This is a genomic window from Trebonia kvetii (assembly GCF_007827045.1).
GTDB lineage: Bacteria > Actinomycetota > Actinomycetes > Streptosporangiales > Streptosporangiaceae > Trebonia > Trebonia kvetii.
In genome coordinates, this window is the sequence record NZ_RPFW01000003.1 from 172,083 (window position 1) to 284,295 (window position 112,213).

Below are 112,213 nucleotides of genomic sequence, written 5' to 3' on the forward strand. Positions count from 1 at the left end.
TGATGCGCGAGTCGGGCGGCGACCGCTTCGCGGTGACCGGCGGCACGATCGTGCTGTCCGACCAGATCACGGTGCAGATTACGTCCAGCCCGGGCGAGACGTTCCTCGACCGGATGATCGCCCTGGTCGAGGGCGCGTCCCGGCAGAAGACGCCGAACGAGATCGCCCTCGACATCCTCATCGCGGGCATGACGCTGATCCTGCTCGTCACGGTGGTCACGCTGCAGCCGATGGCGGTCTACGACAAGGCCATCCAGTCCACGGCGGTGCTTGTCGCGCTGTTCGTCTGCCTGGCCCCGACCACGATCGGCGGGCTGCTGTCCGCGATCGGCATCGCCGGCATGGACCGCATGGTGCAGCGCAACGTCCTGGCCATGTCCGGAAGGGCGGTCGAGGCCGCGGGCGACTGCTCGACCCTGCTGCTGGACAAGACGGGCACGATCACCTACGGCAACCGGATGGCCGCAGAGCTCATCCCGCTCCGCGGGGTCACGGAACGAGAGGTCGCCGAGGCGGCCCTGCTGTCATCGGTCGCCGACGAGACGCCCGAGGGCCGCTCCATCGTGGACTTCGCGCAGGAGCGCTCCCGGTGATCACCAAGGACCTGACCGTGGTCGGCCTGGTCCGGTTCACCGCGCAGACCAGGATGAGCGGCATCGACCTGCCCCCGGACGGCGACGGGCACCCTGGCCGCAGCATCCGCAAGGGCGCCGCGGACTCGGTTCGTGCGTGGGTCACGGCCCGCGGCTACCAGGTGATCGAGAGCCGGCCCGGCGACGACGCCTTCGGCGACGCCCAGGCCATCGCTCCCGGTGCCGGCATGGGCGAGGTCAGCGGCTACCTGGCCGACTCGGCGCTGCGCTGGCGCATGCTGCCCGCATTGCGTGGCATTACGACGGGTGGCTGGCGCAAGGCCCGATACCTGGTCTATTTCGCCGCTCAGATGCGGCAGATCCACGTCACCGCTCCGTAAAGGACCTGATGCTCGAAGCCCGCGAGGCGGCGTGGCCCGCAGGGATCTCAACGCGGGCTGCCAGGCGGCTGGCGAATGTCCCGTAGCAGGAAGACTTGGCAGCAGGTCCCGCGCAAAATTAGCGGGACTTGCGCCTGACCGTTGCCTGTGAGAGACGCAAGCCGGTCGCCCATTCCGAGACCTCGAGCGGGGAAGTAAGGTAGTAGCAGGGGTTTTCTGTGCCCGCTGGGTGGGCGTTCGAGCGGATTAATCGCTGTCGGCTGCGGTGGCAGCGTTCCGCTCGGCCCAGTGGGCAGTTGCGGTGAAGTCGGGGTTGGGCTGGATGCGGAACTGGTGGCGGGCATGGAGCTACGGCAACTGCGCTACTTCGTGACGCTGGCGGAGGAACTGCACTTCGGCCGGGCGGCCGAGCGGGAGCACATCGTGCAGTCCGCGCTGAGCCAGCAGGTGCAGCGGCTGGAGCGCGAGCTGGGCGTCCGCCTGCTGGAACGCAGCACCCACCATGTGGCGCTGACCGCTGCCGGGGTGGTGTTCCTGGTTGAGGCACGGCAGATCCTGGCGCACGCGGGCCGGGCCGCGGAAGCGGCCAGGAACACGGCAGCCGCCGCCGCGCCGCTCCGCGTCGGCATCGTCGATTCCAGCTACGACTCGATGCCGCAGATCCTGCACGAGGTGCAGGCCCGCTACCCCGGCCTGGTGATACACCAGATCGAGGCCAGCGTGCCCGAGCAGTACCAGCGGCTCACCGACGGCCGCCTGGACGTGGGCGTCGGCCGCGCCGCGCTCGCCCCCGCGCAGATCGCGTCGCTGCTGTTCCGCCACGATCCGCTCGGCGTCCTGGTGCCGACCGATCACCCGTTCGCCGAACTAGACGGCGTATCGGTCGCCGAGCTCGCCAGGGAACCGCTCCTGCTCGCCGAGGAGGTGATGGCACCGGAATTCAACCAGTTCACCGTCGAGATGTGCCGGGCGGCCGGCTTCACCCCCACCGTGTACCAGGGGACCGTGGAGAGCATCCGGGCGGCCGCCGCCCTCGTCGCCGCCGGACGCTGCCTGTACTGCGTGCCGTCCTCCTGCATCGCCGCGCTCCCCGGGACCATCTGGCGGCCCCTGACCGAGCCGGCCTCCGACTACCCGTGGTCGGTCCTGTGGCGCGCCGCCGACGACTCCGGCCACGTCCGCGCCGTCGTCGCCTGCGCCCAGGCCATGTCAAAACGCCTCGGCTGGCTCACCCCCGCCAGCCAGCCGACACAGAGCCGGGCGGTCGTGCCTTAAGGTCAACTGCTAGGCTGCGGCGTCTTGCATGAGATCTTCGGGTTCACGCCCACGTAATTGAGCGGGCCCGCGAGAACCGTCACGGTGATCGTGCCCGCTTTGGCGCAGTTCGCGGTTGAACTGTCGTAGTAATGGCGCTGGCTGCCGGCGATGGCGCCGATGATCAGCCAGACGAGAAGTAGCACAGGTCCGATACGCATATTCCTAGTAAGGGCCATTCGCGGGCAGATAGAAATAAGCAATCCGGGCAAAACTAATCACGCCTGGAGATCACCCAGGACGCGTCGATCACGCGCCAAATCGGCGCCGCCTTCCGCGCCCGGTGGGACGACCGGAACCCCGGCATGCGATTGGATACTCTCAACAGCCCGCACCGGTCCCTGGTCCACCCGGTCGTCGGGTACGTCGGGCGCGCACGCCGGGGTGATCGACGTCCACGGACGGCAGGTCCTTCCGAACGAGTGTCAAGCGTGCCCGTGCCCGGCGGGAAATAGCCGTTCAGGGGGAAGGGCTCATCACCGGAGCTGATTACCCTGCACCGGGCTGGGCTGCGTGGGTCCGATCAGGGCTGGTCAACGGCACATAGTGCGGTTTGTCGATGAGGCTCGCGGTCGACGCGGGAACTCTTAGGTCGTTTACTACAGCCCGGACGTTTCGCTTATCCTGAAAAGGCAATCGCTGATCGCCCAGTTGTGTGGGCCGGCCTTTTGATCGCACTGTCGTACTGCTCCAGACCCCGGTGGCCAATGTAGGCGTACTGCCGGAGGCGCGGATATGTCCGAAGTGTTGCAGGCATTCAGTTACGGCCCAAGTCATGTGCCGGTGCGCGGTGGCCCTCCCGGTCGGCGCTGGCGCCTGCGCGGGCAGGCAGGCGGCTTGCAGTGCTGCCTGTAACGTCCGGGCCGCGCTCCCTGACCTGGATGTCGAGCGGCGCCTGCCTGCAGGCGGATCCCGAGTTGTTCTTTCCCATCGCGGCGGTCACAGGCCTGGCAGCGCGGCAGGCTGAAGCGGCGAAGGCGGTCTGCGCTCCTTGCGCTGTCCGCAAGAACTGCCTGTCCTACGCCCTTGAAGCCATGCCGGAGGGCATCTGGGGCGGAACCACCCCGGATGAGCGTCGCGCAGCACGGAGACGACCATCCCGCCACCTTGCCAGCGCCAAGTCCCGCGAACCGGCAAGCGCGGCGGTAACCGGGGAAAACGCGACGTGCGGGCACGCCGCGGGGGAGCCGGTTCCGCCCGGCAGGACAGCGTGATGGGCTTGCCGGCGAGCCAGCGGCGCGCACTTAGCCAGATCGAGCAAACGCTAGCGGACGATCATCCTAGTCTCGGAGCGCTGTTCGCCATCTTTACCAGGCTGGCCGGCCACGAGGCAATGCCCGCAACTGAGCAGGTCACGGCCTGGTCGTGGCGGTGGCAGCGGCGGATGTGGCCGGGAGTGGTGACCGTCGTCGGGCTGGCCCTGGCCACGGGGGTGTTGCTCACAATCAGCCTTATGCTGCCCCGTCCTCAGGTATGCGCCCCGGGCGCCGTTACCCCCATCGCGGCACACGCGCGGTCGGTCCCTACGGGGCGCCAGCTCGCCTGCGCGACCCAGCAAGAAAAGCCCGCCAACCCAAGCCAGAGCCGGTTCTACGTGCACTGAACAAAGATGGACGCGGTGCTGGAATGACAGTTCAGGCCGCGGGATGGAGACTGGCATGTTCGAGGCAGCGAACATTCGGAAATGGCGAGGCCAAGACGTTGTCGACGCCCAGCGCCACAAGATCGGGGAGCTAGAGGCCGTCTACGTGGACACTGCCACCGACCCGCCCTCGTTCGGCACCTTCATCATGGGCGTAGTCGTGTCCCGTGGCGCCCTCGTCCTCGGTGCAAGAAAGCGGGTGAGCGAGCAGGATCACGTCTGCGGGAAGCTCGTGCCGCTTACCGGCTGAGACGTTTAGCCGCGCCGGACCGGGCGGCGGGGCTGCCGGCGGGGACTGGGTGTCCTGCCCGGAGGCGCGTTGGTGCCTCGCCTGACGGCCTGCGCTGCAGTGGACCGCGGCATACGAGCGGGGGCAGGCGGGATCGGGGTGCCCGAGATTGCGAACTCGCGGATCGTGGAGTGCCCGGGGGCGGCATCGTGGCGGGCAGCGGTGATTCCGGCTGCTACGTGCATCCGCTGCAGGTCGCGGAGTTGCCCGCGCTCGGCCAGCGCGACGACCTGGCCGGAGGCGCCCGCACGGGCCGTGCGGCCGGAGCGGTGCAGGTAGTCCTTGTGATCCTCTGGCAGGTCGAACTGCACGACCAGGTCCACGTCGTCGACGTGGATGCCGCGGGCGGCGACGTCGGTGGCCACGAGCACCCGGGGATACCCGGCTGCGAACGCGTCGAGTGCGCGCTGGCGCTGGTTCTGGCTGCGGTTGCCGTGGATGGCTGCGGCATCCACCCCCGCCCGGGACAGTTGTTTCGCGAGTCGGTCCGCGCCGTGTTTGGTCCGGACGAAGAACAGCGTCCGGCCGGGGCGGCTGGCGATCTCCGCCGCGACCGGCACCTTGTCCTCCGCGCGGAGGACAAGGATGCTGTGCTCGGCCGGCGTGGACTCGGCGGTCTCCGGCACCGCGTGCAGCGCGGGGCTGGTGACGTACTTGGCTACCAGCCGTCCGACGCCGCGGTCCAGTGTCGCCGAGAAGAACATCCGCTGGCCGTCGGCCGGAGTCTGATCGAGGAGGCGGGTGACTGCGGGCAGGAAGCCGAGGTCGGCCATGTGGTCGGCTTCGTCGAGCACGGTGATCTCTATGTGTGCGAGCGTGCAGGCGTGCCGCTCGATCAGGTCGGTGAGCCGGCCAGGAGTCGCCACTACGACGTCGGCGCGGCGCACCTGGTCAGTCTGCCGGCCGATCGGCATGCCGCCGTAGACCGTGGCGATGCTCACGCCGACCGCTTGGCCCAGCGGCGTCAGTACGTCGGCGACCTGCTGGGCGAGTTCGCGGGTGGGCACTAGGACGAGGGCGCGGAGCGCCTTCTGCTTGCGTGGCTGAGTGCTGCCTGCCAGCCTGGTCAGCAGCGGGAGGCCGAAGGCCAGGGTTTTGCCGGATCCGGTCTGGGCCCGGCCGAGGATGTCACGGCCAGTCAGGGCGTCAGGTATGGCCCGGCACTGGATGGCGAACGGCGCCAGGATGCCACGGGCGGCCATCGCCGTGACCAGGCGGGGGTGCACGCCGAGCTCAGCGAAGCTGGCTGCGGGCGGTGCAGGGGTAGCGGCGGCCGCGGTAAGGGCCGCCTCGAGCGCGGAGCCCGGTTCGCGCCGCGGTTCTTGGCGACGCCGTTGCGGCTGGCGCTGGGCGAGCGTGGGCCGTGGGCCGTATGGCATGCGTGAACTCCATTAGTAAGACCGGGGGCCGCGTCACGCATCTCAGGCGCCAGACGACGACAACTGCCTGATCCGATACTAGATAGCTCACACAAAGCGACCGTGCGGGGCTTCTTGCCCGCGTGAGCGGCTGCTATCAACCGCTAGCAAATGTAAGGCTCCCGGCAGCCACAGTATTCCCGCCTATCCTCAGTGGCAGGCGGGCTATGTCGCTCATGCACCCAGCGTTGCCGCGGGCTGTTCCAGTGGCCTAATCTCGTGTCAGCGGTAATTGATAGCGCACGTCACCGTGCTCGCGAGTGCATGATGACGCATCTGCCTGCTCTAGACCTCGGCGGACCTTAACTGGGTTTCTGCGAGCCGAGGCTGGGATGACTGTAGTTTCTTGCCGAGAAATACCTGCCGGGGATCTCGTACCGGTTTTCCCCGCGTCGCCTGGTTGGATGCTGACCAGGGACATGGCTGGGCAGGACGAGCGGGCGCTGCTCGGCTTCGCTGGACTTTTACGGCGGTCTGCCGCAGATCGAGATCGGCCGGCGGCTTGGCATCTCCCAGATGCACGTCTCCCGACTGCGTGCCCGTGCGCTCGGCCACCTCCGCTCGCGCCTGCTCGACCTGGAGAAGCAGGCATCCTGACACTGCGCCCACCCCGACACCGGAAGGTGGCGGAGTAGACGCGGATGGATGGCTGTCGGCGGCCTCTGGTGTGGGCAGCCTTCGTAAGCGGCTCATCCCGGTGTGTTCTGGTGGCGCGGTGGTCTGGGGGCGGGGGACGGGAAGTTCGCGGTGGGGCTGTCGATGATGTGGCGGGCGACGTCGGTGAGGCGCTGGTTGGTGTTCCTTGCGTAGTCGCGCAGCAGCGCGAAGGACTGGTCCATGTCCAGGCCGAGCCGCTCGGCGAGCCTGCCCTTGGCCTGCTCGATGACGACCCGGCTGTTCAGCGCGGCCTGGAGCTGCTCGGCCAGGGTCTCGGCGCGGCGCACGTTCTGTTCTTGCAGCAGGCCGATCGTGGCCACGTCGGCCAATGCCTGCCCGATGCGCAGTTCGGCCTGGCCGAGCGGGCCGGTGCCGGCGCTGAAGAGGTTCAGGGCGCCGATGACCTGATCCCGCAGCCGCATCGGCAGGGCATGGACAGCGCCGAAGCCGGCCTGGGTCGCGGCGGCCGCGAACCGGGGCCACCGCTGGCCGGTGTCGGCCAGGTCGGCGGCGGTGACCGGCTGGCCGGTGCGGTAGCAGTCCAGGCAGGGGCCCTGGTCGTCCTGGATCTGGAACAGCTCGATCAGCTCGGCCGCCTCGCTGGAGGCCGCGGCGACCCGCAGCTGGCCGCGGGGGTCGGCGAGGAGCACCCCGGCCGCGGACACGGATAGCAGCTGGACGCTGCGGTCGGTGAGCATGTGCAGGAAGTCGATCACGTCGAATTCGGCGACCATCGTGTCGGCAAGGTCGACGAAGGTGTCCGACAGCAGCTCAGTGTCCATCTCGGCCACCTCTTTCCGGTTGTAGGGAGGACGACGGCGCGCCCGGGCCGTCGGCCCAGCGTGGGGCCGGGCGCATCACGGCGGGCCGTCCCGGCCCGAGTCGGCGTGCAGCCGCAGGCGCCGGCCGACGATGTCGCTGGCGACGTCGGCCAGCCGACGGTCGTGTGCATAAGCGTAGGCCCGGAGGCGGGCGAATGCCTCCGCCATCGGGACGCCGAGCTGCACGGTGAGCATGCCGGTCGCCTGGTCGATCTCGGCCCGGTGCAGCACCAGGTCGGGGGACTGCCCGTCCAGGACCGGCCCGGCGGCCGCGGCGGCGTCGCCGTCCCCGCCGCGGGCGGCCCCGTCGAGCAGCAGCGTGGTCGCCAGATCCGCCAGAACGAGGCTGTCCCCGAAGCGCTCCGTCGGCAGCGGGCCTGGAGCGCCGCGGTACAGGCCCATCACCCCGGCCCGGATCGCCCCGATCGTCAGCGGGAACGCGAAGACCGCCCCGGCACCCAGCAGGCCCGCCTGTGCCGCGAATCCCGGCCAGCGCCGACTGGACTGGTCGCTGCCCAGGTCCGCCGCCAACACCGGCGCCGCGGACGCCAGCACATCATGGCACGGTCCCTCGCCCAGCGTGAGCTGCAGCTCGGCGAGCTGCTCGGACAGCGGGTCCGTCACGCAGACTACGAAATCCGGTCCCCGGCCGCCCGCCGCAGCCACCCAGGCGCCGCTCACCTCTGCTGACCGGACGGCGACCACGCACACGTCGGCGACCGACACACGGCGGCCGGCCGCGGCGGCGTTCCCGGCGACCAGCCCCCACGCTGCGGCAGGCCTGCCATCAGGCATCCTCGCACCCACAGCGCTCGCATATCACGGCGGTCCCGCTCCGCCGGCGGCTCCCCGGGCGTCCACACTGTCCAGCTCCCGGCGCAGCACACCGACAACGTATCCGCCGCCTGCCCGGGACCGCAGCTCAACGCTCAGCATGAGGGATGCCTCGTGCCCAGTGCCAGGCGGGGACCGGCCTCGGCACCCTTCGGAGCGGTGCGTTCACGGCGACGCTCTGCCCGCGGACCCTAGCAGGCTGACGCCGGATCGGTGCGCCCCTGTGCGGGGAGGGCTTCCCGCGCCGGCGGCTGCCGCCGCCATGCTGGCCTGGACGCCGGAGCTGTCAGCTTCCCAGATGAGCGAGAGCACCAGCTGTACCTGCGGCTGCGGCGCGGCTAGTACCAGGCCGCCTCCGGCGTTGCGGGCCTGCCTGCGGGCACGTGACAGTGCGGCTACGCCGGCCGCGTCGATGAACTCCAGACCCGATAGGTCCACGGTGATCCACAGGTCGCGCGCCGCGAGGGCCCCTAGGGCAGCAGCCACGGCTGCGGCGTCTACCAGGTCAAGCTCCCCGTGCAGCGAGAAGACGACGTGGCCTTCTGATGGACCGGAACTGAGGTTTGTGCGGAACATGGGGTACCTTCCTGCATCGCAGCAAGGCGGGGTCCCGGCCCGGCGGCTAGACCAGCTAGCTTCTCCCTTGGACACTACGCTCAGAGAAGTACGTAGTCGATCCGCGGCGATCGGTTGTGCCGGCTCAGCCGACGAACCGGACGATCGCGGCGAACTGGCAGGCCGCGGCGGCGCAGATGCAAACGTGGAAGACCTCGTGGTAGCCGAACAGTGGCAGGCAGGGCGAGGCGTCCCGCCATGCGCGCGGGCAACTAGCAGCGGGGCGCCCGCCAGCGACGTCCAGAAGCAGAGCAGGTGCAGCCAGCCGCGAAGGGCAGGCTTCGCGTCGTAGACACCGCGCCGGGCGTCGTACAGCAGGCCCGCCCCTGCAGGGCCCGCGTCCGTTACCCATCTGCGGCGTCACGGGCCGCATCTCCGCCCGGTCCCGCCCCGGGCGGTCAGTGCCCGGAGGCATCCTTGATCTTGGCCCCGGCCTGCTTGATGTCGCCCTTGGCCTGGTCGGCCCGGCCTTCGGTCCGCAGGCGCCGGCTGCCGGTGAGGCGGCCGAACATCCTCTTGGCGCCGCCCTTGGCGGTTTCTGCCGTGTGCGCGATCTTGCTGGTGATGCTCATCGTTTCCTGCCTTTGCTGGTTATCCTGCGGGGGCTGACGTGCTGCCTGGGATGTCGTTTGCCGGGCCGCTTCCGGGGGTGTGGACGTTCATGCCTGCGGCGGCGGCGCGGTCGGCGCCGCGCTGGTCGAGCAGGTCATCGCGGTCGCGGCTGACGGCTGCGGTCTCGCGGCGGGACTGCCGCAGGCCGCGCCGGGCTTCGTGGCCGCGCCGGGAAGTGCGCCGGGCAGCGGCAAGCAGCAGGCTCAGCCTGGCCAGGGCGATCACCCCGACCACGATGCCGTAGAGGAACAACTGGCCGGTGGAGCCGGTCACGTGATAGCCGAACACCGCGAACGGATGGGTGAGCGCATGGCCGCCGCCGTCGTTGGACAGGACGCCTGCCACGCCGACGACCACCGCCGCGACCAGGACAACGAGCCCGATAATTATGATCATGACGAACTCCGGGAAGCTGCGTTAGAGGTATCTGTGGCGGAAAGATTCCCGGAGTTCTCACCGTGCTTGAGCGTGACGTGCTGACGACACTGCCGGTGAACGCAAAAACTCCGGGCCCTATCGCTGTCCCTCGCGGATATCGCGCGGGACAGCTGCCGGGGTCCGGAGCAACACTCTTATTCTACGCGTCACCCGGCTCACGTGTGAAGAGGCCACTCCTGAGCCGGGTTTTGAAAGGGTAATCGGCTACGGCGATGGGCCCTTTTCCGATCGGCTGTTTCCTCCGGAGCACAGGTGCGGTTGACTCAGGGGTGAACGCACACCAAGCCTGATGCCCGCGCTCCCGCTGCCAGCTTCCTCGACGGGGATTGCGTCATGATCATCCCACGCGGCAGGTTCCACCGGCACGCTGTTCCTCAGCGGTATCGAAGTCGGGGTGATCGGCCTGGCCGCGCTCCTGCTGATGACCGGCGCGCGACGCGCCGTTCGCGGCAGGGCTGCCCGCCAAGCAAATGATCTCTCGGTGTAGGCCTGCTGCGGGCAGGCCATCGATGGGGTGTTTGTGCGACTCATTGTGTCGGCTGGAATCGACGATGCCGACGCAGTTGGACATTAGGGCCGTAGCGATGTAGGATAAAGGTATAGCTCCGGATATCTGGCAGCTGCACCTCGGAAAATAGAGGGCAGTGAGCCCATTCCAACTTGCTTGTAAACAATGAATCACTTTGAGTGATGATAACGTTGTCGTCTCGCGGCGACGGCACTGTGGCCACAGGGTCACGGTTCGCCGGCGGACACGGCGAAGCCCCTGGTAGATGAGGCAATCGACCAAGAACGACTCATCACCCCCAGGGGCTTCACATGCTGTTCTACCGTGCCGCGCTGCCGTTGTCGTCCCGGACCCTGAACTACGCGGCCGGGCTGATCCGCCGGCACCTGAAGGCCGTCGGGTCGCGGTGGCGGAAGCTCAGCCCTGGGCAGCAGGCCCTGCTCGTGCTCGCTCACCTGCGCAAAGGCGAGACGTTCGAGCACCTCGCGGCCGGGTTCGGGGTCGGCAGGACCACGGCCTGGCGGTACGTCAACGAGACCGTGGAACTGCTCGCGGCCCGCGCCCCGAAACTGAGGAAAGCGGTCCGGGACGCCAAAAGGGCAGGTCACGCCTACGTCATCCTCGACGGAACCCTCATCCCGATAGACCGGGTCGCCGCGGACAAGCCGTTCTACTCCGGCAAGCACAAAAAGCACGGCATGAACCTGCAGGTCATCGCCAGTCCTGACGGCGAGGTCCTGTGGGTCTCCGGTGCGCTGCCCGGCTCGGTCCACGACAAGAAGGCCGAGTGGATATGGGGCGTGCTGAACGAGCTAGAGAAAGCCGGGCTGGTCACCCTCGCGGACAAGGGATATCAGGGCTCCACCTGGGCAAAGGTCCCGTACAAGGGCCGGAACAAACCGGAATCCCAGAAAGAAGCCAACCGGGCCCACGCCAGGCTCCGCGCCCCCGGCGAACGAGCGAACGCCCAGCTCAAGGTATGGAAGATCCTCGCGAAGCTCCGCTGCTGCCCCTGGCGCGCCGGGAAACTCGCCAAGGCCATCCACGCATTGCAACTCCACGGCGCCTAACCAGGTTGGAATGGGCTCAGTGCAGGACCGGAGTTTTCTTATTCGGGTCGGCGCCGACAGGCGCTGCGGCCCACTAAAGGGCAAGAGCCCGCGGGATTTTCTTTCTCCCGCCGCGACGCGTCGCACAGGGACCGGCTACCCAGTATGTTCAAATTCGAACTGACTGAGGAGTCGGTTATGGGCATCATCGCATGGATCGTTCTCGGCCTCGTAGCGGGCCTGCTAGCCAATCTGCTGGTCCCCGGGCGGAGAACGCAAGGCCTCATCGTCACCTGCCTGATCGGGGTGGCCGGGGCGCTGGGCGGCGGCTGGGCCGCCACGGAAATATTCCACGTCCACACCCTGCACGGGTTCTTCAACCTTTCCACCTGGATCACCGCCATCGTCGGCGCGGCAATCCTGCTGCTGATCTTCCACCTATTCAGCGCGAGCAGGTCCAGCGGCGGTCGCGGGACCAGTCGTCGCCGGACCAGTCGTCGCCGGACCAGTTGGGCGAACCGCTGACCGAGCCGATTCAGCCGGGCGGCGGATCAGTCAGTGCGGCAGCTGGCCGCCGCCCGGCGTCGCTCAGGTGACGGGTGATCTGGCGGAATGACTCGACGAAGCTTTCTTCGCTGTAGCCGAGGCCGGCCGCTGCGCAGAACTCCCTGACCAGGCCCTGGACGCGTCGCAGATTGGGCCGCGGCATCGACGGGAACAGGTGATGCTCGATCTGGTAGTTAAGGCCGCCGAGCATGAAGGTGGTGAGCGGGCCGCCCCTGATGTTCCGGGCAGTGACCACCTGGCGGCGGGCGAAGCCGGCCGCCGTTCCTGATTCGATGACCGGCATCCCCTTGTGGTTGGGCGCGAAGCTGATGCCGAGGTACACCGAGAAGACCCCCTGCTGCAGGGCGACGAATGCGAGCGCCTTGAGCGGGGAGAGCACCCACAGCACCACCGTCAGGTACAGCGCGGCATGCAGCACGATGAGTGAGGCTTCCACCGCCGCGGCGCGGTCACGCCGCCGCGCGAGCCGCTGGATCCCGAGCACGTGCATGCCGCTGCTTCGCAGCAGCATGAGGGGGAAGAAGAGCGGTGCCTGCCAGCGTGCCAGCCACGATGCGAGAGGGCCTGGCCCCTTTCCCGGCGCGTCAGGTGAGGGCGCGGCGGGTCCCTCGCCGATATCGGGGTCACGGCCCAGCTCGTTGGGATGCGCGTGGTGAGCGTTGTGCTTGGGGACCCACCAGCCAAAGCTCAGCCCGGTGAGCACGTTCCCCACGGCGAACCCCAGCAGGCGGTTGCGTCGGCGGGTGCGCAAAACCTGGTTGTGCCCCGCATCATGGCCGATGAAGCCCAGCTGGGTGAACATCATCCCCATCAACGGAGCGACGGCGATGGCCGTCCACGAGTCGCCGGCCATGACAAACAGGGCCCATCCGGCGAAGAAGACGAAGATCGTCAGGGCGATCTTCAGCCGGTAATAGCCCGGTCTGCGGTCGAGCAGGCCCATCGCCCGCACCTGCAGCGCCAGTGCGCGATAGCCAGCCGTCGAAGGATCGATGGCCACATCCGACCCGTGTGCGAATGAGGCACGGTCGGACTGCCGGGCGGGAAGGCCGGGTGCTGTTCTCGTCGTCACTCTTGTCCTCCTGGGCGTCTTCCGAGCAAACCGCTCGGGGCTTACGTCACCAGGGTCTGGAGCAACGAGCCCGCAGCCGTGCCTATCCGGCACGGACCGCATGCTTGTCACGATACCGCAGTTCGGTGGGCCCGCATTTGGTACTTGAATAGCAGCAAAGGCATGTCCCCTTTCCTGTGTTTAGAAGTAGTGCCGCCGGCCGTCCAGAGAATGGGGATCGCGGCGATGAAGCCAATGATGAGGAGAATAATTCCGAGGATAATCAAGAGGCTTCTGACATGCCGCCGTCTGGTCAGCGACCAGCGGGTGATCACATGTGGTGATGGGCCGTGCTCGCATTGCCTGTTTCCGCCTGGGCGTTACCCGGGGTTGGCTTAGTAAATGATCGACAGGACCGAACCCGGCTTCCGGTCGTCGAATGGAGGTTGCCATGATTCCCGGCCAGAGCATGACCCTGGATGTGCCGGCCGTAAGCCCGAACGGGACGGCACCGCGCTGTGCGCACCTCGACGGCCTCGCGCCGGTCAAGCCTCAGTCGGCTGACTGCCCGGACTGCCGGAGCCGCCCCGGTGGCCCGGCTGGCCTTGTGGTCTGCCTGACCTGCGGCTGGGTGGCCTGTTCCGATGACTCGCCGAACCGGCACGCCAGGGCGCACTACGAGGAAACCGACCATCCGGTCGCGGCCAGGTTCGCGCCTGGATCGGCGCGGCGATGGTGCTATGTCCACCAGCGTCTCGTCTGAGGGGAATCCCATTCGTGAGCACTTGGCATCGCGCGACCCCGTCTCGCCCGGGCCCGCAGAAAGGTCCGTCCAAGAAATCCGTCCCGCGGCCGCCCGCACCGGCTCCCAGCCGCACTCCGGCCCCGTCTTCGCCGCCTCCTCGGTGGAGATGGCTGGTGCCGGCCGGGATCCTGATCGCGTTCATCGCGCTTCTGGCCTACCGGCCGGTCGCCGGCGGGACACCGACGCGGGCGCTGAGCTATACCAGCTTCGTCGGCGACGTGACCGGGGGCAAGGTCTCGACGGCGTCGATCACCGCGGCGGGGGCGGTGAGCGGGAAGCTCCACGACGGCAGCGCCTACACCTCCCAGATACCGACCGCGCTGAACGACAGCGCTCTGCCCGCCCTCCTGCTCGGGCACAAGGTTCAGGTGACGGGAACGGTCCCGAGCACGAACTCGGTGCTCGGATTCATCGTTGTCTGGGCTTTGCCGATTCTCATCTTCGTCGGGCTTTTCGTGTGGTTCCGCCGCCGCGGCGGCGGGCAGCTCACCGGGCGGGTCGGCGGGATCCTGGCCTTCGGGAAGTCGAAGGCCAGGGTCTACGACGAGGACAGGCCTGGCACGCGCTTCGCGGACATCGCCGGCTATGAGGGTTCCAAGGCCGAGGTCATGGAGGTGGTGGACTTCCTGAAGCACCCGGCCCGGTACGACCGGGCCGGCGCGGTCGGCCCGAAGGGCGTGCTGATGGTGGGGCCGCCGGGGACCGGCAAGACCCTGCTGGCCAGGGCTGTCGCCGGGGAGGCCAGCGTGCCGTTCTTCTCGCTGAGCGGCTCGAGCTTCGTCGAGATGTTCGTCGGCGTCGGCGCCTCAAGAGTCAGGGACCTGTTCGCTGACGCCAGGAAGCGGGCCCCGTCGATCATCTTCATCGACGAGATCGACGCCATCGGCGGGCGGCGTGGTCCCGGCGGGTTCGGCTCGAACGACGAGCGCGAGCAGACGCTCAACCAGCTGCTGTCGGAAATGGACGGTTTCGAGCCGGGCGCCAGGGTGGTCGTCATGGCCGCGACCAACCGGGCTGAGATCCTCGACGCAGCGCTGCTGCGGCCCGGGCGCTTCGACCGGACGGTCGAGATCCCGCTGCCCAGCTACGTGGAACGTGCCGCGATCCTGGCTATCCATGCGCGCGGCAAGACGCTCGCGCCCGACGTGGACCTCGGCGTCGCAGCGCGGGGCACGCCCGGATTCTCCGGTGCCGACCTAGCCAACCTCGTGAACGAGGCCGCGATCAACGCGGTGCGCGCTGATCGCGGCGTGCTCACCGCGGCCGACTTCGAGGCCGCCAGAGACCGGCTCCTGATCGGTCGCCGGGACGCGTCGAACGCGCTGCTGCCAGAGGAGAAGCACGCCGTGGCCGTCCACGAGGCCGGGCACGCGCTGGTGGCGGCGCTCTCGCCGCATGCCGATCCCGTCGCGAAGGTCACCATCCTTTCTCGCGGCGCCGCTCTCGGCGTGACCGAGCAGCTGCCCGCGTTCGAGCGTCACCTGTACCCCGAGAGCCACCTGACCGCCTCGCTCGCCGTGCGCCTCGGCGGCCGGGCGGCGGAGATCGTCGTCCTGGCGGAGCCGTCGACCGGCTCGGCGAGCGACCTCGCGGGCGCGACCGAGCTCGCGACGCACATGGTGCGGGAGTGGGGATTCTCCGCGGAGGTCGGACCGGTCAGCTACGGGCCGGAGGGACCCAGCCGCGACAATCCCTTCGCCGGCCGTCCGTATGCCGAGCAGACGCAGCGTTCCATCGACCAGGAGGTGTCCAGGCTGCTCCGCCAGGCCGAGGACACGGCTGCCACCCTTCTGCGCGGGAATCGTGACACCCTCGACCGGGTCATCGGCCTGCTGCTTGAGCGCGAGACGATCGACGGCGCGGACCTGGCCGCCATCGTCGGGGCGCCCAGGGCCGCCGTCAACGAACCGGCCGGGGTGCCGCTTGCCCTGACCATGAACTGGCACGAAAGCGAATAGCATCGCCGCCTCCCGTTCGGAAAGGAATTCTTGATCTTTCTTCCGAACGGGTTGTTGTTTCACCTGTCTACCCTCGCTGCGCCGCCAGACGTGGCTGCCTCGCCGGCGGATGCGCACCAGGTGGCCGCCTGGTGACCATCGGCCGAACAGCTTACGTCTTTACCTGGCCTGTCCCCTTACGGTACGGAATGACCAGATCCGGCCAGGTGCAGGCCGGTCCGCAGAGCCGGCCGAGGCGGAGCCGGGGCGTGTTCCCCGAGGACAGCCACGACCGGTCCCGCACGTGATGGCGGATACCGGGGTTATGTTGGTCGAGGTGGCAGCGTTCCCAGCCGCGCTCGGTCCGGAAGATCTCCGCGCAGCGAAGCGGGCTGGTCCTGGACTCTTGGCCGAGCTGTGCGCTGAGCCGGTCATCTGGTATTTGCATGATCCTCCCCGGTGTGCTGGCATGGTGACGCAGGTGGCCATCCTCCGGCCGCGATCATGCTGGCCGAGACAGTGTCGTGGCCAGGCCGGTCAGCAGTATGTCGAGGCCGCGTTCGAGTTCGGCGGCGCCGTCGTAGGCGGCCAGGGCGTGAGCGAGGCTGCGGAGCAGCGGGAATTCGCCGATCGGCAGCCGGTGCAGGCCCAGCCGCAGCAGGTCGTCGGTCTCGTCCGCGTTGTCCACGAGTTCCTGCAGTTCGTTGAGCAGGTGGCCGTTCAGGAACCCGATGAAGGCCCGGTAGACGTGCAGCGCGTCAGGCCCGCTGAACCCGGCGCGCGTGAGCAAGGCGAGAATGTCCTCGAGCGGGCGCAGGGTGCCGCGGGGGCGGAGCGCGAGCGGGGTGGCCAGCGGCCGGGTGACGAGCAGCGGGACCACATTGGGGTGCGCTAGCGCCAGGGCGCGGTAGTCGCGGGCGACAGCGCGCAGCTGGGCGGCCCAGTCGGGGTCGGCTGCGTCGACGCGGAGCTGGGCGAGCACGGTCTCCACAACGCCGTCGAGCAGCGCCGCCTTGCTGGGGGCGTGCCGGTAGAGAATCATCGGATCCCGGTCAAGCGCCGCCGCGAGGCGGCGCATGGACAGGGCGCCGACCCCGTCGCGATCGATGAGCTCAAGCGCGGTGGACAGCACCAGCTCTCGGTTGATCTTGCCGCCGCCGCCCCCGGCGTCCCTGACGGTCGGCGGCCGGGTGATCACGATGACACCCGCTCTCCCGCGGCCTGGTTCAAGCTACACATGAATCCAGTGTAGGTCTACAACGTGGACATGAAGCCAATCTGCGGTTGAGGCGTCACAGCACGGCCCCGCGTGGAGCCACCTCGAGGGTGGCGATGCCCCGGCCGTAGAGCACTACGAGCCGGTCGCCATGCCGGCAGCGCAGTACGCCGTTGTCCTCGGCGAGGGCTGCGATGACGCGGTCCACGGTCTCGTCCAGCCCGTCTCCGGTGTCGTAGGTGACATCCAGGCGCTCACCTCCGATGAGGCGGACGCGCAGCACGAGCTCGGCCATGCCCACGACCCTAGACCTGCGCCGCCCCGGCTGCCAAGCACGCGGCAAACGCTAGCCGACCTGCAGGTGACCGGCAGCGACAATGTGATTCAGCGTAGATCTACAATGTTGACAGCATGCCGATCAGCGTATGTACTGTAGTTCTACGGTGTAGGCGGCTGGATCGGCCAATCATCACCGAACCGAGAGGATCACTGACGTGACCGTTCAACCGAACATCGTCCTGGTGCACGGCGCCTGGGCCGACGGCTCGTGCTGGAGCGCCGTGATCGAGCGCCTTCAGGCCGGCGGCTACACCGTCACGGCCCCGCAGTTTCCCGAGTCCTCGCTGGCAGCTGACGTCGCCAGGCTCCGCCAGGTGCTGGAACGCCAGGATGGCCCGGTCATCGTCGCCGGGCACTCCTACGGCGGGCAGATCATGACCGCCCTCGGCACCAACGCACCGAACGTCGCCGGCCTGGCCTACATCGCGGCCTTCGGGCTTGACGAGGGCGAGTCGATCGGGGCGCTCCTGTCAACTGGCCCGCCGACCCCGGCGCTCGCACACCTGGACATCGACGCCCACGGCTTCGCCTGGCTGCCGGCCGGCGACTTCGTCGAGCACTTCGCCGCCGGTACCGACCCGGTCAAGGCGCGGGTCATGCACGCCGTGCAGCAGCCACTGGCAGCCAGCGCCCTGCAAGACGTGATGGGCGTCCCGGCCTGGCGTTCGCGCCCGTGCTGGTACCTCGTCGCCACCGACGACCAGGCGATCCCGCCCGACGCCGAGCGCCAGTTCGCCGCTCGCATGAGCGCGACCACCTTCGAGGTACCGGCAGGCCACCTGGCGATGGTCTCCCATCCGGACGAGGTCGCACACGTCATCGGAACCGCTGCCAAGACTGTCCAGGCCGAAATCAAGTGGTCCGGGCGCTAAGGCCGGACAGGGGAGGACGATTGTGCCCAAGGCATACGCGCTACTGAGCACGTACCCGCCTACCCAGTGCGGGCTTGCCACCTTCAGCGCCGCCTTGCTCACCCACCTTCGCGGGCTCGGTGATCATGCGTGCGTGGTGCGCGTCCTCGATGAGGAGGTGCTGCCGGGATCGGTGCCGCGAGCCGCGCCTGAGATCGTGCATGACCTCGTCAACGGCTCGGCCCGGAGCGCCGCTGTCGCTGTCGACGTGATCAACGGCTTCGATGCCGTGATCGTGCAGCATGAGTACGGCATTTACGGCGGGCCAGACGGACAGGACCTCGTTCCGCTGCTTAACGCGTTGCGCGTGCCGAGCATCGTGGTCCTGCACACCGTCCTGGCGCGGCCCACCGCGCGGCAGCGCGCGATCCTCGATGACGTCATCGCCTCCGCCAGCAAGGTCGTCACGATGACGCGGACGGCGCGGACGCGGTTGCTTGACATTTACGGAACGGACCCGGCGAAGGTCGTGGTGATACCGCATGGCGCCGCGGACTACCGGGTCCCCGCGACACTACGCCAGGCAGGCCAGCCGCCTGTGGTCCTGACCTGGGGACTGCTTGGGCCGGGTAAGGGCATTGAGCATGCAATTGACGCGATCGCGCTGCTTCGGGACCGAGGGCTGAACGTCGCCTATACGGTCGCCGGCCAGACGCACCCCCGCGTCCAGGCACGCGACGGCGAGGCCTACCGGGGTTCGCTCCTGGCGCGGGCGAAGAGTCACGGACTAGCGCATCTCGTGCGCTTCGATGGCCGTTTCCTGCCCGCAGGCGTTCTGGGCGAACTGATCGCCGGCGCGGACGTCGTGGTCTTGCCCTACGACTCGCTGGAGCAGGTGACATCCGGCGTCCTGATCGAGGCGATCACCGCGGGAAAGCCAGTGATCTCCACCAGTTTCCCGCACGCCATCGAAGTGCTCGGCGGCGGCGCGGGACTCCTGGTCGAGCGGCAGGACCCGGCGGGCATCGCCGGCGCGCTGCACCGGGTCCTCACCGAGCCGGGACTGTCCGCGCGAATGAGCCGCCACGCGGGGGATCTCGCGCCGCAGCTGCTGTGGCCGGCGGTCGCACGCCGCTACCGGAATCTCGTCGCCACGGTCGCCCGTTCCCGCGGCGGAGTCGTGGCGTGAACTGCCCGGCTCCGCCGTTCGAGCACCTGCTCCGACTCAGCGATCACATCGGCTTGCTTGAGCACGCCGACGGCACCACGCCACTGCCCGAGCACGGCTACTGCGTCGATGACGTTGCGCGCGGCCTGGTGGTGGTGTGCCGGCAGCCGTCGCCGCGCCATGAGCTAATCACGCTGGGGCGGCGCTACCTGTACTTCCTCGCGCAGGCGCAGGCGCAAGAAGGCAGGTTCCGTAACCGCCTTGGCTATGACCGCCGTTGGCGTGACGACCCGGGAACCCAGGACTGCTGGGGCCGCGCGCTGTGGGGACTTGGCACCGCCGCCGCCCGGAGCCCCGCCGCGGCGATGCGGGAGGAGTCGCTCGCCCGGTTCGGCTCCGGTGCGAAGTTCCGCTCCGAGTGGCCGCACGCCATGGCGTTCGCGGCGCTCGGCGCCGCGGAGGTGCTCGACATCCTGCCTGACCACCCGGCCGCGCTCGGCCTCCTCGACGCCGCCGTTAGTGTGATCGGCAAGCCGTCCGCCAGCGCCGCCTGGCCCTGGCCGGCACCGCGGCTCAGTTACGCGAACGCGGCGATCGCCGAGGCGGTCATCGTGGCCGGCTGGCGGCTTGACAGTGACCCGGTTCTCCGCGACGGCCTGCGCATGCTGGAATGGCTGCTGGCAGGCGAGACAAGGAACGGGCACCTGTCGGTGGTGCCCGCGGGAGGCTGGGGTCAGGGCGAGCGCCGTCCTGGCTTCGACCAGCAGCCGATCGAGGTGGCCGCGCTTGCCGACGCGTGCGTGCGCGCGGCGGCGGTGACCGGCGACTCTAGCTGGCTGAACGGCGTCGGCATGTGCGTGGCGTGGTTCCTCGGCGATAACGACGCCCAGATTCCCCTGCTCGACGCGCAGACCGGCGGCGGCCACGATGGCCTCGGTCCAGCGGGCCGTAACCGCAACCAGGGAGCGGAGTCGACGTTGGCGATGATCTCCGTGCTCCAGCAGGGCTGCCGCGTCAGCGCGGTACGGCGGTGACGGGAGACGATCGTCCGATGCTGAGCAGGACGCTGCACCGGCTGCTGCCTGACGCCTCGCGGACGGTGAGCCGGCTTTTCGTGCCCGGGCAGGAAACCCTGATCAGGGGCGACTCCCGGGCCAAGTCGGTCATCGACCGCGTCCTGGCGATGACCGAAGCTGAGGCAGACCGCACGCTCGCCTGCACGAGGGACAGGTTCGCGGGACGGCTTCGCGACCTGGACAGCACCCTGGAATCCCACTTCGGGCTAGTCGAGCACCGGCTCGGCGGCGAGATCACCGTGAGCGCCTCCCGGCGGCGCCTTATCGGCGCGTACTTCACCCAGCAGTACGCGCTAGAGGCCGCGGCGCTGTTCAACCCGTCGATCGTGCCGCATCCCGACCAGGCAGGCTGTGGCCCGGGGGAGCTCCGCTTCGTCATGAGCCTGCGCGCGGTCGGCGAAGGCCACCTGTCAAGCATCGAGTTCAGGACCGGCGCGATCAGCGGCGAGTCCACGATCAGCATCGATGCGCCAGGACCATTCCCCGGCACCGGGCACAGCCGCCCGGGGACCTGCGATCGTGGCGTCCTTCAGGAGAGGCTCGCCGAGCTCGGCCATGTCGGTGAGGACGCGCAGTTGCTGTGCAGCCTGCTGCCGCGCCGCTTCGCCATGACTGAGCTCGATGCAGCCATCAGTGAGCTTTCCCGGCAGCAGGCCACCCGCGGAGACTCCACGGCACTGGTCGATGTAGCGCGATCGGCGGCCGCGTCCTGCTACCGGGTCGAGTTCGATGATGAGCACGCACTCTCCGAGCGGGTTCTGTGGCCGGGGGGACCTGCCGAGCGCCAAGGCATGGAAGACGCGCGGTTCGTGCTCTTCACCGATGGCGAAGACCTGACCTACTACGCGACGTACACCGCGTTCGACGGCAGTGGCGTCGCATCGCACCTGCTGGAAACCACGGACTTCCGGACCTTTACCGTCTCCCCGCTCGCGGGCCCCGCCACCCAGAACAAGGGCATGGCGCTGTTTCCCCGCCGCATCGGCGGCCGCTATGCCGCGCTGTCTCGCTGGGACCGGGAGAGCAACGCGATCGCCTACTCAGCAGACCGCCATCGCTGGGGCTCGGCCGCCACCATCCAAGCACCCGAGCGCCCGTGGGACCTGATTCAGCTCGGCAACTGCGGCTCGCCCATCGAGACTCCGGCGGGCTGGCTGGTCTTCACCCACGGCGTCGGCCCCATGAGGGAGTACGCGATCGGCGCCATCCTGCTCGACCTAGACGAGCCCGAGCGCATGCTAGCCGCGCTGCCGGAGCCGCTCCTCGTGGCCGACGAGTCCGAGCGCGACGGATATGTCCCGAACGTCGTCTACTCATGCGGCTCACTGCTCCACAGGGGGACGGTCGTGCTGCCCTACGGGTGCAGTGATTCCTCCGTGCGGATCGCGACCGTCGACCTCGCGCAGCTGCTCGCCGAGCTGACCGGATGAAGCTGGACATCCTGACCAGTCAGGCGCACGTCCTGCTGGGGTCGACCCGGTGTGGCTGGCCGTTGGCTCCTTCATAATGGTGTGCGTGCAGGAGTTCGGCCGCCGTCACGTCAGCGCGCGTCTTGAGATCGAGGTGCACGAGCCGCTTGAGATGGTTCTCCAGGTCGCGGTGGGGGACATGCCTGGCGCCTCGCGGCGGGAAAGCCTGACGGTCTCCCGTGACGGGGAGTTCCTGGCACCCGCGGAGGTGGCTGTTCCAGGCGAGGGGCGCGCGCACGTGCTGACGGTGCGGCCCGGCCGGGTGCTCGTCGAGTACCGGGCCGCCATTGAGGGCCGAGCCGGGCCGCCGGAGGTGAATGAGGCCGATTGGCTGACCTACCTCCGGCCGAGCAGGTACGCCGAGTCTGACCAGCTGGTCGCGTTGGCCCATGCCGAGTTCGCCGGCATCAGCGGGGCGCCGGACCTGCTCGCGGCGGTGTCGTCCTGGGTCGGCACGCGGCTCAGGTACGTGCCCGGCAGCAGCGGGCCGACCGACGGCGCGGTGCACACGCTGCTACGCCGGCAGGGAGTGTGCCGCGACTACGCCCACCTCGTTGTCGCGCTGCTGCGGGCGCTGGACGTCCCGGCCCGGGTCGTCGCCGTGTATGCGCCCGGGCTGGAGCCGATGGATTTCCACGCTGTGGCGGAGGCGCTCGTGGACGGCTGCTGGCGCGTCGTGGACGCGACCCTGCTCGCGCCGCGCGCCACCCTGGTGCGGATAGCCACGGGCCGCGACGCCGCCGACACCGCGTTCCTGTCCACCTACCGCGGTGCCGCGACGCTGGTCGGCACCGAGGTCATGGCGGTGCTCGACGGGGACTTGCCTGCCGACGACGTGACCCGGCAGATGACCATCGGCTGAGGGGCGGTCTTGGCCGGGCTGCCTGGCTGGGTGCTGTGTGCCGTGTCGTGTTCCTTGCGGCGTTTAACCCGTCGTCAGGCGGCGGGACCGCGTGGCACAGTGCTGGGGTGGTGATCGACGACTTCCCCAGGCAACTGGCCAGCACCAGGCGCTTCACGCTCCGTTGACCCGGAGCGGCCGCCGCGCGCGGTCAGGTACCCGGCTGCGGGGACCGCCAACGCGGACGTCACCCTGCAGGTGCTGCGGCTTGACGGGAGCAGGACCGAGGTCGCCTGGGACCGCGGCGCATATGAGTACCTGACGGCCGCGGAGTGGGATTCCCAGGGTCCGCTGCTCAGCGTGCAGAGCCGGGACCAGCGGACCGTCTTGGTGCTCGCGGCCGACTCCGTCACGGGACGGACAACGGTTCTGCACACCGAAGCGATGACGCCTGGGTCGAGCTCGCGCCTGGCACCCCGGCGCGGACCAGTGCCGGGGACCTGGTCACCGTGTCCGACCGGGACGGCTCCCGTCGCCTGGTGGTCGGCGGCGCCGCCGTCACGCCGGACGGACTCCACGTCAACTCGGTCTGCGGACCCGACGACGAGACCGTTTACTTCACCGCCACCGATGAACGCGACCCCACCGAGCGGCACCTGTGGCGGTACGACCCCGGACAGGGACTGTCGCGGTGCAGTGCGGAACCCGGCGTGCACGACGGAGCGGCCGCAGGCGGCACCGCTGTCGTTCTCTCGCAGACGAAAGGGGGCACCGCAGTCGCCGTCGCCTGGCGCGACGGTACTCGCGCGGCCATCGCCAGTCTCGAAGCCGAACCCTTGCTCAAGCCGCGGATCACCTGGCTGACCCTCGGTCCTCGCAAGCTGCGCGCCGCCCTGCTCCTGCCGTCGTGGCACCGGCAGGGAACGCGGCTCCCCGTGCTGCTGAGCCCGTACGGCGGCCCGGCCATGCAGCGGGTGGTCCGGGTGCGTGACGCATGGTTCTGCGAGGACCAGTGGTTCGCCGAGCAAGGCTTCGCCGTCCTGGTCACGGACGGGCGCGGCACGCCTGGCCGCGGGCCGCAATGGTCGAAGACCGTCTTCGGCGACACCCTCTCCGCGCCGCTTGACGATCAGGTCGACGCGCTCGACGCGGTCTGCGCGTCGATCCCCGACCTGGACCGGGGGCGGGTCGGGATCCACGGCTGGTCATACGGCGGGGCGCTCGCGGCCATCGCGGTGATCCGCCGCCCCGACGTGTTCCACGCGGCCGTTTCCGGTGCCGCCCCGCACGATCAGCGGCTGTACGACACCCACTGGCGGGAGCGATTCCTCGGCCTGCCGCAGCAGAACCCGGAAGGATACGACCGGTCCTCCACCGTGACCGAGGCCGCCAGCCTGACCAGGCCACTGCTGCTGATTCACGGGATGGCCGACGACAACGTGGTGGTAGCGCACACGCTGCGGATGTCGGCGGCGCTGCTTGCGGCGGGCCGTCCGCACCAGGTGCTGCCGCTGTCCGGCGCCACCCACATGCCGGCCGACCTCGGCAGCCAGTCGCTTTGGCACGAGTTCGCGTTCCTCGCAAGCTCGCTCGGCGTCGCCCGGCCTAGCGCAGAGTTACGGTCGCGGCCGGGTATGAGGCCCGGCACGCAGAACGGGTGCGTGGCTTCGCGTGTCGCGGGAACCACGCACCCGTTCTGGATGTGAGATCTAGTCAGCCACCGCTCAGGCGGCGGCGGGCAGCATCGGGCCGTACTTCCAGGTGCTGCCGTTCCAGTAGCCGGCGATCGCCGTGGCCGTGGACAAGTCAGCCTTGCCCATCAGCCCGGTGGCCACGCACTTGCCGCCGACCGGGCAGCTGATGGACACGAAGACGGCCGCCTTGCCCGCACCGGGGCCGGCCACCTTGAGTACCGTCCACTTGCTGCCGGTCCAGGCGAGCGCCGCGGGGGCGCCTGTTTTGGCCGTACCGTGGTCGCCGACCGCGATGCAGCGGACCGCCGAGGTGCAGGAGACGCCGACCAGTTCGGCGATGCTGTCGCCCTTGGGGCCGCTCCACTTGGTCACCGCCCAGGTCTTGCCGTTCCACACCTCGGCGAAGGCCAGCGAGGCGGCGCCCGTGCTGCTGGTGTTCCCGCTGCCGACGACGACGCAGCTGTGCGCCGTGACGCAGGACAGGCCACTGAACATCGGGTCGCTGACCCCGGCGGGCAGCGTCGCCTGCAGGTCGGCGAACGCCTTGCCGTTCCAGGCCGCGGCCACCGGCGTGCTGGTGCCGGTGCTGCTCGTGGTGGCCAGCGAGGATCCGGTGACCACGCAGGAGGTGAGCGAGAAGCAGTGCAGGCCGGAGAAGTCCATCTCCGTGTTCGGGTCCGCGTCGGGCACCGTGGTCCGCGCCCACTTGGTCCCGTTCCAGGTCCAGATGATCTGGACGCCGGCGCTGGTGGTCTCGTTCATCCCGCTGCCGATGGCGACGCAGCTGTTGACCGCCACGCAAGACACGGGGCCGACCTGACCGAACGTGTGAGCGGGCAGCGGCGGCGCGGCGACCGGCGTCAGCGTGCTGCCGTTCCAGGCCAGCGCGAACGGAGCCAGGCCGGGGAAGGAACCCGTCGCTGCCTCCCCGAGCACCAGGCAGCTCGTGGCGGCCCTGCAGGACACGCCGGTCAGCAGGGCGAACTTCGATCCCTTGGGCGCCTTGACCGGGACGACCTTCCAAGTGCCCGCGTGCAGCCGCGCCGCGAACGGCGTGATGCTGCTCGAGTTGGTGCTGGAGACCTCGTGCCCCCCGACGGTCAGGCAGGCTGTCGGCGACGCGCAGGAGACCCCGGTTCCTACGGTCACGTCCATGCTGCTTGAGCTGGCTTGCGGCCGCGCCGCCGACAGGCGCTCAAGTGACGAGGCGATGCGGCCGGCCGCGCTCGTAGCCGGGTAGGCCGAGATCGCCTTGAGGAATGCGGTCTCGGCGGACTTGCCGCCCGCTGTCGCGGTGACCGTTCCGCTTGTTCTCGCGGTACCCGTCCCGGCCATGGCCGGCACGGCACAGCCGAGCAGGGCCGCCGTCGCCGCGGCCAGCCCGGACATCACAATCTTGCGCACGTTGCTCCTCATTAGGAAGGAAACACCCAACAGCGCACAAGAATCTCATTAGCCGCGTTAAGTAACCAGTGGTTTTCGGTGACAATCGGGTGGCTCCCCGATAACGGTGGCACGGAACGGCCTACTCAGCCGATCGGTTGACCCTCCCGCGGGCGAAGGTTACGAAAGCGAATGAAAAGGGACGGTTCCCAGGGCGGTGACGTGCGGGAATCACTACGATGCCGACTGTGGAACCCAGACCTGTATTCGCAGACCCGTCCGGTCGCCGGCACCGGTTGCTGCGGTTCGCGGGGATCGGCTCTACGGCAGTGCTTGTGGCCTTCCTGGCGGCGGTAGCCATGGCCGTGACCGGCGGACCGAAGGCGCCGTTTACCCAGTGGGCGGTGCCGCAGGCGTCGGCGTCGCGCGCCGCGCATGGTGGTGATCAGGCGGTCACCGGCGGCAGCGTCAAATCAGGCGCGCCGAGCACATCAAGCGGTGCCGGCGGCACCGCCCCCGCCGGGGGCACCGCACCAAGTCAGTCCGTCGGCACCCCGCCGTCGGGGACACGGTCAGCCACGCCCACCCCCACGCCAAGCCCGACCGCGTCACCATCCGCGAGTGCCAGCGTGTCCCCCACCGCGACAACGCACGGGCATGGCCACGCGAACCCGCACTCCTCGAAGTCACCCAATCCGAAGTCCTGATCCCCGGCGCCGCATTCCGATGACCTTCCGCCCCCTGCGCCCGTTCCCCGGTGTCGATGAGCCCGCCGACACGATGCCCGACATGCGTGCGGTCACCGGTCCGCAGCCGATAGCGCGCCCGCGCGCCGGGCGCCGCCGCCAGGCCCGCACCCCGCGCGGTCACTGGCCGCTGGCCAGCCTGATCGTCGTCATCTTCGCGCTCGGCCTGCTGATCGAGGGCTTCACGCACGGCATCCTCGGCGAGAACGCCGCCGACGAGCCCACGGCCGGTCCGGGTACGACGGCCGGCCCGGCCAGCGTGGTAGACGGCGGTCCGGTCGTCGCGCCGGCCGGCGGACGCAACGGCAGCCCGGTCAGCTACCGGATACCGCGGAAGACCGCGATCCTGTCCTTTGACGACGGTCCGAACCCCGACTGGACGCCGAAGATCCTCGCCGTGCTGCGCGAGTACCACGTGCCCGCGGACTTCTTCACCATCGGCGCGCACGTCGCCGACTACCCGGACATCGTGCGGCAGGAACTCAAGGACGGCGACGAGGTCGGGTCGCACACCTACACGCACCCCAACCTCGCCCAGGTCAGCACGTGGCGGGAGAACCTCGAGCTCACGCTGACCCAGAATGCCCTGGCGGGTGCCGCGGGCATTCACACCAGGATCATGCGCATGCCTTACTCATCGGAGGCGAACGCGGTCACGGCGGCTGACTGGCGCGCCGCGATGACGGCCGGCCGGGACGGCTATCTCATGGTGTTCACCAGCGTGGACACCAGGGACTGGGCCCGGCCTGGCGTCGCGAAGATCGTCAAGGCCGCCATCCCCGCGGGCGGTGCGGGCGCGATCATCATGCTGCACGACAGCGGCGGGAACCGCAGCGAGACACTTGCCGCATTGCCGCGGATCATCAAGGAACTGAGACAGCGCGGCTACCACTTCGACACCGTCACCCAGGCGCTCAAACTGGTAAGCGCGGACGTGCCCGCCACCGGCAACCAGCACCTGGTCGGCACCCTGCTCGTGGACATCCAGCAGGGGTCCGACTGGGCCTTCACCGCCTTCGCCATCGGGCTCATCGTCTTGACCTCCCTGTCGGTCCTCCGGCTGCTCGTGCTCGTCGGCTTCGCGATGGCGGCCCGCCGCCGCGAGCTGAGCGTGGCCCGCAGGATCCCGCCCGGCGCCCCGCCCTTTCTGCCGGACGTCACGGTGATCATCCCTGCCTTCAACGAGGAGGCGGGCATCGCGGCCACCGTGCAGACCATGGCGGAGAGCCAGTACCGCGGCCGGCTGGAGATCATCGTCGTCGACGACGGCTCGACGGACAGCACGGCGCAGGTCGCGGCGAGCCTCGGCTACCCGTTCGTCCGGGTGGTCACCCAGCGGAACTCCGGCAAGCCGGGAGCGCTCAACACGGGGATCAGGCAGGCGCACTCGGACATCCTGGTCCTAGTCGACGGGGACACGGTTTTCCAGCCGGACACCATCGGGAAGCTCGTGGCGCCGCTGGCGGATCCGGAGGTCGGGGCGGTAAGCGGGAACACCAAGGTGTTCAACCGCAAGGGCTTCCTCGGCCGCTGGCAGCACCTGGAGTACGTCGTCGGGTTCAACCTGGACCGGCGCATGTACGACATGCTAGGAGTCATGCCGACCGTGCCCGGCGCGGTCGGCGCGTTCCGCCGGTCCGCGCTGCACCGCGCCGGGGGGGTCAGCCACGACACGCTGGCCGAGGACACGGACCTGACGATGGCGCTCTGCCGGGGCGGCTGGCGGGTCGTCTACGCCCCGGGTGCCATCGCCTGGACCGAGGTCCCCGCGACGCTGAGCGCGCTATGGAAGCAGCGGTACCGCTGGTGCTACGGCACCATGCAGGCGATGTGGAAGCACCGGCACGCGATGGTGGACCGTGGCGGCTCCGGCCGGTTCGGCCGGCTGTGCCTGCCCTACCTGTGGCTGTTCCAGGTCCTGCTGCCGCTGCTCGCGCCCCTGATCGACGTCTTCTCGATCTACGGCATCGTGTTCCTCAACCCGGTCCAGGTGGGTGTGTTCTGGCTGACGTTCACCGCGCTGCAGATGCTGATCGCGGGGTATGCGCTGCGGCTGGACGGCGAGCGGCTGCGCCCGCTGTGGGTTCTCCCGTTCCAGCTCATCGTCTACCGCCAGCTCATGTACCTGGTCACGATCCAGTCGGTCATCACCGCCCTGCTCGGCACGCGGCAGCGCTGGCAGGCCACCAAGCGCACCGGCGTGTTCACCGACCAGGCAACAACGGACCAGCCCGCGACAAGCACAAGCTGAGTGACCCGGAGATGCCCTCGAGTGCGGCCTTCGTCGCGGAGTAGCGGCGTCTCCTCACATGCTGGAACTCTCAACTATGGGCAGTCGGCGCACCTGCCCGCACACTAGTGAACTAGACTCTGGCGCGAGGTGGCAGTGCGGGGCGTTCCCGGTACTGGCAGTCCCCCTCGTTATCGTTGCCGCGGACGGGAATGGTCCAGCCTCTGGGGTGGTTGTGACTCCTGGTTGTAGTTTCTGTAGGTGCTTTCATGACGCGCTCGCGGATTTACTGCCGGGGTCGCCGCGCGGTGCGGTGATTCAGCACAGGCAAGGAGAAATGCGCGTGGCGCAGGGAACAGTCAAGTGGTTCAACTCGGACAAGGGCTTCGGGTTCATCAGTGTCGACGGCGGGGGCCAGGACGTTTTCGTCCACTTCTCGGCGATCGAGTCCAACGGTTACCGGAGCCTGGAGGAGAACCAGCGCGTCGAGTTCGACATCACGCAGGGCCAGAAGGGCCCGCAGGCCGAGCACGTTCGCGCCCTCTGATTTAGATCAGTAGGTAACGCCGCCGTTCGTTCGGGCAAAGTCTCTTTTGTCCGAACGGGCGGTGGTTTTTGTCTTGCTGTGCGGTTACGCCCTCCATGGGAAGATGCTGCCCCCCGAGCGCGTCGTCTTGACACGCTATGCACCTGATGCGTCAATTTGTCTAACTGGACCGGCTACTGCCTCTCCAGAAACGGCAGAAACATCAGGCGCCGGGGGAGGGCCCCGTGTCAGCAGACGAGATCGCACCCACGCAGACCGATGCCGATCAGAAGCGGCTTCACGAACTGGGCTATGCGCAGGAACTTCGCCGGAACATGTCCGGCTTCTCCAACTTCGCTGTTTCCTTCACGATCATTTCGATCCTGTCCGGCTGCCTGACCCTCTACGGGTACGGCATGAACACCGGCGGGCCCGTGCTGATCACCTGGGGCTGGCCGTTCGTCGGCGTGATGACCCTGTTCGTCGGCCTCGCCATGGCGGAGGTGTGTTCGAGCTTCCCGACGGCCGGCGGGCTTTACTACTGGTCGGCCAAGCTCGCCCCGCGCAACCCGGCCGCGTGGTCCTGGTTCACCGGCTGGTTCAACTTCCTCGGCCAGGTCGCGGTGACCGCGGGGATCGACTTCGGCGCGGCCCTCTTCCTCAACGCGCTGATCGACATCCAGTGGGGCTGGGACACCCGGCCGTGGCACACCATCGTGCTGCTCGCCGGCATCCTCATCGTGCACGGCCTGCTGAACTCCTTCGGGGTCCGGCTGGTCGCGCTGCTGAACAACGTCAGCGTCTGGTGGCACATCATCGGCGTGCTGCTGATCGTCGGCGTGCTCGCCATCGCGCCGTCGCACCACCAGTCGGCCTCGTTCGTGTTTACCCACTACGTCAACAACACCGGCTGGAGTTCCTGGATTTACGTGGCACTGCTCGGGCTGCTGCTCGCCCAGTACACGTTCACCGGCTACGACGCGTCGGCGCACATGACCGAGGAGACCAAGTCGGCGGCGGTCGCCGGGCCGCGCGGCATCGTCATGTCGATCGTCGTCTCCCTGGTGGCCGGCTGGATCCTGCTGATCGGCGTGACGTTCGCTATCCAGCACTACACCACCGAGGTCGGCGCGACCGTGCCGCCCGCGCAGATCTTCATCGACGCGGTCGGCAACACCGGCGGCAAGCTGCTGCTTGTCGTGGTCATCGTCGCACAGCTGTTCTGCGGGATGTCGTCGGTGACCGCGAACTCCCGGATGATCTACGCGTTCTCCCGTGACGGCGCGCTGCCGGGCAGCGCGTTCTGGCACAAGGTCAACCCGCGGACCAGGACCCCCACCAACGGGGTCTGGCTGGCCGCGGCGGGAGCGCTCATCCTGGCCCTGCCCTACCTGTGGAACAGCGTCGCGTACTACGCGGTCACCTCGATCGCGGTCATCGGGCTGTACGTCGCGTACGTGATCCCCACGTTCCTGCGGCTGCGGCTTGGCGCGTCGTTCAACCGCGGTCCCTGGCACCTCGGCCGCTGGTCGCGGCCGATCGGGACCGTCGCGGTGACCTGGGTGGCGATCATCACGATCCTGTTCATGCTGCCCACCGCGTCCCCGATCACCTGGAAGACCTTCAACTACACGGTGATCGCCGTGCTCGTGGTGCTCGGCTTCGCCGGGATCTACTGGCTGGTCTCCGCCCGCCACTGGTTCACCGGTCCCAAGGTGCAGGGCACGGCCGAGGAACTGGCCGCCATCGAGTCCGAGCTGGAGTCGCTCGCCTGATGCTGACCATCGACGGGCTACGTGAAGCAGTTCGCCTCGGCGAGATCGACACGGTCATCGTCGCGCTGACCGATATGCAGGGGCGGCTGCAGGGCAAGCGGTTCCACGCCCGGTTCTTCCTCGACGAGGTGGTGGCGCACGGCACGGAGGCGTGCGCCTACCTCCTCGCCGTTGACACGGAGATGAACACCGTGGACGGCTACGAGCTCGCCTCGTGGGAGACCGGGTACGGCGACTTCATGCTGGTGCCCGACTTCGCGACGCTGCGGTTGATCCCGTGGCAGCCGGGCACCGCGCTGGTGCTCGCCGATGTGGCCGAGGTGGGCCATGGCCACGGCGGCGCCCCTGTCCGGGTGTCGCCCCGCCAGGTGCTGCGGGCACAGCTCGACCGGGCCGCGGAACGCGGCTGGACCGCGCTGGCCGGCACGGAACTCGAATTCGTCGTTTTCGAGGGCAGCTACGAGCAGGCATGGGACGCCGGCTACCGGTCGCTCACCCCGGCGAACCGCTACAACGCGGACTACTCCGTGCTCGGTACCGGGCGGATCGAGCCGCTGCTGCGGGACATCAGGAACGGGATGGCGGGCGCGGGCCTGTACGTCGAGTCCGCCAAGGGCGAGTGCAACCTGGGCCAGCATGAGATCGCGTTCCGCTACGATGACGCGCTGACCACCGCCGACCAGCACACGATCTACAAGACCGGCGCGAAGGAGATCGCGGCCAGGCACGGGTACGCCCTCACGTTCATGGCCAAGCCGAACGAGCGGGAGGGGAACTCCTGCCACATCCACCTGTCGTTCCGTACCGGCGACGGCACGCCAGTCATGGCGGGCGAGGGCCCGCACGGGCTTTCTCCCGCCGGCGAGTCGATGCTGGCCGGGCTGCTCGCCGGCCTGCGCGAGCTGACGCTGCTGCTCGCACCGACGATCAACTCCTACAAGCGGTTCGCGCTCGGCAGCTTCGCGCCCACCACGGTGGCGTGGGGCCCGGACAACAGGACCTGCGCGCTGCGCCTCGTGGGCCACGGGCCGTCGCTGCGCGTGGAGTGCCGCGTCCCAGGCGGCGACGTCAACCCCTACCTGGCCCTGGCCGGCCTCATCGCCGCATCCCTGTCCGGTGTCGAGGACTCACTGCCGCTGCAGCCGCCGCTGACCGGGAACGCCTATACCGCGGACGGGCTGCCGCGGGTGCCGGTGACCCTCGATGTGGCGCTGGCGCTGTGGGAGTCGTCGGAACTGGCGGCCGCCACCTTCGGCGCGGACGTGGTGACCCATTATGCGACGATGGCGCGGGTAGAGCTTGACGCCTACCGCCGGGTCGTGACCGACTGGGAACTGCGCCGGTACTTCGAGCGAATCTGAAAGATCTGAGGTGGGTTGGTGCAGGGAAGGCTAGCGGGGCGTACGGCGGTCGTGACCGGCGCGGGCAGCGGCATCGGGCTGGCCACTGTGCGACGGTTCGCCGCCGAGGGCGCGAACGTGGTGGCGGTCGACGTCGACGAGGACGCGGGAAGCAAGGCGGCGGCCGAGGCCGGCGGCGTGTTCGTCAGGGCGGACGTGACAAGCCAGGACGATGTGGCCCGCGCGTTCGCCCTTGCCCATGAGACCTACGGCTCCGTCGACATCGCGTTCAACAACGCGGGCATCTCGCCGCCCGACGACGACTCGATCCTGACCACCGGCCTCGACGCGTGGCGCCGGGTGCAGGAGGTGAACCTAACCTCCGTCTACCTCTGCTGTCGTGAGGCCATCGGCTACATGCAGCGGCAGGGCAAGGGGTCGATCATCAACACGGCGTCGTTCGTCGCGGTGATGGGGTCGGCGACCTCGCAGATCTCCTACACGGCATCCAAGGGCGGCGTGCTCGCCCTGTCCCGCGAGCTCGGGGTGCAATTCGCCCGCGAGGGCATCAGGGTCAACGCGCTGTGCCCCGGGCCGGTCAACACCCCGCTGCTCACCGAACTGTTCGCCAAGGACCCCGAACGTGCCGCCAGGCGCCTGGTGCACATACCGGTCGGGCGGTTCGCCGAGGCGTCCGAGATCGCCGCGGCGGTGGCCTTCCTGGCCAGCGATGACGCCTCGTTCATCACCGCGTCCACGTTCCTCGTCGACGGCGGCATCTCCGGCGCCTACGTCACGCCCCTGTAGGCATAGCTGGCCGGCTCCTGGCCGGTGCCATTCTCATAGCGGGCGCCGCGTTCCCTGACAGGGCACGCGCCGCCCGCTTTGCTATGCCTGGCAATGCGCCCCGGCGGCCGGCGTGTCGCCGTTGACGCAACCAGTTGGTTGCCATAGTATCGCAATCAAATGGTTGCTACTTGTGGAGGGGACATGGGATTTCCTGACCGCATCGAGCGAACGGTCGACATCGCTCACCCGCCGGCCGCGGTGTGGGCGGCGCTCACCACGGCAGAGGGACTGAGTGGCTGGTTCGGCCAGCAGGCCAAGATCGACCTGCGCCCCGGCGGCTCGGCCTCGATGAGCTTTGGCCCCGAGTTCACCGCGGCCATGCGGGTTGAACGGGTGGAGGAGCCGACCGTGTTCGGCTTCACCTGGCACATCTACGGGCTGTCCGACGACGATCCGCGCCGCACCTACGTCGAGTTCACGCTGGAGCCGGCCGGCGCGGGGACCCGGCTGACCGTGGTCGAGACCGGCTTCGCGCAGCTCCCAGAGGACGCTCACCGCACGGCCTTCGGAGCGAACACCCAAGGGTGGGCGAGCGAGCTCGGCGAGCTCGTCGACTACCTCGATGCCGCAGCCTGACGGCGAGGCGCCCGACCTCGAGGAAACAGCGGAGCAGGTCTTCGCCGCCCTGGCCGACCCGAGCAGGCGCGCCATCCTGGCCGCGCTGGCCGCGGGCGGGCCGGCCACCGCAACGGACCTCGCCGCCCGGCTGCCCATTACCCGCCAGGCGATCGCCAAGCACCTGGCGCTGCTCGCCGAGGCCGGCCTGGTGACGGCCGAGCCTGGCGAGCGGCGCCGGGTCAGGTACCGGCTGCGTTCCGCGCCGATGCGGGTGGCGCAGCAGTTCCTCGCCGCGCTCGCGCGCGACTGGGATGGCCCGCTCGGCGCACTGCAAGACCATCTCGACAAGCAGAAAGGCGAATCGGCCTGACGCGGATCGCGGAAAGGCGGAAAGGAGGACCGATGGTGACCATGGAATCCCGGCGCACGTCCACGCCACCGCTCGTGCTGGCGGCTACGCTCGGGCTCGCCGGAGCGTGCTGGGCCGTCTCGGCCTGGCTGATGGACGGCATGGACATGGGTGTCGCGACGCGGCCAGGGGCGTTCGGGTTCTTCGCCGCCGCGTGGGTGACGATGATGGCGGCGATGATGCTGCCGGGCGCGGCGCCGGCGGTCGCCAGGCACGCCCAGCTGGCGGGCACCATGCGCGCAGCGCTCCCCTTCGCCGGGAGCTACCTGGCCATCTGGGTGCTCGCGGGAGTTGTCGCATACCCGCTTGACCGGCCGCACGGCACGCTGGCCGCCGGCCTGGCGGTGATCGCGGCGGGTGTCTACGAGCTCACGCCGGCCAAGCGGCAGTTCCGCCGGCGCTGTCGCGAGGAGACCCGCTCCGGGCTCGGGTTCGGACTGTGCTGCCTCGGCTCGACCGCCGGGTTGATGGCGATGCTGGTGGCAGTGGACGTAATGAGCCTCTTGTGGATGGCGGTGATCACCGTCCTCGCCTGCGCCCAGAAGCTGCTGCCCGCCAAGGTCGCGATCGACGTTCCGGTGGCGCTCGCCATCATCGGGCTTGGGTTCGTGATCGCGACCTCGCCCGCACTCATTCCCGGGCTCATTCGGCCGGCGATGCCGATGCCGATGTCGCCGGCCATGTAACGACAAGGAACAACGCAGAACGACGAAGGAGACAAGGCAATGACCAGTCACAAGACGGGGACGCGCGAGGAATGGCTCGCCGCGCGGCTCGAGCTGCTCGAGGCGGAGAAGGCGCTGGTCCGGCGCGGCGACGAGTTGTCGCGGCGCCGGCAGGAGCTGCCCTGGGTCCGGGTGGACAAGAACTACCGCTTCGAGACCGAGGCAGGAACGGCATCGCTCGCCGACCTGTTCCAGGGCCGGTCCCAACTGATCGTCTACCACTTCATGTTCGGCCCCGACTACACCGCGGGCTGCCCGGCCTGCTCGGCGATCGCCGACGGCTTCAACGGCTCCGCGGTCCACCTCGCCAACCACGACGTCGCGCTGTCCGCGGTGTCTCGTGCGCCGCTCGAGAAGCTGCAGGCGTACAAGCGGCGGATGGGCTGGACCTTCCCGTGGGCGTCCTCGCACGGCAGTGACTTCAACTTCGACTTCGGCGTGGCCAACACGAAGGAGGAGTGGGAGGCGGGCGCCATGCGCTACAACTTCCGCGAGGAGGACATGCGCGGGGCGACACCGGAAGAAGCGAGTTCACTCGACGCCTTCAGCGAGTCGATCGTCGGCACCGACTGGGGGACCTACCGCCGCGAGGGGCCGGGCGTGAGCGCGTTCGCCCTGGAAGACGGCGTCGTCTACCACACCTACTCGGCATACTCGCGCGGTCTCGACGGCCTGTGGGGCATGTACCAATGGCTGGACCGCGCGCCGCTCGGCCGCAATGAGTCGGGCATGTGGTTCCGCCGCCACGACGAGTACGACAATAGCTAGGCAGCGCCGCGGCGGCGCGGGGTTACGCCTCCCGCGCCGCCGCGCAGCCGGACGCGTGGCCCTCGGTGACGACCGAGCCGCACTCGGGACAGACCAGGTTCGCGAAGCAGGCCGGCTCGCCGCCCTGCTCCTCGTCGCACGCACCGGCCGGGCCGCCTAGCATCTCGAGCCGCACTGGCTTTTCGAGGTCTGTCACGACTCAAGTATGCGCCGGGCGCGGCTGAGCATGGCCGGCCGCCGGCGGCGGGCCGGTCTGCGTCGGGTCGATGAACACGTGCGGCCGCATCGGCAGCCTTTCCGAGAGCCTGCGGTCGATCTCGTCGGCGAGATCCTCCGCCTGGCCGGCGCCAAGCGCGTCGTCGATCGCGATCCGGGCCGCGACGATGATGCTGTCCGGGCCCATATGCATGGTCCGCAGCTCGAGCAGCGCGTCCACGCCCGGCTGCGATTCGATCTCGCCGCGGATCAGCTTTTCCACCGCGGGACTCGCGGCGCGGCCGATGAGCAGATCCTTGCTGTCCATGCCGAGCTTGACCGCCACGACAATCAGCAGCACGCCGATCGCGATGGACGCGCTGCCGTCCCAGACCGGCGAGCCGGTCAGCTGGCTCAGCCCGACACCGAGGGCGGCAAGCACCAGGCCGACGACCGCGGCGCTGTCCTCGAACAGGGCCACCTTGACGGTGATGTCCGGGCTGGTCTGCACGTGGGAGAGCACTTCCTCGTGGCGGCGCCTCGCCTCGCCGCGCACCTGCCAGAAGGCGCGCGCGAACGACGTCCCCTCCGCCACGAAGGCGATGCCAAGGGCAACGTAGGCGAGCAGCGGGCTCTCGTGCTGGTTGCGAGTCAGCGCGAGTATGCCCTCGAAGACGGAGAATCCCGCGCCGGCGATGAAGATGCCGAACGCCGCGAGCAGCGACCAGAAGTAACGCTCCTGGCCGTGCCCGAACGGGTGTTCCCTGGTCGCGGGCCGGTCCGCCTGGCGCAGCGACATCAGCAGGAACACCTGGTCGAGGGTGTCCGCCGCGGAGTGGGCCGCCTCGGCGAGCATGGCGCTCGACCCGGTCATGATTCCCGCGACCAGCTTGACCAGCCCGACAAGCACGTTCGCCGCACCCGCGACGAGCACGGTCCGCCGGGTTTCCTCGTGTCCCTTACGCCTACTCACCGAAGCACAACTTGCCAGGGCGCGGCGCGGCAAACGCACTTGTCAGGTCCGCATACGTGTCTTGGGAGCGGCACGTCTTGCGGGCACCTCACGTTCCGCGGTGCGGGCACGTCTACGGTGTGAGGAAGGGAGCCGCCGATGAAACAGCCGTTCGAGAAGGTCGTGGAGCAGCACGGCGGGACGGTGCTGCGCGTCTGCCGGGTGATCCTCGGCGTCCACGACGCCGAGGACGCGTGGTCGGAGACTTTCCTCGCGGCGCTGCGCGCGTATCCGGAGCTGCCGGATGACGCCAACGCCGAGGCGTGGCTGGTGACGATCGCGCACCGCAAGGCCATCGACGTGATCCGATCGCGCAAGCGGCTGCCGGCGCCGGTCGGCGACATTCCCGAGGCGCCGACCACGCTCGGCGTGCCGGGCGACCGTGACGGCGACGGCGACCTGTGGCAGGCGGTCGCCGCGCTGCCGGAAAAGCAACGGCAGGCGGTCGCGTATCACTACGTCGCCGGCCTCGCCTACGCAGAGATCGCCGTGATACTCGGCGGCAGCACCGACGCGGCGCGCAGGGCCGCGGCCGACGGCATCAGGAACCTGCGCAAGAAATATCCAGGCGCGGCCATGGAAGGAGCGCCCTCATGAGCATCTCTACCGATTCTTTCGCCTCCCCCGACGATGCCGGGACGCTGTCCCGGCTCCAGCACAGGCTCGGACTGGCGGCGGAGGCCGGCGGCCTGCTCGACGTCGCGTACACCACCGTCGACTCGCCCGTCGGCAGCCTGCTGCTCGCCGCGACGCCCAAGGGCCTGGTGCGCGTGGCGTATGACATCGAGGACCACGATCGCGTTCTCGACACGCTGGCGCAGAAGGTCAGCCCGCGCGTGCTGCGGGCACCGCGGCGGCTTGACGCGGCGGCGCGTGAGCTCGCCGAGTACTTCGACGGGCGGCGGCACGCGTTCGACCTGCCACTCGACCTGTCGCTGTCCAGAGGGTTCCGGCTGCTGGTGCAGCGGCAGCTGCCGTCGATCGGCTACGGGCAGACCCGCAGCTACCGGCAGGTCGCCGAGCTCGTCGGCAACCCGAAGGCGGTCCGGGCGGTCGGCACGGCCTGCGCCACCAACCCGCTGCCCCTCGTGCTGCCCTGCCACCGCGTGCTGCGCAACGACGGCACGCCCGGCGGGTACGTGGGCGGCCCGCTGGCGAAGACCACGCTGCTGAGCCTGGAGGCGGCGGCATGAGTGCCGCCGGCGTCCGCGGCCAGGCCGGCGTCCCCCGTCCTGTTGGCGTCCGGAGTGCGGACCCGTGGCGGGAGCGGGTCGGCTCCGGTGACTGGGACGCGATCGCGGCCGAGATCGACGAGTTCGGCGGCGCGCTGCTGCCGCGGCTGCTGACCGGGGCGGAGGCCGCGGCGATCCGGTCCATGTACCCCGACGGCCGGCTGTTCCGCTCCACCGTCAACATGGGCAGGCACCGGTTCGGGGAGGGGGAGTACCGCTACTTCAAGGCTCCCTACCCCGAGCCCATTGAGCGGCTCAAGCAGGCGCTCTATCCCCGGCTGCTGCCGATCGCCAGGGACTGGCAGGCAAGGCTCGGCCGCGCCGCCCCGTGGCCAGGCACGCTCGACGAGTGGCTGGACATGTGTCAGCGGGCCGGCCAGGTCAAGTCGACGGCCATCCTGCTCCGCTACGGCCAGGGCGACTGGAACGCGCTCCACCGTGACCTGTACGGCGAGCTCGTCTTCCCGCTGCAGGTGGTGATCAACCTGAGCGAGCCAGGGGTAGACCATACCGGCGGCGAGTTCCTGCTGCTCGAGCAGCGGCCGCGGGCGCAGTCCCGGGGTACCGCGACGCTGCTGCCGCACGGGCACGGGTACCTGTTCACCACCAGGGACCGGCCGGTCCGCTCGGCGCGTGGCTGGTCGGCCGCGCCGGTGCGGCATGGCGTGTCCGCGATCCGGTCGGGCGAGCGGTACACGCTCGGGCTCGTCTTCCACGACGCGGCGCAGTCCCAGTCATGAACGTGCCCGTTCCGGGTAGTGGCGGCGTTCGTGGCCAAGGCGTTCGCGTATCTCGTTATCGGACTGCGGTTCCCGCTGCTGCTCGCGTGGGCGGCGGCGGCGGTCGTGGCCGTGCTGCTGCTGCCCCCGCTGTCGTCCTCCGGCGGACTGAACAACCTGATACCCGCCGGATCCCCCGCCCTGCGGGCGGACGCGAGCGCGGCACGGCTGTTCGGTTACCCGCTCGAGGCCGGGGTTGCCATCGTGCAGCGCGCACCGCACGGCCTGCCGCCCTCGGTGGTGGACAAGACTGGGCGCGCCGCGGTCAGCTACGACAGGCATGCGAGCATCCCCGGCCTCGTCGCCGTCATCCCGGTGCCTAACGGGGCAGGCATCCCCCGGTCGATCAGCGTCTCGCCGCTCACCGCGGCTGGCCTGCTCGGCAGCGTTCGCGGCAAGACCTCGACGATCGTCACGTACCTGGAGTTCAGCGACACCACGACGCTGCAGCAGCAGGTGACCGCCGCGGGCACGTACGCCCGTCGCCTGACCGACGTCACCGGCGTGACGGGGGCGGTCGCGGCCCAGTATGAGCAAGGTCAGATCATCGACCGTGACCTCCCCTGGGTGGAACTGTTCACCGTGCTGGCGATCGCGCTGATCGTCGGCGTCAGGTTCCGCTCGCTGCTCGCGCCGCTCGCCGCGCTCGCCTGCGCGGGAACCGCGTACTTGGTCGCGGTCCGGGTGGTCGCCTGGGGTGCGGCGCGCACCGGGATCTCGCTGCCGCAGGAGGCGGAGCCCGTCCTCGTTGTGCTGCTGCTCGGCGTGACGACGGACTACTGCGTGTTCTTCCTGGCCGGAATGCGCTCTCGGCTCGCCGAGGGCGCCGACCAGCTGCAGGCGGTGCGCGACGCCACGGCCGAGTCCGCCCCGATCGTCTTCACCGCGGGGCTGATCGTGGCGGCGGGCACCGGCGCGCTGCTGGTGGCGCGGGGTGGCCTGCTGCGTGCCTTCGGCCCGGGACTCGCGGCGACAGTGCTGGTGTCCATGGTGGTGTCGCTCACGCTGATGCCCGCGCTGCTCGGCGTGCTCAGCCGCTTCATGTTCCGGCACGTCGCACCGGCCCGGCTGCCGGGCCCTGGCTCGCCGATCGCCCGGTTCGCCACCTCAAAGCCGGTGGCTCTACTGGTGATCGCCGCCTGCGTCGCGGGGCTCGGGGCCGCGGCATCGGCCACCGGGCGGCTGGGTCTCGGCTCGCCGCTGATCGGCGAGATGCCGTCTTCGTCCAACGTCGCGGAGGCGAGCGCCGCCGCGTCCGCGGGATTCGCGCCGGGGGTACTCGCGCCTACCGAGGTGCTGATCATCGGGCCTGGCGTGGGATCGCAGGTCGCGGCGGACCGTCGGTTCGGGGATTTCCTGCGCCGGCAGCCAGGCGTGGCCAGCGTCGTCGGGCCCTCCGTCCTTACCGGCTCTGTCGTTCCCGCGTCAGCGTCCAACCCGATGGTCGCCAAGGACGGGTCGGCGATCCGGTTCGCGCTCATCTACGACTCCGACCCGCTGAACGCCACCGCGATCGGGCAGGTCCGGGTGCTGACCTCTCGGCTGCCCGCGCTTGGGCAGGCGGCGGGCCTGAACGGCGTCAGTTACCAGGTCGGCGGGCAGACCGCGCTGACCGGCGACGCCATCAACGCGACCGCGTCCGACCTGTGGCGGGTCGGCCTGGCCATCGTGGGGGTGACGCTGCTGCTCCTGCTTCTGTTCCTGCGGGCGCTGCTCGCTCCGGTGTACCTGCTCGCGGCGAGCCTGCTCGCGGTGCTCGGCACGCTCGGCCTGACGGTGCTGATCTGCGAGGCGGTCTTCGGCTCGCCTGACATGGTGTACTTCGTGCCGTTCGCGGCAGGCGTGCTGCTGGTGTCACTCGGCTCCGACTACAACGTGTTCGTCGTCGGGCGCATCTGGGAGGAGGCCCGGTCCCGGCCGGCGCGAGACGCGGTGGCGGTAGCCGCGCCGCGAGCGTCCCGCGCGATCACCACCGCGGGCATCGCGCTCGCGGCCAGTTTCGGGCTCCTCGCGATGATCCCGCTCGGCCAGTTCAGGCAGATGGCGATCATCATGGCCGTCGGCGTTCTGCTCGACACGGTCGTCGTCAGGTCGCTCCTGGTGCCGAGCCTGGTGGCGCTGACCGGCCGGGCCGGGATGTGGCCGGGGCACCAGCGGGTCAAGGCCGGCCCGCGTCCAGAGCCCGAACTGTCCGACGCCAGCCGCTGACGGGCGTGCGGCTCCGGATGCCCTGACCATGCCGCCCTGGGGGCGGGACCAAGCGGGAACTAGCGGCCGCAGCAAGCTTCCGTGGTTCCGTGCTGGCCGCCGCCCGGCGCCAGCGCCTGCGCTCGATGAACTCCAGGCGATGTTCCACTCCGGCAGTCGGCACTCGATCGAGCGGCGCGAACTCGAACTCGTGCTCCGCGACGACGAGCAGGACGGCGCCCCGCCGCGCGTCCGCGTCGACCTCGACGCCGGCCGCGTGGTAATCCCCCCCGCCTGCCGGGCAAATAGCGCAATTCGGGTGACCGGCTCGCGGAGAATCTGTGGCCCGGTTTGGCGGCGGGACATTTACTGATTTCTGGCGGACAAAACTGACGAAATCGACCCGGACTTTACCCCAAACGCGGTACACGTTTCCTCTGGCCGGTTGGCTGCGGGCGAGGCCTGCTCCTAGCGGGCCCTGACGTCGGCCGTCGCTGGACCTTGGGCGAGCGGCCTTTCGCCGGCCGGGCTGCCGGGGCTATGGCGTCTCGGCGGCGGTCTCGAGTGCCGTCTCGTGAGGCGTCGCCGGAGCCGGCGTCGTCGCGGGCTGGGCGGGCGTGCTCCCGGTGGCCTGCAGGTAGCGCCTGGTGGCGACGGCGACCAGACAGATGCCCAGGCCGATCACCCGTACCGTGCCCTCGCTCGGCCATGGCCACAGGTGGGTCAGCTGAAGCCGCAGCGTGTAAGGGTGGGTGATCTCGTTGAACGACAGGTAGATGACCATGGCTGTGCTTAGGAAGGCGGCGGTCTCCGCGATCGCCTGCACTCCGTGGACGCCGGCGGGCCGCGCGGCGAGCCGGTCCACTGGCTGCGCCGGGGCGCTACCACGGCGCCTGAGCTGAAGAAACTTGCTCACTGAGAGCGTGACGATGGCGACAGCGAATGAGATGACTCCCGCGGTGTCGGTCCGCAGTTGCGGTAGGGCGGGCCAGTACGGGAAAGCCTCGTTTCCTGTGAAGCTGCCGACGAGGGCCGACCCGAACCAGATCAGCACGGCGGTGTAGCCGAGGCCGAAGGCCGCCGATTCGATCGCGAGCTTCCTGTTGTCCCCGCTCCAGGTACGCATGCAGCAACTATATGAATTCTGTTCGCGCGCTGAGCGGCTCCCTTTTTCCGACGATGAGGTCGCTCCCACGGCGCCGCTGCCCTCGTGGACGCGGCAGCGCGGGTGCGATGAGCATTCCGGCTAGCCTTGAACGAGCCAGTTCCAGCGGGGGAGATCGTGGCGGAGGTGAACGGGAGTGCCTGACGCGCGAGGGAACAGCGGGCTTGACGGCCTGGCTGCTCTTGGCCCCTTCTTCGCCGTCGGGTGGCACTCCATGGATGCGGCACCTGCGGCGCCATGGCGAGCGGGCAGCGAACTGGCCGGCCCGTCTGACGCGCTGGCGGCGCGCATTACCGCAGTCCGCGCGGCCCTGGCCGCCAGGAGCGGGCGCGGTCCATTGGAGGTGGAGCCGCGGGTGGCAGGCTCCGCCGTCCACCTGGGACTTGTGGCGCGGCTGATCGCGCCCGCGCTGGGCGTGGCGGTGCTCCGCTGCCCCATCGACCTGCGGCCCGGCGGGCTGTGGTGGCAGGAAGAGCTCGGCGGCGCGATGCCGCTGTCGGTCCCCGCCCCGGCCGCGACGGTGCTGGCGGGCACAGCGCGGACGGCGACGGTGTCGGCGGGCACGGCGCGGGCGGCGACGGCCCCGGCGGTTGCGGCGCGGGCGGCGACGGCCCCCGCGGACATCGCGCCGCCGGTCACTGTGTCCGGGTCCGTCGCGGATGCGGGCAGCGGTGCTGATCTGGCGTCTGGGGAGCGGGACTGGGAGCGGCGGCTTCTCGACGAGACGATCGGTCCGGTCACGGCGGCGATCGCCGGGCTTGTCCCAGTCTCCGGTCGCGTCCTGTGGGGGAATGTCGCCTCGGCGGTCAACACGGCGGCGGCCCTGGTGGCCAGGCAGCGCCCGGACCTGGCACCGGACGCATGGCAGGCCGCGGCCCGCCTGCTCGCCGATCCCCGGCTGCGCGGCGAACCCTGCCCGCCAGGCCCGGCGTTCCGCCGGTCAAGCTGCTGCCTGTTCTACCGGCTGGCACCTGGCGACCCGGCGGCCCTCTGCGGCGACTGCGTGCTCGGCGCCCGTCGCGCCCGCTGATCAGCCGCCGGCGCGGCCCGCCTACCGTCGCGGTCGGGTGCCCGCTTATCGGCCGCCGTCGGAGGCCCGTTTGCCTGCCGCCGGGGCGCACCAGCCGCCATGGTCCGCTTATCAGCCGTGGTCGAATGCCCCGCTATCAGCCGCCGTCGGCGCCCGGTGCGCTTGCCGCTGCCGCCTCGTCTAGGGTGGCGGCCCAGGTGGCGAGCAGTTGCAAGGCGTCGTCGGAGGAGGTGCCCGGCTCGGCGGTGTAGGCGGAGATCCGCAGCCCCGCGTCGGCGGCGAGGTCCAGCGCCTCATAGGTGAGGGTCAGGTCACCTACGGCCGGGTGGTGGAACCGCTTGGTGCCGGTGCGGTGGAGGCGCACGTTGTGCGCGGCCCACCAGACGCGGAAGTCCTCGCTGCGCGTGGACAGCTCCCCGATGAGGTTCGACAGCGCCTTGTCGTGCGGTGCCCGCCCGGCCTCGGTGCGCAGCATCGCGACCACGTCCTGGGCCTGCCGTTCCCACTCGGGGTAGAACGCCTGCGCGGCGGGGTCGAGGAACAGGAAGCGGGCGTTGTTCGCCGGCTGGGCGGGGCTGCCCAGCACCGGCGAGAACAGGGCCGCGCCGAGCCGGTTGGCGGCGAGGATGTCCGTCCGCGCGTTGCGGATATAGGCGGGCGCGGTCATCGCGTCGAGTATGCGCTGCACACTCGGCCTGACCTGCTGCCTCGCGGGGCGCCGCGGCGCGTGCGGCCCGGCGGGCGCCGCCGCCCTGGCCAGGTCGAACAGGTGGGCGCGCTCGGCCTCGTCGAGCTGAAGCGCGCGGGCGATGCCTTCGAGTACGCCCGCCGACGCGCCGGCTGCGCGGCCGCGCTCGAGGCGAACGTAATAGTCGATGCTGACCCCGGCGAGCAGCGCGACCTCCTCCCTGCGCAGCCCGGCGACGCGCCGGTTGCCGCCGTAGGCCGGCAGGCCTGCCTGCTCCGGGGTGATCCTGGCGCGCCGGGAGGTCAGGAAGTCGCGAATCTCATTCCCGTTGTCCACAAATCCCAGGCTACGGCCGTATCGTGACCGCTGGGTGGCCCTGTCGGTACCTGGAACGCCAAGCCCGCCGAGCTGCCGGGCAGCGCCCGCCTGCTGACGGCACCACTCGGCGGCCGGGAACGGTTAAGGTCGGACGGTGGAGCAGGACTGGGGCAATTTCGCGGTCGTCGCCCTGCGCGCGCTCGCCGATCATGGAGCAGATGCGTGCCCGGCAGGTGCCGCAGACGGTGCAGGCGCCGGTGGCCTTGGCTACCTCCCCGGATCCGTTCTGGTGCGCAACGTCACATTTGGCGGCGGAGCGGGCCGGCACGACTGAGCGCACCGGCCCGCCGCATGGGACCGCCGCTTGGAAGCCGTTCCCTGAGAAGCGTCGCCTTAGAAGTCATCGTCGAAGGCGACGTCCCCAATGACGCCTACCTGGTAGGCAGAGACCCGGCGCTCGAAGAAGTTGGACAGCTCCTGGACGTCCTGCAGGTCCATGAACGCCAGCGGGTTCCGCGACCCGTACAGAGGCTCAAGGCCGAGCTGGGCGAGCCGCCGGTCGGCAACGTGCTCCAGGTAGCCGCGCATGTCGGCGAGGGACAGGCCGGCCACGCCCTGACCGAGCAGGTCCTCGGCGAACCGGGCCTCGCAGTCCACGGCCTCGGCAACCATCGCGCGGACCTGGCGGGCCATCTCATCGTCGAACAGGCCTGACTCCTGTGCGCGGACCGTTTCCACCACGTCGAAGGCGAATGCCATGTGCATGGACTCGTCGCGGAACACCCAGTTGGTGCCGCTTGAACAGGTTCGACACCTGCGGCTCGATGCACTCATAGCAGCCGGCGATGGAGGCGATCGTGGCGGTGGGCGCGATCGCGATCAGCAGCGAGTTTCGCAGCCCGGTCGCGGCGATCCGCTTGCGCAGGTCCGCCCAGCGTTCGTGCTGGGTGACCTCGGCGTCCCACAGGTCGGGTTGCAACTGCCCGGCCGCGGCCCGGGTACTCGCGAACTCCGGATGAGCTCCGTGCTCTTCGGCCAGTTCCGCCGACGCCTCAAGCGCGGTCAGGTAGATCTCCTCGGCGATCCGCGTCGACAGTTCGCGCGCCGCGTCCGAGTCGAAGGGCAGCCGCAGCGCGAAGAAGACGTCCTGCAGCCCCATGACGCCGAGCCCGACCGGCCGCCAGCGCGGGTTGGACGCCGCCGCCTGCTCAGCCGGGTAGAAGGTCAGGTCGATGACCCGGTCGAGGAACGGCACCGCGGTCCGCACGGTGGCGCGCAGCTTGTCCCAGTCGACTCCGGCGGCACTCTCGGCTGTACTGGCGGGACCCGCGGTCAGGTGCCTGGCCAGGTTGATCGAGCCGAGGTTGCACACGGCGGTTTCCGTGTCGGTGGTGACCTCGGTGATCTCCGTGCACAGGTTGGACAGGTGCACCACGTTCCCGCTGTCCCTGGTCTGGTTGCACTTGGCGTTGCTGGCGTCCTTGAAGGTCATCCAGCCGTTGCCGGTCTGCGCCAGGGTGCGCATCATCTTGCCGTACAGGTCGCGCGCCTTCACCTGGCGTACGTGCCTGCCTGCCGCCTCCGCCGCCAGGTACTCCCGGTCGAATGCCTCGCCCCACAGGTTGGGCAGTCCCGGCACGGCGTCCGGGTCCATCAGCGACCACATCTGGTCCACCTCGACCCGGCGCATGAATTCGTCGGGTATCCAGTTGGCCAGGTTGAGGTTGTGCGTACGGCGGGCGTCCTCGCCCGTGTTGTCGCGCAGTTCGAGGAACTCCTCGATGTCCGGGTGCCACGGCTCGAGGTAGGCGCAGGCGGCGCCCTTGCGCCTGCCGCCCTGGTTGACCGCGGCCACCGAGGCGTCGAGCGTCCGCAGGAACGGCACGATCCCGTTGGACGCGCCGTTGGTGCCCCGGATCAGCGCGCCGCGTGACCGGATACGTGACCAGCCGATGCCGATGCCGCCGGAGAACTTGCTGAGCCTGGCGACCTGCGCGTAACGGTCGTAGATCGAGGAGAGGTCGTCGCGCGGCGAGTCGACGAGAAAGCACGACGACATCTGTGGATGGCTGGTACCCGAGTTGAACAGCGTCGGCGAACTCGGCAGGTAGGCGAGCGACGACAGCAGCCGGTAGAAGCCGATCGCCTCCGCGGCCGACCGCGACAGGCCGCACGCCACCCGCAGCAGGAAGTACTGCGGCGTCTCGATCACCAGCCTGGTCCCCGGGTGCCTGAGCAGGTATCGGTCGTAGACCGTCTTCGCACCGAAGTACTCGAATTCCCAGTCGGCGCCCGGCGCGATGGCGTCGTCGAGCTTGCGCGCGTTGTCCTTGACGAAGGCCGCGGTCGCGTCGCCGATCAGCCCCTCGGCGTGTCCCAGGCTGATCGACTGGCTGAAGGACGCGATGCCCTGACCGCGCACCTCCTTGTCGATGTAGCCGGTCAGCAGCCGGGCCGCGAGCCGCGAGTACTGCGGCTCCTCGCCGGTCATCTCCGCCGCGGTCTGGATCGACAGCCGGTCGAGTTCGGCGGTGGTGGCGCCGTCGTACAGGCCGCTGATGGTCTTGAGCGCGACCCGCAGCGGGTCAACCTCGGCGAGGCCGTCCGCGCAGCGCTCCACCGCGCGGACGATCTTGTTGACATCGACGGGTTCTGTGTCCCCGTTGCGCTTGCGGACGCGCATGCGCGCCTGCGCGTGCCCGGCAGTGCTTGGCAGGGATTGGCTTGGGTCGGTGACCGTCATGGCTCTCTCCTCGCGAGCGTTCAGGAAAGGCCCTGGCCTGCACGGTGGCGCGACGAGACTGCGATCATGCTGTGTCGACGGCATGACGCGGTGCCCGCCGGCCGTCCCGCGCGGCCTGAGCCCGCCGCGCGCCTTCGGCGCGCGGCACGCTGGCAGGTCTTCGGACTCACGGGCACGGCGCCATGGCTGGCGCCTCCTACTGACCGTCGCTTCCCAGGCCTGGATGGCCCAGTGCTGCTCGCGCCGCGCGCCTGCGCGCACGGCACGGACGGTTGTCGTTCCCGTTCACCGCTGCGGGGCAGTCCCGGAATCGCACCGGGTTCCCTGTTGCCTCCGCGGACCTGGATGGCTCGCGGAACCAGCTGCGTGCAGCACCATATCTAGCGGCTCTGACATTTCCAAGCACCACATGTCGTGTCGGCGCGCCGAATTTGCCTATCCCTGGTCAGCGCGCCTTTCCCGCGGCAGCGGGTCCACGGGAGCGCCAGGCGAGCGCGATGGCCGCGCAGCTGACGGCTGCGGCGGCGGTGACCGCCCGGCTGAGCCGCGCGGCCCTGGCGATGTCGTCCACCCCTGGCGCGCGGCCCGCCGCGTTCAGCACCGGACGGTCCTCGACGTGCGAACCGTAGTCGTTGCGCCCGCCGAGCCGGAGCCCGAGCGCGCCGGCGAAGGCTGCCTCCGCCACTCCCGCGTTCGGGCTCGGGTGGCGGCGTCCGTCCGCACGGGCCACGGAAAGCGCTGCGCGCCAGGTCCCGCCGGCGGCCGGCGCGACCGCCGCGGTGAGCGCGGCCGTCAACCGGGCCGGCAGGTAGTTGGCGAGGTCGTCGGCGCGGGCGGATGCCCAGCCGAAGTTCTCATAGCGCGGGCTGTGGTGCCCGACCATCGCGTCGAGCGTGTTCACCGCCCGGTAGCCGAACAGGCCGGGCAGGCCGGCTACCGCGCCCCACAGCAGCGGCGCGACCACGGCGTCCGAGGTGTTCTCCGCGACCGACTCGACCACGGCCCTGGCGATCTCCGCCTTGTCAAGCGAGTCGGTCCGCCGGCCGACCAGGTGAGTGAGCCGCCGTCGAGCGGCGGGCAGGTCGCCGCGCCGCAGGTGCGCGGCAACGGCGTCGGCTTCGCCCGGCAGCGTCCGCGAGCCGAGCACCGCCCAGGTGCCCACGGCGGTGGCCGCCGCGAGCCACGGCGCGGGCAGGCCGCGCGCCGGCCGGCCAAGCAGCACCGGCGCCGCGACCAGGAGTGCGGCGTAGCCGGTTCCCGCCATGCGGTCGTCGCGCCAGAGCAGGGCCTCGAGGCTCCCGGCGGCGGCGCCGAACAGGGCGACCGGATGGCCGCGCCGCGGATCGCCGGCAAGCTGGTCGAGCAGCACGCCGGCGACCAGCCCCGCCGCGGTGGCGCGGGCACGACTCCTGCGGGCAAGGGCTGGCACGGCCACCAGAGTAGGAGATGGCATAGTGGGCGTGACGGCGGGAGGCGCGGTTGAGTTTCGACCTGTCGCATCACGGCGATGCGGACATCGTTCGCGGGCTTGTCGATCTCGCGGTCAACGTGCGGACGGGCGGGACACCGGGCTGGCTCGCCGCCCGCATCCTCCAGACGGACCTCGCGGCGTACCCGGACCAGCGGGCGGCACTCGCCGCGGTGGCGGCCAGGCACGGCCGCGCCGACGGGGAGGTGCTGCTGACCGCCGGGGCAGCCGAGGCCTTCGTGCTGCTCGCCAGGTCACTGCGGCCAAGGCGCGCCGTCGTGGTGCACCCGCAGTTCACCGAGCCGGAGGCGGCGCTGCGCGCGGCCGGCCACGACGTTGAGCGGCTGATCCTCCCGTTCCCCTTCACCCTTGACCCGGCGGCTGTGCCATCGGACGCGGACCTGGTCTTCATCGGCAACCCGACCAACCCGACCTCGGTGGCTCATTCCCGCACGACGCTGCTCGGGCTCATCAAGCCCGGCCGGATCGTGGTGATCGACGAGGCGTTCGCCGACTGCCTGCGGGAGCGAGAGTCGGTAGCGGGCCACGGTGACCTCACCGGGCTCGTCGTCATCCGGAGTCTCACCAAGACCTGGGGTCTAGCGGGTCTGCGGGTGGGCTACCTGCTCGCCGCGCCGGACATCATCCGGCTGCTCGCCGCCGCCGGGGCTTCGCGGTCCGCCGTGGCGAGACCTTCCCCGGCCTCGGCCCCGGCTGGATCCGCGTCGCGGTACGGGACATCGCCACCTCCGAGGCATTCGCCGCGGCGCTCGCAGACGCGCGATGCGAAGATTGACGGCATGACGGCAGACGACGATGTCGCGAAGCAGATCAGCTCGCTCGAGGCCAGGCGCTACCAGGCGATGACCGACGGGGACGTGGAGACGCTCGCTGAGCTGTTCTCGCCCGACCTCATTTACTCGCACTCGGATGCGAGCACCGACAGCAAGCAGAGCTACCTGGACAGGCTCGCGAGCGGGTACTTCGACTACGGCCCACTGGAGCATCCGGAACACAGCGTCCTGGTACACGGCGACTGCGCCGTCGTCCTGCACGACATGCGCGGCGAGGTGCTAGTCGAAGGCGCGACGCGGGTGCTGAACAGCAAAGCGCTCGCCGTCTGGGGGAGAGACGGCGAGCGCTGGCTGCTGCTAGCGTTCCAGCCCACCAAGTACCCGGGCTGACCCGGGAACATCGCGGACGGCGGGGACGCCGCGCCGGCGCCCCCAGGCGCGGTCGCCGAGCAGTGCGAGGGCCGCGGGCAGCAGGACGCCGCGGACGACCGTGGCGTCGATGAGGATCGCGGCGGCGGTTCCGATGCCGAGGATCTTCAGGTCGACAAGCGGCAGGGTGGTGAAGATGGAGAAGACCGCCGCCATGATCAGCGCGGCACTCGTCACCACCCCGGCGCTCGACGCGATGCCGCCGGCGATGGCCTGGTCCGGCGACGAGCCGCGCGTCCACATCTCGCGGATCCGGCTCAGGATGAACACGTGGTAGTCCATGCTGATCCCGAACAGGAACACGAACATCATCAGCGGCACCCAGTAGATGATCCCGCCGAATCCGGTGTAGCCGAGCAGGCCCTGCCAGCGCCCGTCCTGGAAGATCAGCGTGATCAGGCCGTACGCCGCGCCGACGGACAGCAGGTTGAGCGCGATCGACACCAGCGGCACGGTCAGCGACCTGAATGCCATAAGCAGCAGGACGAACGCGAGCACGCCGACGAACGCGAACACCGCGGGCAGGCTTGAGCTCTCCTGATGGATGTCGTCGTAGAGCCCGGCCGTGTCACCCGCCACCGCGTAGCTGACACCCGGCACCTTCCCGAGGGTGGCGGGCAGGACCTGGTTCCGCAGCGTCAGCAGCGCGTTGTTCGACGCGGTGTCGGTGCCGCTGCCCGCGAGCTGCACGCCGATGAGCAGGGCGCGCCCGCCGCCGAGCTCGGTGACGGTCACTGGCTGGCGGATGGGGCCGCCTGCTGCGGCGCGGTCCCGCAGGGCGGCGACCGCGGCCGTCACCCTCAAACCAGTGAGGTCTGGCCCGTGCACGACGATCTCGGCGGGCGCCGGCGCCTGCGGGAACGCCCGCTGCACCGCCTCCATCGTGGCGACGGACGCGATGTTCTTCGGCGCGTCGATGGCGGGCTGGCCGACCCGCAGGCCGAGCGCGGGCGCGGCGAGCGCGAGCATCGCCACCGTCGCGATGCCGCCCCAGATCAGCGGCCGTGCGACCACTCGCCGGGCGAGCCCGCCCCAGAACCGGGACGGCCTGGCGGCGGCCCGCCTGCGGCCGAGGAACGGAATCCGGCCAGCGTCCGCCTTCGGGCCGAGCCAGGCAAGCAGCGCGGGCAGCACGGTGAGCGAGCCGGCCACCGAGATGCCGACCACGGCGATGGTGCCGAGCGCCATGCCGCTGAACGGCCCGCCACCCACCATGAACAGGCCGGCCATGGTGGCCATCACGGTTAGCCCGGACACCACGATGGCGCGTCCCGAGGTGCGCGACGCGATGCGCAGCGCCTCGGGGAACGACCGGCCGAGTGCCCGCTCCTCCCGCTCGCGGCGCAGGTAGAACAGCGCGTAGTCAACGCCGACCGCCATGCCGATGATGACCACGACCTCGAAGGTGCTGCTGTTGACGGGCAGCAAGTGGCTGACGGCTGTCAGCACGCCGATCGCGGCGGTCAGCGATGTGAGCGCGAGCAGCACGGGAATGCCTGCCGCGACGAGCGCGCCGAACACGGCGAGCAGCAGGATCAGCGTGATGGGCACCGAGGTCGCTTCGGCCTTGCTGAAGTTCAGCGCGCCGTTGATCGCCTCGCCGATGCTCGCGTCGCCGGTCTCGGCGACCCGCAGGTTCGCGTGCTCAGCCTGCACGCCGGCGACCGCGTGCTGCAGTGCCGTCACCGCCTTGCCGGGATCGGTGACGTTGCCTGGTACCTGGAAGGTGACCAGGGCGCTGTGCCGGTCCTTCGACACCAGCGCCTGGCCGCCCGGCTGCAGCGGGGTGCGGATGTCACCCGCGTAGCCGGGCAGCGCGGCGAGCGCCGCCGCGACCTGGGACGCCGCCTGGCGCATGGCCGGGTCGGTGGCGAAGGTGGCGCCGGGAGTCTTCGCCTGGATGAGCACTTGCTCCGACGCTCCGTTGTACTGCGAGGGCGCGACCTGGTTGAGCACCCGCTCCGCCGTGCCGGACTGGCCCGCGTCGTACTGGGGCAGGTTGCGGCTGCCGAGGGCCTGGCCGCCCATGAAGACGGCGGCGACGAGCAGCAGCCAGCCGATGACGACGGTCTTGCGGTGCCCGGCGCTCCAGCCGGCGATCCGCTCGGTGAGGTTGGGTCGTTCCCCTCTGCTGTCACCCGGGGCCGGTTCCGTGACAGGCGGCAGCGGGTCATATTGCTGGTAATCGGGTTCCGTGGGGGATACTGGAATGCGCGGCTGGCGCATGACAGCCTTCTTTCTGCTGGCGTGGAGAGACGGGTATGTGTGATGCGTGAAACGTCGCGGTCTGATCCCCGCCCGCGAGCTGGACCCTCGTGGGCGGGGACAGTCAGCTACCGCTCGTTCGGGATGAATTCTTCGGTGAGGCCGTGGTGAACGGCGCCTTCCGCGACGGACAGCGGCCCTGGACGGCCGAGTACCTCGCGTGCCTCGCGCAGCGGATCGCCCGGCATTCCGAGCAGGTTCCGCGCGACGGTGACGTGCGCCTTGGCGGTCGCCACGAGGACATAGCTGAACGCGACGAACAGGATCAGGAAGACGACGGCGGCGAGCAGCGCCTTCGGCAGCGTGTCGATGTAGAGGCCGTAGCCCGGGTGGCCGTGCGGGCCGTTGGGGAAGTAGCCGAGCTGTACGCCGTGGTAGCGAACGCCGTGGACGGTCTGCCACGGGGCCCAGTACCAGACGGGCAGCGTGATCTCCGCAAGGAAGACCAGCCAGACCGTTAGGACGACCAGGTCGAGGGCGACGAGCGGCACGAACATGCCGATCAGGTAGGCGATGTCGCGCCAGGTGGCGGGGTCGCGCCACTCGGTGCGGACCCGTGCCAGCATGCCGGCGCCGGTCGTCGGCCGGTAGCCCGTCCCGACCTCGCCGCAGAACGGGCGGAGCCTGGCCCGCTCTATGTTCGCGCACCAGCGGACGGTCGCGGCGGCCGCGATCAGCAGCGGGATGCCGGCCAGTGTGATGGCGAGCAGCGCGCCGGTGAGCGCGGCGGTCAGCGCGATGGAGAACAGCACCCAGCCCACGACCTGGTAGGCGATCAGGAACCAGGCGCCCGCCCACAGGTCCCGGGAGAACAGCAGCCGGATGGGGCCGTGGCGCAGGCTGAGCGTGTTCATCCGACGTCCCGCATCAGCTGCTCGACGGCGGACACGTGCTCTGCCAGCTTGGCCATCTCGCTGCGCAGGTCGGTCATGCTGGCCACCGCCTCCTCGGCCAGCTTGCGGTAGGAGGCCATCGCCACGGCGTCGGCGCGGTGCCGCTGCAGCCGGAAGTAGTTCCAGACGATGATCGCGATCGCCGCGCAGATGGGCACAAAGATCGCCGCGACGATGCCGATCGGTGTGAGGTTGGTGCCGTTTGAAGCCAGTGTTGTCATCATGTCCGTCACCTGTCGCTCTCTTTCGCGTCGAGAGCTTGCTCCGTGTTCTTTTTGTCTTCCGCGAAGTTCTTGTCGTCTTCCGCGAGCGCGCGGACGACCGTGTCGGCCGTGACGCGCAGCTCGAAGGGGGCCAGCTCGAAGTACTTCATCGCCTTGCCGTCCTCGGACAGCTCCAGGCTGCCTGCCACCAGATCCGCCTTCTCCAGGCGGTCCAGGTGCATGTAGAGCAGCGGCCTGGACATGCCGAGCCTGCGCGCCAGTTCGCTGACGTGCACCCGGCCTCCCGCGAGCTCCGCGATGATGCGCAGCCGCAGCGGGTGGCCGATGGCGGTCAGGGCCGCCACAAGTTCTTCGCTGGTCAGTGTCTCATTCACGATCTATCACCTGTAAGAAAAAACTTACATGTGACGTACTGGGCTGTCAACGGCTTATTTCGCGAGGTAGTAGAAGCGGTTCAAGGCTGCACAGCACAACTGTCCCGCCGGGTCACAACAGGCCCGGCGGGACAGCGAAGAGGCTAGGAAAGAGCTAACCGGCGGTGTGCCGCCAGGGGCTGCGGCGTTCTGCCGCGTCGGATGACTCCGCGCGCTGACCGGGGATGGTCGTGTGATCGCCTCGGTCGTCACGGGCCACGGTGCGCTCCGCGCTGCGCAGCGCGAACGCACCGACGATCTCCATCACGCCCATCACGATGAACCAGATGCCGGCGAGCACGGCCAGCGCGGTGACTGAGGACACCGGGGCCGACACCACGACGATGCCGGCGATCAGGCTGATCACGCCGAAGAAGATCAGCCACCCGGCGCCGCTCGCGCCGCGGACGGCGATACCCGACATCAGCGCGGAAATGCCCTGGACGATCCAGGTGATGCCGATGACCAGGCCGATGATGGCGAAGCTGAAGTGGAGGTGCCTGATGAGCACCACCCCGATCACAATGAACGCCAGTGCGGCGAGTCCGTGCCAGACCCGCTGCCTCTCACGGCTGTCAAACACCCGGACCAGCTGGTAGATCCCGGAAACGATCAGCAGGACGCCGAGCAGAACCGTGATCACGGTCAGTGACTGCGTGGGCAGCACGGTCACCAGGAGGCCGAGCAGGGCCGTCACGATCCCGACGAAGAGCGACGCCGTCCACCCCATGGGCCAGCCCAGCATGGCGACGTCCCCATCCATGTCATCGTGTGCCATTTCTGCCGCTCCTTCGCTTGCGACATACCTTGTCCCGACCGTGCACCCCGCGCGGGGCGCGGCACCTCATCCTGGGCGAGTGAACGCCGACGGCGGGCTGTAGCGGTTGCTGCTCGGCGTCCCTGGCAGCAGGTAGAAGTAGCCCCTCCAGGTATTCCGTCAGCCGGGCCGGCCGGTATCCGTAGTCGTCCTGCGGGGGGTACGCGCCGTAACTGCCCACCGGGTCGCCCTGGGGAGCTCTCATGCCGCACCTCCGATTCCCCGATCGGCGTGTCGCATGGGACTATGCGCACATTGAGTCAACAATTATACACGTACAGTAATCAACGCCGCCGGGAGCGGGATGGGAGCACTCGCCACCGCGCGAGCCCGCCGGCTACTGAGCGGCGCGCCGGATCGCGGATCGCCGCGCCGCTCACCCGCACCGGGCGACCGGCGCGGCGGCCGCGATATCGCTACGTGCCGAGGATCTTGGCCTTCGCCGCGGTGAACTCCTCGTCGGTCAGCACGCCCTGCTTGTGCAGTCCGGCGAGCTGGTCGAGCTGCTCCATCATCGGCGACTGGGCAGCTGGCTCGGCAGGCCGCTGGGTGGGCACCGGTGCGGCCTGCTGCTGGTTTTGCTGTTGCTCAAGGTCGTTGAGCCGCTGGTCCTGGCTCGTCTCCTGCGACGCGTTCGCGTCCTGCCGCCGCGCCGCGGACTTACCCGCCACGTACGCGCCGCCGCCGACGACGGCGGCGCGCAGCAGCGGGCGACGTCGGCGGAAACCGCCCCGCATCAGATGTCCATCTCGTCGGGCAGCGCGAGGTCGAGCGCGACCATGATCTCCGGTGCTGCGGCGAGCACGCGGGGCATGCCGACCTGCGGCGCGACAGCGGCGAGAATGCCGAGGATGTCCCGCGGGGTCACCCCGGCATCGAGCGCCTCGCTGACTTGCCACATGTACGAGGCGGGCGGCGCGTCAATGGCGATCAGCGCTGCGATCTTCACCATTGCGAAAGTGCGCGGGCCGAGCCCGCTGCTCTCGCGTAGCATGCCTCGCAGGTCCGACGCCTCGTTGAGCACTTCGGCCTTGCCGAGAGCCAGGGCGGTGAACATCTGGGTGGTGGACTCATCGACGGCTACCTTGGTTCCGGCCATGTGCCTCGACTCCTTCGTGCCGGGGATGGGCGATATCCGGCTACGCCGCCGACGCTGCCATGAGTGCCGGGGCAGCGCCCCACCCTGGCCGGGTGATTCCGCGCTGCCGGCGCGCGGGGGGACGACCCCCGCCTCATGGGGACTCGCGAACCCGCTGGCTCCGCCTGGCGAGGTAGCGCTTCTCGGCCGCGTTGGTGGCGTACCTGGCCGCCTCCGCGTACTCGGCCGCCGCCGCCGCGGGCTCGCCCGCCATTTCGAGCAGGTGCCCGCGGACGGCGTGGAACCGGTGGTGCCTGGAAAGCGTGCCGGCGAGTTCGCCGGCCGCGTCGAGGCCCGCCGCGGGGCCGTGCACCATGGCGACGGCCACCGCATGTCCCAGCGAGACCATGGGGCCTGGGGAAACCCGGGTGAGCAGCTCGTACAGGCCGAGGATCTCCGTCCAGTCAGTGTCCGCCAGGGAGGCTGCCTCGTCGTGCACGGCCGCGATCGCGGCCTGGAGCTGGTAGGGGCCAAGTGCCGTCGTCGTGGCGAGGGTCTGCTCGATGAGCGCGGACCCCTCGACGATGAGCGCCCGGTCCCAGCGGGCACGGTCCTGCTCGGCGAGCGGTATCAGCGCTCCGTCGGGCGCCACCCGCGCCGCCTGCCTGGCATCGGTGAGCAGCATCAGGGCGAGCAGGCCCGCGGTCTCCGCGTCGCCTGGCAGCAGGCGGCGCAGCAGCCTGGCCAGCCGGATTCCCTCGGCGGACAGGTCGGTGCGCTGCAGGGCCTCGCCGGCGGATGCGGTGTAGCCCTCGTTGAATATCAGGTACGCGACCTGCTGGACGGCGCGCAGGCGCTCGTCGCGGTCGGCGGCGTCCGGCGGGGCGAACCTGGCTCCCGCCGCGCGGATCTGCTGCTTCGCGCGGCTGATGCGCTGCGCCATGGTGGACTCCGGTACCACGAACGCCCGGGCGATCTCCGCGGTGGTCAGCCCGCCGACGGCGCGCAGCGTGAGCGCGACCTGGGAGGACGCGGTGAGCGCCGGATGGCAGCAGAGAAACAGCAGGGTGAGCGTGTCGTCGGCGTCCCCCGGGTTGGCCGCGGCGTCGGACAGCCACGCATCGGCGCCCGCCAGCATGGCCGGCAGGGTCGCTAGGTAGTTGGTGTCCTCACGCCTGCGCCGCGCCGCCTCGCTGCGCAGGATGTCCGCGAGCCGCCGGGTGGCGACCGTCAGCAGCCAGGCACGCGGGTTGTCCGGCGTCCCGGAGGCGGGCCACTGCACCGCCGCGTCGAGCAGCGCCTCCTGCACCGCGTCCTCGCAGCTGTCGAGCCCGTCGTAGCGGCGCATGAGCACGCCGAGAACCTGCGGCGTGAGCTCGCGCAGCAGGTTCTCGACGTCCAGCGGGATGCTCACCGGATGACGACGGTCAGGCGATGCCCATGTCGGCGCCAGTTTCGCTGGACGCCTCGTGCAGGATCGGCCAGACCTCGGCCGGCTGGTAGACGGCCGAGGGCAACGCGGCGGCGATCTCAAGCGCTCGCTGCTCGCTGTCGACGTCGATCAGGTACCAGCTAGCCAGGTACTCCTTGGTTTCCAGGTACGGGCCGTCGGTGACCGCGGGCTGCCCGTCGCGCAGCCTTACCAGCTTGGTGGCCGCCGGGTCCGCCATCCCGTAGGCGCCGAGCAGTTCGCCGCTCGCGTAGTGCGACTTGTTGAACTCATCGAACGCCGCGAACAGCCGCTGCTGCTCGGCCGGCTCAACCGAGTTCCACAGCTCGTCGTTCCCGTAGATGATCAGCATGTACTTCACGATCGCTCCTCCGTTTGCCGGTGTCGTGCCCTGCCGGGCACCGTTTCGCTATCTGGTACGGAGCCGCCCCGCGATCCTCGACATGGCGGGCCGGTTTTTCTACGACAGGGATTCGTCCAGGTCGCCGAGGGTGCGGATGAGCTCGGCGTTGGCTGTGTAGTCGACGGGGCAGGCGATCACCGAGACGGTGTCGTCGGCGAGCGCGGCGCGCAGCACGGGCAGCAGCTCGCCTGCCGAGGTGATGCGGTATCCCCTGGCGCCGAAGCTCTCCGCGTACTTGACGAAGTCCGGGTTGCCGAACCGCGTGTCCACGTTGTGCCCGATCTCCATGTCCATCTTCCAGCTGATCAGGCCGTATGCGTCGTCGACCCAGATGAGGATCACCATCGGCAGCCGCAGCCGCAGCGCCGTCTCGATCTCCTGGGAATTCATCAGGAACGAGCCGTCGCCCGTGGCGACGAGCACCTTCGACCCGGGTCTGGCGATCTTCGCGCCGATGGCGCCTGGCACCGTCCACGCCATGGTCGACAGGCCGTTGGAGATCAGGCACGTGTTGGGCGCGTAGGTCGGGTACAGGCGGGCCATCCACATCTTGAGCGCCCCGGTGTCCACGAGCACGATGTCCTCGCGGCCAAGCGCGGCCCTGGTCTCGGCGACGATGCGGGCCGGATGCAGCGGGAACCGGTCGTCGGCCTGGCCGCGGGCGAGCTCGGACGACAGCAGCTCCCTGATCCGCTCGCCGCCGGCCGCGGGGCCCTTGCGCCAGACGGCGGCGGCGAGCGCGTCCAAGCTGTTGCTGATGTCGGCGGTCAGCCCGACCGAGACGTCGTAGTGCGCGTCGACCTCGGCGGGGAACCGGTGCACATGGATGATCTTGGTGGTGCCCCGCGGGTTGACCCGAACCGGGTTGAATTCCTGGAGCTCGTAGCCGGCCGCCACGATGACGTCGGCCCGGTCGAAGCCAAAGTTGACGTAGTCGTGGCGCATGAACCCGACCGTGCCGAGCGCGAGCGGGTGGTCGTCGGGGAACACGCCCTTGCCGTGGAAGGTGGTCGCGACCGGGATGTTCAGCGCCTGTGCGAAGCGGATGAGCGCGTCGCTCGCGCCGGCCCGCGCGGCGCCGTGACCCGCGAGTACCACGGGGTTGCGCGCCTCGCGCAGGATCTGCGCGGCACGGGCCACCTGCTCCGCCGACGGGTCGTCGGCCCGCGGCACGTTCACCCGCAGTGGCGTGAGCGCGGCGGGCGCGTCTGCCTCCTCCACATCTTCCGGCACCGCCAGGTAGACGGCGCCCGGCCGTTCCGTCTGCGCGAGCTTGAACGCCTTGCGGATCATCTCGGGCGCGGCGCCTGGCGTGGCCATCAGCGCGGACCACTTGGTGACCGGGGCGAACATCGGCACAAGTTCGACGCCCTGGTGGGACTCCTTGAAGCTGCGGCCCATGCCGACCTGGGCGGAAAGCGCGATCAGCGGCGTCGAGTTGGTGGTCGCGTCGGCCGTGCCGAGCAGCAGGTTGATGGCGCCGGGCCCCAGGGTGGCGGAGCACACTCCTGCCTTGCCGGTCAGCCGTCCGTAGGTCTCCGCCATGAAGGAGGCGCCCTGCTCGTGCCGGGTGAGCACGTACTGGATCGAGGACTTCGACAGCGCGTCGATCAGCCGGATGTTCTCCTCCCCGGGAATGCCGAATACGTGCGTCACCCCCTCGTTCTCCAGGCACTCGACGATCAGCTCTGCCGTGGTACGCGACTGCTCAGCCATGCGGACAAGCGTAACGGCGGGCCAAATTCTCGCCCGTCTCCGGGCATGACTGCCGTTGTCGCGGGTAGCAACCGCTGGTTGTGCGACCAGTGTGGCGGCGCGCCGTGCCCTGATGCGCTGCGGTGCGGTGTTCTGTCCGGGTACGGTCGTAACCGGGCGCGGCACAGGCAATGGACGCTGCGAGAGGCAGGACGGGGATTGGACGCGAGCGCTCAGGTAACCGAGTTGTCGGCCGATGACCACGCATGCCTGACATTCGGCGAGGCCGAGGAGCTATTCGACCTGACCGCCGCGTTCGTCAGGGACGGCCTCGCCGCGGGGCTGAAGGTGGTTTGGGTCAGTGACGCCGCCCCCGCCCAGGCGATCGCCGAGCTCGGCAGGCGCGGTATCGCGGTGCGGCCGGCGATGGAGGCGGGGCAGATGGCCGCCGCCGGGTGCGAGGGCCGGCTCCTTTCCGGCCAGGAATTCAGTGCCGACGCGGCGGTGGGCTGGCTATCCGGTGAGCTGGCTTCCTCGCGGGAGCAGGGCTTTCCCGGGCTGCGGGTGGCGGTGGACATGAGCTGGGCGCTGCGTCCGGTCACGGGGATCGAGGAACTGCCCAGGTTTGAGGAGGGGATCGCCGCGGCCCTGTCCGGCAGTACCGCCTCCGTGCTCTGCCAGTACGACAGGGACCGATTCGACCCGGTCACGCTCGCGTCGGTGGCCGGTTTCCACACCCGCTCGGTCGCGGCGGCCACCTACCACGCCGACGCGCTGCTGCGGATCTGCCGCCAGTACGCGCCGCCCGGCATCCGGCTCGCCGGAGAGCTTGACTACCAGGCCGCGGACCCGCTGGCCCTGGCGCTTGCCGAGGCGGTACGGCTTGACGGCGACATCACCGTCAACATGACCGCGCTGGCGTTCATCGACGCCAGGTGCACTCTGATGGTGGCCGACGCCGCGCGGACCGCCGCGTCCGCGGAGCGCCCGGTGACGCTGCACTGCCCGCCGGAGATTGGCAAAGGTTTCGTCAGGCTCGGCCTCGACGGCCTCCCCGGCATCAGGCTCGTGACCGCTAATGCCAGGTGAGAAGGAGCGCCGGGTGCCCCGGCCGGGCGGCGCGGCGCCGCCGGCTTCCCCGCCGCTGGCGCAGGACTTCAACGCAGGCTCGCTGTACGCGCTGCGCTCGGCGGTCGCCGCGCACGCCGCCGCGGCCGGGCTGAGCAGGGCCCAGGTCTACGACATCACCGCGGCCGCGCACGAGCTCGCAGCCAACGCGGTGCTGCACGGCGCGGGACACGGCACTCTCCGGCTGTGGGCACAGGACGAGTACCTGTGGTGCGCGGTCGCAGATGACGGGGCAACGGGGAACGGCGCCGGGCCCGCCGGGCCGGGCGACGCCCGGGCACACGAGGCGGACGGCTCGCCGTGGCCGGTGGTGCACGGCCACGGCCTGTGGATGGTCGGCGAGATCGCGGACGACGTTCGCGTGGACCGCGGCCACGCGGGGACGGTCATCACCGCCCGCTTCGCCATCCACTCTGACGGGGATGGCCACTGAGCCGCTGACCAGCCACGTCTTAGGGTTGGTCGGGTGAGCGTGCTTGACAGCCTGCAGCCGGGCGAGCCGGTCTCGTATCTCGTCGCCTTCGTCCTGCCGGCGCTCGACGCGATCTTCCCCGTGCTGCCAAGCGAGACCGTCGTCGTCGCGCTCGGCGTCGCGACCGCGGGAAGCAGCGACCCGCGCGTCGCGCTGCTCGTCGGCCTGGCCGCCCTTGGCGCGTTCGCCGGCGACAACCTGTCGTACCTCATTGGCGCCAGGTTCGGGCCGGCGGCGGAACGGCGGTTCTTCGCCAAGCCCAAGGGGCAGGCGGCCAAGGAGTGGGCGGTGCGTTCGCTGCGGCGCTTTGGCATCCAGCTCATCATCGTCTGCCGGTTCATTCCTGGCGGCCGCACGGCGGTCACCCTGACCTGCGGGCTCACCAGGTACAACTACCGGCGGTTCCTGGCCGGGACCGCCATGGCGGCCGTCATCTGGGCCCTGTACGCGTTCCTGATCGGACGGCTCGGCGGCAAGGTGTTCGAGGACAAGCCCTGGGTCGGCCTCCTCATGGCACTCGGCATCGTGACCGCGATCAGCGGCATCGTCGAATTGATCAGGCGCATCAGGGCCCGCCGCCGGCCGCCTGCCGAAGACGCTTAGCGGTCCGCCGTCCAGGCGGGATCCCGGCCAGACACCGCGAGCACGCGATCGAGCGCCGTCGCGGACGGCGGCACATCGACCGGGTCCGCGAAGCCCTTGTACTGGCGGAACAGGTCGGCGTTGGCAGTGACGGCGGCCAGCGCCGCGTCCGCGGTCGCGGTGGCGACCTCGTACGGCTGGCCGGTGGCCATGGCGAGGTCCCAGCCGTGCAGCACAAGCTCCGCGATGAGCAGCGCGGCGATGTCGGCGGCCGGCGTCGGCGTCCCCATCACATTCAGCTCGCGCTGCCACGCGGCGGGATCGGACCAGGCCGCGAGCGCCCGGTCGAGTTGCGCCCGGTAGCCGTCGGCGAAGCCGTCCTCCGCGGCGAAGTCCCGCTCCATCAGGTCCTGGCCGACCGACTCGCCGTGCGCCCTGGCCTCCATCGAGTAGGAGGTCCACAGGATCAGGTGGTTCAGCAGGGTGCGCACGTCCCATTCGGTGTCCGGGGTGGGCTGCCCGAACTGGCCGGGGCTCACGTTCGCCACGGTACGCGCGGCGGCGTCCGCCGCGTCTGTCATCTCGGCGTGCATGTTCATGGACGCGACGCTAGTCCCGGCCCGGCACGGTGTCTTGAAGAAACGCGACAGTTAGGCTTGGACCGATGAGCAGGTCAGTGGCGGAGGAAACCGAGTCGATGGGCGCGGGCGTGCTGCACGCCAGGACCGCCGCGGCCCGGCTCACGCTCAACCGCTATCCGCCGTCCGCCGGTCTTGCCGCGCTGGTGAATAACTACTGGACGGTCCGCTGGGACCTGCGCGGGCAGCCGCCGCACGAGCAGGCGATCCTGCCGCACCCCACGGTCAACCTCGCCTTCGAGGCAGCGGGTGCGGCTGTGCACGGCGTTGACAGGAAGATCTTCACCCGCCGCATTGCGGAGGAGGGCCGGGTGCTCGGCGTCCGCTTCCGTCCTGGCGGGTTCCGGCCGTTCTACGGGAGATCGGTGGCCGCTCTGAACGATCGCGTGGTTCCCGCGAGGAGCATCTTCGGCCCGGCGGCGGACGAGGCGTGCGAGGCGGTGATGACGGACGGGGCCAGCGATGACGCGATGGTGGCCGCCGCCGAGGAACTCCTGCTCGGCCAGCGGGTCGCGGCTGACCCGCTGGCCGAGCGAGTGGCGGGCATCGTCGAGCGGATCACCGCCGATCCCGGACTGCGCCGGGTGACCGCGCTCACCGAGGTGGCCGGCATGACGGAACGGCGGTTGCAGCGGCTGTTCGCGCAGTACGTGGGCGTCTCGCCCAAGTGGGTGATGCGGCGCGCCCGGCTCCACGAGGCGGCGCTGCGCGCCGAGGCGGGCGCCGATGTGGACTGGCCCGCCCTGGCCCTCGATCTCGGCTACGCCGACCAGGCGCACCTGGTGCGCGACTTCACCGCGACCCTCGGCGTGTCACCGGCCAGGTACGCCAGCCGCGGCTAGCGGCCCCGCTCGGTGATCAGGTTCCGTACAGGTCGGCGCGGCGATCGGCGAGATAGGTCCCGGCCGGCTCGACGGGAACGTCCGCGATGATCAGCTCCTCGCCGGCCGGCCCGGCCTGGGCGAGGAGCTCGCCGCGCGGACCGCAGATCGTGCTCAGGCCGTTGTACTCGAACACGGCGTCCGCGCCGCAGTAGTTCGCGTAGACGACGCCGATGCCGTTCTCGCAGGCTCGCGCCCGGACCAGGATCTCCTGGACCTGATCGCAGCCGATCATGTTCGCGGTCGGCACCAGCACCGTCCTGGCACCGCCGAGCGCCAGGCTGCGCACCGATTCCGGGAACTCGACGTCGTAGCAGATCAGCATCCCGACCCGGGAGCCGTCGAGGTCGAACGTGGCGGGCCGCTCGCTGTTGGCGACGAACTGCTCCCGGTCGACGTCGCCGAACAGGTGCACCTTGCGGTGCCTGCCGCGGACCTTGCCGTCGGCGCCGATCATCGTCGCCGCGTTGTACGCCCGCCCGCTGTGGGCTCGCTCGGGATGACCGTAGACGATCGCGAGCCCCCGCCGCCTGGCGATTTCCGCGACCGCGGCCTGCGTCGTCCCTCCTGGGTGCTCGGCGAGCCGCTCCGCCTCGGCGCGGCTGATGGCGTAGCCGGAGATGAACATCTCCGGCGTGACAAGCACCTGCGCCCCCTGCGCGGCAGCTGCGGCGCAGGCGTCGTCGAGCCTGCCGAGGTTCAGCGTGACGTCGAGCGGCCTCGGCTCGCATTGCCACGCGGCGATCCTGGTCATATTGCTCATCGCGGGTCAGTCTCCCAGGTCGACGGGTGCCAGCCGGTCAAAGACGTCGCCGGGGCCCGGGTTGTCCGGGTGGCTGGCGCCGCCGAAGTGCGTCATGATGCCCCACACGGCGTTGAGCGCGGTCTGCACCGCGCCCTCCGCCCAGCCGGGCATGAAGGAAACGTCGTCGCCGGCCATGAAGATGCCCCGCTCAGAGGCCGGCATGCCGCCCTGCACGAAGTGCCGGTACATCCGGTGGTTGTAGCGGTAGTGGCCGGGCAGCGCCCCCTTGAACGCGCCGAGGAAGTGCGGGTCGTCCTCCCAGGACACGGTCACCGGGTCGCCCACGATGTGGCTCTTTATGTCGACATCCGGGTAGATCTTGCCGAGCGCGTCGAGTGACAGCCGCACCCGCTGGTCGACGTCGTACGGCAGCATCTTGAGCGCGTCGGACATCCACGTGTAGGTCAGGCAGATGACACCGGGCCGGTCCGGGCCGTTGTCGAACAGGTAAGTGCCCCTGGTGAGCCGGTCGGTGAGGGTCATGCCCATCACCGGGCGCCCGGTGGCGGGGTCGATGTCCTTCCAGAACGGCCGGTCGACCATCACGAACGTCTTGGACGACTGCATGTACCTGGTGCGGTCGAGTGCCATCCACAGCTCGTGCGAGAAGAGGCTCTCGTCGCACTCGATCTGGGTGGTGAGCAGCCAGCCCTGGCAGGTGGCGAGCACCGCGTCGTGCACCCGGCTGCTGCCCCAGCGGTCACGGATCGCGAACCTGCCGTCGTCGTGCCGGTGGATGGCGGCAATGCCCGGGCGCGGCACCCCGTCGTGCAGGCTGGCCAGCGTGGTGCCTGCGGGCCAAGGGCTGCGCTCGCTGACCGGCAGCGTCCACAGCCGCCGCGGCAACTGCTCGGCGCCGCCGACGATCAGCCGCTGGTCGGTGTCGCAGTTGGTGACTACGACCCGCAGGATCTCCAGCATGGAGTTCGGGAAGTCCGAGTCCCAGCCGCCGGTGCCGAACCCGACGAGCCCGAACATCTCGCGGTAGCGGAACGGCAACTTGGAGAAGCACGGCGAGGTGGCGACGAAGTCGTAGAAGGTCCTGCCGTCCCACACCGGCACGAGCTCGTTCCACAGCCCCTTCAGCGCGGCGACGTCGCGGTCCCTGATCGCGTCCTGGATGGCGGAGAAGCCGATCTGCTCGAGCGCCTCGTCCCAGGCACTGGCCACGTCGGCGAACTCGCCAGGCAGCTCGCCGAGCGTGCTGCCATGGAACGTCTGACCGCCGATGTCGACGACCGTGCTGCCCGCGGCCGCGGTGAGCGGGTTGGGGAACGGCGCGCTGTCAAGCCCGACCCGGTCCGCGTAGTGGAAGAAGGACCTGCCGGAGACGGGGAACCGCATCCCGCCGAGTTCGGCGACGATCCCGTCGGCGCCCTCGAATTCGTGCGAGCGCAGCCGCCCGCCGACGCGGGTCGGCTCGTAGACGACCGGGCGCAGCCCGAGTTCCATCAGCTCGTAGGCGGCGACAAGCCCGGCGAGGCCCGCGCCCACGATGGCGACGGTGGCACCGCGTGCCGCCTCAGGGACCGAGCCGAGACCGGCGGGATGGCGCAGAAAGTCGTCGTAGGCGAACGGGAAGTCGGGGCCGAAGATGGTGACGCTGCCCGGCTGCGGTGTCTCGAACGCTGTGGCGGTAGTCACGCGAGCTCCAGGACTGCCTGGGCGGCGTTGTGGCCGCCGAGACCGGAGACGGCGCCGCCGCGCCGCGCGCCTGAGCCGCACAGCAGGATGTTCTCCCGGCCGGCCGCCACGCCCCAGCGCGCGGCGGGCGTGCTCAGGTCGGCGGTATCGGACTCCCATGGCCAGCTGAGGTCGCCGTGGAAGATGTGGCCGCCCGGCATGCCGAGGTCGGCCTCGATTTCCTGCGGGATCTTCGCCTCGATGCAGGGCCTGCCGTCCGAGTCGTGCGCCACGACCGACTCGACCGGGTCGACGAGGTGCTGGTCGAGCACCGCGATCGCGCTGCGGACCGCCAGTTCCTTGCGCTCCGCGCGCGTCGCCGGGTCGTCGAAGAGCGTCGCGGGCAGGTGCAGGCCGAAATAGGTCAGCGTGTGCGTCCCTTCAGGAACATCGCCGAGAATCGAGGGATCGGTCAGCGAGTGGCAGTACACCTCGCCGGGCAGCGGCGACGGTATCCGCCCCGCGGCGGCCTCCGCGTACGCCCGCTCCAGGTCGGAGTAGTCCTCGCCGAGGTGCAGCGTCCCGGCGAACGCGATCCGCGGGTCGATGCCCGACTTGAGCCGCGGTAGCCGGCTGAGCAGGAAGTTGACCTTGAGCTGCGCGCCCACCGGCTTTGCGGCAGGATCGCGGTCCTCGCCGAGCAGCCCGGCGAGCACCCACGGTGCCACGTTCGCGAGGACGAACCTGGCGCGCAGCGTCCGCGTGCCGCCCTCGGCCGCCACGTCGACCTCCGCGCCGCCGCGACCTGGAACGCCGCCTCTGATGGCGGTGACCTCGGCGTTCACTACCAGTTCGGCGCCGGCGCCGCGTGCCGCCGCGGCGAGCGCATCGGTGACCGCGCCCATGCCGCCGATCGGCACCCGCCACTCGCCGGTCCCGTTGCCGATGAGGTGATAGAGGAAGCAGCGGTTCTGCACCAGCGACGGGTCGTCCATCCGGGCGAACGTCCCGATCAGCGCATCGGTGGCGACCACGCCGCGCACCGTCTCGTCGCGGAAGCGCCTTTCCAGTGCCTCGCCGAGCGGCCGCTGTGTCAGCTCCCGCCACAGCACCGGGTCGGCTTGCTTCCGCACTTCCGCCGCTCGCGGCAGCGGCTTGGTAAGCGTCGGGCCAATGACGCCGGCGAGCGCCGCGACCTGCCCGTAAAACTCGTGCCACGCCTCGTACTCGGCGTCGGAGCCGGTCAGCGCCCGCAGGCTGTCCCGCGTCCGCTGCCCCTCCGGCCGCTCGACGAGCAGGCCGCCCGCGGCGCCGTCGCGCAGCACCGGGGTATAGGACGCCGTTGACCGCGAGGCGAGCCGCAAGCCGAGGCCGAGGTCCGCGATGATCGACTCGGGCAGCAGCGACACCAGGTAGGAGTAGCGCGACAGGCGGGTCGGGAAGCCAGCAAACGCCTGCGCGGAGACGGCCGCGCCGCCGGTGTGGTCAAGGCGCTCGAGGACCGCCACCGACAGCCCCGCCCTGGCGAGGTACGCCGCCGCGGTCAGCCCGTTGTGCCCGCCGCCGACGACCACCACGTCGTAGCTGTCTCGCCGGGTCAGAGATTCGCTCATGGCCTGATCGTACGGTCACTGGGACACGGAGCAGCGATAGCCACCTATGAGTTACATTGAGTGCTACAATTATCGGCATGAGTATCATTCTCGCCGGTCGCCGTGGTATGGTAACTGGTATGGCGACGAAGAAGGTCACCGTCACGCTGGATGAGTCGAGCCTGGAGCAGATCCGCTCGCTCGTCCAGGCCGGCACGGCGCCGAGTGTCTCCGGGTTCGTCCAGCACGCCGTGCGCGTCGCCTTGGACGACGTTGCGGGATGGGGTGCAATGCTCGCCGACGCGCTGCGGCGCACCGGAGGCGAGATGTCTGATGAGGAGCGCGCCTGGGCCGATGGCGTGCTCGGCGGCTCGGAGCCGGCGGCCTGATGTCCGGGGTGACGCTTGACGCGGGCGGACTGATAGCACTGGACCGCGACGACCGCCGCGTTCTTGTCCTGCTCGCCCGCGCCCGCGAGACGGGCGCTCGAGTGACAGTGCCGGCCTCGGCACTGGCCCAGGCGATCAGGAAACCTGAGCGGCAAGCGCGACTGTCGCGGCTGATCAGGCAGCCCACCACGCACGTCGCCGACCTGGGCCGGGTGGATGCGACGAGCGTCGGAAGGCTGCTCGCTGCCAGCGGAAGCAGCGATATCGCCGACGCGCACGTGGTGATCTGCGCTCGACGAGCGGGTCAGCCCGTCGTCACTTCCGACCCCGGCGACCTTAGGATGCTTGACCCGGGCCTGCCCCTCATACCCGTGTGATCACAGCTCGGAGAGTCGGCCGGCGTTGCTAGCCTCTTCTGTGAGGTGACCGGCGATGCTTGTGGTGCACGGAATCTGGGCGTACGGCGCGCTCCAGGTTTGGGCGGAGGATTCGGCGCTGCCCGCGCGTGCCGCGGCGGTGACCGGGCGCCCGTCGCGCGCGCCGCGACCGCATCCGTTCGCCGCGCCGTCTCATGTCATCGCCGACGCGCTCGCTGCCGCGCTGTCCGCGGGGCCGCTGGCGGACGATGCCGCGGACCTGGTACGCAAGGCGGTCGACGAGGAGCTGACGCTGCGGCTGCCGTCCACGCCGCTCGGGCTGCTCGCCTCACCGGAGCTGCTCCGGCCGCCGGCCGCGGAGCCACCGGTCGCCGAGTCACCGGTCGCCGAGTCACCGGACTCCCAGTCACTGCCGCTGATCACGGAATCAGCGGCACCGACGGCCGAGGGGCAGGCCCCTGCCGAGCCGCCGCTCGCGCGGGCCGGCCGCCCGCGGCTGGCCGCCTGGCGGGTGCCGAGCCTGAGCTTCGGCCCCGCCGCCGCGGCGGCGCTGCTGCCCGCGCTCGCCGGGCCCGCGGCTGCTGACACCGGAGCCGGCGTCCTGGTGGCCGGTGACGTGGAGATGGCCGGCTCGGTCGGCTACCTGGCCGCCGTAGCCAGCTTCGCCGCCGACCTGGCGGTGCGCGGCCGGATGCTGCCCGCCCTGGCCGTTGAGGACGACGGCCACGCCGCGCGGTGGCGTCCCGTGCTCTCCGCGCCCGACGCGCGGCACGCTCGCGAGCTCGCCGCCGCGATGCCGCCCGCCTGCCGCGCGGTGGACGGCACGGCCGACGGCACTGCGCCGGGCCCGCTGTTCGCCGAGCTGCTCGACGCGCTCACCGACGCGTCGGTGCGCGCCCTGCTGCCTGGTCCCCTGCTGCCCGCGCGCCGCGGTCGCCGCCCCGCCCGTATCGATCTACCCGAACGGTTGCTTGATGCTCTGGTCGGCCCCGACGCCGCCGTCGAACTCGCGGACGGCCGCGACGAGCGCGATGCCGCGGAGCTTTCCGCCGCGTTCGCGGACTGGCTTGCCGCGGCGGCGCTCCCCGCCGGCTCGGTCCGCACCTGCTTCCGCCTTGTCGAGCCGCACGCGGAGCTGCTCGCCGGCCCGCTGGCCGGCGGCGAGCCTGCCGGCCGGTCGGCGGCCCCGCTGGCCGCTGGCGAGCGCGGCGCACCGGAGCCGGAACCGGTTGGCGGCGGAGCGGACGGGGGCGACGCCTGGCGGGTCGAGCTTTCGCTGCAGTCCGCTGACGATCCGAGCCTGATGCTGCCGGCGGCGGAGGTGTGGGCGGGCACCGGCGATGGGTGGCTCGCCGCGGTCCCGCTCGCGGGCGCCAGGCATCCGGAAGAGGAGCTGCTCGCCGGCCTCGGCGCCGCGGCCCGGCTGTTCCCCGCGCTTGACGGCGCGCTGCGGGAGGCGGCGCCCGCTGAGGTCGTGCTGGACACCGCGGGCGCGCTCGGTTTCCTGCGCGAGACGGGGCCGCTGCTTTCCGGTGCCGGGTTCGGCGTGCTGCTGCCCGACTGGGCACGCAAGGCGCGGCTCGGCCTGAAGCTGACCACGCGGACGTCCTCGAGCGGCACGGCGGCCTCCGGGCGGCAGAGCCAGTTCGGCATGCAGGACCTGGTGTCCTTCCGGTACGACCTGGCACTCGGTGACGACGTGCTGACGCGGGAGGAACTCGCCGAGCTTGCCAGGCTCAAGGTTCCGCTCGTCCGCGTCCGCGGCCAGTGGGTGGAACTCGACGACAGGCACCTGAAGGCCGCGCTGAAGTTCCTCGAGCGCCGCGGCACGAGCGGCACCATGACCGCGGCCGAGGTGCTCGGCAGCGTGCTCGGAGCGGACGGGCCGGGCGGCGACGGCGGGCCGGGCGACCTGCCGCTCGCCGGGGTGGACGCGGACGGCTGGCTCGGTGACCTGCTGTCCGGGCAGGCGGACGAGCGGCTCGACCCGATGGAGACGCCCGACGGCTTCCGCGGCACGCTCCGGCCGTACCAGCGGCGCGGCCTTTCCTGGCTGTCCTTCCTCGGCCGGCTGGGGATCGGAGCCGTCCTCGCCGATGACATGGGCCTCGGTAAGACCGTCCAGCTCCTTTCGTTGTTGTGGGCGGAGAGCGTGGCACCCGAACCCGTTCGGGATGAGAGTTCTGGGTCGACGCTGCTGATCTGCCCGATGTCGCTCACCGGGAACTGGCAGCGGGAGGCGGAGCGGTTCGCGCCAGGCCTTGCCGTGCACGTGCATCACGGTGCGGACCGGCTGACCGGGCCGGATCTCGGCGCCGCGCTGCGCGCGGCGGACCTGGTGATCACCACGTACCAGACCGCGGCGCGGGACCTCGCCGCGCTATCGGAGTTCCGCTGGACGCGGGTGGTCTGCGACGAGGCGCAGGCGATCAAGAACCACCTGAGCCAGCAGTCGAAGGCGGTCAGGTCGCTGCCTGCCGCGTCGCGGATCGCGCTGACCGGGACGCCGGTGGAGAACCAGCTGTCCGAGCTGTGGTCGATCATGGAGTTCGTGAACCCCGGCATGCTCGGCTCGGCTAAGGCGTTCCGCGAGCGGTACGCGGTGCCGATCGAGCGGCACGGTTCAGCTGAGGCGGCGCAGGAACTGCGCCGTGTCACCCAGCCGTTTGTGCTGCGCCGGCTCAAGACGGACAAGACGATCATTTCCGACCTGCCGGAGAAGCAGGAGATGCGGGTGTGGTGCAACCTCACCCAGGAGCAGGCCAGCCTGTACGCCGCGACGGTGAGCGACATGCTCCAGCGGATCGAGGGCGCGTCCGACGACATCACCAGGCGCGGCCTGGTGCTAGCCACCATGGCGAAGCTCAAGCAGGTATGCAACCATCCGGCGCACCTGCTCCGGGACGGCTCACGGCTGCCCGGGCGGTCAGGGAAGCTGGCCAGGCTCGAGGAACTGTGCGAGGAGATCGCCGCCGAGGGCGACAAGGCGCTGATCTTCACGCAGTACGCCGAGTTCGGCCGTATGCTCCAGCCCTACCTGGCCGCGCGGACCGGCTGCCCGGTGCTTTTCCTGCACGGCGGCACCTCGCGCAAGCAGCGCGACGCGCTTGTCGCGCAGTTCCAGGAGGCAGACGAGCCGGTGCTGTTCCTGCTGTCGCTGAAGGCCGGCGGCACCGGGCTCAACCTGACCGCGGCGAACCACGTCATCCACGTGGACCGCTGGTGGAACCCGGCGGTCGAGGAGCAGGCCACCGACCGGGCGTTCCGCATCGGGCAGCGCCGCGACGTCCAGGTGCGCAAGTTCGTCTGCGTCGGCACCCTCGAGGAGAAGATCGACGCCATGATCGAGCAGAAGAAGGCGCTCGCCGAGCAGATCGTCGGCACCGGCGAGAGCTGGCTGACCGAGTTGTCCACCGCGGCGCTGCGCGAGGTGCTGACCCTGGCGCCAGAGGCGGTGTCGGCATGAGCCCTGGGCAGCCGCGCTGGTGGGAGTACGAGCAGTCGGGGCCGATCGCGGTCGAGGGCGGCATCAAGGCGCGGAGCAAGCGCGGCGCGATCGGCGAGCAGTGGTGGTCGCGGCGGTTCCTCGCCGTGCTCGAGTCCTACGGGATGAGCGGCAGGCTGCAGCGCGGCCGCGCCTACGCCAGGCGCGGCCAGGTGATCGAGTTCTCGCTCGGCACCGGCAAGGTCACCGCCCGGGTGCAGGGATCGCGGCCGCAGCCGTACACCGTGTCAATCACGGTGCTGCCGCTGACCTCCGCGCAGTGGCGCGAGGTCGAGTCGCGGCTGGGGAGCCAGGCGCTGTTCCGCGCCCGCCTGCTCGCGGGCGAGATGCCGGCCGAGATCGAGGAGGTGTTCGCCGCCTGCGGCACGCCGCTGTTCCCCAGGTCGAGCGCCGACCTGGACATGCGCTGCAGCTGCCCGGACTGGGGCGTACCGTGCAAGCACCTCGCCGCGGTCTGCTACGTGCTCGCCGAGTCGTTCGACGACGACCCGTTCGAGATGCTCGCCTGGCGCGGCAAGGGGCGCGATGAGCTGCTCGCCGCGCTTCGCGGCAGGACACCTGCCGGTCTTGGGCAGGCGGGGCCGGCACCGCCGCGCGGGACCGTGCAGGGGACCAGCCCGGTCACGGCGCTGCTCGCGGACGTGACCGGGCCGCCGCTCGGGGACTGCCTCGCGGACTTCTGGTCGCCTGGGCTGAGCCAGGCTAGGCTGCGCGCACTGCCCGCGAGCCCGGCGGCGCCGCCCGACCTGCTGCTCCGGCTCGCCGACCCGCCGCCGGTGCAGGTGCGCGGCACCGGCCTGCGGGACATACTCGCCCCGGTCTACGCGCGGCTCGGCGAGCAGTCTGCCGAGGCCGTCCAGGAGGAGTAGTTCGTGCAGGTCGCTTCCGCAGGCGCTTCTACAGGTCGCCCATCGGAATGAACTCGAGCACCTCGATGGAGGCGCCGGGCATCTGCAGGTGCGGGTGGCCGTCGAGGATGGTGTCGACCTCGTCCGCCGAGCCGGCCTCGATGACGGAGAAGCCGCACACGCCGTCGGCGCCCGCGGCGCCTGCCCCGACGTGCGTGGTGTGCGCGAGCGGTGCGCCGAGGTCGGCGAGCGCGTAGCCCACCTTGGTCCCCCAGGCCTGCCAGGCGGCCGCGCCGGCCTCCAGCTGCTCGGGTGTGGCGTTGGCCAGCTGGTCGCGCGAGGACACGGGCGCGCGGTAAAGGATCATGAACTTGGACATCGCGATCTCCCCTTCCGGTGGCCTCCGCCGGCCGCCTCTGCGGCAAGACACTACACGGCGCGTTTGTGGGCCACCGCGCAGTGTGGCCGGCCGTTGCGCCGCTGCCGGCCGGCTGCCCGCCCGTGTGTGCCCGCCCGCGGGAAACCGATGAGATTCCGCGAAGTACCGCGTTATAGGTGGGGAGAGAACATGACCGCAGGGAGTGCGCATGAACGTCGAGAACAAGGCGGCCGCCTGGATTGCCCAGAGTCAGTTCACCGACCCGGGTGCCGCGTCGAAGGCCATCGATGAGCTTCCCGCTGATCTGGCCGCGCTCCGCGAGGCCTGCTCGCGCCTGGTGATCCACTACCGGGCCGGTGGGGACTTCGCTGCGAACGGCGTGCCCGCCGAGCGGGCCGCGGAGATCCACACCTGCTACGCCGACGCGATGCTCGGGCTGCTGCTTGAGCGAGGTGCGCCGTCACTGTCCAGGGACCGGGCGCCCGCCGACCTGCTGGTCGGGTGCTGCCGCGACGCGACGGTGCTTTTCCTCGCGCTCGCCAGGCACAAGGGATTCCCCGCGCGTGCCAGGGTCGGCTTCGCCAGCTACATCAACCCCGGCTGGATGATCGACCATGTGATCGCCGAGGTCTGGGACCAGGCGGCGGGCCGGTGGCGCCTGATCGACCCGGAGATGAGCGCCGACTGGACGCCGGAGCTGAACGGCCGCCGCGCCGACTGGCTTGACATGACTGACGACCTGTTCGTCACCGGGCCGCGCGCCTGGCTGGCGGCCCGGGCCGGCCGGGACGATCCCGCTCGTTACGTGGTCTCACCGGAACTGGATGTGCCGGTGCTTCGCGGCTGGCCGTACCTCGCGCATCACGTCATCCACGACCTGGCGGCGCTGAACAGGACCGAGATGCTGCTGTGGGAGGGCTGGGGAATGCAGCTCGGCCACGGTCCCGGGCCTGTCCCTGAGGCGGACGCCGCGCTGCTCGACGAGATCAGCGCGGCGACGGCCGACCCCGGTGTCGCTCCGGGTACCGTCGCCGAGTTCGCCGGCCGGGACGGCCTGCGCGTGCCGGCCACCGTGACCAGGTTCGACCCCTATGGCGGCCCGCCCTGCGAGGTCACACTCCGGGACGCGCCCTCGTTGTAGCCCACCGGCGTAGCCAACGAGCGCCCACCCGCCGGGTCCCGCCGCAGGGCTTCTTTCGCGCCGTCGCAGGCGACGTCGTCAGGCAGGGGGGAGGGCGGCCCGGATCTTCGCCGCGTACTCCTCCGCCTGATGCTCGTCGTCGTAGGGGTGCCGCGGGCCGAGCCAGAACCGCAGGCCGTCCTTCGGGTTGCGGGGGATGACGTGCAGGTGCAGGTGCGGCACGGACTGGCTGACCACGTTGTTGACGAGGATCATGCTGCCCGCCGCGCCCAGGCCGTCCTCGACGGCACGTTCCAGCCGCTGTGCGGTGGTGAGGAATTCGGCGGCCAGCCCAGCGGGCAGATCCGACAGCAGCCGCAGGTGGGTCTTGGGCACGAGCAGCGTATGACCGCGGAACAGCGGCCGGTGGTCGAGGAACGCGATCAGGTGCCGGGTCTCCAGGATTGTCGTCGCCGTCACCTCTCCGCGGATGATGGCACAGAACGCGCATTTCGCGGCGGAGTCGCCGGGGTCATCCGCGGTGCGTGGCATGCCCGCAGTGTAGGGCGATGGCTGTGCGTGCCGGGAGTCAGCCGCAACCGTTCCGGATGATGACGGTCGATCCGCGCGACCTAGTCCGGTATTGGTCAGATGGCCGATGTTTCCGCGCGTCTCTTGCTCCATCATGTGGCACGCGAGTCATAAGGCTCATTTACCCCCTCACATACCTGGCCGTAGGCGGCGGATGCGGCAACGCCCCTCTGGTCACGTGGGTCATCCCACGTCACCTCGATAGGGAGCGCACTGTGCTTGGTGAAGCTCGATCCGGCGACGCCGCCTTCGCGGCGTGCCTGAGGTTTTTCCGCGGCTACCCGCTCGCGGTCCGGCGGCACTACGCGGAGCACCGGTACGGCTCGATGGTGCTTATGAGCCGCCGAGACGGGACCGCCCGGTTCTACGTCCTCATCATGGAGTGGGACGACCTCTTCATCCTGCGGCCCTGGGACCGCCGTGATGGCAGGCGGCTGGAGATCAGGCCGCACGAGCCGGCGCCCGACGGCACCCGCCTGCTCATCGAGTCGTGCGTGCCGGTACCTAGGGACGGCGCGTTGCTTGGCTGGGTGGTCGGCGCCAAGGTGCACGCGCTCGTCGCGGCGCACGGCAGGCTGCCCGAGCCGTGGGATGACCCGTCGGCTGTCCCCGAGGTTCTCGTCCTGCCGCTGGCCGGCGGCCAGCCCGCACAGTGGCCGCCGCTCCCGGCCGACCCGCTGGACGGCGGACGGCTGTGGGAGCTCATCGGCCGTGGCCAGCTCGCCGACCTGAGCCCGCTCATCACGCGGCGGTCGGGGCGCGTCTTCTGGGTGCCCGCGGACGGCGGCGGAGCGCGGAATCACGCAGGCGGCCGCATCGTGGTGACCGAGCGGATGAGCACAGACGAGTACTGGCTGCTCGCGGGCGTCTACGCCGACCACCGGACGCTGCGTGAGGGCCTGCCCGTTCCCTCGGCGCGGCAGCTGCTCGCCTCACCCGGCGTCATTGACATGGCCAGAGGCCAGCATCTCCTCGGCGTTTAGCCGCACCGCCCGGCGCTTGCCGTTACCCGGGCGCTATGCGGGTGGCGCGACGGTCACTGCCTGACCGGAGCGGCGCAGCGAGTCGGCGACGAAGCCGGCGGCCTTGAGCTCCTCCACCAGCTGATGCAGGAACCGTGCGCTCTCCGCCCGCCTGCTCTTCGGTATGCCCACCGCCTGCGGGATCTCCATGAAGCGGCCGGGAATGAGCCGGTATCCAGGGTGCGCGGCGACGAACTCCGTCATCGGCTCCCTGACCCCTGCGGCCGCGTCCAGGCTGCCGTTGATGAATGCCGTCGTTCCCTCGGTGCCGCGGACGACGGTGGCCTCCCGCAGCGTGCGGCTCAGGAACAGGTCGTACGCGGAGCCCAGCTTCACCCCGATCCGCACGCCGGCGCTGTCGACATCGGCAACCGTGCCAAGCGGCGAGCCGACGGGCACCGCGTACACGCCCTCGATCAGCGTGTACGGCGCGGTGAAGGCGATCTCGGCCGCGCGTGCGGGCTCGACCGCGAGGAAGCAGACGTCGGCCCGCCCGGCGACGATCGCCTCGAACGAGTCGAGCGCCCCGGCGAAGCAGGAGAACTTCACAGCGACGCCGAGCCTGGTGGCGATCTCCCTGGCGATGTCGACGGTGACTCCGGTGGGTGCCGCCGGCGTCCCCTGGACAAGCACCGGGTTGTTGAGGTTCAGCGCGGCCCGCAGCACGCCGCCTGGGGCCAAGTCGGTCACGACGTCGGGTGCGGCTTCTGGCATGGGGAAACGATAGCGGTCAGGCGGTCAGCACGGCTGGTCGGTGCAGGGGGAGTTCAGCTAAGGCGTTGCGAAGCGCAGCCGCGGTTCCCGCTGCGCCGGTGATCGCTGCGGCCGGACGCGGTTCGGCCGGGACGTCTACTCGATCGGCGCCGAGTGATCTGGTGTGAGCCGCGCGCTGCGAATACCACAAGGCGAACTCGGCAGCAGGCATCGCGCGGGCGTAGTGCCACCCCTGTCCCAGGCGGCAGCCGAGGGCGAGCAGCTTCACTTCTGTCCAGTCGTCCTCGATGCCCTCGGCGACCACGCGCAGCCCAAGGTCGCGACCCAGGTCAATGACAGACCGGACTATCGCCTCGTCCTGCGGGCTTGCCATCATGGACTGGACAAATGATCGGTCGATCTTGATTTCGGTAAGCGGCAGCCCGCGCAGATGCTGCAGGGAGGAAAAGCCCGTCCCGAAGTCGTCCAGTGCCGCGCCGACACCGAGGCGGCGCAGGAACTGCACAGTGCTTGCAACGGCAGGGCCCTGGTGCATCAGCGCACTTTCCGTGAGCTCAAGTTGCAGCTGGGAAGGCGCAACGCCGTGGTAGCGCAGTCGCTCCTGGAGCCACTTCGCCAGCTCGTCGCTCTGCAGATCACGCACGCTGACGTTGACCGACGCATTCAGCACCAGGCCCTCGGATCGCCATGCAGCGAGCTGCGCAAGCACCTGCTCGATCATCGTCATACTGATCTTCCGCATGAGCACGGTATGCTCGGCGACCCGTACAATCTGCTCCGGGCTGACCATGCCGAGGGCCGGGTGCCGCCACCGTAGCAGCGCTTCGCAGCCGGTCACCTCTCCAGTAGACATGTCCAGCTGGGGCTGGTAGAAGGGCACGATCTCGGTGTTACCCGGCTCTTCCAGCGCTAGGCGCAGGTCGCTGAGCAGCTCGAGCTGGCCTGTCGCGGGCTCGTCGTGATCGGGCTGGAAGATCGCTACCGTGTCCGGCAGGAGCTTAGCCCGTTCCATGGCGATGTCGGCGCGGCGTGCAAGGTCGTCGAAGTTGGTGCCGTGTGCGGGGCACAACGACATTCCGATGGCCGCGGACATGACAAGTGGCTGACTCTCGACCGATACAGGCTCGTCAAACTGGGCGCGCATGGCCGCAGCGCGGGCGAGCGCATCCTCGATGTCGGCCAGCCCCCACGTGAAAATGGCGAACTCATCGCCTTGCAGATGCGCCACCAGGGTGCTCGGGCCTGCCTGGGTCGCGATGCGCCCTGCGAAGGCGGCGAGAATCTGGTCGCCGACGTCGTGCCCGAGTGCATCGTTTACCCGGCCCAGACCGGTGACGTTCGCTATCAGCAGGGCCGCGATGCCGGGATCTGTGCAGCGCTGGCCTGCACAACGCTGGATCGGTTCCTTGGCCGCCCGGGAAAGCCCGAGCCGGTCCGGCAGCCCGGTCAGCGGATCCTGCGCGGCGCGCCGCTGCTGCTTGGAGTAGCGACGGGCCATCTGGCTCACCGCGAAAACTGGCGCAAGTACAAGCGGAATCAGCCAGGCGTCGGCATGCTCAAGCAGGAGCAGTATGGGCGAGAGGAAGAGCAGCGCCGCGGCGGAGATCACCTCAGCCGGCAGGTTACGGGTCAGCGGCGCGGTCCAGCCGCCACCCTCGTCCAGCCACGTCCCGGTGGCGCTCAGCAGCCGGAAGGTGAGGTACCACGCCACGGCCGCCAGCAGAACGCGGTGGAGATCGGCGGCGTCCGGCACCGCCGGCCTCGGGGGGCCGATCAGGGTCGCTACGCTGCTGGCCGCCGCTAGGGCCAGGCCGTACCGGCCTAGGTCAAAGGCTGTCGGCCAGAATCCGCGCCGCGCCAGCGCCGCTGCGACCAGGATAGCCAGCGCCTGCGCGAGCCGGCCGGCGCCGTAGTCTCCCCACTCGTAGGAGATCGCGAAACAGAAGGTCACCGACGTCATGACCCCCACCGGGGCATTGGGCCATCGGATCGCGATGACCGGCGTGTCCGCGATGACCGCTAGGGCGGCCAGCACCCAGAACCCGGCCGGTGCCGTCCGCGCCACCAGCGGAAAGGAGTGAGCTTCCACGAGCACACTCCCCACGAGAAGAACAAGCAGGGCGATGACGAAGTAGTGATATCTTCCAATATGTCGATATGTCCGTTTTTTCGCTATCTCGCGAAATGCGAGTAGCGGCATATTCGCCAATTCTTCCCCCGGGGTGTTTTGTGGCTCATGGGCGATAGATCCAGCCGTGCATCCAGCCCTAGAGATGGCTATCTTCGACGAGCCATCTTCATCCGAGCGCCTTCCCTCCGGAACCGGCCCCAAACGAGACAGTACGATACGGGATCGTATCCTGGCAACCGGGGTAGCATGAATTAGTGACCTCGCTCAGCCATGCCGACCAGCGGCAACCAGGACATCAGGACCTGCTCCGCGCGTCGCTAACCGCGCGGGAGGCCCAGCTGCTGGAAGTCACGCTGGAAGTGCTGCGCGAGACCGGGTACGACAAACTCACCGTTGACGAGGTGGCGGCCAGGGCGCACGCCAGCAAGACCACGGTGTACCGGCGCTGGCCGACCAAGGCCGAACTGGTCTGCGCCGCGTTCGCCTACCGCCTGCGCGACAAGTTTGGCCCGCAGGCCGACGCTGGCACCCTCCGCGATGACCTGCTCGCCCTGGCCGCGAAGATCTCCAGTGACGCCCAAGGGCATGCGCAGGTCGCCGCCGGGATCCTCGCCGCGAGCGAGCGGAGTCCCCGGCTGCGGGAGTTGCTGATGGATGAGCTGTACCAGCTCCGGAAGGAACAGGTACTCGTGGTGCTGCGCCGTGCCGTCGCCCGCGGGGAGATCGTCCCTGAGGCCATAAGCGATGCCACCGTCGACGTGCTGCCCGCCTACATCATGTTCCGCATACTGCAGCATGAGCGGCCGGTCACCCTCGAGACGCAGCGCGCGCTGGTCGATCAGGTTCTGCTGCCCAGCCTGACCCGGGTGCACTAGTCAGCCGCCACCGGAATCGGCAGACGAGCGGCGATCTCGACGACGAGCCTCGTCGCCGTACGATACTGAATCGTATCCCCAGATAGGTACACTGCCGTCATGCCAGCCTCCGCCAGCGCCGACAGCAGGCGCCAAAACAAGCGGGGAGTCCTTGGTTCGTCGCTAACGCCGCGGGAAGCCGAACTGCTGACGGTCACCCTGGAGGTGCTACGCGAGACCGGGTACGACAAGTTCACTGTCGATCAGGTCGCCGCGCGGGCTCATGCCAGCAAAACGACGGTGTACCGGCGCTGGCCATCCAAGGCCGAACTGGTCTGCGCCGCGTTCGCCGACCTGATACAGCGTGAGCAAGGGCTGCCCGCTGACAGCGGTAGCCTGCGAGATGACCTGCTGCGGCTTGCGGAGATCATTGCCCGTGACGCCGACGAGTACGGGCGGACCATCGCCGGGATTCTCGCGGCGGGCGAGCGAAGCCCGCGGCTGCGGGAACTGCTGGTCGACGACCTGCAACGGGCCAGGAAAGAGCAGTTCCACGGCATACTGCAACGCGCGGTGACCCGCGGAGAGATCTATCCAGAGGTCATCAGCGAAGACATCTGGGATGTGCTGCCCGCCTACATCATGTTCCTTGTACTGCAGCACAGGCGGCCCGTTCCCGCAGGGACTCTGCAGGCGTTCGTCGACGAGGTACTGCTTCCCAGCCTGACCCGGCTGCCCTCGTAGTGCCGCTAAGATCGGCGGTCCGGCTGGATGCCCCGCCTCGGCTCGGCTGTGGCTTAACCCTGTCGGCGTGATATGGGGCACGGCGCATCGGAAGACGATAGCCATCACCCGGTCAGCACGGCTGATCGGTGCCGACGGCCGCGGACAGGGTCGCCAGCAGGGCGACGCCAAGTTCCGCGGCCGCCGCGGGTTCCAGTGCCATCGCGGTGTGCCGCGCCGCAGCGACCCGCGCCCGCCTGACGTCACCGGACAGCGTCACGGGGCCCGGCCGGTCGCCCCGGTCCCTGATCAGCTCGGCCGCCGCGAGCAGGCGCCCGGCCGCATCCGCGAGTTCGCCGTCGCCCGTCGCGTGGCCGGCGCCGTCAAGCAGGACAAGGGCCGCGGTTTCCAGGCACAGAGCCATCGGGTACGGGAACGCGAGCGCGCGAGCCGCCGCGATGGCGTCGGCCGCCGCGGCCGCGGCGGCCGTCACGTCGCCGCCGGCCAGCCGCGCCCTGGCAAGCACGCACCGGATGAGCGGGATCTCCCTGTCGATGCCCAGGGCGCGGGCGTCCGCGTCGGCCTGGGCGGCGAACTCGACGGCGGCGCCGCCGTCGCCGCCGGCCAGCGCGATCCCGGCTGCGGCCGAGAGCAGCACCACCCGCGCGATCCGGCGCGACCCGGCGAGCAGCGGCGTCGCCTCCGCGACGTAGCCGCGCGCCGCGTCGAGCTCGCCGACCTGCCAGCACACCATCGCGGCCGTCGGCAGCGTCGCGGCCAGCTGCTCGGGCGAACCGGCCCGCCGGCACAGGACGATCGCCTCCGCGGCGAACCAGGCCGCCTCCTGCCGCCCCCGTTCGGCGAGCACGCAGCCCATCCCCATCGCGGCGCCGACCTGGAGGTCGGCGCCGAACGGCGCGGCGGCGTCGATCGCACGGCGCACGTAGCCGAGCGCGTCCTCGCCGCGGTCCATGTCGTCCGCGAGCCCGCCGAGGTAGATCAGGGCGCGGGCGGCGTATTCGTCGTCCTGTCCGGCCAGCTGCTCGGCGGCGGCGTGCAGGTCCCTGGCCGCGGCGGCGGTGTCCCCTGCCCAGTAGCCCAGGTAGCCGAGCGCGTAGGTGGCGTGCGCGGCCGCCGGCCCGGGCGGGGCGCCCGCCACCAGGCGGGACAGCCAGAACCTGCCCTCGGCCACGTTGCTCGCCGCCCAGTAGCGATGCAGCCGGAAGGCGATGTCGAGGCCGCGGCCGGGCGGTAGCAGCCCGTCGGTCGCGGCGCCGAGCACCGTCCTGACCGCCGCGAGCACCTCGTTTATCGCATCGAGGTACGGTTCGGGCGGCGTCTTGGCCTCGGTGGGCAGCATGGCGGATACCGCGTCCGCGAGCCTCGTCATGGCATGGCCGGTCTCGCCCGCGGCGTCGAGCAGCTCCCTGGCCATCCGGTGGAGGTCGTCGTCCTGGTGGTACCGCCACCGCGGCCCCGAGCGGTCAACGGACAGCAGCCCGCGCGCGGTCAGCTCGCGCAGGATCCGCACCACGCGGACCGGCGCGATCGGGTCCGTCGCCACGACCTCGCGCAGGAACGGCAGCGTGGCCGGACCGTCGAGGACGGCCAGCCGCCGGAACACCGTCGCCTCGTCGGGGTCGAGCAGCGCGTAGCTGCTCTGCGCGATGCCGCGCACCCGGTCGCCGCCGTCTTTGGCCAGCCCGGCCAGGTGGTCGAGCAGGTCGGGCACGGACATGACGGCGAGCTGCGCGCCCGCCAGCTCGATCGCGAGCGGCAGCCCGCCGCAGCGCCGGCACAGCTCCGCGACGAACGGCGCGGCCGCCTCGTCGACGGCAAGCTCGCCGCCGCCGGCCCGCACCCGGTCGGCGAGCAGCCGCACCTGCTCGCTCGCCGCGATCTCGTCGGGGCCGCCCACGCCGGGTGGCGGGAACGCCGCGACGTCGAAGACCCGCTCCGCCTCGGCCGCCAGCGGCACCCGGCTGGTGACGACGAGCGTCAGCGCGGGGCAGGCTGCGAGCAGGCTTGCCGCGAGCGACGCTGTCCCGTCGAGTACCGCCTCGCAGCCGTCGAGCACGAGCATGGCCCGGCCGAGCGGCGCGAGGAGGCCGGCGACCAGGGCGGCCGCGTCCTCGGTGCCGACAGGCAGGCCGAGCGTCATGGCGGCTTCCGCCGCGACGAACTCATCCCTGTCGACGGCCGCCAGCGATACCCATAGCCGGCCGCCGCTCAGCGCTGCCGCCGTGGCCGGTGCCCTGGCGACCTGGGTGACGAGCCGGGTCTTCCCCACACCGCCGCGGCCGGTGACGGTGACCAGCCCGGGCTCGCGGAGGGCGGCCGCCAATGACGCGGCCTCGGCCTCGCGGTCGAAGAACGCGGACGACGGCTGCGGCACCCGTGCGGTCAGCCCGGATCGCGGGCCGACGGATCCGCCGGCCGGCGCGCTGCCGATCGCCGCCAGGTACGCGTCGACGGTCTCCGGCGCGGGGTCCACCCCGAGCTGCTCGGCGAGGACGGCACGGCAGGCCTCGTACGCCTGCACCACCCCTGCCCTGTCCCCCGCGGCCTGCAGGGCGCGGAACAGGACGCGGTGCGCTCGCTCGTTCAGCGTGCTCGCGCTCACCGCGCCGCGCCCGGCGGCCACCGCGCGATGGTGATCGCCGAGCGCGCCCGCCGACCCGGCGACGAGCTCGAGCGCCCGCAGCGCAAGCGCGTCCGAGCGGGCCCGGTGCGGCGTGAGCCAGGCGCCGTCCTCGCCGGGCAGCAGCAGGCCGCCGTCGAGCACGGTCAGCGGCTCGGCCATGGCGATCGCGGTCTCGTGCCTGCCGGCCGCGGCCATCGCGCCCGCCTCGGCAAGCGACTCCTCCATCTGGTCCAGGTCGACGCTCGCGTCGTGAGCGAGGCGGTAGCCAGACGGGGTGGTGACGATGAGCCGCTGGCCACCCGCGTCGACAGGCTCAAGCGCCGCGCGCAGCGACCTGATGACGCCGCGCAGCGCGACGGGCCAGGTCGGTGGCGGCGTGTCCGGCCAGATCATGGCGGCGAGCCGGTCGGCGGGCAGCGGGCCGTCGGCGAGCGCGAGCGCGGCGAGCGCCACCCGTGCCCGCCGTCCGCCAAGCGCGAGTCCGGTCACCGCCGCATCCCCGTGCCTGACGGCGCCAGCGCCGATGACCTCCACCCGCACACCCGGCGCATCCCGCGCGCCCCGGCCACCGGGTTCGGCGCTTGCCACTGCCATTACTCAGACGTTACGCGCCGGCGCTGTACTCGACGCGGGACACGACACAAGCCCTCGAACTCGCCAGGAGCCGAACAATGTCCTTTTCTGTTTCCCGCCCGAACGCGGGGCATGCCCGCCGGACCCGCCGGTCCGCCCGTCTCACCGGCGCCGCGCTCGCCGCGGCCGTCGCGGTCCTGCCCGGCGTCATGTCGCTTTCCGTAGCTCAGGCGGCCGTCCGGGCTCCGGCAAGCGCACCCTCTGTCAAGGCCGGCCTGACCGGGCCCGCGATCACGCTGGCGAACAACACGCAGTTCTCCGGCTACGACCTCGCCACCGGACCGAACGGCACCGCCTACATCGGCTGGATCGGTGACAACGGGTCGGGCCGGAAGGTGAGCCTGTGCACGCTGCCGCATGGCGCCAAGGCCTGCGCGGGCGGAATCCGCACCGTCGTCTCGGCGCCCGACGGCATCGGCACGTCGACCGCGACAGGGCTGTGGGTGCTTGTCAGCAAGTCGAACCTGGTGACCCTGGTCTGGATGTACTCCACCGTGGCGTCGGAAAACGGCCCGGAGGGCGACGTGATCGCGACCGCTACCTCCCAGGGCGGCGGGCCGCTGTCGGCCGCCAAGGTCTCATCCGCCGGGCCGAGCTTCGGCACGCTGCTCGACGCGGTGCTCGCGCCGGGCGGCAAGATCTGGACCGTGGCCCACGCCGGGGGCGGCGTCAGCTCGCTCCAGGTCACCCGGGGCCTGGGCAGCGCGCCGCAGACGGTCAAGACCCCCTTCCAGCCGGGCCACTCCCTCCTCGCCTTCAGCGGCAGCAGCGCCGTGCTCGCGATCGACAAGGCCGGCGCCATCTCCCAGCCGGTCTCCTACGCCAGGCAGTCGGGCGGCGGCTGGACCGGGTTCAAGGCCATCGCCAAGACCTGGAACCTCGCCGGGTTCGGGATGGCCGGGACCACCTCGGGCGTCCGCGTGATCGCGTCGGAGAACAACGCCGGCTATCACCCGGTGGTTTCCGCGCTGACTAGTTCCGGCTTCTCGGCACCGGTCCTCACCGGCGACACGAACAACTGCCCGCAAAGCAACCATGACACGGTGGCGGACGCCAGCGGCCGGCTGGCCGACGTGACGCATGAGTGCCAGGCCGTGACGGTGGCCAACCTGGCCAACACCAGGCACGCCGCGATCTTCCGGTTCAGCATCCCCGCCTCCCAGACCTTCGCGGGCGGTGACCCGCAGCTGACCACGGCGCCGAGCGGGCGCGGCTGGGTGGCCTGGTCGGTCGAGTCGAAGGTCAACGACAGGCTGGTCGTCGCACCGCTGCTGCTGGCCGGCCTCAGCGTCACCGTCAAGTCGTCTGGCAAGGGCGGCAAGGTGGCAGTCACCGGGCCGTCCTCCTGCCTGCCGCCGGTGAACATCGCGGTCGGCGTCTCGGCCAAGGCCGCCGCCGGCTGGACGGTGATCGGCAAGTCGCTGAAGCTCGGCGGCGGCACGGTCGGCTCCGTGCTGAAGGGAGCGGGCCTGACCTCGGGCAAGAGCTACACGCTCACCGGCACCGTCACGTTCGGGCGCGGCGGCTCGCGCGCCACGGAACACGCCGCGCTGACGTTCCGTACCTGCCAGAAGCCGTAACTCCACGGCCTTGCGCCAACTCCGCCACGGGGCGGGGCGGTATCCCACCAGGGATCCCGCCCCGCCGCGCCAATTGAGCGAGGTGTGACTTCTTGGGAACTTGTTAATGACTTGTGCTTTCCCATGATGGTCCGACTTGCTACGGTTTCGGGTGCACACGTGAGCGAGGGGAATCTCCATGGCCGGGATGGTCTTTTTCACCGACAACTACGCCGACCGCAGCAGCGACGACGGGTATCAATTCGAGTTTTACTGCCGTCGATGCGGAAACGGCTACTCCTCGTCCTTCCAGCATTCGGTTACCGGCTTCGGCGGCCGCCTTCTCCGCCTCGGCGGCGACATGATCGGCGGCCAGATCGGCGAGCGCGCATCCCAGCTCGGCTGGGACTCCGAGTTCATGCGCGACACCGTGCGCGGCTCGACGCGCGACAAGGCACTCGCCAAGGCCGTGCAGGAAATGCAGCCGTACTTCAAGCAGTGCCACAACTGCGGCCAGTGGGTCTGCGACCAGATCTGCTGGAACACCGAGCGCGGCCTGTGCGTGAGCTGCGCGCCCAAGCTGGACCAGGCGATGGCGCAGATGCAGGCGCAGGCGCAGATCGAGCAGCTCAATACCAAGATCCAGGCGCAGGACTGGACGAAGGACATCAACTACCGCGACCAGGCGACCGGCATGTGCCCGTCCTGCGGACAGGAAAGCGGCGCGGGAAAGTTCTGCCAGTCCTGCGGTCATCCGCTCGCGGCCGCCCAGTCGGCGAAGAAGTTCTGCAGAAACTGCGGCACCGACCTGAACGGCGCGAGGTTCTGCGGCGAGTGCGGCACGCCGGCCGGCTGAGGTGAGCTCCGCCCAGTACCGCCTGGTCGCCGCGGGCGGCGGCCAGGCCGAGTCGGGCAGCGGCGACGTGACAGTGGCGGGCGGGATCCTCGAGCTCAGGCCCGCGAACGGCACGCCGGTGCGCATCCCGGCGAGCCGCATCGCGTCAGTCGCTGAGCCGGAGCCGTTCACCATCCTGGTCACCCTCGCCGACGGCACCGCGCTGGAACTCGGCAGGCTCGGCCGGATGCGCACCCAGCTGCTCGAAGAGCTGCGCGACGCGCGGGCGGAGGTCGCCGCGGCGGAGTCCGGCACGGTGGGAGACGGTGCCCGGTTCAGCGGAACGGTTGCGGCTGACCCCGCCGACCTGCACGTCTTCGAGGACGCGCTGCTGATCGTCGCGGGCGGGCGAGCCCGGCGGATCGCCTTTTCCTTCGTCGCGGACGTGCGGGCGCAGGACTACACCGTCGCGGTCTCGCTGACCGGCGGCGCTCAGGTCGCCATCACCCGCCTCGGCAGGCGAACCGACGAGTTCGTGACGCTGCTCGGCGAGCGGCTCACCGGCTCGCGCGGCCGGACGGCGGCCTTCCTTGGCTCGCTGCTTCCCGGGCTTGACCCGATGGCGCAGCGCGCCGCGGCCGGCCTGCTACGCGACGGCGTGGCGGCGCCCGCGGGCGCGCTCGACGCCATCCACAAGGACCTGTCCGCCACGCTGCTGCGGGTCGCCGCGCTGCCGGACCGGTGCGCGGCGATCTCCGGGCTCGCCGGCCAGGCCGGGCTGGCGATCGGCTTCAAGCAGGTGGCCTCGGTCCGCCGCGCCGCGGTCGGCGGCACCCCGTGGCACGACCCCGCGGTGACGCCGCACATTGGCCAGCACGACAGCCCGGAGGGCATGTTCCGCCCCGGCCTCGGCGGCGCGATGGCGGCTGGCATGATGTCAGGGATGGGCCCGGGGGCAGGCGGGTTCGGGCCTGGCGGTCCCGGCGGCCTCGGCGGGTACGGCGGCGGCTACGGTGGCTATGGCGGCGGGTACGGCTACGGCGGCCCCTTCGGCGGCGGCCCTGGTTACGGCGGCATGGGCGGCTACTGGGCGTTCCGCGCGCTCGGCGCGGGCATGAACTGGAACTCGGGCGTCGCGCAGCACCAGATGACCCCGCGCGCCGACGTCAGGCGCGGCATGCTCACCCCGGAGACAGAGGACCTGTCCGCACTGACCACGACCGGCGAGGACCCCACGGTGCTGGCGTTCGCGCTGCTTTCCGGTCCGGCCGGCGCCGTCGCCTACGAGGTGCTCAACCTCCCTGACCCGCTGACCTACGTCTACCGCGGCCCCGGCGCCCAGGCCTCGCTGACCGCGGTCAACCAGGCGCTCGACGACGCGGGCTTCGCAGCCGCCGAGTTGCACGCCGCTACCTCGGGCGACCTGACCGCCGCGTACCGGCAGGACGCCGCGGCCTCGCCCCTCGTCCGCGCCCTCATGGGCACGGTCGCCCACGACGGCAACTGGGCATCCGAGCTCGCCGCCCTGCTCCGCGGCTAGCGATCCTCGCGCGGGGCATCCCGCCGGTCACGTGCATTCCATTGCATCGAACACGATCACGGAAATCCGTATTACCACGGAAACTTTCTAGCCGGTTCCGATAGAAAGTTTCCGCCAGGATCAGCCGCAGGCGGTGACCAGCGAGTGTTCCTAAAAGGTGCAAAACGGTTGCAGCCGGTAATGGAAGTGGTTTCGGCGGATGGTACGAGAGGGAAAAAGATGGATCATGGGGAACGGGGGCGTTCCTCGGGCCAGGTCTCACCAGGATCGGCTGCGAGGTGAGGCCCAACTACACGACGAACTCTCTCTCGCGGACACGGAAAGGCGACGAGCAGAGTTCCTCGCGGCTGTCTCGCATGAAATGCGCACGCCGCTGACCTCGATCATTTCCTTCAGCGAGTTGCTACGCGGCGAGTCGGCTGGCCTCTCACCGGACGGCCAGCGGTTTCTCGGCATCATCGAGCGCAACGCCGACCGGCTGCTCCGGCTGATCGACGACCTGCTGATGCTGAACCGGCTCGAGGCTGGCGGGCTGCCGCTGGAGCTGACCCAGGTATCGCTGCCCGCCCTCGCCGCGGAGGCGGTGAAGACCGCGGCGCCGGTGGCGGACAAGTCCGGTGTCACCGTGCATCTCGACGCGGGGGACGGGCCCGCGGTGCAGGCCGATCCCCGCCGGGTGATCCAGGTCCTCGACAACCTGATTGGCAACGCGGTCAAGTTCTCCCACGTCGACGGGCTGGTGCGGGTCAGGTTGCGGTATCAGCGCGGCATCTGGCGTATCGACATTTCCGATACCGGGATCGGCATACCTTCCGACGAGGCGGCGCGGCTGTTCGGCCCGTTCGTCCGCGGGTCGAACGCCAGGATCGCCGGCCTGCCTGGGACCGGGCTCGGGCTGGCCATCGTCAAGTCGCTGGTGGAAATGCACGGCGGCCACGTCAAGGTAGACAGCGTGCTTGATGAGGGGACCACGTTCAGCGTGTTCCTGCCGGTGCACGCCACCGCGGCGGCCCAGTGACGGACCGGGTGCTGCTGATCGAGGACGACGCGGACATCGCGCTCGGCGTGCACACGATGCTGAGCAGGAACGGGTTCGCGGTCACCACGGCGGGCGACGGCAGGGAGGGGCTGCGCGCATTCCACGGGGAGCGCCCGGACCTCGTGATCCTGGACGTCGGGCTGCCAGAGATGGACGGCTGGACCGTCCTGGAGCGGATCCGCGAGCTGAGCGAGGTTCCGGTGCTGATGCTCACCGCGCACGGCCAGGAGTCAGACAAGGTGCGCGGCCTGCGGACCGGCGCCGACGACTACGTCACCAAGCCGTTCGGCAACGCGGAGTTCGTCGCCCGGGTGCGGGCGCTGCTCCGACGGGCGGGGAGCAGCGAGCAGCCGGCGGAGGACGTCTACGATGACGGCCACGTCCGGGTGAACTTCGCCGCGCACGAGGTGCTCGCCGACGGCGTGCCGGTGGAGCTGACCGCGACCGAGTACCGCCTCCTGGTGACCCTGGTCCGGCACCGGGGCCAGGTGCTGAGCGCGGTCAGGCTGCTCGACCTGGTGTGGAACGATCCGGTCGGCATCGGGCCGGAGCGGGTCAAGTACAGCGTGATGCGGCTGCGCCGCAAGCTCGGCGCCACATCGGGCGCGGACTCCCCGATCGAGGCGGTTCGCGGCTTCGGCTACCGCTACCGGGCCGACCGCAACCGTGCCGCACCGTTACGGCAACCGAAGCGCATATACCGCTTGGGCACAATGTCCGGGTCATGAAATCCTCCGCTTTCCCAGAGACATCTGGCGATGCCGCCTCGCGAGGGCGGATCCTGATCGTCGAGGACGATCCCGAGGCAGCCGAGTTCTTCCGGCATGTGCTCGTCACGCGTGGCCGGTTCGAGGTCACGCACACTCCCGACCCGGTGACCGCGCTCGCCCTGGCCGCCGCGCAGTGCTGGAACCTGCTGCTCGCCGACCTGGACCTGCCAGGCATGTCCGGCCTCGAGCTCCTCGCCGCCCTGCGCCCGATCACGCCCCGGCTGCCCGGCATCGTCGTCACCGCCCATCCGCTCGGCCTGAGCCCGGCCCTCGCGGCGCCAGGCACCGTCCAACCAGACGCGGTCCTGGCCAAGCCGGTCCGGGCCGACCTGCTCCTCGAGACGGCGAGCATGCTCGCGGCCCGGCTGGGCCGCCCCCGCTGACCGCCTAGCCGGCCCGTCCGGCCAGGGCGCCCCGTCCGCTGCTGGTGAACGCCGATTCCCCTTCCTGCCACGGGTACCTACAGTGAGGTCATGAGCGAGGCCGCAGCAACCTCATCGTTGGACAACCGCGCGCTGGAACCGCTGTGGCGGGAGGTGCTTGGGCGCCGCCTGCGCGCGCTGCGCACCGAACGCTGGGAGACGCTCGCACAGACAGCGGAACGGGCCGGAATCTCGCCCCAGTACCTGTCGGAGATCGAGCGTGGCCGCAAGGAGCCGTCGAGCGAGATGATCGCCGCGCTGGCCGGCGCGCTCGGCATCACGGTCGCAGACCTGATGACCGGCGCCGCGGCGGATCTCCGCCACGACGCCGGCATCGTCGCGCTCGCCACCGTCGCGACGGCGCGCACCGCACAGCTGACGCGCGCCGCGCGGGCCGCGTACCCGGCTGGCCCGGTCGCCCTCGCCATGGCGGCCTGACCCGCCGGTCAGTCGCGGCCGGTCAGAATCTGGTCCACCAGGCCGTACTCCAGTGCCGCCTGCGCCGTGAAGATGCGGTCCCTGTCGGTGTCGGCGCGCAGCGTCTGCACGGTCTGGCCGGTGTGCTCGGAAAGCACCGTCTCGAGCTGTGCCCGCAGCCGGACAAGCTCGTCGGCCTGGAGGATCAGGTCGGGGATGGTGCCCTGGCCGCTCACCGCCGGCTGGTGCAGGATGACCCTGGCGTGCGGCAGCATGGCCCGGCGGCCGACGGCGCCCGCCGCGAGCAGCACCGCGCCCGCGGCGACCGCCTGGCCGACGCAGGTCGTCACCACCGGCGCCTTGATGTATCGCATGGTGTCGTAGATGGCCAGCATGGACGGGATGTCGCCGCCCTCGCAGTTGATGTACAGGTTGATCTCCTGGTCCGGGCTCTGTCCCTCAAGGAAGATCAGCTGCGCGGTGAGCGTGTTGGCGACACCGGGATCGATCACCGTGCCCAGTACGATGATCCGCTCGGTAAGCAGGTGCGAGTAGACGTCCATGATCCGGTCGCCGCGCGCGTGCTCGGCGACGACGTTGGGGATGGGGTAGGCGCTCATGCCGCACCGCCCGCGGTGCGCGCCGGGCCGGCGCTGTCGGCGGCGGGCCCGCCGCCGGCTGGCCCGTCCGTGGCAGGCGGCCCGCCGTCGGCGGGCGCGGTCCCCGCGGGCGCGGGCGCCCGGTACGGCCGCAGGCCGAACGGGCGCCGCCCGGCCGGAAGCAGCTGTGCGAACGTCGAGGCGATCTGGTCGATGAAGCCGTACTCGCGCGCCTCGGCCGAGGTGTACCAGTGGTCATGCCGCGAGTCCTCGAAGACCCGGTCCATCGGCTGGCCGGTGTCCTCGGCGATCAGCCCGAGCACCGTATCCCTGGTCTGCCGCAGGTCAGCTGCCTGCAGTTCGACCTCGACGGCGGAGCCGCCGATGCCCGCGGAACCCTGGTGCATGAGGATGCGCGAGTGCGGCAGCGCGTACCGCTTGCCCCTGGTGCCCGCCGACAGCAGGAACTGGCCGGCGCTGCACGCGATGCCGAGCGCGAGCGTTGACACGTCGCACGGGATGAGCCGCATGACGTCGCGGATGGCGAGCATCGACGGCACGGAGCCGCCAGGTGAGTTGATCCACAGGGCGATGTCGCTGTTCGGGTCCTCCTCGGCAAGCGTGATCATGTGTGTGGCGAGGACCGTGCCGTTGTCGTCGTCGAGCACCCCGTCGAGTACGAGCACCCGGCGCGGCAGCAGTGAGAGCCTGAGCTGTTCGGTGAAGACCGGAGTCTTGGATTCTGAAGCCATGACTTCAGCCTGCGCGACGAGCGCGGCAAAGAGGGCCCGCCGCTGCCGTCGGCAGATCCGCCGCAAGCAGCGAGCGCCCAGCCCGCAGCCGGAGCCGACGGTCAGGCGCGAACCGCCTCCTCGAGCACCGCGCCGGCCGCGAGGAGCCGCTCTTCGCTGTTCCGCGGGCCGATGAGCTGTACGTTCGCCGGGATCGGACCCTCCTGCCCGGCGGACGGGATCGGCAGGGCCAGCGAGGGAACTCCCGCCGCGTTCACCGGCGAGGTGAGCGCGCGGAGCTTGAACAGCAGGTGCGAGTCCTCGAGCAGCGGCGGGTAGCCGAGCAGGGTGGGTGCCGCGAGCATGTCCACCCGCTGCCACAGGTCGTCGAGCGTGGCCCGCCAGCCTGCGATCACCGCCTCGGCGGCGACGACCTGGGCGGGAGTGACAGTGCTTGCCCGTCCGAGCCGGTCCATGACATCGAAGCCGATCCGCTCACCCGCGGCGGCGACGAGATCCTTGTTCGCCGCCCACGCCTGCGCGTCGAGGATGGTGATCGCGGCGGCGATGACCGCGTCGAGACCGGGAACCACCACGGTCCGCACGTCGAACTCGGCGGTGCGCAGCGCGTCGTCGATCGCGACGGTGACCACCGGGTCGGCGTCGAGCGCCAGCACGCCGACGGTCCGCGGCGCGGTCTCAGCCACGGTGAATCCCGGCTCGAGCAGCGCCATGCCCGCGGCGACGCCAGCGACGTCGCGCGCCATCGGCCCCACGGTGTCGAGCCCTGGCGCGAGAGGGCGGACCCCGTCGAGCGGGATCCTGCCCCAGGTGGTCTTGAGCCCGGTGATTCCGCAGCAGGCGGCGGGGATGCGGATCGACCCGCCGGTGTCGCTGCCGTACGCGATGTCGGCCTCGCCCGAGGCGATCGCCGTTCCCGAGCCGCTTGACGACCCGCCGGGCATCCGCAGCGGGTCGAGCGGGTTGACCGGGGTGCCGAACGCCGCGTTGATCCCGGTGATCCCGTAGGCAAGCTCGTGCATGTTGACCTTGCCTACGAACCGCGCCCTGCCGTCCGCGATCGCGGCGCGCAGCCCGGCGATGCAGGCCGCGTCGCGCTCGGCGGGTAGCGCGTCGTCGGCGACGGCCCGCGAGCCAGCCGTGGTCGGCAGCCCGGCCATGTCGATGAGGTCCTTCACCGCGACCCGTGGTCCGGTGCCGGGAGTGCTGTCACGGACAATCCAGGTGGCCACTCCGTTAGCCTATGCCGCTCATTTCTACGCACAAGGTGCGATTCCGGTCTTCCATTTCACGCGGGATCGTGCCATGCCTCGGCAGCCGGCAGCAGCGACGAGGAGTCCGGGCCCCACGAGCCGCGCGCGTAGGGGAGCAGCGGGCCGACCTCGCCGACGATGGAGTCGACGACCCGCCAGGCCGCCTCCACCGTGTCCTGCTGCGCGAACAGCCAGCGCTCGCCGTTCAGGGCCGCGCCGATCAGCCGGTCGTAGGCGCGCATGTCCGCGCCCGGGTGCTGGATGAAGGTGAGGTCCTGCACCTCGGGTTCCCAGCCCGCGCCCGGCTTCTTCCCGACCAGGGTCAGCACCGCGTGGCTTTCCGGGTAGATGCGGAACCGCAGCGCGTTCGAGGTGATCACGTCGCCCAGCCCGAACACGTCGTGCGGTGCCGGCTTGAAGTCGAGAAACACCTCGGTCGCGGTGACCGGCAGGCACTTGCCCGCCCGGATCACGATCGGCACCCCGGCCCAGCGCCAGGTATCCGCGCTGAGCCGCACCGCCGCGTACGTCTCCGTCCGCGAGCCCGGCGACACCCCGGGCACCTGCAGGTATCCCTCGTACTGCCCCTTGATCACGTCGGCGGGCGCCAGCGGGCGCAGCGCGCTTATCAGCTTTGACTTCGAGGCGATCCAGGAGTCGAGCCCGGAACCGTCCGGCGGGTCGGCGAGCACGGTGGCAAGGACCTGCAGCATGTGGTTCTGCACCACGTCCTTGACCGCGCCTGTCCTGTCGTAGAAGCTGCCCCGGTCGGCGACGTCGAACGCCTCGGCCATGGTGATCTGGATGGACTGCACGTAGTTCCTGTTGAGCAGCGGCTCGATGATCGAGTTCGCGAACCTGGCGAACATCAGCGACTCGACCGGGTCGAACCCGAGCCAGTGGTCCACCCGGTAGATGGACTCCTCGGGGAAGTACTTGTGGATCGTCTCGTTAAGCGCCTTCGCCGACGCGAGGCCGCTGCCGAAGGGCTTTTCCGCCATGACGCGCGACTGCGCGGCGAGCCCGGCGCCGGAGATACCCTCGGCGATCCGCCCGAACAGGAACGGCGGCACCTGGAGGTAGTGCAGGATCCGCTTCGCGTCGCCGAGCTCTGCCGCGATCGCCTGGTAGGTGGCGTGCTCGCCGAGGTCGCCGTCCACGTACCTGAGCAGGTCGAGCATCCTGGCCGCGGCTGGCGTGCCCGGGTCCATGCCGTTCAGCTTCAGCGCGGCGGCGGCGTAGTCCTTGAACTGCGCGAGACCCCAGCCGCTCTTGGCGATGCCGAGGACCGGCACGTCGAGCACCCCGCGCTCGACCAGGCCCACCAGCGCGGGAAACGTCTCGATCTTTGCGAGATCCCCTGTCGCACCGAAGATCACCAGCGCGTCGACTTGGCCAGCACCCATAGTGACCCATCCTGCCAGCCGGGTACCCGCTGCCGACAGCAGCCGACCGCCTACGGCAGGTTAACTCTTGACGGCGCCGGCTGGCCGCCGCACCGGAGCCAGGCACCTGTCGCCGAGGTGCTGGTCTCCCGTGCCCCATCCCGTTTGTCGTAGCCGCCTACGTCATCCGTCCCGGTCCCGGGCCTTAGCCGGGTCTGGCGGCTTATGATCGCGCTTGTGCGCAGCGACCTGCAGGACGGTCAGGGCGCGGAACCGGACGCGCCGATCAGGGTTTTCGTCGTGGATGACCACGGGGTAGTGCGTCGCGGTATCCGTTCCTACCTGTCCATCTTCCCGGACATCACGGTCGTGGGTGAGGCGGCGAACGGCAGGCAGGCGCTTGCCATGCTCCGCACGATGGCCGCCGCGGGCGACGCGCCCGACGTGGTGCTGATGGACTTGGCGATGGAGCCGGTGGACGGCGTGACCGCGACCCGTCAGCTCCGCGCCGACCTGCCGAGCATCGAGGTGGTCGCGATCACCTCGCTCATCGATCAGTCCCGCGTGGAGTCGGCGCTCCAGGCAGGCGCGTCCGGCTATCTCATCAAGGACGCCGCGCCCGAGGAACTCGCCGTCGCGATCCGCGCCGCGCACCGTGGCGAGGTGCACCTGGACGCCGCCGTCGCGCGCCGCCTGATGGTCTCGCTGTCCGCGCCTGGCGGCTCGTCGGGCGATCCGTTCGCCGACCTGTCGCCGCGGGAGACCGAGATCCTCAGGCTCATCGCCGAGGGCAGGGCCAATAAGGAGATCGCCCGTCACCTAACGATCAGCGAGCGGACCGCCCGCACGCACGTCAGCAACATCCTGCGCAAGCTCGGTCTCACGTCACGGACCCAGGCGGCGCTGCTAGCCGTCCGCGAGGGCCTGGCAGCCCGGCCAGACCGTTAGCAGGCATCGGGTCGGCGGGCACGGTGGCCCGGACCGTCGTGCCGCTGCCCGGCGCGCTTGTCACCTCGACGGTGCCGCCCGTCTCCGCGGCGCGGGAGCGCATCAGGCCGAGCCCGAGATGGCCGGCGTAGGAGCTGTCGGGGTCGAAGCCGCCGCCCTGGTCGCAGACGATGAGGGTGACCATGCCGCCATCGGCCGACACCTGAGCGATCACCGCCTCGCTCCCCGAATGCTTGACCGCGTTGGTGATCGCCTCCTGGCCGATGCGGTAAAGCAGTTCCTCGGTGCGCGGCAACAGCGGCAGCCGGTCATCTGGTCCGGTCACCGTCACCCGCACGTCATGCCGGACGGTGAGCGCCGCGCCGTGCGCGGCGAGCGCGGTCACCAGGCCCTGCTCGGCGATGGCGCCGCCGCGCAGGTCGAAGATCGAGGCGCGCATCTCGAGGAGCGCGGCCTGGGCGAGCGCGGCCATCTCGGCGATCGCCTCGGGCAGCGCGCTGCCCGAGGACAGTTCCGTCCGGCCCGCCTCGTGCTTGGCGATCCCTGCGTGCAGCCCGAGCGAGAACAGCGTCTGGGAGACCGAGTCGTGCAGGTCGCGGGCGATGCGGTGGCGTTCCTGCTCGGCCCGCTCGGCGGCCCGCTGCTGTGTCTGCGCGAGTTCCACGGCGGCCCGCTTGCGGGCGCTGACCGCCGCGCCGATGCTGAGCATGGTGAGCGTCGCGGTGAAGATGTAAAGCTGGGTAGAGAGCACCTCGCTGGTGATGGACTGCTGCGCGAAGGGCACCGTCCGCAGCGCGGTCATCCCGATGGCCACCGCGAGCGCGCAGGCCAGGGCCAGCGTGGCGCCGCGCAGGCCAAAGTAGGTGGCGGCGACGATCAGCGGAGGAAAGACGATGTAGGGCAGCGGGTAGCTCATGCTGAACGCCACGATGGACAGCGCGATGACCAGCGCCAGCACGCCGGCCGCCTGGCCGACCACGGACCGGCTGAGCGTCGGGCCGGTTCCTGGCGTCAGGCGCTGGCCCCAGACAAGCAGCAGCGGGGCCACGAGCAGCCCGCCGGACATGTCGCCGAGCCACCAGGTGTGCCAGATCGTCCACATGCCTGATGCCGTCACCTGGTGACCCATCCAGGTGGCGACGGCGCCGACCGTGGCGGAGACGGTTACCCCCGCCGTCAGCGCCAGCGCCATCGCGGCCACCTCGTACGGCCGGTCAAGCCGGGCGCCCCGGCCGAGCAGGCGGCGCATCAGGAACGCGGCAAGAGTGAACTCGACGATGTTGCCGAGCGTCTCGAACGTCATCACGGTGACGTGGTAGTTGAAATGGTAGATCCCGGTGCCGAGCAGCAGGTCCGCGATGGCGGCGCCGGCGAACCAGCGCAGGTCCCCGAGGTAGAGCACGGCCGCCGCGTAGCCTAGCGGCAGCCAGGCCACCTGAACCGCCCCGGTCAGCACCACCACGCTGCCGAGCTTGGCCAGACCGTAGTAGCCGAGCCCGACCAAGAGGTTCCCGGCGAGAAGGCGCAGCGCGGACGACCGGAGGACTGGTGCCTCCCTGGGCGCAAGCCCGCTGCCGACTCGCCACGTCACGCGCCGATCTTAACGTCGGCTCAAGGATTGGCGGGTGATTGCCGGTAATGTCCCGCCGGCCGGCAGTTACGGCGTTTCCGCGGCGGCTCCGGTGGAGACAGGCGCGGGAACCGGTTTGCTGCCCCCCCGCGAGCAGGATGCGGTGCTTGACTACTCCCCGTCCTGAAGCTGAAGGACGGGGATTCCGGTCCTCACGGGCCGGGGTTCCTGTTTCATTGCCGATCGCACCCAGGAGGACCCGGGGTGTCTGACATCGGCTCCGCAGGCAGTAACGGCAAGACCTGCCGCCAGGATGTTCTTGGCGGCGTTGACGTCCCGGTCGTGCCGGGTGCCGCAGGACGGGCACTGCCACGTCCGGGTGCTGAGCGGGAGTTCTGGGAGGAGGTGCCCGCACGCGGAGCAGGTCTTCGAACTCGGGTACCAGCGGTCGATCACGATCAGCCGCCGCCCGCCCCTAACAGCCTTGTACTCGAGCATGCGGCGGAAGGTGGCCCAGCCGCAGTCCGAGATCGCCTTGGCGAGCGAGTGGTTGCGGACCATGTTTTTCACGGCCAGGTCCTCGATCACGATGACGTCATGATCGCGGACCAGCCGGGCGGAGGTGCGGTGCAGGAAATCGGACCGCGACGCGCGGACCTTGCGGTGCGCCCGGGCCACCTTGGCCCTGGCCTTGGCCCGGTTCGCCGACCCCTGCTGGCAGCGGGCCAGACGCCGCTGGTAACGGGCGAGGCTGCGTTCCCGCCGAGCCAGGCGGCGCGGGTTCGCGATCCTGTGTCCGTCGGAGGTGACGGCGAAGTCCTTGATGCCCAGGTCCACACCGACAACGGCACCGGCGGCGGGAAGCGGCGCGGGCGCGGGCACCTCGACCGCGAGGGACACGTACCAGCGCCCGCACGGGTCCCGGGAGACCGTCACCGTGCTCGGGTCGAGCGACGCCGGGTCAACATCCGGCCACGACCAGGCGAACGCCAGCGGCGTGCTCATCTTGGCGAGGAGCAGCTGCCCGTCGCGGTAGCGGAACCCCGAGCGGGTGTACTCGGCGGCCTGCCGTCCGCTGCGGGACTTGTACCGGGGGCAGCGGGCGCGGCCGGCGAAGAAGCTGGTGAACGCGGCCTGCTGGTGGCGGATCGCCTGCTGCAGCGGGACGCTAGAGACTTCGTTGAGCCAGCCGAGCTCCTGGGTGGCCTTCAAGGCGGTCAGGCAGGCGCTGGCCTGGGCGTAGCTCGTGCTGGCCTGCTCGGTGCGGTAGCGGTCTTGGCGCCAGGCCAGGGTGCGGTTCCACACGACGCGGACGCAGCCGAAGGTGCGGTTCAGCACGCTCGCTTGTTCGGGATCTGGGTAGGCCCGGCATTTGTAGGCCGTACACATGTTTGAATTCTACCGGAAGGAACCGTCATGGATGAGCCGACGCGCGAGAGGGGGGAGCGGCGTTTCCTCCCCGGCCTGAAGGCCGGGGTCTCCACGCCGCCCATCAGATGACGCGCCGCTGGCCCTGATAGTCGTTGACCGCGAAATGCCAGGTCTGCCTGTTGTCCCACATCGCGATTGAGCCGGGCGCCCAGCGTAGCCTGGTGGTGAACTCGGGCCGCGTCCCGGTGTCGAACAGGTGCCGAAGCAGCGGCAGTGACTCCCGTCTCGTCCAGCCCTCGAACCGCGTGGTGAACTCCGGGTTCACGTAAAGCACGCACCGTTGTGCCAGCCCTCGCCGATGGCCTTGACCTGCTCCGGTTCCTTGCGCAGTTCCTGCCGCACCCGGATATCGCCGAGCCGGGAGGCGAAGGCGTCCCGCTGCCCGGCGTTCAGGTGCTGGTCCCTGAGGAAGATGACACCGTATTCCGCCCACGCCCGCAGCACCGCCTGGTACGTCTCGTCTGGGTAGTCCCTGGTCAAGTCGAGACCGCGCAGTTCCGCACCGATCAGCCCGCCGGTCCTGTGCACCTCGGGCAATGTCGCCGTCGCCATGACGCCATCATCGGCCGCCGTGCGGAGCCGGGCATCGGCTCGCGGCACAGCGCCTCACCAGGAGAACGGTTAGTCGGGCACAAATCGGGTGCATGGCCCGCCGGCCTGCGGGGTACGTAGAATCAGCCCTGACCCGCTCAGGAGGAGATTAACAATTTCACAGCTTCCGCAACGAACTCGAACTACGTGGCAACTGCACCGCCCCCGGGCTTCGCGGCTCCTTAGCTGGTCTCGCACGGCGGCCTTCTACGCGGTGACCATCGTCGTCGTGACTGCGGGCGCCATCTGGCTGGCGCTGCGCGTCGCCCCGCTGCAGACCGTATCGGCCGCGGGGCAGATCGCCCAGGTCGGCGCGACGCTGCCGAACGCCAGCCTGCGGGGTCCCGGTGAGCTGGACTTGTTCGGCGAGGTCATGGCCACCAAGCCGGACTTCCCGGGGCCCATCAGGCCCAGGCTGTCGCTCGAGCACATCACGATCGACCCCCAGGTTGTCCAGATGCTGCGCGCGGACGGCCCCGCCAAGGTCGAGCTGACGCTCAGCCAGCAGCTGGCGGCCGGCTGGGAGCACTACTTCCTGTGGGAGACGCTGATCGCCGTCGGCTTCGCGGCGGTGCCGCTCATCGCCGTGGCCGCCGTGCGCAGGAAGCCGGCCATCTGGCGGCTGCTCACGGCCGGGGTCGTCGTGGTTGTCGCGGTGAACGTGGGCGGGATCGCGCTAACCGCCTCCGGCACGCCCAAGGTGCTGCGCAGCGTCAAGACCGTCGACGATCTCGTCGGCGTCGACCCGCTCGCCGAGACGTCACCGGTCGGCGCGGCGCAGCCGGGCGTCCAGGCCGTCGTGATCGGCGACTCGACCGCGGCCGGCTGGGGGCTGCCCTGGGGGCAGAACCCGACCGCCGAGGAGCAGGCCTGCGGCCGCTCGCCCGAGTCGTACGCGACGGACCTCGCAGCGGCCAACCAGTGGAACGTGCTGAACCTGGCCTGCGGCAGCGCGACGATCGAGAACGGCCTGCTCGGCCCCGAGGTGCTTTACAACGGCGAGGTCGCGCCGCCGCAGCTGCCGCAGGCCGCCGCGGCGACCAACGCGAAGCTGATCGTGGTCAGCGTGGGCGCCGATGACCTGTCCTGGTCGGTGATGACCAAGCTGTGCGCGGCGTCGGCCGTCTGCGACGACAAGATCTCGTCCGCCTTCTTCAACCAGCTGCTCGACACCTTCACCAGGAACTACTACCAGCTGCTCAGCGACCTGGAGGGACTGCCGTCCCATCCGGCGGTGCTTGTCAACGAGTACTACTCGCCGTTCGGTGCGGACGTCGGCTGCCTGCAGCAGTACGGGATGACGCCCGCGAAGGTGAAGGTGCTGCTGTCCAGGCTCGGCCAGCTCAACAAGGTGCTCGCGCAGGGCGCGGGCCTATTCGGCTTCGGTGTCGCCGCGCCGCGGTTCACCGGGCACGAACTGTGCACTGCGGTCCCGTGGGTGCAGGGCCCGTCCGACCAGGCGCCGCTGCACCCGAACGCGGCGGGCGAGCTTGCCATCGCCCTCGCCGACCAGCAGGCGTTCCCGCTGCTTTCCCCGCCGCCGGTGATGCTGCCGTCGCCGTCGCCCTCGCCGACCACTACCCCCGCACTCGGCTAATCGGAAACGATCGGCCATCGCGGCCGATGGCCCGGTGAAAACCCCCGCGCGAATGCGGGTACGGCGCGGTCGCGCTGATGTCATTATGAGGAAGCATCTGGGCGTGCCACGCGCAAAAGCGCATTCACTCCCGCCTATTTGAACCGGATAGCGCGACCAGTCGTGACCCCAGACAAAGCTTCGATGAAAAGCATTGCGGAGGTAAAACGCAAATGAACTGTCCACAGTGTCAGACGCAGAACGGGCCAGACGCCTCCTTCTGCAGTAGGTGCGGAACACAACTCGCCACCGCGAGCGCACCCGCGGACCCAGGCGGCCCGGGCGGCCCGGGCGGCCCGGGCGGATACGGGGGCCCCGCCGGCTACCCGCCGGCCGGCGGCCCGGCCGGCTATCCCCCGGCAGGCGACCAGCCGCCGACAGGATTCCCGCCTGGCCAGTACCAGCCGGGCACTTCTGGCGGCTTTACCCAGCGCTCGAGCCTGCCGCCGGTCAACTTTGACCTGAGCAGGCTCAGCACGACCGACAGGATCGTCGCGGGCGCCACGTTCGTCACCATGATCTCCCTCTGGCTGCCCTGGTTCACCGCGTCCTACACGCTGCTCGGGCACACGGCGAGCTCGTCCATTAGCGGCACCGGAGACCACGGCTGGCTCTGGCTCGAGTTCCTGCTTGCGCTGGCCCTGATCGCCTACCTGGTGGCGCGTGCCGCCTGGGACCAGCTGCCGTTCCGCCTGCCGTTCTCGCACGAGACGCTGCTGATCGCGGCAACCGGCCTGCAGTTCCTGCTGATCCTGATCGGGTTCCTCGCCATGCCGTCCGCTGACGGCCTCGATGGCTTCTCCACCGGCTGGGGTTTCGGCGCCTTCCTCGCCCTGATCGCGTCGATCGTGGCGGCCGCCCCGGTCATCTACCCGCTGGTCAAGTCCTTCCTCGACAGCCGCAACGCGGCCCGCGTCTGAGCGGTGTCCGCCGACCGCCGCGCCGCACTCGCTGGCCAGTGGTCGCCGGGCGCGAAGCACGCACCCGTTCCGTACGGCCTTAAGACAAGGCCCCGGAACGGGTGCGCGGCATTTCCGCACCGACCACGGCGGTGACCCGGCCCGCGGTGAGCCGCTCGACGAGGTGCCGGGCCCGGCGCGCGCCATGTCCCCGCGGGTTCTGCTGGCCGTAGATCCGGTTCGCCTCCCGGGCATGCTCGAGCGCCCTGTCCGTGTCGCCGAGCGCGCGGCTCACCGCGGCGAGCAGTAGCCGCGTATCGGCGACCGCCGCCGCGCGGTCGGCGACGCCAAACGCGGCCTCCATCGCCAGCGTGAGCTCGAGTGCCTGTCCCGCCCGCTCCGGCTCGCCGAGCAGCAGCAGCGCGAGCGCCTCGTGCTTGCGGCTGCGCGCGGTGTCTGGCGCGGTACTGCCGAACAGCCGCATCCGCGCGGCGCGGATCGCGGTTACCTCGGCCAGCACCCGGCCGGCGATGCCGTGGCGCTCCTCTTCCCGGCTTCCTTCCGCCTGCAGCAGACGGCACAGGGCGACCAGCGAACGCGCCTCAAGGGTCAGCGGGTGCTCGGGTCCGTAGCTGGCCGCACGGACCCGTACCGCCTGCTCGGCAAGCGCCGTCGAGGCGGCCTGGTCTCCGTCGCCGCGGCGCTGCCCGAAGGCCAGTGCGAGGTTGGTCGTGGCGATGGACGTGAGATAGGCGTCCTCGCCGTGCGCGGCGCGGTGGAATTCGACCGCGTTCCGCAGTGCCGTGATGACCTCGGGCGAGGTGTCGCCCGCGTCTACCCGGGACATCAGGGCACGTTCGTGCAGCCGGAACCGGTGCGGGTCGGACGCGGGCAGGCGCGCGTCGAAGAACCGCGCGAGGCGGTCCCAGTGCCAGGGCCGCTCGCAGATCCGCAGCCCGGCCGAGTGCAGCACCATCGCGGCGCGGGCGAGCAGCAGCACGGCGGGGTGACCCGCGGGGAGCCGGGAGCCGTCCGCCTGGCCCGGCGGCGATGCGCTCTGCTGCCCTGGCTGGCGCTGTTGCCCGGGCTGGCCCTGTTGCCCTGGCTGGCGCTGCTGCACCGCGGGGAGCGGCACGGGCAGGCCAGTCTCCCGCAGGTCGGCTTCTGTTATCGCGTCCCGTAGCAGGCCGGCCGCGAACAGGCTGGCACGCTGCTGGTCGGCGGGGGAGCGGCGGCCAAGGACGTTCAGTGCCTCGGTGGCGCCGCGCAGCCGGGCGGCGGCGGTCCTTGCCTGTTCCTCGGCGGCGAATGCGGATTCCGGTGTCACCCGCTTACCTCCTCAAGGAGCGCGGACAGGCCGCCGATCATCGAGCGCAGCCGCCTGGCCTGTTCTTGGGTGATGACGACGTCGCCGTCTCCCGGGTGCAGGATCCGGTCGGACAATTCGGCGGCCGACCGGAGCACATCGGCGACTGGCTCGGAGGGCGGGCTGAGCAGCGACCGCACCTCATGCCTGACGGTGTTGAGCGCCCCGAGCGGCGTGATGCTCACGTCGTTCAGCACGGACTGCACCACTTCATCGGCAAGGACGGAGAGCCGTTCGCCGTGCCCGGCGGTGGCGGGGGAGCCGGCCCACCGGGTGCAGCCGCCGGCGATCGCGGTCATGTCCTCGAGCACGCAGGCCGGCGGCCCCGCCGGGCGGTAGGCGGCGAGCGGCCTGTCCTCAGCCGCCCAGGCGGCGAGCGCCCGCAGGTAGGCGGCCGCCCATTCGGCCCGCGACATATCGAAGGCGTCGGCGACCTCGATGACGCCCTCCCGGTAGGGCCAGAACGTCACCACCCGTGCCTCGCCGAGGAAGGCGGCGGTCGGCCGGACGGCGGGATCTGGCCCGGCCAGACGGAGGATCTGCTGGCCCTGCTGGCTGTGCCGGTACCGCCGGTACACCGGCTCGGCCCCCGCATAGTGCCCGTGCTCCGCCACCAGCTTCAGCAGCCCGGGCAGTTGCAGGGGCGGCTGCTCGCGCCGCCTCGCTTTCCGCTCCGCGGCGCTCGCCGCCGTTCCGCCTGCCGCGTGACCGTCCAGAATCGACCGCAGTGCGGCATAGTCCCTGACCCGCTCGGACCACGCTCCGGCGCGCCGCGCACCGCTCGCGTGCCGGTACCAGCGTGCCGTCCGTGTCGCCTCTAGTTCTTGCCTTGTTGATGGCATGCCCCACCCCTGGATGCCGTGCCCTGTTGTGAGTCAGTATCCGGGCGCGGCGGGGAAAACCCCAATGTCAGGGCAATGTCCGGACATCCCCGGACAATCGCCGGTGCCTGAGCCGGATTCTCGGCTTTGCCCTCACCGAGTGGAATTCTGGCCGCACCCGTGCGGATTCGGCTTACGCTGCAATTGCACGGCGGGAACCTTCAGGTCGGCTGCCGGAAGGCAGGTGGGGCGATGGCACAGTGGCGTCGGCGGCCGCGGCTGCTGACCTCCTACGGATACCGGCCGCCGCCCGAGGCAACCATTCGCGGCCGGCGCTGCGCCAGCCGCGACTGCGGTGCACCCGTCGGGCGCCTGCGGCGGCGTTGCGGTCGCTGCGGCGGTCCCGCTGACCCGGAGTTCGACGAGCCGTGGGCTCACGAAGCCCTGGGCGCGGAACTGACCTGGCTCGCCAGGGGCGGACCGGCGCGCGAGGCGGGGGCCGCGCGGGACCGGCTCGTCGCCTGGCGGGTCAAGGACGCCGTGGTGCGCCGCGATGACCTTGCCGCGGCGCAGGCGCGGCAGGTGATGCACGACTACGCGGACCGGCGCCGGGCGGAGGATTCGCGGTGGAGTCCCGGCCCGATGCTCGGGCTTGCCGTGTTCGGCGCGCTCGGCCTGCGCGACCTCGACGGCGCGGCGGGCGATCTGCGCCTCTGGCTGGAATTGTCGGGCGGTGAGGAGACCACGGGCGGCCCGTGCGCGTTCGGCAACGCCACCTCGGTCATGCACGCGGTGGTCAGCTTTCTCGCGGCGCCGGGCGGGGCGGCGCATCCGATGGCGGAGGAGATCAGGAGGGGCTGCCTGCGCGTCGCTGGCGGCTGCCTGCGCGCGGGCCGGTAAGGAGTGCGGCTCAGTCACCGCGGCGCGCGGGCGGGCGATGGCGCGCAGCGTCGTGACCGTCCCGAGGCAGCAGGCCGCGAGCAGCGCGTACGGCACCAGGTCCGACGTGGCCTGGGCCAGCGCGCCGCTGGCTGACGAGGAGACGGACTGGCCTGCCGCCCAGGCGAGGTTGGCGACGGCGAAGGCGATGCCCTGGTTGAGGCCGAGGCGCTGCGCGCCGTCCGCGACGAGGGCGGACGCCGGGGCGTAGAGCGCGCCGTAGAACGGCAGCCCGGCGATGAGCAGGCCAATCAGCACCGGCACCGCCGTCGGCAGCGGGAGCAGGAGGGCGACCGCGGCCCCCACGACAAGCGCCACCCCGAGCGGACGTGCCACGCCGATGCGGTCGGACAGCCGCCCGGCGAGCGGCGACACCCCGGCTTCCGCGAGCGCGGCGCACAGGAACGTGACGGCGATCACCGTTCCTGACGCGCCGAGCCTGGACAGGCGCAGCGGCGCGAGCACGTCGGCCATGCCGAAGGCGATCCCAGCGAGCGCCATCAGCCAGCAGCCCATGACGACCTCGCGGTCGCGCAGCGCGGGCAGCGCGGCGCGCAGCGACTGCGGCGCCTGCGGGCGCGGCGACGGCACGGTGAACGCTACGGCGATCAGCGCCACGTCGAGGACCGAGGCGGCGGAGAAGGCGGCACCGGTCCCCGTGAAGTTGGCGACGGCACCGACCACGGGACCAAACAGCGCGCCGACCACCGCGGCGCCGATCGCGGTGCCGAGCAGCTCGCCGCGCCGTGACTCGGGAGCGGCCGTGGCCAGCCAGGACAGCGAGGCCGTCCAGGTGCAGGCGCCGCCGATGCCCTGCACCAGACGCGCCGCGATGAGCAGTCCGGCTGAGGTAGTCCAGCCGAAGGCGAGCGTCGACACGCCCATCAGCGCCAGCCCGGCCACCGCCACGGTCCTGTCGCCGAACCTCGCGACGAGCGCGCCGCTTGGCAGGGACCCGAGGAGGGTGCCCGCCGGGTAGGCCGCGATCAAGATCCCCGCGCCCGCCTTGGACAGCCCGGCGGCCGCCGCGTAATGCGGAAGCAGCGGGGTGAGCGCCGAGAAGAAGACGGTGTCCACCGCGACGATCGCGCAGGTCAGCGCCAGCAACCGGACGATGGGCGGCTCCAGTTTGATACGTTCCTGCCGCACCGCTCACCTGTCCCCGTTAAACCCTGCGAAACTCCTGAGACACGCCCAGCGAGCTTACCTCGCGCGGGTGCACCGGGTCCGCCGGCGGTCCCGCGGTACGAAAACGGATGGCTCCGCACCCCTCGGGTGCGCGGAGCCATCCGGCGATCGTGCGGGTTCAGCCGGCCAGGCCCTCCAGGGCGCGCCGTACCAGGACGCGGGCGAGGTGCTCGCGGTAGTCGACGTCGGCGTGGAAGTCGTAGCCGGGCGAGGTGCCCTCGGCCGCGAGCTGCGCCGCCTCCGCGGCGGACGCGCCGGCCTTCAGCGCCTCTTCGGTGGCGAGCGCGCGCAGCGGCGTGCCGCCCATGGAAGCCAGCGCGACCCGGCCGCCGTAGGCGGCGGCGCCGACGATGGCCCAGTCGTTGGCCCGCCTGACGAACTTCTGGTAGCCCCACGGCACGGTGCCGCCTGGGCTGTTGGGGCCGCCGCGCGGCACCCGGACGGCGGTGAGCAGTTCGTCGGGCCCGAGCACCGACTCGAACGGGCCGGTGAAGAAGTCGTCGGCGGCGACGGTGCGGGTCCCGGCGGGGCCGGTGATCTCGATCGTGCCGCCGAGCGCGAGCAGGGTCATCGGCAGGTCGGCCGACGGGTCGGCGTGCGCGAGCGACCCGCCGATCGTGCCACGGTGGCGGATCTGCGGGTCGCCGACCTGCTCGGCCGCGTAGGCCAGAATCGGCGCCTCGGCCTTGAGCAACTCGGATGAGGCCACGTCGGCGTGCCTGGTGGTGGCCCCGATGACCACTTCGTCGCCGTCAATGGTGATGCCGGAAAGCTCAGTGATGCGGGCGATGTCGATGAGCACCGCGGGCTGGGCCAGGCGCACCTTCATCATCGGCAGCAGCGAGTGCCCGCCCGCCAGCAGCTTGGCGTCTTCGCCGTGCTCCGCGAGCAGCGCGAGCGCGTGCGCGGCGGAGTCTGCGACCTCGTAGTCGAAGGACGCGGGGATCATGCTGTCACCTCAGAACCAGGCACCTCGGAAGAGCCGGACAGCTTGTCCGCGGCGGCGAGCACCGAGCGGACGATGTTGTGATAGCCGGTGCAGCGGCAGAAGTTGCCCTCGAGGCCCTCACGGACCTGCTGCTCGGTCGGGTGCGGGTTCTCCGCGAGCAGGCTGGTCGCCGCCATCACCATGCCGGGCGTGCAGAAGCCGCACTGCAAGCCGTGGTTCTCACGGAACGCCTGCTGTACGGCGCTCATTGTGCCGTCCTCGGCGACAAGTCCCTCGGCGGTGGTCACCGAGCGGCCGTTGGCTTGCACGGCGAGGACCGTGCAGGACTTGACAGATTCCCCGTCGAGCAGCACCGTGCAGGCGCCGCAGGAGGTGGTGTCGCAGCCGACGTTCGCCGCCCGGAGGCCGAGGGTTTCGCGGAGATAATGGACGAGCAGCAGCCGAGGCTGGACCTCGTCGCTGCGGGTTGTCCCGTTGACCGTGAGCTTGATCTCCATGACGATCAGGCCTCCTTCGAGCCGCGAGCGGCGTTGATCGCCCGCCAGACCCGCTGCGGGGACGTGGGCATGTCGATGTGCGTGACGCCAAGGTGCGATACCGCGTCGATGACCGCGTTCTGCACCGCGGGGGTCGATCCGATGGAGCCGGCCTCGCCGATGCCCTTGGCGCCCAGCGGGTTGTAGGACGTCGGGGTTTCCATGTCGACCAGCTCGTAGCTCGGCACCTCGGTCGCCGAGAGGAACGGGTAATCGGCGAAGGTCGCGGTCAGCGGGTTGCCGTCCTCGTCGTAGACGACCTCCTCGAGGAACGCCTGCGCCGCGCCCTGCGCGATGCCGCCGTGCCGCTGCCCCTCGGCGAGCAGCGGGTTGATCACCGTGCCCGCGTCGTCGACGGTCACGATCCGGCAGAACCAGACCTTGCCTGTCTCGGTGTCGACCTCGACGACCGCCACGTGGGTGCCGAACGGGAACGTCGGCCCCGGCGAGGTGAACACGCTGCGGACGAACAGCCGCTCGGTGCCGGCTAGCGATGACAGCGGCACCGAGATGTCCGGGTCGCCCTTGACGTGGAACGACGAAGAGGACACGTCGAAATCAAGGTCGCCGGGCGCGGCCTCGAGCAGTTCCGCGGCCCGGTCGCGGGCCACGTCAAGCAATTCGCGCGAGGCCTGTTGTACGGCCGCTCCGCCGAGCTGCAGCGAGCGGGAGCCGCCGGTGCCGCCGCCCTTGGGGATCAGGTCGGTGTCGCCCCATTTGACGGTGACCTTGTCGATCGGAATGCCGAGTTCCTCGCTGACGATCATCGCCCAGACCGTCTGGTGCCCCTGTCCGTGCGGGGAGGTGCCGGTCAGCACGGTGGCGGTCCCGTCTGGGTGCACCTCGACGGTGCCGTTCTCGTTCGGGCCGCCGGCCTCGCCGCCCGGCCCGGTGATCTCCACGTAGGAGGAGAGGCCGATGCCGAGCTGCACCGTGTCGCCGCTGTCGCGGCGCCTGGCCTGCTCGGCGAGCAGTCCCGGATAGTCCGCCGCGGCCAAGGCCTTCTCCAGCGCGGTGACGTAGTCGCCCGAGTCGTAGACGGCCCCGAAGGCGGTCTTGTGCGGCTCGGTGAACTTGGGCAGCAGGTTCTTGCGCCGCACCTCGGCCGGGTCGACGCCCGCGGCGTCGGCGAACAGGTCCATTGCCCGGTCGATCGCGGCGGCGGCCTCCGGGCGGCCCGCGCCGCGGTAGGCGCCGACCGGCGTGGTGTTCGTCGCCACCGAGGTGGCCCATGCCTCAGCCCGGGGAATGCGGTACGGGCCTGGCGCCATCAGGATCGTCAGTGACGGCAGGAACGGGCCGAACTTCGGGTACGCGCCGCCGTCCTGGAGGATCTCCAGCCGGTAGGCGAGCACGGTGCCGTCCTTCATGCCGCCGATGGTGATCTTGTGCTGCTGCGCCCGGCCGTGGGTCATCCCGACCAGGTTCTCCATCCGCGTCTCCGACCAGCGCGCCGGACGGCCGAGCTGCTTGGCGATCCAGCAGGTGACGACCTGCTCGGCGTCGACGCCGAACTTCGCGCCGAACCCGCCGCCCACGTCGGGCGTGATGATGCGCACCACGTCGGGCGTGACGCCGAGCGCCCCCACCAGGGCACCCTTGGTGCCCTGCGCGCCCTGGTTCGGTATCCACGCGGTCAGCCGGCCGTCCTCGCCCCACGCGGCGGCGGCGGACCGGGACTCCATCGGGGCCGGGGCGACCCGGCGGTTCTGCACGACCTCGCTCTTCACCACCTCGCAGCCGTCGAAAAGATGCGGGTCGGCCGCGGATGCGTCGCCGAACGTGCAGACCACGTTCGTCCCTGCCTCCGGGAACAGCAGCCCCTTCACCCCGGACAGCGCGTCGTTCATGTCGACCACCGCGGGCAGGAAGTCGTAGTCGACGTCGACCAGCTCGATCGCGTCTTCGCCCTGGTACATCTCCTCGGTGACCACCGCGGCGACCGGCTCGCCCACAAACCGGACCGTGTCGCTGGCGAGCAGCGTCTGGATCATGGCCTGGTTCATGTTCGGCACCGCCGGCTTGAGCGGCTTCATCCCGTCCGCCGCGAGGTCGGCTGCCGTGTAGACGGCGACGACACCCTCGGCCTCCTTCGCCGCGCTCGTGTCGATGCTGTTGATCTTCGCGTGCGCGACGGTCGAGCGGACGAAGTGCACGTAGCACGCGCCCGCCAGCCGTTCGTCCTGCACGTCTTCGGTGTAGATGGCTCCCGTGGACAGGAAGCCGGGATCTTCGGTCCGCAGGACCCGGGTACCGAGAATGCTCACGCCGTCTTAACTCCTCTTGCAGGCTCGTTGCAGGCTCGCGACCTGGCTGCGGATGATCCTCCATGCCGATCCAACTCGTTCGCGGCCGGCCAGGTCAAACCGGAGGGGACAACCACAGGTTATCCCGAACGGAGGGAAGCTCCGTTTTTGTGGTCCGGCACAAGCCCTGGTAGTCACAGTGCGACTACCAGGGCTTTTGTCATCAGCCCGAACCTTGCGCGGGTGCGTGGTACTCGGCGAGTCCAGCGGCGTTGACCCTGAAAGCGCATGGCCGTTGGTTCCCGCGGGAACCAACGGCCATGACGGGGAAGGCTAGTTCCGCACCGAGAGGACGTTGAATACGTCCCGGCCGAAGTCGGTCGCGGTGGCCGCGAAGCCGAGGTGGCCGCGGTTGTCCGCGCCGCCGCGGGTGACGCCGAGCAGGTCCTCGAACGTGCGCAGCGCCGAGTAGTGGTTGTACGAGCCGGCGCTGTATACCGAGCCGGCCTTGATCCAGCGCGCGTTGAACAGGACCGCGCCGATCTGGCCGCCGCCTGGCATGGTGCCGGTCGCGGGCTCGGTGTTCGGAGTGAGGCCCTTGAAGCCGAGCAGGTCGTAGTAGGTGAGACCGCCGTAGGCGGCGATCGGCGCGTTGAGTAGCGGCGAGTAGCCGGGGTTGGCGCTGTTCGGCCCTGGCTGCTCGTTGTCAGCCGCAGCAACGTCGGTGACGGCACCCTCGTCGAAGGTGAGCATGACGAGAGTGCTGCCGCTGCGGTAGGCCGGGGAGTTGAGGATCAGCGGCATCCAGGTCTTCAGCCAGTCGTCGGCGCCGACGAGGCCGCCTGCGGTGGTGCCCGCGGCGTTCAGGCCTGCGCAGGTTGCGTCGTGGCCGTCGTCGCACAGGTTCGGCGTGATGAACGCGAACTTGGGCGTGCTCCACTGGTGCTTAAGGTCGTCGGCGAGATGGCCGGCGTACGAGACGGTGCCGCTGGTGGCGGTGGTCGCGGTGCCGAGCGGCACCACATCGTGGTCGCACAGCAAGGAGTAGTCGGTCACCGCGTGGAAGTAGATGAACGGGTTGTGCCGGTTGGCGTACTGGTCGGTGACCGTCGACTTGACCTGTGTGCCGGTCGCGTTCGGGCCTTCCGCGTTGTTGGTGTCGTCGGCCGCGGTGCCGTTCACCTGGACGGGGTGGGCGCAGTCGGTGCCGCCGGCCGGGTCGGTGACGCCTCCGTCCCTGGCCGGGTCATTGCCCATGTCCCCGGCGTACTCCCGCCAGTCGGAGCCAATCGTCCACGGGTACGCCGCGTCGAGCTGGTTGCCGATCGTCTGCACGGACCTCGGAAACACGCAGCCCCGGCCGTCGACTTGGCCGGGGTAAGCGGCCTGGTTCGGGTCGAGGGTGCCGGGCGTTACGTCGGTGTAGGCCCCGCCGGCGCCGCCCGTGCAGTCGCTGCTCGTCAGCAGGTTCGGCGCCTGCCCGGAGACCTGGGCGATGTAGTTGTCAAGGCTGACGTGCCCGACCGCGTAGTAGTTCTTGACGAATTCGCCCGCGGGCAGCAGCGTGCCGTTCAGGTAGGTGGCAGGCGAGTTCGGGCCGAACGTGGCCGACTCGTCCTCGTTCTCCAGGTCGATGACGATGACGTGCTTGATCGCGCCCGCGGGCGGCAGGGAACCGGCGTTCCCGTGCCCTTCGGATGCCGACGCGGCGAGCGAGGGGACGACGGCGAGACCCACGGCGGCTGCGCCCGCCACCACGATCGTCGCCGCTGCCCGGCGTGCCCGTGCCTTGCGGTTCATGAAGCTCCCTTCGCTGCTCGGGCGAAACAATCGATTTCTCCCGGTTCAGCGACAAAAGATCATTGCCGAAATCGGCCGGCTGCTAGCGGAAAGCGTCGGCTAGCCGAACAGGGCGCGGATATCGTCGGCGGACAGCGAGGAGGAAAACGCGCCCTCGCTGTCGATTACCGAGGAGAACAGCTCGGCCTTGCGCGCCTTGAGCGCCATCACCTTCTCCTCGATGGTGCCGGAAGCGATCAGCCGGTACACCATGACGTGCCGCGTCTGCCCGATCCGGTGCGTGCGGTCCACGGCCTGTGCCTCGGTGGCCGGGTTCCACCACGGGTCGAGTAGGAAGCAGTAGTCGGCCTCCGTCAGGTTCAGCCCGAACCCGCCGGCCTTGAGCGAGATGAGGAACACCGGCGCGGTTCCCTCCTTGAAGGCGGAGATCACCGCGCCCCGGTTGACGGTGGAGCCGTCCAGGTAGCAGCACTCCACGCCGGCCGCCTCGAGCCGGGCGCGCGCCATCCGGAGGAAGCGGGTGAACTGGCTGAAGACCAGTGCCCGGTGCCCGCCGCCCACCACGTCCTCGATCTGCTCGGCCAGCGCGTCGAGCTTGGCGGACGGCACGTCGGAATGCTCCTCGTCGACCAGCGCCGCGTGCAGCGACAGCTGCCGCAGCAGCGTCAGCGAGCGCAGGATGGTGAACCGGTTGTGGTTGACGTCGTCAAGCAGGCCGAGGATCTTCTGCCGCTCGCGCTGCAGGTGGGTCTGGTAGACCTTCCTGTGCGTCGGGTCAAGCTCGACCTCGAGGACCTGCTCCTGCTTCTCCGGCAGGTCCGCGGCCACCTGTTCCTTGGTGCGCCGCATGATCAGCGGCCTGATCCGGCGCCGCAGCTGGGCCAGGAGATCGCCGCTGCCGTTCTTCTCGATCGGCTTGGCGTAGTAGTCCCGGAACCGCTCCGGGTTCGGGAACAGCCCGGGCGCGGTGATCGACAGCAGCGACCACAGCTCCATGAGGTTGTTCTCCATGGGCGTGCCGGTGATCGCGATCTTGAACGGCGCGGCAATCCGCCGAGCGCACTGGTACGCCTTCGACTGGTGGTTCTTGACGTACTGCGCCTCGTCGAGGACGAGCCCCGCCCACTCGTGCGCCGCGAACGTCTCGAAGTCGAGCCGCAGCAGCGTGTACGAGGTCACCACCGCGTCCGCCCCGCCGATCACGTCCGCGAGCGTGCCGCCGCGGCGGCCGATGGTGTCGGAGACCGTCACCACCTTCAGGTCCGGGGTGAAGCGGTGTGCCTCGGCCGTCCAGTTCGTGAGCACGGAGGTCGGCGCCACGATGAGGAAAGGCGGATGCCGAACGGGTTCCGACGAACCCGTTCGGCTGATGTCTTTGACGTGTTGCAGCAGCGCCAGGGTCTGCAGTGTCTTTCCGAGGCCCATGTCGTCGGCCAGGATGCCGCCGAGCCCGTGCCGCCACAGGAACGCGAGCCAGTGGAAGCCGGACAGCTGGTAGGGCCTGAGCTGCGCGTTGAGCGTCGCGGGCAGCGGCACGGCGTCGATCTCCTCGACGGCGAGCAGCCCGCGCACCTGCTCCTGCCAGCGGGCGGCCTGGTGGCTGACCGAGCCGATCTCGGATAGTTCCTCCCACAGGCCCGCCTGGAAACGGCTGATGCGCAGCCCGCCGTCCGGCTGGTCCTGGAGTGCCTTGGCCTCCTCGATGAGCCTGGCGAGCGTGGCGAGTTCCGGCTTGTCGAGCGAGAAGTACGCGCCGTCGGCGAGCAGCATGTGCGATTGCCCGTGCGCGAGCGCGACGAACAGGTCGGCGAACGGCACCTCGCGGCCCTCGACGGTGACGCTGATGCCCAGGTCGAACCAGTCGCGGTCGCCGTCGAGCTCGCCGGCGGACAGTCCGATCTCCAGCGAGTCGCCGGCCTCGTGGTAGTCGGGCACCTGGCCCGTCAGCTCGACCCGCACGCCGTCGCGGCTGGAAAGCAGCGGCAGCACCTCGGTGCTGAACGTCATGGCCTCGAACCCGCGCAGGGTGTGCCTGCCAGCGGGAAACAGCCCGCTCGGTGCGCCGAGGCTGTCCGCGGTCGCACGGGACGGCACGCCGGGTGCTGCTGGCAGGCTCAGGCCGCGCAGCACCCGCGCCTCGGCTTCCGGGTCGCGGAACGGGTCGCGTGCGGCGCCCAGTGCCGCGCGCAGTTCGGTGCCGCCGACCCGGTAGGACCACTCCCAGCGCACCTCGAGGTGGTGGCCGCCGGTGTAGTCGGCGTGCACCACAAGCTCGGGCCCGGAGATCTCCGGCGCGGTGA

At 70.4% G+C, this 112,213-nt stretch carries 112 protein-coding genes, 1 pseudogene and 1 riboswitch (2 of these 114 only partly in view); of the genes and pseudogenes, 59 read left to right on the forward strand and 54 right to left on the reverse strand.

Going from position 1 to position 112,213, the window contains the following annotated elements; genetic code table 11:
* The 3 genes from EAS64_RS15575 to EAS64_RS15580 form a co-directional block, all read left to right on the forward strand.
* Positions 1-593 carry the 3' portion of an HAD-IC family P-type ATPase gene (locus EAS64_RS15575; RefSeq protein WP_439333601.1) on the forward strand. It extends 517 nt beyond the left edge of the window, so only the last 593 of its 1,110 coding nucleotides appear in the window; its start codon lies beyond the left edge, outside the window; its stop codon occupies positions 591-593.
* Positions 590-973 (forward strand): hypothetical protein, encoded by a 384-nt coding sequence (locus EAS64_RS47955; RefSeq protein WP_439333602.1) that lies wholly within the window; start codon positions 590-592, stop codon positions 971-973. Before EAS64_RS15575 ends, EAS64_RS47955 begins: the two co-directional genes overlap by 4 nt.
* A 342-nt stretch (positions 974-1,315) precedes the next feature.
* Positions 1,316-2,248, forward strand: coding sequence for a LysR family transcriptional regulator (locus EAS64_RS15580; RefSeq protein ID WP_145853738.1), 933 nt, complete (start codon positions 1,316-1,318; stop codon positions 2,246-2,248).
* A 2-nt stretch (positions 2,249-2,250) separates the two neighbouring features.
* Here EAS64_RS15580 and EAS64_RS15585 read toward each other — a convergent pair whose 3' ends face one another.
* Positions 2,251-2,448 (reverse strand): hypothetical protein, encoded by a 198-nt coding sequence (locus EAS64_RS15585; RefSeq protein ID WP_145853739.1) that lies wholly within the window; start codon positions 2,446-2,448, stop codon positions 2,251-2,253.
* A 99-nt stretch (positions 2,449-2,547) separates the two neighbouring features.
* On the opposite strand from EAS64_RS15585, the gene EAS64_RS48065 reads away from it, so the two are divergent.
* The 4 genes from EAS64_RS48065 to EAS64_RS15600 all read left to right on the forward strand — a co-directional run bounded on the left by EAS64_RS48065 (position 2,548) and on the right by EAS64_RS15600 (position 4,179).
* On the forward strand, positions 2,548-2,742 hold the full coding sequence (locus EAS64_RS48065) for a hypothetical protein (protein WP_500691519.1): 195 nt from the start codon (positions 2,548-2,550) through the stop codon (positions 2,740-2,742).
* A gap of 426 nt (positions 2,743-3,168) precedes the next feature.
* A complete protein-coding gene (locus tag EAS64_RS15590) occupies positions 3,169-3,501 on the forward strand; it encodes a WhiB family transcriptional regulator (RefSeq protein WP_187366034.1) in 333 nt (110 codons plus the stop codon).
* The gene (locus EAS64_RS15595; RefSeq protein ID WP_145853740.1) at positions 3,501-3,890 is read left to right on the forward strand and encodes a DUF3040 domain-containing protein; all 390 of its coding nucleotides are present in this window, start codon (positions 3,501-3,503) and stop codon (positions 3,888-3,890) included. The genes EAS64_RS15590 and EAS64_RS15595 overlap by 1 nt, the downstream gene beginning before the upstream one ends.
* Before the next feature lie 43 nt (positions 3,891-3,933).
* Positions 3,934-4,179: a hypothetical protein gene (locus EAS64_RS15600; protein WP_222849340.1), complete on the forward strand. Its 246-nt coding sequence runs from the start codon at positions 3,934-3,936 to the stop codon at positions 4,177-4,179.
* 5 nt (positions 4,180-4,184) lie between these two features.
* On the opposite strand, the gene EAS64_RS15605 is transcribed toward EAS64_RS15600, so the two are convergent.
* Positions 4,185-5,597 (reverse strand): DEAD/DEAH box helicase, encoded by a 1,413-nt coding sequence (locus tag EAS64_RS15605; protein ID WP_145853742.1) that lies wholly within the window; start codon positions 5,595-5,597, stop codon positions 4,185-4,187.
* 513 nt (positions 5,598-6,110) lie between these two features.
* On the opposite strand from EAS64_RS15605, the gene EAS64_RS47460 reads away from it, so the two are divergent.
* Positions 6,111-6,233, forward strand: a complete 123-nt coding sequence (locus tag EAS64_RS47460) for a sigma factor-like helix-turn-helix DNA-binding protein (protein ID WP_369333562.1) — start codon at positions 6,111-6,113, stop codon at positions 6,231-6,233.
* Positions 6,234-6,325: 92 nt separating this feature from the next.
* Here EAS64_RS47460 and EAS64_RS15615 read toward each other — a convergent pair whose 3' ends face one another.
* The 5 genes from EAS64_RS15615 to EAS64_RS15635 form a co-directional block, all read right to left on the reverse strand.
* The gene (locus EAS64_RS15615) at positions 6,326-7,075 is read right to left on the reverse strand and encodes a GAF and ANTAR domain-containing protein (RefSeq protein ID WP_145853743.1); all 750 of its coding nucleotides are present in this window, start codon (positions 7,073-7,075) and stop codon (positions 6,326-6,328) included.
* 75 nt (positions 7,076-7,150) lie between these two features.
* Positions 7,151-7,909 (reverse strand): GAF and ANTAR domain-containing protein, encoded by a 759-nt coding sequence (locus EAS64_RS15620; protein ID WP_145853744.1) that lies wholly within the window; start codon positions 7,907-7,909, stop codon positions 7,151-7,153.
* Between the two features lie 204 nt (positions 7,910-8,113).
* Positions 8,114-8,524: an STAS domain-containing protein gene (locus tag EAS64_RS15625; RefSeq protein ID WP_145853745.1), complete on the reverse strand. Its 411-nt coding sequence runs from the start codon at positions 8,522-8,524 to the stop codon at positions 8,114-8,116.
* Positions 8,525-8,961: 437 nt separating this feature from the next.
* Positions 8,962-9,135 carry a CsbD family protein gene (locus EAS64_RS15630; protein ID WP_145853746.1) on the reverse strand — a complete coding sequence of 58 codons (174 nt, stop codon included), beginning with the start codon at positions 9,133-9,135 and terminating at the stop codon, positions 8,962-8,964.
* 19 nt (positions 9,136-9,154) lie between these two features.
* Positions 9,155-9,571 (reverse strand): hypothetical protein, encoded by a 417-nt coding sequence (locus tag EAS64_RS15635; RefSeq protein ID WP_222849341.1) that lies wholly within the window; start codon positions 9,569-9,571, stop codon positions 9,155-9,157.
* 861 nt (positions 9,572-10,432) lie between these two features.
* On the opposite strand from EAS64_RS15635, the gene EAS64_RS15640 reads away from it, so the two are divergent.
* Both EAS64_RS15640 and EAS64_RS15645 read left to right on the forward strand, forming a co-directional pair.
* On the forward strand, positions 10,433-11,191 hold the full coding sequence (locus EAS64_RS15640; protein WP_145851078.1) for a transposase family protein: 759 nt from the start codon (positions 10,433-10,435) through the stop codon (positions 11,189-11,191).
* A 177-nt stretch (positions 11,192-11,368) separates the two neighbouring features.
* Positions 11,369-11,695 (forward strand): GlsB/YeaQ/YmgE family stress response membrane protein, encoded by a 327-nt coding sequence (locus EAS64_RS15645; RefSeq protein ID WP_145853747.1) that lies wholly within the window; start codon positions 11,369-11,371, stop codon positions 11,693-11,695.
* Between the two features lie 10 nt (positions 11,696-11,705).
* On the opposite strand, the gene EAS64_RS15650 is transcribed toward EAS64_RS15645, so the two are convergent.
* Positions 11,706-12,809, reverse strand: a complete 1,104-nt coding sequence (locus tag EAS64_RS15650) for a fatty acid desaturase family protein (RefSeq protein ID WP_222849342.1) — start codon at positions 12,807-12,809, stop codon at positions 11,706-11,708.
* Positions 12,810-13,227: 418 nt separating this feature from the next.
* On the opposite strand from EAS64_RS15650, the gene EAS64_RS15655 reads away from it, so the two are divergent.
* The gene (locus EAS64_RS15655) at positions 13,228-13,551 is read left to right on the forward strand and encodes a UBP-type zinc finger domain-containing protein (RefSeq protein ID WP_222849343.1); all 324 of its coding nucleotides are present in this window, start codon (positions 13,228-13,230) and stop codon (positions 13,549-13,551) included.
* A 155-nt stretch (positions 13,552-13,706) separates the two neighbouring features.
* Positions 13,707-15,551 carry an ATP-dependent zinc metalloprotease FtsH gene (ftsH, locus tag EAS64_RS15660; RefSeq protein WP_246115706.1) on the forward strand — a complete coding sequence of 615 codons (1,845 nt, stop codon included), beginning with the start codon at positions 13,707-13,709 and terminating at the stop codon, positions 15,549-15,551.
* A 151-nt stretch (positions 15,552-15,702) separates the two neighbouring features.
* Here the strand turns inward: ftsH and EAS64_RS15665 are convergent, their stop codons facing one another.
* The 3 genes from EAS64_RS15665 to EAS64_RS15675 form a co-directional block, all read right to left on the reverse strand.
* Positions 15,703-15,978, reverse strand: coding sequence for a hypothetical protein (locus EAS64_RS15665; protein ID WP_145853750.1), 276 nt, complete (start codon positions 15,976-15,978; stop codon positions 15,703-15,705).
* A gap of 54 nt (positions 15,979-16,032) precedes the next feature.
* Positions 16,033-16,728, reverse strand: coding sequence for a TetR/AcrR family transcriptional regulator C-terminal domain-containing protein (locus EAS64_RS15670; protein ID WP_222849344.1), 696 nt, complete (start codon positions 16,726-16,728; stop codon positions 16,033-16,035).
* A gap of 94 nt (positions 16,729-16,822) precedes the next feature.
* Positions 16,823-17,041, reverse strand: a complete 219-nt coding sequence (locus tag EAS64_RS15675) for a hypothetical protein (protein ID WP_145853751.1) — start codon at positions 17,039-17,041, stop codon at positions 16,823-16,825.
* Between the two features lie 199 nt (positions 17,042-17,240).
* On the opposite strand from EAS64_RS15675, the gene EAS64_RS15680 reads away from it, so the two are divergent.
* The 7 genes and pseudogenes from EAS64_RS15680 (at position 17,241) to EAS64_RS15705 (ending at position 24,196) form a co-directional block, all read left to right on the forward strand.
* Positions 17,241-17,957: an alpha/beta fold hydrolase gene (locus EAS64_RS15680; RefSeq protein WP_187365949.1), complete on the forward strand. Its 717-nt coding sequence runs from the start codon at positions 17,241-17,243 to the stop codon at positions 17,955-17,957.
* Positions 17,958-17,979: 22 nt separating this feature from the next.
* Entirely contained in the window at positions 17,980-19,125 is a 1,146-nt protein-coding gene (locus EAS64_RS15685) for a glycosyltransferase (RefSeq protein ID WP_222849345.1), read from the forward strand.
* The gene (locus EAS64_RS15690; protein WP_145853754.1) at positions 19,122-20,138 is read left to right on the forward strand and encodes a glycosyltransferase; all 1,017 of its coding nucleotides are present in this window, start codon (positions 19,122-19,124) and stop codon (positions 20,136-20,138) included. The genes EAS64_RS15685 and EAS64_RS15690 overlap by 4 nt, the downstream gene beginning before the upstream one ends.
* A 17-nt stretch (positions 20,139-20,155) precedes the next feature.
* Positions 20,156-21,610 carry a glycoside hydrolase family 130 protein gene (locus EAS64_RS15695; RefSeq protein ID WP_145853755.1) on the forward strand — a complete coding sequence of 485 codons (1,455 nt, stop codon included), beginning with the start codon at positions 20,156-20,158 and terminating at the stop codon, positions 21,608-21,610.
* An 85-nt stretch (positions 21,611-21,695) separates the two neighbouring features.
* Positions 21,696-22,511, forward strand: coding sequence for a transglutaminase-like domain-containing protein (locus EAS64_RS15700; protein WP_222849346.1), 816 nt, complete (start codon positions 21,696-21,698; stop codon positions 22,509-22,511).
* A gap of 192 nt (positions 22,512-22,703) precedes the next feature.
* A pseudogene (locus EAS64_RS47465) lies at positions 22,704-22,919 on the forward strand (DPP IV N-terminal domain-containing protein); the annotation flags it as partial.
* An 80-nt stretch (positions 22,920-22,999) separates the two neighbouring features.
* Positions 23,000-24,196: an alpha/beta hydrolase family protein gene (locus EAS64_RS15705; RefSeq protein WP_222849347.1), complete on the forward strand. Its 1,197-nt coding sequence runs from the start codon at positions 23,000-23,002 to the stop codon at positions 24,194-24,196.
* 18 nt (positions 24,197-24,214) lie between these two features.
* Here the strand turns inward: EAS64_RS15705 and EAS64_RS15710 are convergent, their stop codons facing one another.
* A complete protein-coding gene (locus EAS64_RS15710; protein ID WP_145853756.1) occupies positions 24,215-25,588 on the reverse strand; it encodes a hypothetical protein in 1,374 nt (457 codons plus the stop codon).
* A gap of 227 nt (positions 25,589-25,815) precedes the next feature.
* Between EAS64_RS15710 and EAS64_RS15715 the strand changes: the two genes are divergently transcribed.
* From EAS64_RS15715 to EAS64_RS15760, 10 genes are all read left to right on the forward strand, one after another.
* On the forward strand, positions 25,816-26,274 hold the full coding sequence (locus EAS64_RS15715; protein WP_145853757.1) for a hypothetical protein: 459 nt from the start codon (positions 25,816-25,818) through the stop codon (positions 26,272-26,274).
* A 19-nt stretch (positions 26,275-26,293) separates the two neighbouring features.
* Positions 26,294-28,564 carry a bifunctional polysaccharide deacetylase/glycosyltransferase family 2 protein gene (locus tag EAS64_RS15720; RefSeq protein WP_222849348.1) on the forward strand — a complete coding sequence of 757 codons (2,271 nt, stop codon included), beginning with the start codon at positions 26,294-26,296 and terminating at the stop codon, positions 28,562-28,564.
* Positions 28,565-28,886: 322 nt separating this feature from the next.
* On the forward strand, positions 28,887-29,090 hold the full coding sequence (locus EAS64_RS15725) for a cold-shock protein (protein WP_145853758.1): 204 nt from the start codon (positions 28,887-28,889) through the stop codon (positions 29,088-29,090).
* 224 nt (positions 29,091-29,314) lie between these two features.
* Positions 29,315-30,844: an amino acid permease gene (locus EAS64_RS15730; RefSeq protein WP_246115707.1), complete on the forward strand. Its 1,530-nt coding sequence runs from the start codon at positions 29,315-29,317 to the stop codon at positions 30,842-30,844.
* Positions 30,844-32,205: a glutamine synthetase family protein gene (locus EAS64_RS15735; RefSeq protein ID WP_145853759.1), complete on the forward strand. Its 1,362-nt coding sequence runs from the start codon at positions 30,844-30,846 to the stop codon at positions 32,203-32,205. Before EAS64_RS15730 ends, EAS64_RS15735 begins: the two co-directional genes overlap by 1 nt.
* 18 nt (positions 32,206-32,223) lie before the next feature.
* Positions 32,224-32,991, forward strand: coding sequence for a 3-oxoacyl-ACP reductase (locus EAS64_RS15740; RefSeq protein WP_222849349.1), 768 nt, complete (start codon positions 32,224-32,226; stop codon positions 32,989-32,991).
* 183 nt (positions 32,992-33,174) lie between these two features.
* Entirely contained in the window at positions 33,175-33,609 is a 435-nt protein-coding gene (locus EAS64_RS15745; RefSeq protein WP_145853761.1) for an SRPBCC domain-containing protein, read from the forward strand.
* Positions 33,596-33,961 carry a metalloregulator ArsR/SmtB family transcription factor gene (locus tag EAS64_RS15750; RefSeq protein WP_145853762.1) on the forward strand — a complete coding sequence of 122 codons (366 nt, stop codon included), beginning with the start codon at positions 33,596-33,598 and terminating at the stop codon, positions 33,959-33,961. Before EAS64_RS15745 ends, EAS64_RS15750 begins: the two co-directional genes overlap by 14 nt.
* A 32-nt stretch (positions 33,962-33,993) precedes the next feature.
* Positions 33,994-34,686, forward strand: a complete 693-nt coding sequence (locus EAS64_RS15755; RefSeq protein WP_145853763.1) for a DUF2182 domain-containing protein — start codon at positions 33,994-33,996, stop codon at positions 34,684-34,686.
* A 39-nt stretch (positions 34,687-34,725) separates the two neighbouring features.
* Positions 34,726-35,493, forward strand: a complete 768-nt coding sequence (locus EAS64_RS15760) for a DUF899 domain-containing protein (protein WP_145853764.1) — start codon at positions 34,726-34,728, stop codon at positions 35,491-35,493.
* Between the two features lie 22 nt (positions 35,494-35,515).
* On the opposite strand, the gene EAS64_RS43595 is transcribed toward EAS64_RS15760, so the two are convergent.
* Together EAS64_RS43595 and EAS64_RS15765 are read right to left on the reverse strand one after the other, a co-directional pair.
* Positions 35,516-35,689: a hypothetical protein gene (locus tag EAS64_RS43595; RefSeq protein ID WP_187365950.1), complete on the reverse strand. Its 174-nt coding sequence runs from the start codon at positions 35,687-35,689 to the stop codon at positions 35,516-35,518.
* A gap of 3 nt (positions 35,690-35,692) precedes the next feature.
* A complete protein-coding gene (locus EAS64_RS15765) occupies positions 35,693-36,661 on the reverse strand; it encodes a cation diffusion facilitator family transporter (RefSeq protein ID WP_187365951.1) in 969 nt (322 codons plus the stop codon).
* A 138-nt stretch (positions 36,662-36,799) separates the two neighbouring features.
* Between EAS64_RS15765 and EAS64_RS15770 the strand changes: the two genes are divergently transcribed.
* The 5 genes from EAS64_RS15770 (at position 36,800) to EAS64_RS47470 (ending at position 41,271) form a co-directional block, all read left to right on the forward strand.
* Positions 36,800-37,297, forward strand: coding sequence for an RNA polymerase sigma factor (locus tag EAS64_RS15770; RefSeq protein WP_145853766.1), 498 nt, complete (start codon positions 36,800-36,802; stop codon positions 37,295-37,297).
* Positions 37,294-37,893 carry a methylated-DNA--[protein]-cysteine S-methyltransferase gene (locus EAS64_RS15775; protein WP_145853767.1) on the forward strand — a complete coding sequence of 200 codons (600 nt, stop codon included), beginning with the start codon at positions 37,294-37,296 and terminating at the stop codon, positions 37,891-37,893. Before EAS64_RS15770 ends, EAS64_RS15775 begins: the two co-directional genes overlap by 4 nt.
* A complete protein-coding gene (locus tag EAS64_RS15780) occupies positions 37,890-38,672 on the forward strand; it encodes a 2OG-Fe(II) oxygenase (protein ID WP_145853768.1) in 783 nt (260 codons plus the stop codon). The genes EAS64_RS15775 and EAS64_RS15780 overlap by 4 nt, the downstream gene beginning before the upstream one ends.
* A gap of 30 nt (positions 38,673-38,702) precedes the next feature.
* Positions 38,703-40,919, forward strand: a complete 2,217-nt coding sequence (locus EAS64_RS15785; protein ID WP_222849350.1) for an MMPL family transporter — start codon at positions 38,703-38,705, stop codon at positions 40,917-40,919.
* A gap of 139 nt (positions 40,920-41,058) precedes the next feature.
* Positions 41,059-41,271, forward strand: a complete 213-nt coding sequence (locus EAS64_RS47470; protein WP_369333563.1) for a DUF6191 domain-containing protein — start codon at positions 41,059-41,061, stop codon at positions 41,269-41,271.
* A 165-nt stretch (positions 41,272-41,436) separates the two neighbouring features.
* On the opposite strand, the gene EAS64_RS15790 is transcribed toward EAS64_RS47470, so the two are convergent.
* Entirely contained in the window at positions 41,437-42,024 is a 588-nt protein-coding gene (locus EAS64_RS15790; RefSeq protein ID WP_145853770.1) for a hypothetical protein, read from the reverse strand.
* A 175-nt stretch (positions 42,025-42,199) separates the two neighbouring features.
* On the opposite strand from EAS64_RS15790, the gene EAS64_RS15795 reads away from it, so the two are divergent.
* The gene (locus EAS64_RS15795; RefSeq protein WP_145853771.1) at positions 42,200-43,093 is read left to right on the forward strand and encodes a (2Fe-2S)-binding protein; all 894 of its coding nucleotides are present in this window, start codon (positions 42,200-42,202) and stop codon (positions 43,091-43,093) included.
* 136 nt (positions 43,094-43,229) lie between these two features.
* On the opposite strand, the gene EAS64_RS15800 is transcribed toward EAS64_RS15795, so the two are convergent.
* Positions 43,230-44,117, reverse strand: a complete 888-nt coding sequence (locus tag EAS64_RS15800; protein WP_145853772.1) for a helix-turn-helix transcriptional regulator — start codon at positions 44,115-44,117, stop codon at positions 43,230-43,232.
* 136 nt (positions 44,118-44,253) lie between these two features.
* On the opposite strand from EAS64_RS15800, the gene EAS64_RS15805 reads away from it, so the two are divergent.
* Positions 44,254-44,433: a hypothetical protein gene (locus EAS64_RS15805; RefSeq protein WP_145853773.1), complete on the forward strand. Its 180-nt coding sequence runs from the start codon at positions 44,254-44,256 to the stop codon at positions 44,431-44,433.
* A 59-nt stretch (positions 44,434-44,492) separates the two neighbouring features.
* Here the strand turns inward: EAS64_RS15805 and EAS64_RS15810 are convergent, their stop codons facing one another.
* The 3 genes from EAS64_RS15810 to EAS64_RS15820 all read right to left on the reverse strand — a co-directional run bounded on the left by EAS64_RS15810 (position 44,493) and on the right by EAS64_RS15820 (position 48,295).
* Positions 44,493-44,858, reverse strand: coding sequence for a ribonucleotide-diphosphate reductase subunit beta (locus EAS64_RS15810; RefSeq protein ID WP_246115708.1), 366 nt, complete (start codon positions 44,856-44,858; stop codon positions 44,493-44,495).
* On the reverse strand, positions 44,794-46,842 hold the full coding sequence (locus EAS64_RS15815; RefSeq protein WP_246115709.1) for a ribonucleoside-diphosphate reductase subunit alpha: 2,049 nt from the start codon (positions 46,840-46,842) through the stop codon (positions 44,794-44,796). The genes EAS64_RS15810 and EAS64_RS15815 overlap by 65 nt, the downstream gene beginning before the upstream one ends.
* 134 nt (positions 46,843-46,976) lie before the next feature.
* Positions 46,977-47,220: riboswitch (cobalamin riboswitch) on the reverse strand.
* 67 nt (positions 47,221-47,287) lie between these two features.
* Entirely contained in the window at positions 47,288-48,295 is a 1,008-nt protein-coding gene (locus tag EAS64_RS15820; RefSeq protein ID WP_145853774.1) for a cobalamin biosynthesis protein, read from the reverse strand.
* Between the two features lie 26 nt (positions 48,296-48,321).
* Between EAS64_RS15820 and EAS64_RS15825 the strand changes: the two genes are divergently transcribed.
* Positions 48,322-49,494 (forward strand): aminotransferase class I/II-fold pyridoxal phosphate-dependent enzyme, encoded by a 1,173-nt coding sequence (locus EAS64_RS15825; protein WP_439333603.1) that lies wholly within the window; start codon positions 48,322-48,324, stop codon positions 49,492-49,494.
* On the opposite strand, the gene EAS64_RS15835 is transcribed toward EAS64_RS15825, so the two are convergent.
* From EAS64_RS15835 to EAS64_RS15880, 10 genes are all read right to left on the reverse strand, one after another.
* Positions 49,462-51,759, reverse strand: a complete 2,298-nt coding sequence (locus EAS64_RS15835) for an MMPL family transporter (RefSeq protein WP_145853776.1) — start codon at positions 51,757-51,759, stop codon at positions 49,462-49,464. The two genes, EAS64_RS15825 and EAS64_RS15835, sit on opposite strands and share 33 nt — an antisense overlap.
* 107 nt (positions 51,760-51,866) lie before the next feature.
* The gene (locus tag EAS64_RS15840; protein ID WP_145853777.1) at positions 51,867-52,652 is read right to left on the reverse strand and encodes a sensor domain-containing protein; all 786 of its coding nucleotides are present in this window, start codon (positions 52,650-52,652) and stop codon (positions 51,867-51,869) included.
* A complete protein-coding gene (locus tag EAS64_RS15845; protein WP_222849353.1) occupies positions 52,649-52,915 on the reverse strand; it encodes a hypothetical protein in 267 nt (88 codons plus the stop codon). Before EAS64_RS15845 ends, EAS64_RS15840 begins: the two co-directional genes overlap by 4 nt.
* Positions 52,916-52,920: 5 nt before the next feature.
* Positions 52,921-53,289 carry an ArsR/SmtB family transcription factor gene (locus EAS64_RS15850; protein ID WP_246115711.1) on the reverse strand — a complete coding sequence of 123 codons (369 nt, stop codon included), beginning with the start codon at positions 53,287-53,289 and terminating at the stop codon, positions 52,921-52,923.
* A gap of 154 nt (positions 53,290-53,443) precedes the next feature.
* Positions 53,444-54,106 (reverse strand): HdeD family acid-resistance protein, encoded by a 663-nt coding sequence (locus tag EAS64_RS15855; RefSeq protein WP_145853778.1) that lies wholly within the window; start codon positions 54,104-54,106, stop codon positions 53,444-53,446.
* Between the two features lie 455 nt (positions 54,107-54,561).
* Complete coding sequence (locus EAS64_RS15860) at positions 54,562-54,882, reverse strand: SHOCT domain-containing protein (protein WP_145853779.1); 321 nt, start codon at positions 54,880-54,882, stop codon at positions 54,562-54,564.
* Entirely contained in the window at positions 54,882-55,244 is a 363-nt protein-coding gene (locus EAS64_RS15865) for a carboxymuconolactone decarboxylase family protein (protein ID WP_145853780.1), read from the reverse strand. Before EAS64_RS15865 ends, EAS64_RS15860 begins: the two co-directional genes overlap by 1 nt.
* Positions 55,245-55,377: 133 nt before the next feature.
* Positions 55,378-56,637 carry an RNA polymerase sigma factor gene (locus EAS64_RS15870; protein WP_145853781.1) on the reverse strand — a complete coding sequence of 420 codons (1,260 nt, stop codon included), beginning with the start codon at positions 56,635-56,637 and terminating at the stop codon, positions 55,378-55,380.
* 13 nt (positions 56,638-56,650) lie between these two features.
* Positions 56,651-57,025, reverse strand: a complete 375-nt coding sequence (locus tag EAS64_RS15875; RefSeq protein ID WP_246115762.1) for a YciI family protein — start codon at positions 57,023-57,025, stop codon at positions 56,651-56,653.
* A gap of 108 nt (positions 57,026-57,133) precedes the next feature.
* Positions 57,134-58,792 (reverse strand): acetolactate synthase large subunit, encoded by a 1,659-nt coding sequence (locus EAS64_RS15880; RefSeq protein ID WP_145853783.1) that lies wholly within the window; start codon positions 58,790-58,792, stop codon positions 57,134-57,136.
* A gap of 198 nt (positions 58,793-58,990) precedes the next feature.
* On the opposite strand from EAS64_RS15880, the gene EAS64_RS15885 reads away from it, so the two are divergent.
* Genes EAS64_RS15885 through EAS64_RS15895 form a run of 3 tightly spaced genes read left to right on the forward strand, consistent with a single transcriptional unit; the run spans position 58,991 to position 60,974 of the window.
* Positions 58,991-59,860 (forward strand): MEDS domain-containing protein, encoded by an 870-nt coding sequence (locus tag EAS64_RS15885; protein WP_187365952.1) that lies wholly within the window; start codon positions 58,991-58,993, stop codon positions 59,858-59,860.
* Positions 59,850-60,332 (forward strand): ATP-binding protein, encoded by a 483-nt coding sequence (locus EAS64_RS15890; protein ID WP_145853785.1) that lies wholly within the window; start codon positions 59,850-59,852, stop codon positions 60,330-60,332. Before EAS64_RS15885 ends, EAS64_RS15890 begins: the two co-directional genes overlap by 11 nt.
* Before the next feature lie 33 nt (positions 60,333-60,365).
* A complete protein-coding gene (locus tag EAS64_RS15895; protein ID WP_145853786.1) occupies positions 60,366-60,974 on the forward strand; it encodes a DedA family protein in 609 nt (202 codons plus the stop codon).
* Here the strand turns inward: EAS64_RS15895 and EAS64_RS15900 are convergent.
* Positions 60,971-61,552, reverse strand: coding sequence for a TIGR03086 family metal-binding protein (locus EAS64_RS15900; protein WP_145853787.1), 582 nt, complete (start codon positions 61,550-61,552; stop codon positions 60,971-60,973). The genes EAS64_RS15895 and EAS64_RS15900 overlap by 4 nt on opposite strands.
* A 65-nt stretch (positions 61,553-61,617) precedes the next feature.
* Here EAS64_RS15900 and EAS64_RS15905 point away from each other — a divergent pair, with 65 nt between their 5' ends.
* Positions 61,618-62,433, forward strand: coding sequence for an AraC family transcriptional regulator (locus EAS64_RS15905; RefSeq protein WP_246115712.1), 816 nt, complete (start codon positions 61,618-61,620; stop codon positions 62,431-62,433).
* Between the two features lie 16 nt (positions 62,434-62,449).
* Here EAS64_RS15905 and EAS64_RS15910 read toward each other — a convergent pair whose 3' ends face one another.
* Genes EAS64_RS15910 through EAS64_RS15920 form a run of 3 tightly spaced genes read right to left on the reverse strand, consistent with a single transcriptional unit; the run spans position 62,450 to position 66,513 of the window.
* Complete coding sequence (locus EAS64_RS15910; protein ID WP_145853788.1) at positions 62,450-63,235, reverse strand: carbon-nitrogen hydrolase family protein; 786 nt, start codon at positions 63,233-63,235, stop codon at positions 62,450-62,452.
* 6 nt (positions 63,236-63,241) lie between these two features.
* Positions 63,242-64,921, reverse strand: a complete 1,680-nt coding sequence (locus EAS64_RS15915) for a flavin monoamine oxidase family protein (RefSeq protein WP_145853789.1) — start codon at positions 64,919-64,921, stop codon at positions 63,242-63,244.
* Complete coding sequence (locus tag EAS64_RS15920) at positions 64,918-66,513, reverse strand: phytoene desaturase family protein (RefSeq protein ID WP_145853790.1); 1,596 nt, start codon at positions 66,511-66,513, stop codon at positions 64,918-64,920. The genes EAS64_RS15915 and EAS64_RS15920 overlap by 4 nt, the downstream gene beginning before the upstream one ends.
* Positions 66,514-66,632: 119 nt before the next feature.
* Between EAS64_RS15920 and EAS64_RS15925 the strand changes: the two genes are divergently transcribed.
* The 4 genes from EAS64_RS15925 to EAS64_RS15940 are packed head-to-tail and all read left to right on the forward strand — an operon-like array spanning position 66,633 to position 71,632.
* Complete coding sequence (locus EAS64_RS15925) at positions 66,633-66,881, forward strand: ribbon-helix-helix domain-containing protein (protein WP_145853791.1); 249 nt, start codon at positions 66,633-66,635, stop codon at positions 66,879-66,881.
* On the forward strand, positions 66,881-67,258 hold the full coding sequence (locus tag EAS64_RS15930; RefSeq protein WP_145853792.1) for a PIN domain-containing protein: 378 nt from the start codon (positions 66,881-66,883) through the stop codon (positions 67,256-67,258). The genes EAS64_RS15925 and EAS64_RS15930 overlap by 1 nt, the downstream gene beginning before the upstream one ends.
* Positions 67,259-67,313: 55 nt before the next feature.
* Positions 67,314-70,724: a DEAD/DEAH box helicase gene (locus EAS64_RS15935; RefSeq protein WP_145853793.1), complete on the forward strand. Its 3,411-nt coding sequence runs from the start codon at positions 67,314-67,316 to the stop codon at positions 70,722-70,724.
* Positions 70,721-71,632 carry an SWIM zinc finger family protein gene (locus EAS64_RS15940; RefSeq protein WP_145853794.1) on the forward strand — a complete coding sequence of 304 codons (912 nt, stop codon included), beginning with the start codon at positions 70,721-70,723 and terminating at the stop codon, positions 71,630-71,632. Before EAS64_RS15935 ends, EAS64_RS15940 begins: the two co-directional genes overlap by 4 nt.
* Positions 71,633-71,660: 28 nt before the next feature.
* Here EAS64_RS15940 and EAS64_RS15945 read toward each other — a convergent pair whose 3' ends face one another.
* Positions 71,661-71,990, reverse strand: a complete 330-nt coding sequence (locus EAS64_RS15945) for a hypothetical protein (RefSeq protein ID WP_145853795.1) — start codon at positions 71,988-71,990, stop codon at positions 71,661-71,663.
* A gap of 208 nt (positions 71,991-72,198) precedes the next feature.
* Here EAS64_RS15945 and EAS64_RS15950 point away from each other — a divergent pair, with 208 nt between their 5' ends.
* Positions 72,199-73,131, forward strand: a complete 933-nt coding sequence (locus tag EAS64_RS15950) for a transglutaminase-like domain-containing protein (RefSeq protein WP_145853796.1) — start codon at positions 72,199-72,201, stop codon at positions 73,129-73,131.
* Between the two features lie 78 nt (positions 73,132-73,209).
* Here the strand turns inward: EAS64_RS15950 and EAS64_RS15955 are convergent, their stop codons facing one another.
* Entirely contained in the window at positions 73,210-73,662 is a 453-nt protein-coding gene (locus tag EAS64_RS15955) for an HIT family protein (RefSeq protein ID WP_145853797.1), read from the reverse strand.
* 254 nt (positions 73,663-73,916) lie between these two features.
* On the opposite strand from EAS64_RS15955, the gene EAS64_RS15960 reads away from it, so the two are divergent.
* Positions 73,917-74,684, forward strand: a complete 768-nt coding sequence (locus tag EAS64_RS15960) for a hypothetical protein (protein WP_145853798.1) — start codon at positions 73,917-73,919, stop codon at positions 74,682-74,684.
* 33 nt (positions 74,685-74,717) lie between these two features.
* On the opposite strand, the gene EAS64_RS15965 is transcribed toward EAS64_RS15960, so the two are convergent.
* Together EAS64_RS15965 and EAS64_RS15970 are read right to left on the reverse strand one after the other, a co-directional pair.
* Positions 74,718-75,437, reverse strand: coding sequence for a transporter substrate-binding domain-containing protein (locus EAS64_RS15965; protein WP_145853799.1), 720 nt, complete (start codon positions 75,435-75,437; stop codon positions 74,718-74,720).
* Between the two features lie 16 nt (positions 75,438-75,453).
* Positions 75,454-77,637: a putative bifunctional diguanylate cyclase/phosphodiesterase gene (locus EAS64_RS15970; RefSeq protein ID WP_145853800.1), complete on the reverse strand. Its 2,184-nt coding sequence runs from the start codon at positions 77,635-77,637 to the stop codon at positions 75,454-75,456.
* 185 nt (positions 77,638-77,822) lie between these two features.
* Between EAS64_RS15970 and EAS64_RS15975 the strand changes: the two genes are divergently transcribed.
* Positions 77,823-78,443, forward strand: a complete 621-nt coding sequence (locus EAS64_RS15975) for a TetR/AcrR family transcriptional regulator (protein WP_145853801.1) — start codon at positions 77,823-77,825, stop codon at positions 78,441-78,443.
* Positions 78,444-78,542: 99 nt separating this feature from the next.
* Positions 78,543-79,166, forward strand: a complete 624-nt coding sequence (locus EAS64_RS15980) for a TetR/AcrR family transcriptional regulator (RefSeq protein WP_145853802.1) — start codon at positions 78,543-78,545, stop codon at positions 79,164-79,166.
* A gap of 112 nt (positions 79,167-79,278) precedes the next feature.
* Here EAS64_RS15980 and EAS64_RS15985 read toward each other — a convergent pair whose 3' ends face one another.
* Positions 79,279-82,383, reverse strand: coding sequence for an ATP-binding protein (locus EAS64_RS15985; protein WP_145853803.1), 3,105 nt, complete (start codon positions 82,381-82,383; stop codon positions 79,279-79,281).
* A 77-nt stretch (positions 82,384-82,460) separates the two neighbouring features.
* On the opposite strand from EAS64_RS15985, the gene EAS64_RS15990 reads away from it, so the two are divergent.
* The 7 genes from EAS64_RS15990 to EAS64_RS16020 all read left to right on the forward strand — a co-directional run bounded on the left by EAS64_RS15990 (position 82,461) and on the right by EAS64_RS16020 (position 89,025).
* A complete protein-coding gene (locus EAS64_RS15990) occupies positions 82,461-84,002 on the forward strand; it encodes a hypothetical protein (protein ID WP_145853804.1) in 1,542 nt (513 codons plus the stop codon).
* Positions 84,003-84,180: 178 nt separating this feature from the next.
* The gene (locus tag EAS64_RS15995) at positions 84,181-84,837 is read left to right on the forward strand and encodes a zinc ribbon domain-containing protein (protein WP_145853805.1); all 657 of its coding nucleotides are present in this window, start codon (positions 84,181-84,183) and stop codon (positions 84,835-84,837) included.
* A 1-nt stretch (position 84,838) separates the two neighbouring features.
* Positions 84,839-86,356 (forward strand): hypothetical protein, encoded by a 1,518-nt coding sequence (locus tag EAS64_RS43600; protein ID WP_187365953.1) that lies wholly within the window; start codon positions 84,839-84,841, stop codon positions 86,354-86,356.
* Between the two features lie 226 nt (positions 86,357-86,582).
* Positions 86,583-87,374, forward strand: coding sequence for a sensor histidine kinase (locus EAS64_RS16005; protein ID WP_281283271.1), 792 nt, complete (start codon positions 86,583-86,585; stop codon positions 87,372-87,374).
* A complete protein-coding gene (locus tag EAS64_RS16010) occupies positions 87,371-88,123 on the forward strand; it encodes a response regulator transcription factor (RefSeq protein WP_145853807.1) in 753 nt (250 codons plus the stop codon). The genes EAS64_RS16005 and EAS64_RS16010 overlap by 4 nt, the downstream gene beginning before the upstream one ends.
* Complete coding sequence (locus tag EAS64_RS16015) at positions 88,120-88,548, forward strand: response regulator (RefSeq protein ID WP_145853808.1); 429 nt, start codon at positions 88,120-88,122, stop codon at positions 88,546-88,548. Before EAS64_RS16010 ends, EAS64_RS16015 begins: the two co-directional genes overlap by 4 nt.
* A 90-nt stretch (positions 88,549-88,638) precedes the next feature.
* Positions 88,639-89,025 (forward strand): helix-turn-helix domain-containing protein, encoded by a 387-nt coding sequence (locus EAS64_RS16020; protein ID WP_145853809.1) that lies wholly within the window; start codon positions 88,639-88,641, stop codon positions 89,023-89,025.
* Between the two features lie 8 nt (positions 89,026-89,033).
* Here EAS64_RS16020 and EAS64_RS16025 read toward each other — a convergent pair whose 3' ends face one another.
* The 4 genes from EAS64_RS16025 to EAS64_RS16040 all read right to left on the reverse strand — a co-directional run bounded on the left by EAS64_RS16025 (position 89,034) and on the right by EAS64_RS16040 (position 93,014).
* Positions 89,034-89,624: a ClpP family protease gene (locus EAS64_RS16025; protein ID WP_145853810.1), complete on the reverse strand. Its 591-nt coding sequence runs from the start codon at positions 89,622-89,624 to the stop codon at positions 89,034-89,036.
* Positions 89,621-90,355 carry a ClpP family protease gene (locus EAS64_RS16030; RefSeq protein WP_145853811.1) on the reverse strand — a complete coding sequence of 245 codons (735 nt, stop codon included), beginning with the start codon at positions 90,353-90,355 and terminating at the stop codon, positions 89,621-89,623. The genes EAS64_RS16025 and EAS64_RS16030 overlap by 4 nt, the downstream gene beginning before the upstream one ends.
* A 101-nt stretch (positions 90,356-90,456) precedes the next feature.
* Positions 90,457-91,587, reverse strand: a complete 1,131-nt coding sequence (locus EAS64_RS16035; RefSeq protein ID WP_145853812.1) for an amidase — start codon at positions 91,585-91,587, stop codon at positions 90,457-90,459.
* 56 nt (positions 91,588-91,643) lie between these two features.
* Positions 91,644-93,014 (reverse strand): glucose-6-phosphate dehydrogenase, encoded by a 1,371-nt coding sequence (locus EAS64_RS16040; protein ID WP_145853813.1) that lies wholly within the window; start codon positions 93,012-93,014, stop codon positions 91,644-91,646.
* Between the two features lie 216 nt (positions 93,015-93,230).
* Between EAS64_RS16040 and EAS64_RS16045 the strand changes: the two genes are divergently transcribed.
* Positions 93,231-93,941: a response regulator gene (locus tag EAS64_RS16045; RefSeq protein ID WP_246115713.1), complete on the forward strand. Its 711-nt coding sequence runs from the start codon at positions 93,231-93,233 to the stop codon at positions 93,939-93,941.
* On the opposite strand, the gene EAS64_RS16050 is transcribed toward EAS64_RS16045, so the two are convergent.
* From EAS64_RS16050 to EAS64_RS44795, 4 genes are all read right to left on the reverse strand, one after another.
* Complete coding sequence (locus tag EAS64_RS16050) at positions 93,874-95,532, reverse strand: sensor histidine kinase (RefSeq protein WP_145853815.1); 1,659 nt, start codon at positions 95,530-95,532, stop codon at positions 93,874-93,876. The two genes, EAS64_RS16045 and EAS64_RS16050, sit on opposite strands and share 68 nt — an antisense overlap.
* Before the next feature lie 150 nt (positions 95,533-95,682).
* On the reverse strand, positions 95,683-96,900 hold the full coding sequence (locus EAS64_RS16055) for an RNA-guided endonuclease InsQ/TnpB family protein (RefSeq protein WP_145853816.1): 1,218 nt from the start codon (positions 96,898-96,900) through the stop codon (positions 95,683-95,685).
* A gap of 103 nt (positions 96,901-97,003) precedes the next feature.
* Positions 97,004-97,216, reverse strand: a complete 213-nt coding sequence (locus EAS64_RS44790; RefSeq protein ID WP_222849354.1) for a TauD/TfdA dioxygenase family protein — start codon at positions 97,214-97,216, stop codon at positions 97,004-97,006.
* Positions 97,204-97,494 carry a TauD/TfdA dioxygenase family protein gene (locus EAS64_RS44795; protein ID WP_222849355.1) on the reverse strand — a complete coding sequence of 97 codons (291 nt, stop codon included), beginning with the start codon at positions 97,492-97,494 and terminating at the stop codon, positions 97,204-97,206. The genes EAS64_RS44790 and EAS64_RS44795 overlap by 13 nt, the downstream gene beginning before the upstream one ends.
* A 268-nt stretch (positions 97,495-97,762) precedes the next feature.
* Between EAS64_RS44795 and EAS64_RS16065 the strand changes: the two genes are divergently transcribed.
* Together EAS64_RS16065 and EAS64_RS43605 are read left to right on the forward strand one after the other, a co-directional pair.
* Positions 97,763-99,130, forward strand: a complete 1,368-nt coding sequence (locus EAS64_RS16065) for a GDSL-type esterase/lipase family protein (RefSeq protein WP_222849356.1) — start codon at positions 97,763-97,765, stop codon at positions 99,128-99,130.
* Positions 99,131-99,342: 212 nt separating this feature from the next.
* Complete coding sequence (locus EAS64_RS43605; RefSeq protein ID WP_187365955.1) at positions 99,343-100,089, forward strand: zinc ribbon domain-containing protein; 747 nt, start codon at positions 99,343-99,345, stop codon at positions 100,087-100,089.
* Positions 100,090-100,168: 79 nt separating this feature from the next.
* Here the strand turns inward: EAS64_RS43605 and EAS64_RS16075 are convergent, their stop codons facing one another.
* From EAS64_RS16075 to EAS64_RS16110, 8 genes are all read right to left on the reverse strand, one after another.
* Complete coding sequence (locus EAS64_RS16075; RefSeq protein WP_145853818.1) at positions 100,169-101,395, reverse strand: tetratricopeptide repeat-containing protein; 1,227 nt, start codon at positions 101,393-101,395, stop codon at positions 100,169-100,171.
* Entirely contained in the window at positions 101,392-102,276 is an 885-nt protein-coding gene (locus EAS64_RS16080) for a hypothetical protein (protein ID WP_145853819.1), read from the reverse strand. The genes EAS64_RS16075 and EAS64_RS16080 overlap by 4 nt, the downstream gene beginning before the upstream one ends.
* A 132-nt stretch (positions 102,277-102,408) precedes the next feature.
* Positions 102,409-104,343, reverse strand: coding sequence for an MFS transporter (locus EAS64_RS16085; RefSeq protein WP_145853820.1), 1,935 nt, complete (start codon positions 104,341-104,343; stop codon positions 102,409-102,411).
* A 157-nt stretch (positions 104,344-104,500) separates the two neighbouring features.
* A complete protein-coding gene (locus EAS64_RS16090; protein WP_145853821.1) occupies positions 104,501-105,331 on the reverse strand; it encodes an FAD binding domain-containing protein in 831 nt (276 codons plus the stop codon).
* Complete coding sequence (locus EAS64_RS16095; protein WP_145853822.1) at positions 105,328-105,828, reverse strand: (2Fe-2S)-binding protein; 501 nt, start codon at positions 105,826-105,828, stop codon at positions 105,328-105,330. The genes EAS64_RS16090 and EAS64_RS16095 overlap by 4 nt, the downstream gene beginning before the upstream one ends.
* Positions 105,829-105,833: 5 nt before the next feature.
* Complete coding sequence (locus EAS64_RS16100) at positions 105,834-108,134, reverse strand: xanthine dehydrogenase family protein molybdopterin-binding subunit (protein WP_145853823.1); 2,301 nt, start codon at positions 108,132-108,134, stop codon at positions 105,834-105,836.
* Between the two features lie 312 nt (positions 108,135-108,446).
* The gene (locus tag EAS64_RS16105) at positions 108,447-109,913 is read right to left on the reverse strand and encodes an alkaline phosphatase family protein (protein ID WP_145853824.1); all 1,467 of its coding nucleotides are present in this window, start codon (positions 109,911-109,913) and stop codon (positions 108,447-108,449) included.
* A 99-nt stretch (positions 109,914-110,012) separates the two neighbouring features.
* Positions 110,013-112,213: the 3' portion of a DEAD/DEAH box helicase gene (locus EAS64_RS16110; RefSeq protein ID WP_222849357.1), read on the reverse strand. The gene runs 1,192 nt beyond the window's last position; the window shows 2,201 of its 3,393 coding nt (coding positions 1,193-3,393); the start codon falls outside the window, past its right edge; the stop codon is at positions 110,013-110,015.

Bases quoted from the DNA above. Each gene is read 5' to 3' on its own strand.
- EAS64_RS44795 (WP_222849355.1), bottom strand. From the start codon at position 97,494: ATGGCGACGGCGACATTGCCCGAGGTGCACAGGACCGGCGGGCTGATC.
- EAS64_RS15920 (WP_145853790.1), bottom strand. From the start codon at position 66,513: ATGAGCGAATCTCTGACCCGGCGAGACAGCTACGACGTGGTGGTCGTC.
- EAS64_RS16095 (WP_145853822.1), bottom strand. From the start codon at position 105,828: ATGGAGATCAAGCTCACGGTCAACGGGACAACCCGCAGCGACGAGGTC.
- EAS64_RS16080 (WP_145853819.1), bottom strand. From the start codon at position 102,276: ATGCCATCAACAAGGCAAGAACTAGAGGCGACACGGACGGCACGCTGG.
- EAS64_RS15675 (WP_145853751.1), bottom strand. From the start codon at position 17,041: ATGGCCGAGCTCGTGCTGCGCGTCCGCCTCATCGGAGGTGAGCGCCTG.
- EAS64_RS16015 (WP_145853808.1), top strand. From the start codon at position 88,120: ATGAAATCCTCCGCTTTCCCAGAGACATCTGGCGATGCCGCCTCGCGA.
- EAS64_RS15955 (WP_145853797.1), bottom strand. From the start codon at position 73,662: ATGCCACGCACCGCGGATGACCCCGGCGACTCCGCCGCGAAATGCGCG.
- EAS64_RS15875 (WP_246115762.1), bottom strand. From the start codon at position 57,025: ATGCTGATCATCTACGGGAACGACGAGCTGTGGAACTCGGTTGAGCCG.
- EAS64_RS15940 (WP_145853794.1), top strand. From the start codon at position 70,721: ATGAGCCCTGGGCAGCCGCGCTGGTGGGAGTACGAGCAGTCGGGGCCG.
- EAS64_RS15695 (WP_145853755.1), top strand. From the start codon at position 20,156: ATGCTGAGCAGGACGCTGCACCGGCTGCTGCCTGACGCCTCGCGGACG.
- EAS64_RS15665 (WP_145853750.1), bottom strand. From the start codon at position 15,978: ATGCAAATACCAGATGACCGGCTCAGCGCACAGCTCGGCCAAGAGTCC.
- EAS64_RS15745 (WP_145853761.1), top strand. From the start codon at position 33,175: ATGGGATTTCCTGACCGCATCGAGCGAACGGTCGACATCGCTCACCCG.
- EAS64_RS15970 (WP_145853800.1), bottom strand. From the start codon at position 77,637: ATGCCGCTACTCGCATTTCGCGAGATAGCGAAAAAACGGACATATCGA.
- EAS64_RS15865 (WP_145853780.1), bottom strand. From the start codon at position 55,244: ATGGCCGGAACCAAGGTAGCCGTCGATGAGTCCACCACCCAGATGTTC.
- EAS64_RS15645 (WP_145853747.1), top strand. From the start codon at position 11,369: ATGGGCATCATCGCATGGATCGTTCTCGGCCTCGTAGCGGGCCTGCTA.
- EAS64_RS15995 (WP_145853805.1), top strand. From the start codon at position 84,181: ATGGCCGGGATGGTCTTTTTCACCGACAACTACGCCGACCGCAGCAGC.
- EAS64_RS15760 (WP_145853764.1), top strand. From the start codon at position 34,726: ATGACCAGTCACAAGACGGGGACGCGCGAGGAATGGCTCGCCGCGCGG.
- EAS64_RS15945 (WP_145853795.1), bottom strand. From the start codon at position 71,990: ATGTCCAAGTTCATGATCCTTTACCGCGCGCCCGTGTCCTCGCGCGAC.
- EAS64_RS15840 (WP_145853777.1), bottom strand. From the start codon at position 52,652: ATGAACACGCTCAGCCTGCGCCACGGCCCCATCCGGCTGCTGTTCTCC.
- EAS64_RS15620 (WP_145853744.1), bottom strand. From the start codon at position 7,909: ATGCCTGATGGCAGGCCTGCCGCAGCGTGGGGGCTGGTCGCCGGGAAC.
- EAS64_RS15625 (WP_145853745.1), bottom strand. From the start codon at position 8,524: ATGTTCCGCACAAACCTCAGTTCCGGTCCATCAGAAGGCCACGTCGTC.
- EAS64_RS15655 (WP_222849343.1), top strand. From the start codon at position 13,228: ATGGAGGTTGCCATGATTCCCGGCCAGAGCATGACCCTGGATGTGCCG.
- EAS64_RS15720 (WP_222849348.1), top strand. From the start codon at position 26,294: ATGACCTTCCGCCCCCTGCGCCCGTTCCCCGGTGTCGATGAGCCCGCC.
- EAS64_RS16030 (WP_145853811.1), bottom strand. From the start codon at position 90,355: ATGGCTTCAGAATCCAAGACTCCGGTCTTCACCGAACAGCTCAGGCTC.
- EAS64_RS15640 (WP_145851078.1), top strand. From the start codon at position 10,433: ATGCTGTTCTACCGTGCCGCGCTGCCGTTGTCGTCCCGGACCCTGAAC.
- EAS64_RS15580 (WP_145853738.1), top strand. From the start codon at position 1,316: ATGGAGCTACGGCAACTGCGCTACTTCGTGACGCTGGCGGAGGAACTG.
- EAS64_RS15860 (WP_145853779.1), bottom strand. From the start codon at position 54,882: ATGCGGGGCGGTTTCCGCCGACGTCGCCCGCTGCTGCGCGCCGCCGTC.
- EAS64_RS15635 (WP_222849341.1), bottom strand. From the start codon at position 9,571: ATGATCATAATTATCGGGCTCGTTGTCCTGGTCGCGGCGGTGGTCGTC.
- EAS64_RS15590 (WP_187366034.1), top strand. From the start codon at position 3,169: ATGTCGAGCGGCGCCTGCCTGCAGGCGGATCCCGAGTTGTTCTTTCCC.
- EAS64_RS16025 (WP_145853810.1), bottom strand. From the start codon at position 89,624: ATGAGCGCCTACCCCATCCCCAACGTCGTCGCCGAGCACGCGCGCGGC.
- EAS64_RS15815 (WP_246115709.1), bottom strand. From the start codon at position 46,842: ATGACGGTCACCGACCCAAGCCAATCCCTGCCAAGCACTGCCGGGCAC.
- EAS64_RS15605 (WP_145853742.1), bottom strand. From the start codon at position 5,597: ATGCCATACGGCCCACGGCCCACGCTCGCCCAGCGCCAGCCGCAACGG.
- EAS64_RS43605 (WP_187365955.1), top strand. From the start codon at position 99,343: ATGAACTGTCCACAGTGTCAGACGCAGAACGGGCCAGACGCCTCCTTC.
- EAS64_RS15600 (WP_222849340.1), top strand. From the start codon at position 3,934: ATGGAGACTGGCATGTTCGAGGCAGCGAACATTCGGAAATGGCGAGGC.
- EAS64_RS15910 (WP_145853788.1), bottom strand. From the start codon at position 63,235: ATGAGCAATATGACCAGGATCGCCGCGTGGCAATGCGAGCCGAGGCCG.
- EAS64_RS15990 (WP_145853804.1), top strand. From the start codon at position 82,461: ATGTCCTTTTCTGTTTCCCGCCCGAACGCGGGGCATGCCCGCCGGACC.
- EAS64_RS15770 (WP_145853766.1), top strand. From the start codon at position 36,800: ATGAAACAGCCGTTCGAGAAGGTCGTGGAGCAGCACGGCGGGACGGTG.
- EAS64_RS16090 (WP_145853821.1), bottom strand. From the start codon at position 105,331: ATGATCCCCGCGTCCTTCGACTACGAGGTCGCAGACTCCGCCGCGCAC.
- EAS64_RS15890 (WP_145853785.1), top strand. From the start codon at position 59,850: ATGCCAGGTGAGAAGGAGCGCCGGGTGCCCCGGCCGGGCGGCGCGGCG.
- EAS64_RS15780 (WP_145853768.1), top strand. From the start codon at position 37,890: ATGAGTGCCGCCGGCGTCCGCGGCCAGGCCGGCGTCCCCCGTCCTGTT.
- EAS64_RS16020 (WP_145853809.1), top strand. From the start codon at position 88,639: ATGAGCGAGGCCGCAGCAACCTCATCGTTGGACAACCGCGCGCTGGAA.
- EAS64_RS47470 (WP_369333563.1), top strand. From the start codon at position 41,059: ATGTTCCACTCCGGCAGTCGGCACTCGATCGAGCGGCGCGAACTCGAA.
- EAS64_RS15820 (WP_145853774.1), bottom strand. From the start codon at position 48,295: ATGCCATCTCCTACTCTGGTGGCCGTGCCAGCCCTTGCCCGCAGGAGT.
- EAS64_RS15750 (WP_145853762.1), top strand. From the start codon at position 33,596: ATGCCGCAGCCTGACGGCGAGGCGCCCGACCTCGAGGAAACAGCGGAG.
- EAS64_RS15965 (WP_145853799.1), bottom strand. From the start codon at position 75,437: ATGCCAGAAGCCGCACCCGACGTCGTGACCGACTTGGCCCCAGGCGGC.
- EAS64_RS15925 (WP_145853791.1), top strand. From the start codon at position 66,633: ATGGCGACGAAGAAGGTCACCGTCACGCTGGATGAGTCGAGCCTGGAG.
- EAS64_RS15735 (WP_145853759.1), top strand. From the start codon at position 30,844: ATGCTGACCATCGACGGGCTACGTGAAGCAGTTCGCCTCGGCGAGATC.
- EAS64_RS15755 (WP_145853763.1), top strand. From the start codon at position 33,994: ATGGTGACCATGGAATCCCGGCGCACGTCCACGCCACCGCTCGTGCTG.
- EAS64_RS15930 (WP_145853792.1), top strand. From the start codon at position 66,881: ATGTCCGGGGTGACGCTTGACGCGGGCGGACTGATAGCACTGGACCGC.
- EAS64_RS16105 (WP_145853824.1), bottom strand. From the start codon at position 109,913: ATGAACCGCAAGGCACGGGCACGCCGGGCAGCGGCGACGATCGTGGTG.
- EAS64_RS16055 (WP_145853816.1), bottom strand. From the start codon at position 96,900: ATGTGTACGGCCTACAAATGCCGGGCCTACCCAGATCCCGAACAAGCG.
- EAS64_RS15950 (WP_145853796.1), top strand. From the start codon at position 72,199: ATGAACGTCGAGAACAAGGCGGCCGCCTGGATTGCCCAGAGTCAGTTC.
- EAS64_RS15880 (WP_145853783.1), bottom strand. From the start codon at position 58,792: ATGGCTGAGCAGTCGCGTACCACGGCAGAGCTGATCGTCGAGTGCCTG.
- EAS64_RS15790 (WP_145853770.1), bottom strand. From the start codon at position 42,024: ATGCGTACCTGGAGCGGGGACAACAGGAAGCTCGCGATCGAATCGGCG.
- EAS64_RS15980 (WP_145853802.1), top strand. From the start codon at position 78,543: ATGCCAGCCTCCGCCAGCGCCGACAGCAGGCGCCAAAACAAGCGGGGA.
- EAS64_RS15845 (WP_222849353.1), bottom strand. From the start codon at position 52,915: ATGATGACAACACTGGCTTCAAACGGCACCAACCTCACACCGATCGGC.
- EAS64_RS15595 (WP_145853740.1), top strand. From the start codon at position 3,501: ATGGGCTTGCCGGCGAGCCAGCGGCGCGCACTTAGCCAGATCGAGCAA.
- EAS64_RS15985 (WP_145853803.1), bottom strand. From the start codon at position 82,383: ATGGCAGTGGCAAGCGCCGAACCCGGTGGCCGGGGCGCGCGGGATGCG.
- EAS64_RS16040 (WP_145853813.1), bottom strand. From the start codon at position 93,014: ATGGGTGCTGGCCAAGTCGACGCGCTGGTGATCTTCGGTGCGACAGGG.
- EAS64_RS15630 (WP_145853746.1), bottom strand. From the start codon at position 9,135: ATGAGCATCACCAGCAAGATCGCGCACACGGCAGAAACCGCCAAGGGC.
- EAS64_RS15935 (WP_145853793.1), top strand. From the start codon at position 67,314: ATGCTTGTGGTGCACGGAATCTGGGCGTACGGCGCGCTCCAGGTTTGG.
- EAS64_RS15615 (WP_145853743.1), bottom strand. From the start codon at position 7,075: ATGGACACTGAGCTGCTGTCGGACACCTTCGTCGACCTTGCCGACACG.
- EAS64_RS15775 (WP_145853767.1), top strand. From the start codon at position 37,294: ATGAGCATCTCTACCGATTCTTTCGCCTCCCCCGACGATGCCGGGACG.
- EAS64_RS15585 (WP_145853739.1), bottom strand. From the start codon at position 2,448: ATGCGTATCGGACCTGTGCTACTTCTCGTCTGGCTGATCATCGGCGCC.
- EAS64_RS15810 (WP_246115708.1), bottom strand. From the start codon at position 44,858: ATGGCATTCGCCTTCGACGTGGTGGAAACGGTCCGCGCACAGGAGTCA.
- EAS64_RS15835 (WP_145853776.1), bottom strand. From the start codon at position 51,759: ATGCGCCAGCCGCGCATTCCAGTATCCCCCACGGAACCCGATTACCAG.
- EAS64_RS15905 (WP_246115712.1), top strand. From the start codon at position 61,618: ATGAGCAGGTCAGTGGCGGAGGAAACCGAGTCGATGGGCGCGGGCGTG.
- EAS64_RS15900 (WP_145853787.1), bottom strand. From the start codon at position 61,552: ATGAACATGCACGCCGAGATGACAGACGCGGCGGACGCCGCCGCGCGT.
- EAS64_RS15855 (WP_145853778.1), bottom strand. From the start codon at position 54,106: ATGGCACACGATGACATGGATGGGGACGTCGCCATGCTGGGCTGGCCC.
- EAS64_RS16005 (WP_281283271.1), top strand. From the start codon at position 86,583: ATGGGGAACGGGGGCGTTCCTCGGGCCAGGTCTCACCAGGATCGGCTG.